At 37.1% G+C, this 115,343-nt stretch carries 95 protein-coding genes, 12 pseudogenes, 2 riboswitches and 1 other annotated feature (2 of these 110 only partly in view); of the genes and pseudogenes, 14 read left to right on the top strand and 93 right to left on the bottom strand.

The features are described from left to right. Both merR and ltrA read right to left on the bottom strand, forming a co-directional pair. On the bottom strand, positions 1 to 78 hold the 5' end (the start) of the coding sequence (gene merR / locus AC625_RS11740) for a mercury resistance transcriptional regulator MerR (RefSeq protein WP_049681441.1). It extends 339 nt beyond the left edge of the window; only the first 78 of its 417 coding nucleotides appear in the window; its start codon is at positions 76 to 78; its stop codon lies off the left edge, out of view. A gap of 177 nt (positions 79 to 255) precedes the next feature. Next, positions 256 to 1,584 carry a group II intron reverse transcriptase/maturase gene (gene ltrA / locus AC625_RS11735; RefSeq protein ID WP_049681440.1) on the bottom strand — a complete coding sequence of 443 codons (1,329 nt, stop codon included), beginning with the start codon at positions 1,582 to 1,584 and terminating at the stop codon, positions 256 to 258. Positions 1,585 to 2,257: 673 nt separating this feature from the next. Here ltrA and AC625_RS27280 point away from each other — a divergent pair. Continuing rightward, positions 2,258 to 2,416 carry a hypothetical protein gene (locus tag AC625_RS27280; protein ID WP_180320095.1) on the top strand — a complete coding sequence of 53 codons (159 nt, stop codon included), beginning with the start codon at positions 2,258 to 2,260 and terminating at the stop codon, positions 2,414 to 2,416. Between the two features lie 479 nt (positions 2,417 to 2,895). Next, the gene (locus AC625_RS11730) at positions 2,896 to 3,762 is read left to right on the top strand and encodes a PfkB family carbohydrate kinase (RefSeq protein ID WP_028391072.1); all 867 of its coding nucleotides are present in this window, start codon (positions 2,896 to 2,898) and stop codon (positions 3,760 to 3,762) included. A gap of 1,255 nt (positions 3,763 to 5,017) precedes the next feature. Here the strand turns inward: AC625_RS11730 and AC625_RS11720 are convergent. The 17 genes and pseudogenes from AC625_RS11720 to AC625_RS27760 form a co-directional block, all read right to left on the bottom strand. Further along, the gene (locus AC625_RS11720; protein WP_049681438.1) at positions 5,018 to 5,284 is read right to left on the bottom strand and encodes a hypothetical protein; all 267 of its coding nucleotides are present in this window, start codon (positions 5,282 to 5,284) and stop codon (positions 5,018 to 5,020) included. 245 nt (positions 5,285 to 5,529) lie between these two features. Beyond that, a complete protein-coding gene (locus AC625_RS11715) occupies positions 5,530 to 6,753 on the bottom strand; it encodes an abortive infection system toxin AbiGii family protein (RefSeq protein ID WP_049681437.1) in 1,224 nt (407 codons plus the stop codon). Between the two features lie 3 nt (positions 6,754 to 6,756). Continuing rightward, a complete protein-coding gene (locus tag AC625_RS11710; protein WP_049681436.1) occupies positions 6,757 to 7,602 on the bottom strand; it encodes an abortive infection system antitoxin AbiGi family protein in 846 nt (281 codons plus the stop codon). Between the two features lie 465 nt (positions 7,603 to 8,067). Beyond that, positions 8,068 to 8,823, bottom strand: a complete 756-nt coding sequence (locus tag AC625_RS11705) for an ATP-binding cassette domain-containing protein (protein WP_053178086.1) — start codon at positions 8,821 to 8,823, stop codon at positions 8,068 to 8,070. 17 nt (positions 8,824 to 8,840) lie between these two features. Next, positions 8,841 to 9,608 (bottom strand): ABC transporter permease subunit, encoded by a 768-nt coding sequence (locus AC625_RS11700; protein ID WP_049681435.1) that lies wholly within the window; start codon positions 9,606 to 9,608, stop codon positions 8,841 to 8,843. Between the two features lie 15 nt (positions 9,609 to 9,623). Beyond that, positions 9,624 to 10,616 (bottom strand): aliphatic sulfonate ABC transporter substrate-binding protein, encoded by a 993-nt coding sequence (locus AC625_RS11695; RefSeq protein ID WP_049681434.1) that lies wholly within the window; start codon positions 10,614 to 10,616, stop codon positions 9,624 to 9,626. A gap of 81 nt (positions 10,617 to 10,697) precedes the next feature. Beyond that, complete coding sequence (locus AC625_RS11690) at positions 10,698 to 11,507, bottom strand: VOC family protein (RefSeq protein WP_049681433.1); 810 nt, start codon at positions 11,505 to 11,507, stop codon at positions 10,698 to 10,700. 21 nt (positions 11,508 to 11,528) lie between these two features. Beyond that, positions 11,529 to 12,701 (bottom strand): amidohydrolase, encoded by a 1,173-nt coding sequence (locus AC625_RS11685; RefSeq protein ID WP_049683705.1) that lies wholly within the window; start codon positions 12,699 to 12,701, stop codon positions 11,529 to 11,531. 438 nt (positions 12,702 to 13,139) lie between these two features. Next, complete coding sequence (locus tag AC625_RS11680) at positions 13,140 to 15,716, bottom strand: DEAD/DEAH box helicase (RefSeq protein WP_049681432.1); 2,577 nt, start codon at positions 15,714 to 15,716, stop codon at positions 13,140 to 13,142. Between the two features lie 452 nt (positions 15,717 to 16,168). Next, positions 16,169 to 16,570, bottom strand: a complete 402-nt coding sequence (locus tag AC625_RS11675) for a GrpB family protein (RefSeq protein WP_245645097.1) — start codon at positions 16,568 to 16,570, stop codon at positions 16,169 to 16,171. Positions 16,571 to 16,722: 152 nt separating this feature from the next. Continuing rightward, complete coding sequence (locus AC625_RS11670) at positions 16,723 to 17,175, bottom strand: GNAT family N-acetyltransferase (protein WP_049681431.1); 453 nt, start codon at positions 17,173 to 17,175, stop codon at positions 16,723 to 16,725. Positions 17,176 to 17,334: 159 nt separating this feature from the next. Beyond that, the gene (locus tag AC625_RS11665; RefSeq protein ID WP_425415445.1) at positions 17,335 to 17,817 is read right to left on the bottom strand and encodes a GNAT family N-acetyltransferase; all 483 of its coding nucleotides are present in this window, start codon (positions 17,815 to 17,817) and stop codon (positions 17,335 to 17,337) included. Between the two features lie 370 nt (positions 17,818 to 18,187). Continuing rightward, a pseudogene (locus AC625_RS11660) lies at positions 18,188 to 18,459 on the bottom strand (HU family DNA-binding protein). 464 nt (positions 18,460 to 18,923) lie between these two features. Then, positions 18,924 to 19,133: a hypothetical protein gene (locus AC625_RS11655; protein WP_245644989.1), complete on the bottom strand. Its 210-nt coding sequence runs from the start codon at positions 19,131 to 19,133 to the stop codon at positions 18,924 to 18,926. A gap of 450 nt (positions 19,134 to 19,583) precedes the next feature. Then, positions 19,584 to 20,143 (bottom strand): annotated as a pseudogene (locus AC625_RS11650) (recombinase family protein). Between the two features lie 311 nt (positions 20,144 to 20,454). Further along, positions 20,455 to 20,652, bottom strand: a pseudogene (locus AC625_RS28560) (GrpB family protein); the annotation flags it as partial. Next, on the bottom strand, positions 20,619 to 20,870 hold the full coding sequence (locus tag AC625_RS27760) for a hypothetical protein (RefSeq protein ID WP_053178084.1): 252 nt from the start codon (positions 20,868 to 20,870) through the stop codon (positions 20,619 to 20,621). The gene AC625_RS27760 and the pseudogene AC625_RS28560, both read right to left, overlap by 34 nt. 708 nt (positions 20,871 to 21,578) lie before the next feature. Here AC625_RS27760 and AC625_RS11640 point away from each other — a divergent pair. Continuing rightward, positions 21,579 to 21,791, top strand: coding sequence for a hypothetical protein (locus AC625_RS11640; RefSeq protein ID WP_049681428.1), 213 nt, complete (start codon positions 21,579 to 21,581; stop codon positions 21,789 to 21,791). A 716-nt stretch (positions 21,792 to 22,507) separates the two neighbouring features. On the opposite strand, the gene AC625_RS11635 is transcribed toward AC625_RS11640, so the two are convergent. Together AC625_RS11635 and AC625_RS11630 are read right to left on the bottom strand one after the other, a co-directional pair. Continuing rightward, on the bottom strand, positions 22,508 to 22,891 hold the full coding sequence (locus tag AC625_RS11635; protein WP_049681427.1) for a VOC family protein: 384 nt from the start codon (positions 22,889 to 22,891) through the stop codon (positions 22,508 to 22,510). A gap of 204 nt (positions 22,892 to 23,095) precedes the next feature. Further along, positions 23,096 to 23,348 (bottom strand): annotated as a pseudogene (locus tag AC625_RS11630) (ArsR/SmtB family transcription factor). A 279-nt stretch (positions 23,349 to 23,627) separates the two neighbouring features. Here AC625_RS11630 and AC625_RS11625 point away from each other — a divergent pair. After that, positions 23,628 to 23,849, top strand: coding sequence for a hypothetical protein (locus tag AC625_RS11625; RefSeq protein WP_049681426.1), 222 nt, complete (start codon positions 23,628 to 23,630; stop codon positions 23,847 to 23,849). 354 nt (positions 23,850 to 24,203) lie between these two features. Here AC625_RS11625 and ppsA read toward each other — a convergent pair whose 3' ends face one another. After that, positions 24,204 to 26,819: a phosphoenolpyruvate synthase gene (ppsA, locus tag AC625_RS11620; RefSeq protein ID WP_049681425.1), complete on the bottom strand. Its 2,616-nt coding sequence runs from the start codon at positions 26,817 to 26,819 to the stop codon at positions 24,204 to 24,206. 565 nt (positions 26,820 to 27,384) lie between these two features. On the opposite strand from ppsA, the gene AC625_RS26750 reads away from it, so the two are divergent. Beyond that, the gene (locus tag AC625_RS26750) at positions 27,385 to 27,549 is read left to right on the top strand and encodes a hypothetical protein (protein WP_180320094.1); all 165 of its coding nucleotides are present in this window, start codon (positions 27,385 to 27,387) and stop codon (positions 27,547 to 27,549) included. After that, complete coding sequence (locus AC625_RS11615; protein ID WP_049681424.1) at positions 27,546 to 27,755, top strand: glycoside hydrolase family 18 protein; 210 nt, start codon at positions 27,546 to 27,548, stop codon at positions 27,753 to 27,755. Before AC625_RS26750 ends, AC625_RS11615 begins: the two co-directional genes overlap by 4 nt. Positions 27,756 to 28,062: 307 nt before the next feature. Here the strand turns inward: AC625_RS11615 and AC625_RS11610 are convergent. Continuing rightward, positions 28,063 to 28,383: pseudogene (locus tag AC625_RS11610) on the bottom strand (2Fe-2S iron-sulfur cluster-binding protein). A gap of 484 nt (positions 28,384 to 28,867) precedes the next feature. Next, positions 28,868 to 29,775, bottom strand: a pseudogene (locus AC625_RS27755) (Tn3 family transposase); the annotation flags it as partial. A 17-nt stretch (positions 29,776 to 29,792) separates the two neighbouring features. On the opposite strand from AC625_RS27755, the gene AC625_RS11600 reads away from it, so the two are divergent. Continuing rightward, a complete protein-coding gene (locus AC625_RS11600; protein ID WP_180320093.1) occupies positions 29,793 to 30,089 on the top strand; it encodes a DUF4097 family beta strand repeat-containing protein in 297 nt (98 codons plus the stop codon). 619 nt (positions 30,090 to 30,708) lie between these two features. Here AC625_RS11600 and AC625_RS11595 read toward each other — a convergent pair. The 16 genes from AC625_RS11595 to AC625_RS11525 all read right to left on the bottom strand — a co-directional run bounded on the left by AC625_RS11595 (position 30,709) and on the right by AC625_RS11525 (position 48,602). Further along, the gene (locus tag AC625_RS11595) at positions 30,709 to 32,427 is read right to left on the bottom strand and encodes an alpha-keto acid decarboxylase family protein (protein WP_049681423.1); all 1,719 of its coding nucleotides are present in this window, start codon (positions 32,425 to 32,427) and stop codon (positions 30,709 to 30,711) included. Between the two features lie 570 nt (positions 32,428 to 32,997). Beyond that, on the bottom strand, positions 32,998 to 34,014 hold the full coding sequence (locus AC625_RS11590) for a ThiF family adenylyltransferase (RefSeq protein WP_049681422.1): 1,017 nt from the start codon (positions 34,012 to 34,014) through the stop codon (positions 32,998 to 33,000). Beyond that, positions 34,011 to 34,778: a thiazole synthase gene (locus AC625_RS11585; RefSeq protein WP_049681421.1), complete on the bottom strand. Its 768-nt coding sequence runs from the start codon at positions 34,776 to 34,778 to the stop codon at positions 34,011 to 34,013. The genes AC625_RS11590 and AC625_RS11585 overlap by 4 nt, the downstream gene beginning before the upstream one ends. 3 nt (positions 34,779 to 34,781) lie before the next feature. Continuing rightward, the gene (gene thiS / locus AC625_RS11580) at positions 34,782 to 34,985 is read right to left on the bottom strand and encodes a sulfur carrier protein ThiS (protein WP_049681420.1); all 204 of its coding nucleotides are present in this window, start codon (positions 34,983 to 34,985) and stop codon (positions 34,782 to 34,784) included. Between the two features lie 4 nt (positions 34,986 to 34,989). After that, complete coding sequence (thiO, locus tag AC625_RS11575) at positions 34,990 to 36,108, bottom strand: glycine oxidase ThiO (RefSeq protein ID WP_049681419.1); 1,119 nt, start codon at positions 36,106 to 36,108, stop codon at positions 34,990 to 34,992. Further along, entirely contained in the window at positions 36,092 to 36,691 is a 600-nt protein-coding gene (locus AC625_RS11570; protein WP_245644988.1) for a thiamine phosphate synthase, read from the bottom strand. Before AC625_RS11570 ends, thiO begins: the two co-directional genes overlap by 17 nt. A 164-nt stretch (positions 36,692 to 36,855) precedes the next feature. Continuing rightward, positions 36,856 to 36,966, bottom strand: a riboswitch (TPP riboswitch). Between the two features lie 475 nt (positions 36,967 to 37,441). After that, complete coding sequence (locus tag AC625_RS11565; RefSeq protein ID WP_049681417.1) at positions 37,442 to 38,206, bottom strand: SDR family oxidoreductase; 765 nt, start codon at positions 38,204 to 38,206, stop codon at positions 37,442 to 37,444. Next, complete coding sequence (locus AC625_RS11560) at positions 38,203 to 39,234, bottom strand: ABC transporter substrate-binding protein (protein WP_049683704.1); 1,032 nt, start codon at positions 39,232 to 39,234, stop codon at positions 38,203 to 38,205. Before AC625_RS11560 ends, AC625_RS11565 begins: the two co-directional genes overlap by 4 nt. Next, complete coding sequence (locus AC625_RS11555; RefSeq protein ID WP_049681416.1) at positions 39,231 to 39,986, bottom strand: ABC transporter permease; 756 nt, start codon at positions 39,984 to 39,986, stop codon at positions 39,231 to 39,233. The genes AC625_RS11560 and AC625_RS11555 overlap by 4 nt, the downstream gene beginning before the upstream one ends. Further along, positions 39,983 to 40,729, bottom strand: a complete 747-nt coding sequence (locus AC625_RS11550; protein WP_049681415.1) for an ABC transporter ATP-binding protein — start codon at positions 40,727 to 40,729, stop codon at positions 39,983 to 39,985. Before AC625_RS11550 ends, AC625_RS11555 begins: the two co-directional genes overlap by 4 nt. Before the next feature lie 11 nt (positions 40,730 to 40,740). Beyond that, the gene (locus AC625_RS11545; RefSeq protein WP_049681414.1) at positions 40,741 to 42,192 is read right to left on the bottom strand and encodes an acyl-CoA reductase; all 1,452 of its coding nucleotides are present in this window, start codon (positions 42,190 to 42,192) and stop codon (positions 40,741 to 40,743) included. After that, a complete protein-coding gene (locus tag AC625_RS11540; RefSeq protein ID WP_049683703.1) occupies positions 42,189 to 43,277 on the bottom strand; it encodes a LuxE/PaaK family acyltransferase in 1,089 nt (362 codons plus the stop codon). The genes AC625_RS11545 and AC625_RS11540 overlap by 4 nt, the downstream gene beginning before the upstream one ends. A gap of 59 nt (positions 43,278 to 43,336) precedes the next feature. Continuing rightward, positions 43,337 to 43,446, bottom strand: a riboswitch (TPP riboswitch). Positions 43,447 to 45,928: 2,482 nt separating this feature from the next. Further along, positions 45,929 to 46,888 (bottom strand): hypothetical protein, encoded by a 960-nt coding sequence (locus tag AC625_RS11535; protein ID WP_053178082.1) that lies wholly within the window; start codon positions 46,886 to 46,888, stop codon positions 45,929 to 45,931. After that, complete coding sequence (locus AC625_RS25125) at positions 46,869 to 47,132, bottom strand: hypothetical protein (RefSeq protein ID WP_053178081.1); 264 nt, start codon at positions 47,130 to 47,132, stop codon at positions 46,869 to 46,871. The genes AC625_RS11535 and AC625_RS25125 overlap by 20 nt, the downstream gene beginning before the upstream one ends. A gap of 246 nt (positions 47,133 to 47,378) precedes the next feature. After that, the gene (locus AC625_RS11530; protein WP_049681413.1) at positions 47,379 to 47,852 is read right to left on the bottom strand and encodes a hypothetical protein; all 474 of its coding nucleotides are present in this window, start codon (positions 47,850 to 47,852) and stop codon (positions 47,379 to 47,381) included. A gap of 228 nt (positions 47,853 to 48,080) precedes the next feature. Further along, positions 48,081 to 48,602, bottom strand: coding sequence for a hypothetical protein (locus tag AC625_RS11525; protein WP_049681412.1), 522 nt, complete (start codon positions 48,600 to 48,602; stop codon positions 48,081 to 48,083). A gap of 690 nt (positions 48,603 to 49,292) precedes the next feature. Here AC625_RS11525 and AC625_RS11520 point away from each other — a divergent pair. Both AC625_RS11520 and AC625_RS11515 read left to right on the top strand, forming a co-directional pair. Beyond that, positions 49,293 to 49,637 (top strand): ArsR/SmtB family transcription factor, encoded by a 345-nt coding sequence (locus AC625_RS11520; protein WP_049681411.1) that lies wholly within the window; start codon positions 49,293 to 49,295, stop codon positions 49,635 to 49,637. Between the two features lie 29 nt (positions 49,638 to 49,666). Continuing rightward, on the top strand, positions 49,667 to 50,182 hold the full coding sequence (locus tag AC625_RS11515) for an SRPBCC family protein (protein WP_049681410.1): 516 nt from the start codon (positions 49,667 to 49,669) through the stop codon (positions 50,180 to 50,182). A gap of 509 nt (positions 50,183 to 50,691) precedes the next feature. Here the strand turns inward: AC625_RS11515 and AC625_RS11510 are convergent. Further along, a complete protein-coding gene (locus AC625_RS11510; protein WP_049681409.1) occupies positions 50,692 to 51,645 on the bottom strand; it encodes an alpha/beta hydrolase in 954 nt (317 codons plus the stop codon). Positions 51,646 to 51,708: 63 nt separating this feature from the next. Beyond that, a pseudogene (locus AC625_RS28370) lies at positions 51,709 to 52,036 on the bottom strand (MFS transporter); the annotation flags it as partial. A gap of 215 nt (positions 52,037 to 52,251) precedes the next feature. On the opposite strand from AC625_RS28370, the gene AC625_RS11505 reads away from it, so the two are divergent. Then, positions 52,252 to 52,431 carry a hypothetical protein gene (locus tag AC625_RS11505; RefSeq protein WP_049681408.1) on the top strand — a complete coding sequence of 60 codons (180 nt, stop codon included), beginning with the start codon at positions 52,252 to 52,254 and terminating at the stop codon, positions 52,429 to 52,431. On the opposite strand, the gene AC625_RS11500 is transcribed toward AC625_RS11505, so the two are convergent. From AC625_RS11500 to AC625_RS25805, 26 genes and pseudogenes are all read right to left on the bottom strand, one after another. Beyond that, positions 52,428 to 52,607, bottom strand: a complete 180-nt coding sequence (locus tag AC625_RS11500; protein ID WP_049681407.1) for a hypothetical protein — start codon at positions 52,605 to 52,607, stop codon at positions 52,428 to 52,430. The genes AC625_RS11505 and AC625_RS11500 overlap by 4 nt on opposite strands. Before the next feature lie 37 nt (positions 52,608 to 52,644). Next, a pseudogene (locus AC625_RS11495) lies at positions 52,645 to 52,918 on the bottom strand (ABC transporter permease); the annotation flags it as partial. Between the two features lie 323 nt (positions 52,919 to 53,241). After that, entirely contained in the window at positions 53,242 to 54,057 is an 816-nt protein-coding gene (locus AC625_RS11490) for a formate/nitrite transporter family protein (protein ID WP_049681405.1), read from the bottom strand. 781 nt (positions 54,058 to 54,838) lie between these two features. Then, positions 54,839 to 56,040: pseudogene (gene ystJ, locus AC625_RS11485) on the bottom strand (NADP-dependent malic enzyme). Between the two features lie 432 nt (positions 56,041 to 56,472). Beyond that, positions 56,473 to 57,867 (bottom strand): purine-cytosine permease family protein, encoded by a 1,395-nt coding sequence (locus tag AC625_RS11480; RefSeq protein ID WP_049681404.1) that lies wholly within the window; start codon positions 57,865 to 57,867, stop codon positions 56,473 to 56,475. A gap of 134 nt (positions 57,868 to 58,001) precedes the next feature. Further along, on the bottom strand, positions 58,002 to 58,673 hold the full coding sequence (locus AC625_RS11475; protein ID WP_049681403.1) for a cysteine hydrolase family protein: 672 nt from the start codon (positions 58,671 to 58,673) through the stop codon (positions 58,002 to 58,004). 308 nt (positions 58,674 to 58,981) lie between these two features. Then, entirely contained in the window at positions 58,982 to 59,239 is a 258-nt protein-coding gene (locus AC625_RS11470) for a YciI family protein (protein ID WP_049681402.1), read from the bottom strand. Between the two features lie 13 nt (positions 59,240 to 59,252). After that, positions 59,253 to 60,695, bottom strand: coding sequence for an aldehyde dehydrogenase family protein (locus AC625_RS11465; RefSeq protein WP_425415444.1), 1,443 nt, complete (start codon positions 60,693 to 60,695; stop codon positions 59,253 to 59,255). Positions 60,696 to 60,738: 43 nt separating this feature from the next. After that, complete coding sequence (locus AC625_RS11460) at positions 60,739 to 61,038, bottom strand: hypothetical protein (protein ID WP_049681401.1); 300 nt, start codon at positions 61,036 to 61,038, stop codon at positions 60,739 to 60,741. Between the two features lie 119 nt (positions 61,039 to 61,157). Then, positions 61,158 to 61,718, bottom strand: a complete 561-nt coding sequence (locus tag AC625_RS11455) for an NADPH-dependent FMN reductase (RefSeq protein ID WP_049681400.1) — start codon at positions 61,716 to 61,718, stop codon at positions 61,158 to 61,160. Between the two features lie 56 nt (positions 61,719 to 61,774). Beyond that, on the bottom strand, positions 61,775 to 63,259 hold the full coding sequence (locus AC625_RS11450) for an aldehyde dehydrogenase (RefSeq protein ID WP_049681399.1): 1,485 nt from the start codon (positions 63,257 to 63,259) through the stop codon (positions 61,775 to 61,777). A gap of 29 nt (positions 63,260 to 63,288) precedes the next feature. Continuing rightward, positions 63,289 to 64,077, bottom strand: a complete 789-nt coding sequence (locus AC625_RS11445; RefSeq protein ID WP_049681398.1) for an alpha/beta fold hydrolase — start codon at positions 64,075 to 64,077, stop codon at positions 63,289 to 63,291. Beyond that, positions 64,077 to 64,655 (bottom strand): amino acid synthesis family protein, encoded by a 579-nt coding sequence (locus tag AC625_RS11440; RefSeq protein WP_049681397.1) that lies wholly within the window; start codon positions 64,653 to 64,655, stop codon positions 64,077 to 64,079. Before AC625_RS11440 ends, AC625_RS11445 begins: the two co-directional genes overlap by 1 nt. Next, entirely contained in the window at positions 64,656 to 65,801 is a 1,146-nt protein-coding gene (locus AC625_RS11435) for an LLM class flavin-dependent oxidoreductase (protein WP_049681396.1), read from the bottom strand. It lies immediately after the preceding gene. Positions 65,802 to 65,817: 16 nt separating this feature from the next. Further along, the gene (locus tag AC625_RS11430; protein WP_245644987.1) at positions 65,818 to 66,486 is read right to left on the bottom strand and encodes a GntR family transcriptional regulator; all 669 of its coding nucleotides are present in this window, start codon (positions 66,484 to 66,486) and stop codon (positions 65,818 to 65,820) included. A gap of 553 nt (positions 66,487 to 67,039) precedes the next feature. Beyond that, positions 67,040 to 70,135 (bottom strand): isoleucine--tRNA ligase, encoded by a 3,096-nt coding sequence (gene ileS / locus AC625_RS11425; RefSeq protein WP_049681394.1) that lies wholly within the window; start codon positions 70,133 to 70,135, stop codon positions 67,040 to 67,042. Positions 70,136 to 70,185: 50 nt separating this feature from the next. Continuing rightward, positions 70,186 to 70,424, bottom strand: a binding site (T-box leader). 659 nt (positions 70,425 to 71,083) lie between these two features. Next, complete coding sequence (locus tag AC625_RS11420; protein WP_049681393.1) at positions 71,084 to 72,013, bottom strand: methyl-accepting chemotaxis protein; 930 nt, start codon at positions 72,011 to 72,013, stop codon at positions 71,084 to 71,086. Positions 72,014 to 73,022: 1,009 nt separating this feature from the next. After that, entirely contained in the window at positions 73,023 to 73,838 is an 816-nt protein-coding gene (locus AC625_RS11415; RefSeq protein WP_049681392.1) for an ABC transporter permease, read from the bottom strand. Continuing rightward, a complete protein-coding gene (locus tag AC625_RS11410) occupies positions 73,835 to 74,866 on the bottom strand; it encodes an ATP-binding cassette domain-containing protein (RefSeq protein ID WP_049681391.1) in 1,032 nt (343 codons plus the stop codon). The genes AC625_RS11415 and AC625_RS11410 overlap by 4 nt, the downstream gene beginning before the upstream one ends. Before the next feature lie 643 nt (positions 74,867 to 75,509). Continuing rightward, on the bottom strand, positions 75,510 to 76,577 hold the full coding sequence (locus AC625_RS11405) for a HAMP domain-containing sensor histidine kinase (RefSeq protein ID WP_053178079.1): 1,068 nt from the start codon (positions 76,575 to 76,577) through the stop codon (positions 75,510 to 75,512). Further along, positions 76,577 to 77,251, bottom strand: coding sequence for a response regulator transcription factor (locus AC625_RS11400; protein WP_049683699.1), 675 nt, complete (start codon positions 77,249 to 77,251; stop codon positions 76,577 to 76,579). Before AC625_RS11400 ends, AC625_RS11405 begins: the two co-directional genes overlap by 1 nt. A gap of 1,199 nt (positions 77,252 to 78,450) precedes the next feature. Then, entirely contained in the window at positions 78,451 to 78,585 is a 135-nt protein-coding gene (locus AC625_RS28195; RefSeq protein WP_281177228.1) for a hypothetical protein, read from the bottom strand. Between the two features lie 631 nt (positions 78,586 to 79,216). Continuing rightward, positions 79,217 to 79,378: pseudogene (locus AC625_RS11395) on the bottom strand (HU family DNA-binding protein); the annotation flags it as partial. A 173-nt stretch (positions 79,379 to 79,551) separates the two neighbouring features. After that, positions 79,552 to 82,752: a bifunctional cytochrome P450/NADPH--P450 reductase gene (locus AC625_RS11390; protein ID WP_049681390.1), complete on the bottom strand. Its 3,201-nt coding sequence runs from the start codon at positions 82,750 to 82,752 to the stop codon at positions 79,552 to 79,554. Between the two features lie 311 nt (positions 82,753 to 83,063). Continuing rightward, entirely contained in the window at positions 83,064 to 83,486 is a 423-nt protein-coding gene (fosM, locus tag AC625_RS11385) for a FosM family fosfomycin resistance protein (RefSeq protein ID WP_049681389.1), read from the bottom strand. A gap of 428 nt (positions 83,487 to 83,914) precedes the next feature. Continuing rightward, on the bottom strand, positions 83,915 to 84,331 hold the full coding sequence (locus tag AC625_RS25805; protein WP_180320092.1) for an MFS transporter: 417 nt from the start codon (positions 84,329 to 84,331) through the stop codon (positions 83,915 to 83,917). Positions 84,332 to 84,411: 80 nt separating this feature from the next. On the opposite strand from AC625_RS25805, the gene AC625_RS28555 reads away from it, so the two are divergent. Further along, the gene (locus tag AC625_RS28555) at positions 84,412 to 84,789 is read left to right on the top strand and encodes a LysR substrate-binding domain-containing protein (protein WP_082191053.1); all 378 of its coding nucleotides are present in this window, start codon (positions 84,412 to 84,414) and stop codon (positions 84,787 to 84,789) included. Between the two features lie 416 nt (positions 84,790 to 85,205). Here the strand turns inward: AC625_RS28555 and AC625_RS11375 are convergent, their stop codons facing one another. The 4 genes and pseudogenes from AC625_RS11375 to AC625_RS11355 all read right to left on the bottom strand — a co-directional run bounded on the left by AC625_RS11375 (position 85,206) and on the right by AC625_RS11355 (position 89,766). Then, positions 85,206 to 86,048, bottom strand: a complete 843-nt coding sequence (locus tag AC625_RS11375) for a hypothetical protein (protein WP_049681387.1) — start codon at positions 86,046 to 86,048, stop codon at positions 85,206 to 85,208. Between the two features lie 425 nt (positions 86,049 to 86,473). Beyond that, positions 86,474 to 87,111: pseudogene (locus tag AC625_RS11370) on the bottom strand (transposase); the annotation flags it as partial. A gap of 347 nt (positions 87,112 to 87,458) precedes the next feature. Continuing rightward, positions 87,459 to 89,072 carry an FMN-binding glutamate synthase family protein gene (locus AC625_RS11365; RefSeq protein ID WP_049681386.1) on the bottom strand — a complete coding sequence of 538 codons (1,614 nt, stop codon included), beginning with the start codon at positions 89,070 to 89,072 and terminating at the stop codon, positions 87,459 to 87,461. Positions 89,073 to 89,508: 436 nt separating this feature from the next. Then, a complete protein-coding gene (locus AC625_RS11355) occupies positions 89,509 to 89,766 on the bottom strand; it encodes an HU family DNA-binding protein (RefSeq protein ID WP_049681384.1) in 258 nt (85 codons plus the stop codon). A gap of 361 nt (positions 89,767 to 90,127) precedes the next feature. Here AC625_RS11355 and AC625_RS11350 point away from each other — a divergent pair, with 361 nt between their 5' ends. Next, positions 90,128 to 91,579: a bifunctional metallophosphatase/5'-nucleotidase gene (locus tag AC625_RS11350; RefSeq protein WP_049681383.1), complete on the top strand. Its 1,452-nt coding sequence runs from the start codon at positions 90,128 to 90,130 to the stop codon at positions 91,577 to 91,579. Positions 91,580 to 91,738: 159 nt separating this feature from the next. Here AC625_RS11350 and AC625_RS11345 read toward each other — a convergent pair whose 3' ends face one another. The 6 genes from AC625_RS11345 to AC625_RS11320 form a co-directional block, all read right to left on the bottom strand. Then, positions 91,739 to 92,359: a recombinase family protein gene (locus tag AC625_RS11345; RefSeq protein WP_049681382.1), complete on the bottom strand. Its 621-nt coding sequence runs from the start codon at positions 92,357 to 92,359 to the stop codon at positions 91,739 to 91,741. A 401-nt stretch (positions 92,360 to 92,760) separates the two neighbouring features. Further along, positions 92,761 to 93,741: an LLM class flavin-dependent oxidoreductase gene (locus AC625_RS11340; RefSeq protein ID WP_049681381.1), complete on the bottom strand. Its 981-nt coding sequence runs from the start codon at positions 93,739 to 93,741 to the stop codon at positions 92,761 to 92,763. A 19-nt stretch (positions 93,742 to 93,760) separates the two neighbouring features. After that, positions 93,761 to 94,045, bottom strand: coding sequence for a DUF3219 family protein (locus tag AC625_RS11335; protein ID WP_049681380.1), 285 nt, complete (start codon positions 94,043 to 94,045; stop codon positions 93,761 to 93,763). 356 nt (positions 94,046 to 94,401) lie between these two features. Then, positions 94,402 to 95,118, bottom strand: a complete 717-nt coding sequence (locus AC625_RS11330) for a metal-binding protein ZinT (protein WP_049681379.1) — start codon at positions 95,116 to 95,118, stop codon at positions 94,402 to 94,404. A gap of 284 nt (positions 95,119 to 95,402) precedes the next feature. Next, a complete protein-coding gene (locus AC625_RS11325) occupies positions 95,403 to 95,666 on the bottom strand; it encodes a hypothetical protein (RefSeq protein ID WP_049681378.1) in 264 nt (87 codons plus the stop codon). Positions 95,667 to 95,757: 91 nt separating this feature from the next. Next, entirely contained in the window at positions 95,758 to 96,801 is a 1,044-nt protein-coding gene (locus tag AC625_RS11320) for a YheC/YheD family endospore coat-associated protein (protein ID WP_049681377.1), read from the bottom strand. Between the two features lie 161 nt (positions 96,802 to 96,962). Here AC625_RS11320 and AC625_RS11315 point away from each other — a divergent pair, with 161 nt between their 5' ends. Then, positions 96,963 to 98,183, top strand: coding sequence for an ATP-grasp domain-containing protein (locus AC625_RS11315; RefSeq protein ID WP_049681376.1), 1,221 nt, complete (start codon positions 96,963 to 96,965; stop codon positions 98,181 to 98,183). A 686-nt stretch (positions 98,184 to 98,869) separates the two neighbouring features. Here AC625_RS11315 and AC625_RS11310 read toward each other — a convergent pair. The 5 genes and pseudogenes from AC625_RS11310 to lpdA all read right to left on the bottom strand — a co-directional run bounded on the left by AC625_RS11310 (position 98,870) and on the right by lpdA (position 104,686). Next, positions 98,870 to 99,721 (bottom strand): sugar phosphate isomerase/epimerase family protein, encoded by an 852-nt coding sequence (locus AC625_RS11310; RefSeq protein ID WP_049681375.1) that lies wholly within the window; start codon positions 99,719 to 99,721, stop codon positions 98,870 to 98,872. Positions 99,722 to 99,761: 40 nt separating this feature from the next. Continuing rightward, positions 99,762 to 100,931 (bottom strand): annotated as a pseudogene (locus AC625_RS11305) (Gfo/Idh/MocA family protein). 522 nt (positions 100,932 to 101,453) lie between these two features. Next, complete coding sequence (locus AC625_RS11300; RefSeq protein WP_049681374.1) at positions 101,454 to 102,626, bottom strand: ABC transporter permease; 1,173 nt, start codon at positions 102,624 to 102,626, stop codon at positions 101,454 to 101,456. Next, positions 102,610 to 103,245: a biotin/lipoyl-containing protein gene (locus tag AC625_RS11295; protein ID WP_049681373.1), complete on the bottom strand. Its 636-nt coding sequence runs from the start codon at positions 103,243 to 103,245 to the stop codon at positions 102,610 to 102,612. The genes AC625_RS11300 and AC625_RS11295 overlap by 17 nt, the downstream gene beginning before the upstream one ends. Before the next feature lie 37 nt (positions 103,246 to 103,282). Next, a complete protein-coding gene (gene lpdA / locus AC625_RS11290; protein ID WP_049681372.1) occupies positions 103,283 to 104,686 on the bottom strand; it encodes a dihydrolipoyl dehydrogenase in 1,404 nt (467 codons plus the stop codon). A gap of 193 nt (positions 104,687 to 104,879) precedes the next feature. Here lpdA and AC625_RS11285 point away from each other — a divergent pair, with 193 nt between their 5' ends. Next, positions 104,880 to 105,446 carry a TetR/AcrR family transcriptional regulator gene (locus AC625_RS11285; protein ID WP_049681371.1) on the top strand — a complete coding sequence of 189 codons (567 nt, stop codon included), beginning with the start codon at positions 104,880 to 104,882 and terminating at the stop codon, positions 105,444 to 105,446. 247 nt (positions 105,447 to 105,693) lie between these two features. On the opposite strand, the gene AC625_RS11280 is transcribed toward AC625_RS11285, so the two are convergent. The 10 genes from AC625_RS11280 to AC625_RS11240 form a co-directional block, all read right to left on the bottom strand. Continuing rightward, positions 105,694 to 106,263 carry an SF0329 family protein gene (locus AC625_RS11280; RefSeq protein WP_049681370.1) on the bottom strand — a complete coding sequence of 190 codons (570 nt, stop codon included), beginning with the start codon at positions 106,261 to 106,263 and terminating at the stop codon, positions 105,694 to 105,696. A 160-nt stretch (positions 106,264 to 106,423) separates the two neighbouring features. Next, on the bottom strand, positions 106,424 to 106,579 hold the full coding sequence (locus AC625_RS28365) for a hypothetical protein (RefSeq protein WP_342670991.1): 156 nt from the start codon (positions 106,577 to 106,579) through the stop codon (positions 106,424 to 106,426). Between the two features lie 85 nt (positions 106,580 to 106,664). Continuing rightward, the gene (locus AC625_RS28360) at positions 106,665 to 106,874 is read right to left on the bottom strand and encodes a pentapeptide repeat-containing protein (RefSeq protein ID WP_342670990.1); all 210 of its coding nucleotides are present in this window, start codon (positions 106,872 to 106,874) and stop codon (positions 106,665 to 106,667) included. 807 nt (positions 106,875 to 107,681) lie between these two features. After that, entirely contained in the window at positions 107,682 to 108,122 is a 441-nt protein-coding gene (locus tag AC625_RS11270) for an SRPBCC family protein (protein ID WP_049681369.1), read from the bottom strand. A gap of 224 nt (positions 108,123 to 108,346) precedes the next feature. Beyond that, positions 108,347 to 108,655, bottom strand: coding sequence for a hypothetical protein (locus AC625_RS27275; RefSeq protein ID WP_049681368.1), 309 nt, complete (start codon positions 108,653 to 108,655; stop codon positions 108,347 to 108,349). Between the two features lies 1 nt (position 108,656). Beyond that, complete coding sequence (locus AC625_RS27750) at positions 108,657 to 109,109, bottom strand: reverse transcriptase family protein (RefSeq protein WP_053178078.1); 453 nt, start codon at positions 109,107 to 109,109, stop codon at positions 108,657 to 108,659. Between the two features lie 434 nt (positions 109,110 to 109,543). After that, entirely contained in the window at positions 109,544 to 110,227 is a 684-nt protein-coding gene (locus tag AC625_RS11255; protein WP_049681367.1) for a YobA family protein, read from the bottom strand. A 330-nt stretch (positions 110,228 to 110,557) separates the two neighbouring features. Next, positions 110,558 to 111,829, bottom strand: a complete 1,272-nt coding sequence (locus tag AC625_RS11250; protein ID WP_049681366.1) for an MFS transporter — start codon at positions 111,827 to 111,829, stop codon at positions 110,558 to 110,560. A gap of 77 nt (positions 111,830 to 111,906) precedes the next feature. Then, positions 111,907 to 112,533 carry an ArsR/SmtB family transcription factor gene (locus AC625_RS11245; RefSeq protein ID WP_049681365.1) on the bottom strand — a complete coding sequence of 209 codons (627 nt, stop codon included), beginning with the start codon at positions 112,531 to 112,533 and terminating at the stop codon, positions 111,907 to 111,909. A 1,848-nt stretch (positions 112,534 to 114,381) separates the two neighbouring features. Next, on the bottom strand, positions 114,382 to 115,343 hold the 3' portion of the coding sequence (locus AC625_RS11240; RefSeq protein WP_049681364.1) for a 2-isopropylmalate synthase. 742 nt of this gene lie beyond the right edge of the window; only the last 962 of its 1,704 coding nucleotides appear in the window; its start codon lies off the right edge, out of view; the stop codon is at positions 114,382 to 114,384.

Raw genomic sequence — 115,343 nt, 5'->3', positions numbered from 1 at the left:
ACCTACCCTTTCGTAATATCTTATTGTTTCTTTATTGACACTACACTTTTCAGCAAGTTCACTAATACGATATCTCAACTAATTCACCCCATATAAATTATAAACCCTGTACCATAGTACAGGGTAAAGGATATTTTAATTTATTCAGCTAGTCGAGTAGAAGGGAACCTTTCTACCTTTCGGTAGATTGTGTTCCTCCCCCCTCACAGAACCGTGCTTGCGCTATTCACGCACACGGCTCCTCCTAGTTATCATTCACAAAATGTAGCTAATCTCTTTTCTTAAGTCATATATATTGACCTTAACTCTTGGTGAAGGTAGTGGATATTTATCAAGAAATAGTCTGAATTTATCCCATGTAAAGGATTTCCTTTGACTTCTTCTGTTGAGCCATTTATACAGTATGTATCCGATTTTGTCTTTGAATTTGTTTACACTTTGGATGTTATCTGTGATGCAGTAATAGTTGTAATAACCTATTAGTGAGCGTTTAAATCTATCCATAATCATATGAATATCTTTATTTCTATTATTCTTCAACCATTCTTTTGATTCCTTAAGTTTGCCTTGGACTTTCTTCCTGCTTGATTTCCTTTTCACTCGAAAATTTCCCTGTTTACTCTTCCCACAATAGTGTGTAAAACCTAGGAAATCAAAGGTTGCTGGTTTTCTATTTCCCTTTTGTTTCGCATCTTTCTCCGCAAACCTCCCGAAGGGAATAATTTTAGTTTTATCCTCAGCTATCTCTAGTTTAAACTTCTTTAATCTAAGTTTTAATGATTGGAAGAATTCCTGAGCTTCGCTCTTATATTGAAAACAACAGACAAAATCATCTGCATATCTCACTATGTATGCTTGTCCTTTGCACTGTTTTCTTACCCTTTTCTCAAACCAAAGGTCGAGGACATAATGAAGATACACATTGGCTAATACCGGAGATATCACTCCACCTTGCGGTGTACCATTATCTGTTCTGTGTTTCTTACCTTCCTCCATATATCCACCTTTAAGAAACCTACCAATCATTCTTAGTAAGTTAGGGTCAGAGATTCGCAGTTTTAAGAACTCCATTATCCATATGTGGTCAACGTTGTCGAAGAATCCTTTAATATCTACATCTACTACATAATTTACTGACCTCTTTTCAATATAGTGGTTCAGTATTTTCAAAGCATCATGGCAACTCCTATTTGAACGGAATCCAAATGAACAATCTAGAAAGTCATTTTCATAAATGGTATTAAGTATCTTTGTAATGCCTTTTTGAACAATTTTATCTTCATGTTCAGGTATTCCCAATGGTCTTTTCTTGTTTGAATTGAGCTTTGGAATGTACATTCTCCTTACTGGAACAGGACGGTAACTTTTGCTTTTAAGCCTACTTATTAAATCCTCTATGTTTTCTTCTAAACTTTCACCGTATTGCTCTTTAGTTGTACCGTTGATCCCAGTTGCCCTCTTATTGGGAAGTTCATGATGACATTGAACTAATGCTTCCTTATTTAAAAGATGTGCAAGAGATGTAAATTTCATTTTAGGATCAGATTTTGCTAATTCTGCTATCCTTAGTAGTTTTGTTTCCATTTATTATACCTACCTCTGTGTGTAGTAAATGTGTCCCTAATAAGGGTGATAACTGGTAGCTAGCCTTTCCTCCATCGGCATTACCCAACTTCATTGGTACTACGCTGCTATCCGACTCCCTACATCGGCATTTGGTTTCCTTGCTTATTATCGCTTGTACACCATACTCTTCTAAAAGGAAGAAAAGACCGGTAGGGTCTCCCGAGTTGCCGTATCATATCAATGTGTAACGTGCCAAGGTCTCTGACTCCAGAGAGGTTTTATCCTTCTTGCCTTTTAACGAAGGATAAAATGTAGCTTTCTGCTGCAGGTAAGGCATCAGCCCTCTCGATTCACTAACATTATGGAGCTCAATCCCTTCAACCTTTTGGCTTTCGGCCCGCCACCTAACTGTCTACGCTTAAGGACTAAAGTTACCTTTAGCCCTCCAAGACTCGCTACGAGCGAATGGCTAATTCTTACTCGACGGGAATCCCACCCGTTATATGATACGACCTAGGCTCGGCCGCACACCTGCCCGTTAGTTTAATAAGAAAAAAAGACCTGCCGTAGCAATGAATTGTTCAACGAAAGCTCTTTTTGCTTTAATTAAAATTTGTTCAAATCCTCGGGATATACCTGGTGTTTTTTATAAATAATAAGATTGTTAAACAATAAATTAAGGAGGACTTGTATGCAACCGAATCAACAAGATAATGAGAATTTGGGTTCTATTATGAAACCAGGAAGTGCCGGAACTAATGCCCAAAAAGTAAAACAAGAAATTCAAAAAGATGTAAGCGAAGGACAAGGTGCAATGACTTCTCGTGAGGCAGGAGCAATTCGGGATTAAAAAACCACCATAAGTAAAATATAAGAACAATTAGTTACCTATATAAAGCCTATATCTTAGATTACCGAGTAATCATTGATACAGGCTTTTTTTATACTCTTTCTTGAACTAACGCACCCTTTACTTTAAGTGTAATTCTTCACAATCTTATAGTTAAAGGACCAAAAAGCTGAGGAAGAACCTTTTTTTGAAACTCCCATTACCTCATAAGACTATGTATCTGTTAAAAACATAAACGAAGCTTTTTTAGCATTAGAAAATTTTATAAGCGAAAAAAGAGAGTGTCTTATAGCGGCCATGGTAAAATAGTGGTGTGGGGACTTGGAGAGAGAATTTTGGACGAATACAAAAAGTGTGACTACAACACTGATTTACAGGTTTTAGAAAAAATATAAGTTTTTAGTATGCAACAAAGTGTAAACATCTATGTAGACTATGAATTTTTGTTTCGTGTTGTTTGTAAAGGGAGTGAAAAGAAGATGATAAAAGGTTTATTTTGCGGTTTAACAGGTCTAGACATTACGTATTACCAAAACGAATTTCCATCTGAAAACTTCAAAAGTAAAACGAACGATTATCAAACATTTATCGGTGGTCCTGCTGCCAACGCAGCCATTACTTATTCGATTTTAGGAGGGGATGCCACTCTTATTACCTGTTTGGGAAACAGTACGATCGCTAAGGCAATCAAAACCGAGTTGACAGATGATTATCATATAAAGGTAATAGACCTGGCGGAAGATGAGAATCGATTACCCAGTTTATCCAGTGTATTGGTAAACATGCAAAAAGCCACTCGAACAATCTGGAGCGGTCAACAACAGTTTTCCATTAATAATGAAACTATCTATGAAAATCTAATAATGGAAAGTTCATTTTGTTTTTCTGATTGCAATATTCCTGAAATATCCATTAACTTTCTAAAAAAATCGAGAATGTCTGAAAAACCTATCATTTTGGATCCTGGTTCTTGGAAATCACACTTTCCTGAATGCTTATCGTTGGCTGATGAAATAATCGCCTCTATCAACTGCACTCCCCCAGAAAGAGATTTAGTCACTTTTTTAAAATCTACAAGTGTACAGAACATTGCACTAACAGATGGAGAAAACGATACATTGTGGTTTTCAAACTCCAAGCATGGAAGGATTCACATTCCAAAAGTAGAGGCCATAGACACTTTAGCAGCAGGGGATATATTACACGGTGCTTATTGTTATTATCGGTATCATGAAAACGAACCATTTGTTGAAGCATTAGAAAAAGCCACATTGGTGGCATCTAGAAGTGTTCATTATGCAGGACCTCGTGAGGGTGTTTTCAAGTTTATGAATAATCGTTTTTAATTCGTTCTTTTTAAAAATTAATTTATAGAAAAAGAGGGTATGTCCCTCTACCTTAAGAGGTCTTAAAAAATTGTCCATGCAGGCGATGCTTACTTTTGCTGCTATGAATTTAAAGAAGTTGGCAACATGGACTTGGACCAGTTTAAAATGGTATAAAAATTGACCCCAGAGGGGGCTGCTTCAAGAAAAATTTAACATTAAAATACTTTAAAATGTAAAAGGGCACCTGAATAGGGACATTCAGAATGCCTTTTGTCTATAATCTGAGATCTTCAATCGAAGATCATTTTTTTATGCTGTTTATTGAAGTAGTCGAGTAGAAGGGAACCTCTCTACCTTGCGGTAGATTGTGTTCCTCCCCCCTCACAGAACCGTGCTTGCGCTATTTACGCACACGGCTCCTCCAGTCACCATTCACAAAATATAGCTAATCTCTTTCGCTCAGATTTTGCTAATTCTGCTATCCTTAATAGTTTTGTGTCCATTTATTATCCCTACCTCTGCGTGTAGTAAATGTGCCCCTAGTAAGGGTGATAACTTGGTAGCAGCCTTTCCTCCATCGGCATTACCCAACTTCATTGGTACTACGCTGCTATCCGACTCCCTACAATGGCATTTGGCTTCCTTGCTTATTATCGCTTGTACACCATACTCTTCTATAAGAAGAAAAGACCGGTAGGGTCTCCCGAGTTGCCGTATCATATCAATGTGTGACGTGCCAAGGTCTCTGACTCCAGAGAGGTTCTATCCTTCTTGCCTTTAACGATGGATAAAATGTAGCTTTCTGCTGTGCTTAAGGCATCAGCCCTCTCGATTTACTAACATTATGGAGCTCAATCCCTTCAACCATTTGGCTTTCGGCCCGCCACCTAACTGTCTACGCTTAAAGGCTAATGTTACCATTAGCCCTCCAAGACTCGCTACGAGTGAATGGCTAGTTCTTTCTCGACGGGAATCCCACCCGCTATATGATACGACCTAGGCTCGGCCGCACAAGCCCCCGTTAGTTGAACAACATATTACTCACTATGAATTTCAAAACCAAAATATCCAAAAGGCATATGTTCTTCTTTTAATTCCATTTCTGATTTTGCAATTTCCATCATTTTGAGTAGAATCTCTCTCAAAGAGTCCTTATATTTTTCAAGTGCATTTTTATATGAATTTACATCATTAGTTTGACATAAAGGATATAATATTGCCCCTAATCTAAAATCATTTAGAGTTCTTGAAGTATCTTCTACATTAAGACATTCTATAATATGCTTCTCCTGAACTTCTCATCAAACCAGTCTCGGCATTCTAAATAAAACATATATTCTTCGAATTCGATTTGGTGATTCAATTCCTCATTGACATAGAATGGTGTAATTCTAATGTAATCGGTAGCTGAATCACAACTAATAATTTCTTCTAATATACCTTTTAAATCGGTAATGGTCGGAAAATGTCTATATTTTCCGTTATAGTAAGCGGTATTATTAAAAACTATTTCGTTAATCTTACCTCTGCGTTTCCTCAACAGGATTCTCCACCTACCTTTTTATCCGTGCTAACTCTGTTATTTTATCATGGCTTATTCAACTAAACTGCTCCTTTAGTTTAAGTACAAACCTTCACAATCTTTAAGATGTTATTCAACAATCTGGCCCGTTTCTTGAACAAGCAGGAATGATACGTATACTATTAGTTAACATAATAAAGTATGGACTTTTGTGTCTTAAAATAGCGACACAAAAGTCCATACTATTCTTGTTCAATACTCATTTAATCAATAGTTATTAGCTCAGCGTTTTGCCATGTAGTTAAATCAAAATTGTTTCTATAGTTTAATAATTCTTCTTCATTACAGAAATAGATGGTTGATTGATAAATCTTTTTACCCTGGATTGGTTCAACAATTAACTTTATTTTCGTTTTATCTTCTTTAACTGGTTCAGTATCTGTTACCTTAAAATCAAAAAATCCTTTAACACTATCTAACTCTAACTCTACACCTAAAGCACTTACACTAGATCTGTCAGTAAATTGGAATGATAATCCTTCAATTTCTAAAAAATTATTTATGTCTGTACCTTCAAATCCGTTAATAGTCAGATCAGTTAATTGTATATATTCTTTAAAAGGTTTTTTTTCTATTAAAGATCGATATAATTCTTCAATTATAACTACTTCTTCCACCAGTATTTGCGATTTAGGAGTAAATTTCACGTTTGAAATCTGTTCTAACTTTAGAGCTTTTTCCCAAAAAGCTATTGTCGCACTAATAGATTCCTTTTCAGATTCTACGACATCAGGCATTGAAAATCTCTCACCATGTAGCTTAAATTCACCTTTAATGCAAGATTCATAAAGCTTTAATGCTTCAATACTCTCTTCTACGCTGTTTGCATTATCAATATTAAGGTCGAATTTAAACTGTAATTTATTTTCTGTTTCATATAAGAAATAAGAAATTTTAAAAGAGTTATTGTTAATACTTTTGAATAGGCTTTTATTCATATCAGGGTATGGCTGTCTTTGAATGGAAAGCTTTTTTACTATTCCGTTACCTTCTATACTAACTTCAAAAGGTGGCTGAAAAGGTGTTGGAATCACTGTAAGTTCCATACTATTGCTTACTTTCATATCTTCAAAGGGAAAAGAAATGAATTCATCTATACTAAAACTTTCTCCATTTATAGTTATTGCATTATTTTCATCCCGTTTTAACTTTAATCGGTGTTGTGTTCTATATATGAATTCCATTAACTCCTTCATTGTAGAAGGTTTAAAATTTCCAGGTAGATCAAGATCATCAGGTAACTTTATCTGCCCCTTAATTTGGACTTTAGAAGTACCTTCAGTAGTGATACCAGCTGCTCCATTTCCAATATTAGTATAAGCAAAACCCTCTGGAAGCTTCTCACTCAAAGCTTTAAGGATTTCTTCAGGTATATTTTTATCTATTTCATTTTTTTTAAAAAAAGCTTTTTCAAAATCAGCAAACATTGCTTACCAATCCTCTCCCAATTCAGTAAATACCATAATTTTTGATATAAGTGTGTGTCTTTCATACTCACTTTCTCCAATTTGATGGTCAATAATAAATTCTATAAGCTCTTTTCGATCATCTTGATTATTAACAATAATATACTTAATCGCCTCAAACTCAAATTTCAGCCACAATTCGGGTTTTTGACTAATACCTTGTGAATAAGCATTGTAACTTTTAGGATTCAATTGTTCTTGATCAATAACCATTGGTAAATCCGTTTCTACGTTTTTAAAACTAGGTATAAACCTCCATTCTTTTTCATCATGGAAGTTACGATGTGGATATCCATCACTTGTAATCATTTTACCTTCAATTGGTTTCATGAAGAATAATTTATGTAGCAAGTAATCATGATAAACTTTGTGCTTGGTTCTTTCTTCATTTGGCATTTTAAAAATGTCGTTAAAAATATCACTAAAATCATTTCTTAATTCCGAGTATGTATTAATATAGTGAATCGGCTGTATTCCTTGTTTTATTCCCCAGTCCTTACTAAGACCAAGACCATAGTATCCGTAATTCTCCATATGATACACAAGCTTGTTTAAATGAATATCACAGAAGCAACTCATTGGATATGCTATTTTATCTATCCCTTCAATATTTAGATAATCTATCATTTCCTCATAATATCGAGGCATTATAGCCTTATTCTTAATAATATCCTTCAGATAGTCTAGTTTGTTCATAAATTTAAATAAGACGTTCGCACTTTGTTTTGGACGAATAAAAGAAGACTGTTCATTTGTTTTAGGTGCTTCAGTAACATTAATAACACGTACATCACTCGTTTGTTGAACCATTATTATTCCCCTTAGTCTATTATTAATTATCTATTATAGTATCCTATAACAAATAAGTAAATTTTTTCATGAAATGCAAGTTGATATTATTACAAGAACAACCCTTTCTCAATTAAGAAAGGGCTGTTCTTGTAAATAGTCTTTTTAGACATCATTTATCAAGTCTTTAATTTCTTTTGTACTTCCTCAATAATATTACATTCTTTCATTTTTTTATCATAGAGCTGCTCTTCGCGGAATAAACTAACTCCCCTTTAGTTTAAGTACATTTCTTCACAATCTCATACCGATATTAACATAAATATCCAGTTTTGTTTGGATGTCTTATTCCATTAAATGGCCCTTTAATGGAATAGTGTGACTAGAATTTTTAAACATCTTTATTGTAAATGTAACGATTTTATTTGTAATTAAACAACTTTATTGTCACTCAACAGCTCTCCCATTTCACAGACCATAAATCTTTTACGATTTCATAATTTTTTCAAGAATTTTCTTCTCCATTTGAACAAGTGACACATCAGAAAATTCACGTGGTCGCTTTCCTGTATTTTTTATATTTAAAGTGATATCCCCGTCCTCAATTAAGATAATTCGATCCGCTAATTTCACAGCTTCCCGAACATCATGGGTGACGAGCAATGCTGTAAAGCCCTGACTTAGCCAAAGTTTTTCAATTAAATTTTGCATATCCATGCGAGTTAGCGCATCTAAAGCACTTAACGGTTCATCCAATAATAATAAGGATGGTTTGTGCACTAAAGCCCTAGCAAGTGCAACCCGCTGCTGTTGTCCACCAGAAAGTGTCGATGGCCATTGATCTTTAAAAGAAAGCAAGCCAACCAAATCTAATGTTTTTTCTGCTTGATCCTTCCAATTCCCTTTTAACCCTAAACCTACATTATTTAATACTGTTTTCCAAGGTAAGAGACGAGAATCTTGATACATCATCGTAGCGCTTGATTTAGAATCTTTAATCGATTTATCATTAAAGGTGATTTGACCAGATGTAGCCTCCTCTAAACCTGCCACTAAACGTAAAAGTGTACTTTTTCCACTTCCACTTTTCCCAACGATTACAACAAACTCTCCTGACTCAATTTCTAAAGAAAGATTATTTAATACCGTTTTTTCTCCAAAAGATTTGTCAATTTGCTGTAGATGAATTTGAACAGCTTCATCATTAATTACAGCTTTCTCCATTAAAGATGGCACACCCATAATAAATCCCTCCAGACTTACTTAATGTAACTTTTATGCCATCGAAGTGCCTTTCGTTCTCCCCATTGAGCAATTAAATCGGCTACTTTCCCAAATAACGCATATAAAATAATCGTAATTAGGATAATGTCTGATTGCATAAATTGTTGAGCTGTCATAGCCAAGTACCCAACACCTCTTGAGGTTGCTATAGTTTCAGCTACAATTAAAGTGATCCACATTATACCTAAAGCATAACGTAATCCTACAAAAATAGATGGCAACGCACCTGGCAATAATATTTCTTTAAATAATGCCCAGCCTTTCAATCCATACATCTTTCCCATCTCAATAAATCCAGCATCAATATTTTTAATACCATGAAGAGTATTAATATAGATAGGAAACATTACACCTATCGCGACGAGAAAAACTTTCGCTCCCTCATCTATTCCAAACCAGATGATTACAAGTGGGATAAGCGCCAAGTTTGGAATATTCCGAACCATTTGTAATGATGTGTCTGTAAACAAGTATGAGAATTTAGACAATCCATTTGCAATACCTAGAATAAACCCTATTCCTCCCCCAATCAGTAAACCAATGAGAGCTCTAGCTAGACTTATTTCCATATGATAAAATAATTCGCCTGACATAACTAAGTGATAAAAGCTCGTTAATACAGTAAAAGGAGCTGGTACAAGCCGGGTCGATACCCATTCATTTGCAGAAACAATTTGCCATACTATAACCGTTCCAATTGGGATGATCCAAGGGATAATTTTTGGTATTATTTTATTATTCATTATAATTCTCCTAGCTTATTTAATAGGCATATATTCAGAAACATCTATTTTTGCTGGAATAAGGCCAAGTTCATAGTAAACATCTGCTTGTTTTTGTTGGGCAGCAATAATTTCTTCATTTATATTGTTTACGCCATATTTACGACGGTCTGTTGCCTTAGCAATAATAGCTTCATCGATTCCTAACATTTTAGATACTAACTTTACGACTTCTGGTTTATTTTCATTTGCCCATGTATCAGATTCATCTGTAGCTTCTAAGATAAGAGCTACTAATTCAGGGTTCTCTTTATTAAAATCTTCGTTAGCATAATAAAATGTTCGATTTGGATACCCGTAATCTTTGCCTTCTGTTACATTTACGGTTTCTAAATCTATTTCAATCCCCGCTAAAAAAGGATCATAAGTAGCAAGTACGTCAATTTTATTCGTTTCAAAGGCTGTACGACCTTGAGCTGCATCATTTAAATATATCCACTCTACATCATCTACACTTAACCCTTCATCTTCAAGGGCAAGAACCGCTAAATAATGATGGTTCCCACCTTTTAATACTCCAATTTTTTTTCCTTTTAAATCTTTTATTGATGTGATGTCAGAATCTTTGTGAACTAATACGCCTACACCTTCAGGATTCGGTAAATCAGCACCAACATAAACCAATGGCTTATTCCCTGCTTGAGCCTGTATCCCTGCTCCATCTGCTGCATGACCAAAATCAATATTTTTTGTAACCAGACCCTCTACTACTGCATTTCCATGGACAAATTCTTTCCACTCGACTGAATACCCTTTTTCTTTCAGTTTTTCTTCCAAAATGCCACTTTCTTTTAATATATTAATCGTATTTCCTTTTTGATATCCAACTCGAATCGTTTTATTTGTATTTCCTTTCGAGTTTTGACCCGAAGTTGTATCAGAATTAGATGCTGAACCACACCCAGCTAACACCACAGTAAATACAATAATCATACTTATTAAGGAAAATAAATTTCTTTTATTTTTCATCGTTCATACCCCTTATATATTCAATTTTTATCTGATTACTTGGATTTAGGATTGAAGAATTTAATGATAGAGTTTTATTTATTATTTGATAATATTATAAATTCCACCTAATAAGTTAAATTTAGCATCCCTTATACCATCTGAAAAGTTCACTTGGAAAGGTTTCTCCCCCCGTTTCTCAAGTACTTCAGAAACTACCCCTTCGCCAATCGGACTACAGAATTCTAAATTACCTCCAGGCAGTTCTAATCTTTGGCATCTTGCTTGAAGTTTTTTATCGATATACACTTCTCCAGCTTTTAAATCTAGAAAATCCGACCATTTTTCCACAGTATGATTTCCATCTTCTACTGCAAATGTTACATGTGAAAAGGAAATCCCAGCAGGATGAGGTACGATAACGTTCTTTTCTATTTGTTCATTTCGCCTTTCCTCATCACTTTCATTCCATTGAATAATGAATGGTAATTGTAATTCATCACTTTCATCGCCAACAAATAATAATTGCCATTCTATCAAACTTCCATCTGGTCTTTTTCTACTGTAAGGAATGGGACCATTGATATTCAATCCTTTTTCACGAAACCGATTTGCTGCTCCTTCAATATCTGTTGTCCGAACTGCAAAACGAGAAAATCCTTCAACGAATTGATCTTGAACCACCGTTTCCGGCAGGCTATATTTGAGATGCTCAGTTTGTTCAACTAAAATTCGATCATACGTACTCAGAAACTCGATATAACTTAAATCAAAATAGCTAAGGGCGTTGTATGTACCGCGATTTTCATGTATACCGCCTTCAACTGCATGTATTCCCTGTACTTTTAGCTCCTCAATCGCTACTTTAGGATCCTCTACAAAATGAACTAAATGATCGAAAATAAACCCCATTATGACTCCTCCTTATCTTTACTAAAATAAATAATGCAAAACAATTTTCACAAAACATTTTTCTATATTTAATAAAGCTCTTTCATCAAAATCAAAGCGGGGGTGATGGTGTGGATAATGCGTATTATCCTTTTCATTTCTAGCACCAACTTTGAAATATGTGCCAGGTCTTTCTTGTAAAAAATATGAAAAATCTTCTGCTCCCATGGAAGTCTCTAAAGGAATAATAGCTTCGTCTGTAAAAGTCGCTGATAATATATTCCTTACTGTTTCTGTCTCCTCTTTATGATTAAATAAAGCGGGATAACCTCTGAGATAATCCATTTTGTATGTTGCATGAAATCCGGTTGTGACTCCTTTTACAATCGCATTAATTTCATTTTCGACTTTGTCTCGTACATTGGCATCAAATGTACGAACAGTTCCTTCTAATTTGGCAGTATCAGCAATAATATTAAACGCTGTTCCTGCTTGAAAAACGCCTATTGTAACAACTGCTGATTGTAATGGGCTAATTCTACGACTGACAATCTTTTGCAAGGAACCAACAATTTCACTTCCTATTACGATCGAATCAATGGAATCCTCCGGTTTTGCTCCGTGTCCTCCTTTCCCCTGGATAGTAATTTCAAATTTATCAACAGCAGCCATTTTATGTCCTTCTCCTACAGCTATTTTTCCTAAGGGAAGTTCCGTAGCCAAATGTGCAGCAAATACATAGTCCACATCATCCAAAATTCGCTCAGCAATCATTGATTTCGCACCACCAGGAGGAAGCTCTTCTGCATGTTGAAAAATAAACAGAACTTTCCCCTTTAAGCAATCACGAAATTTACTTAATGTTTGGGCAACGCTTAATAAAGCAAAGGTATGGCCATCATGACCACATGCATGCATAACGCCAGGATTTAAAGATTTGTAAGCAACTTCCTTCTCGTCAATAATCGGGAGAGCATCAAAATCTGCCCTTAATGCAATGGTTTTCCCGGCTTTTTCTCCCTGTAAAACGCCAATAACACCGTTTCCTCCAACTTGTGTCCTTACATCCAGACCAAAGCTACGTAATTTTCCAGCAATAAATTCGGCAGTATGTATTTCTTGAAAAGAAAGCTCGGGATGTTGGTGTAAATATCTTCTCCAGCTAACGGTATGGTCATAGTTATTGTCAAGGTCACTAAAGATGGATGCTAAAATGTCACTATACTGTTCAATTCCCACCAATCTTCTGCCTCCTATTCTTAACTGAGTGTTATTATTCATTGTAAATTAATCGGAATAATACATTTTAATTATAGGCTTGTGATTCAGAAAATTCAACAAATTAAATTGATTATTTTAAAAGTTTTTTCCAGTAATGATTATTCTTGAGTTATTTTTCTAACTAATAAACCAATCTCTCTAGTAATAACTCTTGAACAAATCAAAAAAGAGGGAGTAAAAACAAAGGGCCAGATCCCGCAATTACTAAATTCGGTAAAAGATAAGTGTATGTAACACTATACTGGATTTAGTTTGCGAGGTCAGACCCTTTAAGCCATCCTCTTTTTAGTAAGTTAACATATAGGCTGTTTCCTAATTTCTATTTTTTATTTTACATATGAATCTCTTCATCAAATTCTTTTTTATTTAAGTTCACCGATTATTTGCTCTGAATGTTCTTCTATGCCCACGATGATAACAGGCTTCACAAATGGGAAAACGTGATTCATCCGGTAGCTTTTTTCCGCACCGCTTGCACTTTTTCTGATAATTGATCACTTCATCTTTTAAGTGATCTTGAACACCATCGCTGATTTCTTCACGAACACGTTCCCAATAAACAGCTTCAGTTCTTCTATCCAAACGGTACAAAAATAAAAGGTGAAGGCCAATGGCTTTATAAGAAAGTTCATGTTCCTCCAAATTTCTCGTTTTAATGATTGGTTCAGGAAGTTCTCTCTCTTCTGCAATGGCTTTTACTGTGTCTAGCCATTGACGTACGAGACCTGATTCTTTTGTTGAAAATGGCAGGTGGAGAAATCCATATAAATCCATTAAGGAAAAACGTACTTCAATTTCGGTATCACAAATTAGCTCATAAAGCTCTCGTTCCTCTGAAAGAGATGCTTTTTGCGTTCCTTTGGGCGGATCAAACTGCTGCCACATTTCAAAAAATGTGCCCATATGCCGGTAATATTTCTGAAAACGTTCAAATACAGCTGTTGTAGGTGCTATCGCAAAAGTCTGAATTGGATCATCTACTTGTTCTAGTAACCTTTTCATTATTTTTATGTCCGACGTAAATGCTACTCTTCCTGTATTATAAATTCCTTTTCTTCCCGCTCTCCCTGCGATTTGCTTTACTTCTTGAGAAGTCAATCTTCTTCTGCGTATCCCATCGAATTTTTCATTCTCTAGAAATACAATGCGGCGGATCGGTAAGTTTAGCCCCATTCCAATTGCATCTGTTGCAACAACTACGAATGTTTCTCCACGATTAAACAGATCAATTTGTTTTTTCCTAGTTTCTGGCGGCATACTTCCATATATCATACTGACTTTATGTCCACTCCGTTGCAGTCTGGATGCTGTTTCAAGTACCTGCCTTCTAGAAAAGCAAACTAGGGCATCCCCTTTTTCCGTATTTTTCAAACTGAACTCTCTGGATTCTACTTCCAAGGGGATTTCCCGGCTATATTCGTGTAATTCAATATCTGCCTCCTCTAGAAGATCGAGAAGCATCATTTTGATATTCTTGCTCCCGATTACGTGGACCTCTTTTGCATTCGCCTTCGTAATGGCTCTATACCAAGAGAAACCACGGTCTTTATCTGCAATCATTTGTGCTTCATCAATGACGACCACATCATAATAGTCCTTCTCATGAAACATTTCGACCGTTGAGGAAATATGGCTTGCCTCTTCTACTAGCTTTTCTTCCTCACCTGTCTTTAATGAGCAACGAACACCTTCTGCATTTAGCTTTTCATAAACTTCAAGTGCTAGAAGTCTGAGCGGAGCAAGATACAGACCACTTTTAGCTTTTTTCATTTTTTGCAATGCCTGGTGAGTCTTTCCTGTATTTGTCTCACCGATATGTAATACATATTTTTTACTTTGTCCTAAGGATGGAGTATAAGCCTTACCAAAAATATCATCAATAATCCGTTCCTCTTCTTCTTTCCTTCTAGTTTGTTCCGCCATTTCTTTGGCTATTTTTCGTTCCCTTTCCGCCTCATCCTTTTCAAAAATTTCCTGATGCAACACTTTGTCAAAAGGAATTTCCGCAAGTTTTAGCAAATCAGCCAAATACTCTTCTTGAAGCTCATCAAAACAGGCTTCCGACAAATCAGCCCATTCATCACGCAGCAACCCTTTAAGAGCTCCAACAGTCAATTTCTCTCCATAAGTTTTTGAGAAATCCTCAATTAGCTTGTCTGGTACATGTTCCATTGCTCGTATAGGTGCAATGTCTGAAATGAATTCCAAAACCATTTTTTCGTAGCGATAGTAATATGTTTCATATTCAAATTCACTTCTCCCCCAAATAAATAGGGAATGAATATCCCCTGTCAGTTCTTCAAAAAAATCCGTGACCATTACATACTCCGTCCTGTCAAACGATCCTTGTTCAACCAATCGTTCTTCAAGAAGATAAGGCTCGGTATAATGGTACTTCGGTTTATTTTGAAGATCATCTGCTAAAACTCCAGCCATATGATGACGAACATGCAAATATAGAATCAGTGTATTCTCTTCAAAAAATTCCCGAACTGTTTCTTGAAGTTTGACTCTTACTTTCCACCGCTCTTCAGCTTGCTTTTGTTCTTCCTGTCTTTTAAAGTAGGTTTCCCTTGCTTTTCTATATCTTAGCTCCCAGTCTTGTTGATTTTGAGAAAAAGTTTGTTTGATCCAAGGAATTACATCGAATGGTTGAATGTTTCGTAGCTCATTACGAAACATGTTGTTGATCAACTTATGTGCTACTCCTTCAGTCTCATAACCCTTATCTTTCAAAAATGCCTTCTTATCTTTTCTAGGTACGTCATTTGAAGCTTTATTCAACCAGACGTTTACCCAAATTTGTTCGATATAAGACAGTCTTTCAGTTATGTACGTCTCACAAGTAGGAAGCATTTCTTGCACTTCTAAATACCGATCAATATCTTGAACAACTTTTTGTTTCGTATGCTCGATTGCAATCGGGTATATCTCTTCTAATTTTCCCATGTTGAACCCCTTTTATAGTTTACAGTATGTTATTGTCTTCGATTTTACGTTGCTTACTATTAATAATCTCTAAGATACCTTTCATCCAAGTATTGTGAAAACCTTCATCCCCGGACTAATAATCTTGAAATGCATTTTTATACAGCTAATTAGCAGAGAAAAGAACTATATCTTATTATAAATCATATTTTGCCTAAAATGCTTGATTTTAAAGATAGTTGGATTTGTTAAACATAAATTGCATTCATCCAAGAACGCTGTTTTTTATCATGGTAAGTGATAATAAAGTTCTTAAATTCTTATAAGATGAGCTAATAAAGAAGAAGGTAATATAATAGGCTCTAGTACTAGAAAATAAGAACAAAAAAAAGACGCTCTCCCTATTCAAGAAAAGTGCCCGATGGAGGAATAATACATGAGCTTATTTTTCAATAAGAAAAAAGCGAACCTTCTTATTGAAAAATAGCTCCCATCAGTGAATTAATATACGCACTTAAACTTCGATACCGCGCTACTGCTTTTCGTTCAATCTCCAATGCTAGCTGATCCTTCCCGCTGATGTATGATTCAATTTCATAGGGGAAACGTTGGGACAATTCCTCTTTTAAGTCTCCATACTTTTTCGCACCATCTGGATGTACCCGTAAGTAATCTCGAAATGCAAGGTGACGTTCAACCCCTGGATTTTCCAATTCATAAATATGGACATGGTGGGTTCTATTATCTTCACCTTTTTGGAAGTATCGACGTCCAAATATTCCATTTTCTCCCTTCGATTCATAACCAATGGTGAACATTGCTGTGTTAAATTCATCAATCCGATTAATGTCTCTAACTACAGGCATTATGTCAATAATAGGCTTTGCTTTTAGACCATTTATAGACGTACTGCCGATGTGATGGATTTCAATGATTTCGGGATCGAAAACCTTGTTTCATTGTATGGTTTCACTTCAACTTTCCTCATTAAGGGCCTCCCTTTGTTGAAGCGTTTGGATATGATTATTTATAAATCTAAAGATAGGCGTATCATGTCTCGACACTGTATACCGTTCTCAAAAATTTCCTCTTTATAGTGTTTGGTGAAAAAATCTCTGTCAATTCCATTTATTCTAAAACCACATTTTTGATAAAGAGCAAGTTGCCCTATACTCGAATTTCCAGTACCAATTTCAATTGTTTTATAACCTTGTGCCCTGGCATGTTGAACTGCGTGGGTTACTAGCTTCCTCCCAATACCTTTACCATGTTGCTTCTCCGCCACTGCAAGATTAACTAGCTCCATGGTTCCGGGTCTTGTTGGAAGCAGTACATAAACGCCAATTATCTGCTCTTCGAGTTCAGCGACAAAACATTCTCCTCTATTTATATACTCCTCTACAAGTTCCCTTGAAGGGTCGGCTAATATTAGCAAATGCATGGGAGGTTTCTCAGTTGAATGTAATTTTAGAATCTCCATATAATTCCCCCTTAGAAAAATCCGTTAGTAAAAAAGCATAAATATATCTTTAACTTCAGTTTGAAGATCATAATCTCCTGCTGATCTTAAAAAATCTGGGCCATCACAATAAGAAACCTTATTAAAGAATGGCGCCCGTTTGTTGAAAAACAATTGTTTTTAAAGAAACAAAACCATATGTTCTTCATCAAAATATGTATTATTTAATTTCAATGCTCTTTTTTCTCTTCCAAAAACCTCAAAGCCCAAAAAAGAATAGAGTTTTTTTGCTGACTCATTAGTTGTCACTACAGTTAAATAAATCTGCTCAATTCCTTTCAAACCTTTTGCCTTCTTAATTGCTTTTACCATCAAACTCTTTCCAATTCCAATACCTTGTGTTTCGGGAGAAACGTACATAGCGAAGATATTGGCTTTATGTTTTAGTTTAAGCTTATTTTCTTTAACCAAAGTAACTACACCGATAAGTTTTTCATTTTCAAATGCAACAAAAGTAAAAGATTCATCCGATTGAAACCGACTCTTATATGTTTCTATGAGATTTTCTTTTTCCTCCTCATAGCTTGAACCGAATGACTCAGGTTTGTTTTGTAAACCTTCTAATCTAAAATTCCGATAATTTTCGGCATCTAATGGTTTCAAAAGTTTTATATCGATTATTTCCTCCTAATTAAACGAGACGTAATTCCCTCTATTTTACATTAAAATCAAGAATCTTTGTTCAACTAAATGGCGCTAAAATTGAAATAGACGCGATCATTTTTAAATAATCGCGCCCCATAATTGAAGAACAACTTCATACTAATTTTTATATTCCGCAATGGTATAATAGAAGTCACCTTCAGCTATTGGATTATCTATCCCTGCAGGAAACAAACTATAAACAATCAAACCTTTTTTCAAATTCATATCTATTGAAAAAAGAAGAAAGGATACATATTTAAATAGAAAATACTCTGCAGAATATCTCATCCCCAGAGTATTATTACACATATAAATAGATCTATTTATATTATTTAACAGCTTCTTTTAATTCCTTACCTGGTTTAAAAGCAGGAACTTTGGAGGCTGCAATTTGTATTTCTTCTCCTGTTTGTGGGTTTCTACCCGTTCGAGCTGCTCGGTCGCGCACTTCAAACGTACCAAATCCAACCAATTGTATTTTCTCTTCTTTAGCAAGCGTATTTGAGATTGTTTCAATCCATGCATCCACTGCTTTTTTAGCGTCTTCTTTTGTTAGTTCTGCTGTATTGCCACCGTATTCACTAGATCCGTTTTGTTCATCGTCAAACACCTCGTCCTTTATTCTTATTAGTATGTAGTAGTGTCACCATCAACATAACATACGTTCTGTATGTCTGTCACTTGTAATGCTAGAGAATAGGTAGATGTCTGCAAAATGTTAGCACCGTTCTGTAAACACCATCTGGTAAATGATAGGTGCCTGTGAGGTCTATTCTAACGCAATTAACTTTTACCTAGTGGGGGGTTCCCATCTAATTGTACTTGAGAACGCTAGGTGGTTAAGGGATAAGAAAGATGTTAATGTATCAGAGTTCTGACAATGGAAAAGTCATATCGTTGTACAAATTTAATTTACATAATACTCCTTATCAGAATTTACAAAGAGGGAATCTTAGCAATAATGACAAGAATATAACAGAACACCCCTTACAACAAGTCGTCTCCCATGCTACATCTTCACCTACATTTCGATATAAAGATTAGTGTTTGTATAAATGCTTATTTTATTTTGCTTCAACTTTGACTATGAGTGAACCTTTATTATACATATAATCTAAATAAATCCCCCTTTTATTGGCTGTTTGCTTTATCAACTTTATTTCATGATACATAACCTGAGATAAAATCCCCTTTTTTATATTTAGGTTTATTTGATAATAAAATCCAACTAATAAATCCAATGATAGCTTATCGTATGGTGTATCACCTTGCAATATTTCCCGACCCCTTTTCTCCATTTTTTAAAATTATATCAGTGAAATATTTGTATTACTACTAAACTAAATTAGATAGTTCGGAATTTTACAACATTAGCAAAAGAAAAAAAGACAAATACGGTTTAAATTAATACAGGATTTTGATTAAAATTTATGCAAAACTCACACAAGTACTGATGCCCAATAAAGTATATGGACTCTAAGACACCATGATTCATCAATCTTCTTCGTCAGTCGTACAAACATTAAATACAGGGGTATCCACTTTCATTCTCTGTGGTGCAGCACCGTTCTTGGTGCTACATGGATGGCGCCAACGGGACGTTCGTGAAAAACTGTTCCCCTTTGAATTTCCTTTACTTCCATGAGCAAAGGCTAATTTTTTACGAGTTTCTTCTATTATATATACTTTATTTCAAAGGTCCCTCATGCTCCTTAACTAACTTATTAAAAAGTCGTCTTCTTGATGCCTATCTCCTGCATCGCCTTTACAGCTGTTATTTCTCCTGATTTCCATTGATCATATACTTGTTTAAATTCTTCCGTAACGATTGCTTTGGGACGACCAAATACTATGCCACTTTGCAATGCCAAATCAATTCCCTCACGCTGCCGTTTTCGAATTCGGTCCTTTTCTTCTTCCGCCATCCAAGAAAGAATCTGCAAAACGAGATCGGCAATGAAGGTTCCTAAGCTATCTATCCTTAAATTGAGTCGTATCAAGCAGTGGCATATCCACGACCACAATATCTGCCTGAATATTTTTTGTAATGTCAATCTCTTCTTTGTTCCGGCCAAAACAATCTAAGGAATGGATGTATAGCACATCTCCTTTTCTCAACATTCGTTTAAGCAACTGATATTGGGTTCGATTGAAATCCTTGCCACTTTGTTTGTCCATAAAAATATCTCGTTCGCCTATCCCCTTTTTTTCATAGCCTCGAGTTGCCGTCCCTCATTTTGCTCCTTGCTACTACTCTTATGTACCCACACTTTCGACCATCCATCTGTATCTACCTCATCTTCATTCCTTTTACTATTATTCTACTAAAAAAACGTTCGTAAAAGCATATGAAAAATAGTGAGCGTTCGTAAATATTTTTCAAAGTTTTACGAACACAAAAACCCAAATGATTTAAAGCAAAAATAACAATCATCATAAAAAATAAAAACACATACTCTTGTTGCTTTAAAATAAAGTTTGATAAAATTTACATTAATTCCCTTAATAAACAAAGAGAAAAAGATTGTTTTAAAAAAGTTTGATCATTTTCTACCTGTGTTGCTCAACAATCACACCCGATTGTTGAAGTAGGTTTTATACCTGTTCTATTTCTTCTTTGGCTTTTATTAATACATTCTGTATAAATGATGTTTTTGCCTCAGTATATAAAACTCTATCATAACGATAATTTTCAGCTAATCCTTTTTTTAACCGATGATATTCTTTTAGTACATCTGAATTATTTCTTAAATAATTTCTCAAAAGGAGTTGGTTATTCCAGTGTTCACTCTTAAACTCGTAAAAATGTAAATGGTGTGTTCTTGCTCTCCATTGTCCTTTTCTAAAAAACGCCTTTCAGGAAATTCTTTATGATATACAATTTCCCTTTTTAACATTTCTTCAATATCTTGTTCTTTTCTTTCCTCCCACCAACCTGCATCATTATAAAGTTTCATGAGTTCGATTGCTTTAATTGTCCTTTCATAAAATCTAAAATAATCAAGTTCCAAGCCGCTATCCCCAATTCGTTTTTATTCTGATTTCACCTAGAATAGTACAGAGTTGTCTTCTTCAACTAATCTCCCCGTTAACACAATAAGAAAAGGCTATTCAAAGACAGCTATAATTTTTCACTATACGATTGTGGAAGAACATTGCTTAAACCTTATAAAAAAATCTTCTTTAGCATTGCCTTTTTTCCGTAGTTAAGGAAGTTGATTTTCACGGTAGAGCAACCTTCCCTTTCTTACATGCTGTAGTGCTAACGCCCGATGTATGCTTCAAGCCTTTATCTAAAAAAACACCTAAAGAAAGACCGCGCCTAAAGACTACTCGAAGCAGCACAAATGAATATGACGGGAAATATATTGATATTGAGCAAGGGAGTTTAATTAGTCATAACTAAGATTTACTTTCACCAGGTATCCTTACTCTTAACCGTAAAGAACAATTAATTCTTGACAGTGACAATAAGGCTAAATAACAATCTTGTACATCTGCTAGTAAAGGTAATATATAAATCAAGGGCGATAATCGGTGCCATTTAAATTAACCTTCCTGAAAAATATTGAATTAAAATGAACATGCAATCGATTTTCATTGATAACAAGAATAAATTCTCGTTTTTTTACTTTTCATTGACGTTAATCGGATATAATAAATACAGAGCAACATTTAGGTTTTTATTTGTTCTAAGAGTTGATAAAGGGGATGCCTCAATGAATAAAGAGAAACTATTAAAAAAGCTTCAGAATGCCCATCAAGGTAATTTATTTTCACTAGAAATTCCTAAGAATACTAAAGAAGATGAAATTAAGATTGAAGAATTGGTTAAAGAATTAGAAAGAGAAGGAAAAATTAAACTAAGAGAGTATGTGCAGCGAGAATACTCCGTTTATTTACATGGAATCATTAAGTATGTATCCGATTAATCGGGTACTTTTTTATTGGAGTTAAGAAAAAAGTAATAGAGACTTTTGAAAAGAACAGAGTACATATAACCCACCTTATATGTACTCTGTTCTTTTGTGGCAACAAAAAAAGGTGATGTATCCAGCATAGTGTATGCTCCAACTTTAAAGTACCTGGTTATTGGAGCATTTAAGGTCGAAGCGACCCGTTATGATCTGTAGACAGGAGGTTTCCTTTCCTTACATGTCGTAGTGCTGCCTCCCGAGAAACTGGCCCTTAATGAAAAGAAGCGCTGTAAAAGCGCCCGTTTATTGAAGATCTGTTGTTAAATTATTATCACTTATTGAAGTCCATAAATTATAAAACTTATATATAAAGTTTTGTAGTTTATTCATAAGTTCAATTCCTTAATTCGCTTTCATTTTGAGTATCCTATGTTAATTAATATCAATTCGAATTCAAGTATTATTCTGAAATTAGCTCAATCTTCTCTACTATGTTTTTTATTACTATATTTATATCTGTATAACCATAATACCGAACATGTATGACGGCTTTTCCTTTAGAAGCAAATACTTCTTTAGAGTCCTCTTCCTCATGAACAATCAAAAGATCAAAGTCTGGATGCTTTATTTCAACAAAAATTTCTATTATCGAATACCAACAATATTATTTATATTTAAACATTAAACACGTTAAACCCCGTCCTAAAATTAGGTCAGGGTTTAACATAAAGTTACTTCTGTATTATCTGAACAAGGTTTCCGCATGTATCGTCGAAGACAGCTATTGTGACCTCACCCATTTCTGTCGGCTCTATAGTAAACTTCACGCCGTGTTTCAATAACCTATCGTACTCTTTGCGAACATCCTCAACACCAAACATTGTTACAGGTATGCCTTCTTCAAATAGCTTCTTTTGATACTCTTTGGCTGCTGGATGATTATTTGGTTCGAGCAAAAGCTCAGTACCATCTTGCTTCTCGGGAGAAACAAGCGTAATCCACCTAAATTCTCCGCTGGGAACATCGTGCTTTTTTACAAAGCCCAGCGTTTCTGAATAAAACTCTAGTGCCTTGTCTTGATCTTGTACGAATATACTAGTAACAATAATTTTCATATTATTTTTACCTCCTTTGATATTTGCGATGTATGGTGCTGTGCTAACAATCTGGTTGTAAGCAAAAAAAACACGTTCATCCGAAATCCTGTTCCTATAATGCCATTTTTACTGAACCATTCAAAACACACTCAGTGACTTCATCCACTTTTTATTCCCTTACTTACGTCTGCGGGATATTTTGTTTCTTGTTTTTTTATAAAATTACTCTATCCATCCTTTCAGCAAGTTTTTAAATGGTTCGTTGTTGAACATAAGTACTCGATATTTTCCCTTTCGTTTTGATTTTACAAGCCCTGCACCTTCCAATACAGAAAGATGTCTATGTCGCGAAATGGTAAGGTTGTGCTTCATAATGAGACGTGCCGTTAATTCATACAACGTCAGCTCGTTGCGTTCGGATAGTTCGCTAATATCAGTCGCTGAGTGCTTTGAATATAGCGTCTTTATCCCACATACATCAATTATAAGCAACTTATAGTTTCTTATCAAAGGATCTGTATACATGCAATCTTTCTCTCCAATAACCTAAGTTTACTTCATCAGCTAGAAAGAAGTAAACTTAGGACGTTTAATAAAACTCTAAGTAACTCTAAGTAACTCAAATCAAAACCACTTTTTACGTAAGCAACTAAACCTAAAAAGCACATATTCCAGAACTAATAAAGGGATAATTTCATATCTTTTCTATTATTAGATTCCCGTTGATATTTACTTATTAATGAACTCCCGTTACTTGAATAAACAAGCGATCTTCATTATTGAAGAATCGCACCCTTTTGTTAAGTACATTTCTTCACAAACTTGTCCTTTTTCACACTTCATTTATTACAGCAATGCTGCCCCGTTAGTGGAACAAGTGAAAAAAGCTGCCGAAGCAGCAGCCACAGTTCTTAAATTCTTGCACCCATTAGCCATCCATGAAGCGCAAAAATCAGCGCTTCACCACAGAGAATGAAAATGTTCGGAACCGTCAATACTGGTTCTTAATCCAGTCAATCCAAGCCATAGTTCAATGATTTGTGGCTCTCTCCATTTTTTTAACGAATGAGCAGGGTCTTCTTCGGTATTGTCTTTTTTCGAAGTTACAGGAGGTTATTTTCATGGTAGTTGAACAAAAAATCTTAACACATAATAATGTTTATTCTATAACAAAAGATAAGAATTTCAATATAACATCTTGTCATACTGTAAGATAAGAAATTAGTGGGTTATATTTTACAGTTTATTATAGGTGGAACAATTTTGGTATCAAACCGCTCTGGTATCCACTGGAGCTGTGCTACTAATTAAATCTGGACGTATTCAGCAATTACAATATTTCGATATACCCTTCTGTTCCACGCACGCGAATTCGTTGCCCGTCTCTTATCAGTTTAGTAGCATTTTCCACCCCAACAACTGCTGGTAAGCCATATTCACGTGCGATAACTGCTCCATGGGTCATCAGTCCACCAACTTCGGTGACTAGGCCTTTTATGGATACAAACAATGGTGTCCAGCTAGGGTCAGTAAAGGAGGTGACTAATATATCTCCATCTTCTAGATCAGCATCTTCCATGTTTAAGATGACACGTGCTCGTCCCTCTATAACTCCGAAAGAAACAGGTAGACCTACAATAGCTTCGGCTGGGAGATTTTCTCGTTTGTACTCACCTACAATGAGTTCACCATCAGACGTAATAACACGTGGTGGAGTTAGTTTTTCATATAATTTGTACTCGTCTTTTCGTTTGCTGATGATCTGGTAATCTAGTTTATTTGTGCTTACAACTTTGTGAAGTTCTTCAAAAGTTAGATAGTATATATCTTCTTTTTCATGAATAACATTGGCTTGTACGAGTTGTTCGGCTTCTGTCAGTAAAGCCTGCTTATAAACGAAGTAGCGATTAACCATGCCGTATTTTGGATATTCCCGATAACCGATGAAGTTCCGGATTAGGTCGATCATTCGTTTTGTTTCTTTGGCTTTTTGTTCACCATTCGGTAATTGCTTCAATCGATCTAATAACTCTTGTTCTTTTTTCAAAGCAACTTGCCGCCCTTGCTCAAATTTCTGATTGCTAGCATTGGGCTCAAAATTTTTGATATTACTAAGAATAACGGGGACAAGTGTAGTTGGTTTTTCGCTCCAACGAGTTTTAGTAATATCGATTTCTCCGGTACATCGCATTCCGTATTTGCTGAGATAATCATAGATAGCGTCTTGGGTTTCCTGTCCACCATCAAACTTAACCAGTTCATCCAAAAAGTTATCATCTTTTACATGTTGTAAATAATCAATTACTTCTGAATAAGGACGAATCACATCTGCGACATCCAATAGCGCCAGACCCATTTCCGAAGTAATATTGTTTGGTACAGATTGAGAAAGGGTGTCGGCTGCGTTTTTTTCACCTAACCACTCGTTCATATTTTCATTGATCCATGATGAAGCATCTATAGCAGCCATAAACACAGCTGAACTTTGTGGGTCAAATAAAATCTTCTTTAATATCTGGATATCTTCCAGAATGAAATCAAATAAATCCGATCCTAATTTCGTTTGGATGTTTTGTTTTAACTCTTCTATCGATGTTTGACTACTCTTAATCAAATCAGAAACGATTGTCGGGTCGTTTTCGATTTGTGCTTGAGAAACCGCAGGCGGCATACCTGTACTGCTTATACTGGGACTAGGCACTTTTTCATCATCTGGTGACGATTTTATAAAATCTTCCCGTTCTACTATGGTCACGAGTGCGTCTTTCATGAGCGGATCGTGTTGTCCCATGGCATTTAATAACATTTTTCTACTGTCAGGTGAAGCCAGCTTATGTGTGACATCAACAAATAACCTTCCACCAGCTTTACGCATGGGTGCATTTGTTGTTAACAGGAAAAAAGACAGTCCCAGTGGTTTCATGGGGTCGGTCATCATTTGTTGATGACCGACAGATACATAGACGTGATTTTCTTGATCATTCGCTTCAGGGATGGGGTATAAAGTAGTGATTGGACGACTCTGGACGATATAAAATGTATCATCAACCAAACACCATTCGATATCTTGTGGGCAACCAAAATAAGCTTCGATCTGTCTTCCTATGCGTGCTAGTTGTAATATTTGTTGTTCAGTAAGTGTTTGTGTCTTTTGCTGATCAGGATCGATCTGCTGTGTCTCTGTTCCGCCTTCTTTTAGTGCATAGATAGCCAATTTTTTGGTTGCTATCATCTTATCGACGATTTTATCTTCCTGTACTTTATAACAATCGGCAGATACCAAGCCAGAGACCAGAGCTTCCCCAAGACCAAAACTGGCATCGATTGATAGTAACTTTCGGTTAGAGGTAATCGGATCAGCGGTAAATAAAATCCCTGAAGCCTGTGGGAGAACCATCCTTTGAACGATAACGGATAAATAAACTTGTCTGTGGTCAAATCTATTTTGTATTCGGTATATTACCGCTCGATCCGTAAATAGAGAAGCCCAACATTTTCTGATATGCTGCAAGATTGCTTCTTTTCCGATGATATTTAAATAGGTGTCTTGTTGACCAGCAAAAGAGGCATATGGTAAATCTTCAGCTGTCGCACTAGAACGCACTGCATAAGCATGTTCATCGCCAAACTGAGAGAGATAATCAGCAACTGCTTTCACAACATCGGAAGGAATTTCTACTTCCATAATGATTTGTCGAATCTTTTTGCTGATTTCACCAATTTGATCACGATCCTCTACTTTTAGCATTGTTAGTTGATCCAACAATGCTTGAAACGTTTCGTTTTGTTCGATGGCTTTTTGATATCCTACTGTTGTAATACAAAATCCTTCTGGTACTTGTATTCCTTCAATTTTTGATAATCCCCCTAAATTTAACCCTTTTCCGCCAACGAGCAAAAGCTGTGTTTTTTCTATCTCCTGCAAACCGAGAACCAAAGAACTCATTCTACATCTCCCCTAACCATTAATGTTCTATTGATTTTAGCAGTAGTAAATGAGAATAAAAAGTCTATATTAACCATTTTTTTAATGCTATAATTAAATTAGGAAGAGTTCAAAAAAATAGCTAGACCTTACCATAAAGTATGAAGTTGAAGATCTTAGTTATATAACACCTCCCCCCTGAAGGAAATCGATTAAACGTTCATAATTTCGCTTCTATCAATTCTTATTTTGGCGTTTTCGAGTATCATATTCTTGAAGATGGAAATTTAAGTACTTTAAATAACATGCCACTTATCCCATTAATTAGGGATTATAGGGTTGACCCACTTACCGCGATTACAAATTTTACAGATAATGGATTTAACTCAGAGTTAACGAGGCGAATCTTAAATAATCCTGAAATAAGACAGCGAGTTATTGATAATATCTAGAATCTGGTTAAAAACAAGAATTACGCTGGAGTGAATATTGATTTTGAAAGATTGCGTGAAGAAGAGAGGGATATGTATAGTGGCTTCTTACGCTCGTTACGAGATCGGTTAAAACCAGAAGGATATTAAAACAAATGATGATTCCTTGGATGAAAGGATATGACTATGGAGGTATTGGAGCTGCTGTTGATTTTGTATTTATCATGATCTATGACTGGCATGAAGCGAGTGGTCAACCTGGGCCAGTAGCTCCTATTAGAGAAGTGAGAAAACGATCGACTATGCTCAAAATTTTATGAGTAGAAAGAAAATCATCCTTGATGTAGCAAGATATGGTTATGATTGGACAATGTCTAATGGAACAGCAGTCAAGGCTCGTGCTTTTTCTGTTTCCAGTGCAATCGAGACAGCTATGAAATATCAAGTACCCATTCAATATTCTATTCAAGACCCGCAGCCTTTCTTTCAATATCACGACGAATCTGGCATGAAACATATCGTATGATACGAAGACGCAAGGGCACGTGCTCAAAAACTCCAATTGGTGGTTGATTACCGTTTAAAAGGAATCAGAGCCTAGCAATTAGGTTTGAACTTTTCTCAATCTGCTTATTTAGTAAAGGAGTTTTTATCAAAAAGATGTTTGATTTAGATAGTCCATTTTTATAACCATTAAAAAATTCTCATATTGAGCTCACCACCTTCTTTATCCTTTTTTTGATCGACATCACTACTGTGATCCCTGTTCATAACAGTAAAATAATACGATTACGGTAGTTTATCTCCAATGATATTGAATAAATATTCGATTTTTATTCGGCTGGTCGCGGACCGGTATCCACACCAGAGTTTTCTACTGTCATGATTGGGCGAACAGTTACGTCAGCATTCACACGAATTTGACAAGATAAACGTAAATGATCTTCAATTCCTTTTTCCAAAAATGCACTCTTTTCTACATTAGTTAAATCACAAAACTCACCTGCCAATACTTCTACTCTTCAGGTTGTACATCTCGCCTTTCCTCCGCAACGGTGTAGAATATTTACTCCGTTATCTTCGAGTGCTAATACTAACTTTTTCCCCTTTTCCACTTCAAATGTTCCTCGTCCTAAAATAGTTACGTTTGGCATTTTATTACCTCCTCTATATGATGAATACTAAAGGCCTTTAATATTGTTATCATCTTTTATCATAATCCATATTAAGACATGGAATCGGTAGCAGAGACCCTCAGTTTTGAAATCTGAGGAGGTTTTTGATTGTCGATATATAATGAATTTCAAGTGTCTATTGATAGTATACGCATAATAAATAGATTGAAGTCGGACAATTTAGTACCAGGACAAGATTTAACATTCCAACGAATATGTATATTGTTCAGCCTAGGGATTCTCTATATTCCATTTCTCTAATGAGTTTCATTTCAGTTGAAACACTACGTGTCTATATAACGGTTTATAATCGGATCTATTGATAGTTGGAATGAGGCTATATTTGCCCCCAGACTGTTTATGGCATCATAAAAATTGTAGGTTATGGCATTTAATTAGTGCCGTGCAGTGCCGTGCACTAATTAAAAAAACCACTGTCAAACATTTCGTCAAACCTGGTTCAGTGAGCTACCTCCATTAATAGGTCCGTAAATTTTATTCTTGGCAGCATATTATATAAGGATAAACTGAAATTTCGTGCTTCTTCTGGCGTACCCTTTTCCAAACGGTCCACCCTAAGCTTTGCTTTATCGCTATTTACTCCTTCAAGACTATCAATATTATTTGAAACCCATGTAAGGCGTTGAACTAGAGCTTTGCTTCTTTCCTCAAGGTATTCCTTTACTGAAGAACGAACCGCCAGTCTGGTTTCTGCTAGCTTAGTTATTTTCCGCTAATTTCCAGAAATAAGATATTCCTCAAAGGCTTTATGAAGTCTACTGCCAATTACAGATACATCACCTGAACGAATATGGTCTCTTACTTCCGTTAAAGCAGCCATCTATAGTAATGTCGATTAATGGTTCCCTCTTCATCATACACATGCCTTTGCCATCGTTTTGGCACAAAATCCAATGGAGCTCCTTCTGGAACCTTTCTCTTCCCAGACTCATTCATTTCATTCAATGTTTTTCAGGCATGTAATAATGGTTCAGCTGCTTTTGTAGAACGAAATTCTAATGATTTAATAAGGGTAGGGGTATACTTTCTCAAATAAGTAAACCGATTCTCTAGCAAGTCAAGATAATCAAAATCCATCGGCCGTGCAAGCTTTTTTCTTCTTCAATGGAAGTAATGATTTGATCCCAAGGCATGACTTTTTCAATAGTACTAAATGGATCAAGCCCTTCATCTCGTGCTCGAATAAGTGCTACCCAATATCTGCAAAATGAACGACTTTTTCATTAACTAATTTTCCGTTTTTTGTATTTATCCTTGTGTTTTTCAACTTTTTGACTGTAAAATCATCATTTGTCGATTATGAATTTCATTCGCTTGGTCAATTAAATCCTGACTAATAGTCATAAGATAGTATTGTCTTTTCTAAAGTGGACATAACTGGTTCCGTCGATGCAGCAACTTCAGATGGGAAAATTGAAGTTACTAACGTATCGGCTGATAAGATTTTGAAATTGAAAACCAAAAATGACGACATGATTTTGTCAGAAGTGAGTATTAAAGGTTCCATTGATGCATCCATTTCAAATGGCAATATAGAGGTGACAAAAGTTGCGGTTGACGACACATTGAAATTAAAATCAAAAAATGGCGATATTACTGGAACCGTGAAGGGTTCATATGATGTCTTTAGTATTTCAAGCAACGCCTCCAAAGGAAAAAAATAATCTCCCAGAAAATAAAGGTGGGGGTGCTAAGACTTTAGATGTCAGCACGAATAATGGAGATATAAACCTTGAATTTGTTGATTAGTCGTTAAATAATTTTAGTGAAGTAAAAGGTTGAACTCTAATAAATATGAGTTAATATATTTATTTAGTCTTATCATTAAAAATTCTAAACAACGCAATAACTATTGATAAAATCTCAATTAACAGAAAACTATTAAAAAAAATTTTCAAACCACTTGTTGGAGATTTTGATCCGAATCCACTTAATACCAAAAACAAAACGCCAATACAAAATAAGAAATACGAAAATTTTTTATTGTTATTATGCAGTTGAGAGGTTTATTCAGAAGTCAAAAGCGTTGATGTATTAACGATTTATAAACAATAAAAACGAAAGACGTTAACCCCCTCCTTATTCAACTAAATGGCAGGTTGTTGTTTTGAAATAAAGTTTGATCAAAAATACCTTAAAAACCTGTTTTTTTATGGTAATTAAGAAGAATTAAGTTTGATTTTTATATAAAAGTTTGATCATTTTCTACCTATGATGTTCAACAAACGCGCCCAATTGTTGAACATCAAATCCATTTTTCAGGAACACTCTTGTTATTCGGGACTATTTCTGGCTACGCTGCTTCTCCTGCTTCTCCATATAACTGCGCATCCGTCTCATATATTCGGGTGCGTCCATCGGATTCCCGGCGATCATTTCAATGATACAGAGTCTTTCGGCACATTCCTTTTCAGCTCGGGTTATAGCCTGATCAAGCTCTCCATAGGTCCGAACCGTAACGGTAAACGCTTTGCCACCAAAGGCTTCGGCCAGCTTGGTGTAAGACCATCGAGGGATTTGGTTGTACTTTTGATCCTCTGTTTTGACATTCAAATATTTCTCGATCGTATAACCATCGTTGTTCAAGACAAAGATTATGGGCTTGCAACCGTAATAAAGCATGGAACTGATTTCTTGGGCTGTCAGCTGAAGGGAGCCGTCCCCCGTAAACAGTAGCACCCGACGTTCCGGCGCGGCAATACTGGCACCGAAGGCCGATGGTGTGGCGTAACCAATGGACCCCCAGCCTCCTTGACCAATATATGTTACATTGCTCGGCAGTCTCACCTCCGCGATTCCATTATAGAACGTCCCGGTCTCGGCGATCACAATATCACTTTCTTTCAGCATGCGCTGAAAACGGGGATAATAGCCTGCCGCCATTAGAGGTTCGTCGGCACTAGCTGTGACTTGATCGTAAGGAAATGACAATTTTCCCGCCAGCCCTTTGCCCTTGTAACCCACTTTCTGCACTGCTTGCAGCATGTCGGCTGCTAGAACATTCGGATATTCCGCCTCAGCAACCTTGACCATATCCGGTTGAATATTGACAGTCACCAGTGGGTTCAACTTTGCGGTAAAATTTGCGGTGTTGGTGTCCGCCCATACCATGCCGACCGCAATGATACAGTCTGCATTTTCTACCATGCTTTGGACTTCGGAACTTCCGAAAGAGCCTAGATACATTCCGTAATAATTCTGATGGGTTTCGTCGAATGCTCCCTTCCCGAACATCATCGTCACAACAGGCACGTTCATGGCTTCGGCCAGCTGCCGAACTGCTGTCTGAAGGCCGAAACGCATCGTTTTGACGTCCACCAAAATGGCTGGCCGGTGGGCACGCTCCAGCAGCTGTCGGACATGATCTGCCGCGGCCTGAAGGGTTTTCAAGTTGGACATTGGACGCGGCGACATCGGCTCTTCACGAGCCGTGATCGGCTTGGTCACTAAATCATCGGCAACAACCAGGTATACCGGCTTTTTCTTTTCCTTCGAAATGCGAATCGCAGCCGGAATTTCAATCTTGGCGTTTTCCGGCGTAAGCACCGCGGTATAAACCGCAATATGCTCGTACACTTTGCGGAAGACATCAAAATTCCCATCCATTAGGGTGTGGTGCATCAGCTTGTGCTCCTTTTGATCCTTATCAGGAGGCGCACCCACAACGTGAATTATTGGCACATGCTCGCTGTTGGCTCCCGCTATCGCATTGCAGGCGCTGAGCTCCCCGACTCCGAAGGTTGTAATAAGAGCGGAAATGCCTTTGATTCTTGCGTAGCCATCCGCGGCATAACCCGAGTTTAGTTCATTCCGTCCACTTATAAACCGGATGCCGTTATACCGCTTCAAAGTATCGAGCAGTGTAAAATTATAGTCCCCTGCGACGCCGAAAATTTCGGTAATACCCTCCAGCTTCAGGCAATCGAACAAATACTGGCCAACCGTTTTTTGAGGCGTTCCGGTTTGCGTGCCAGAGCTGCCCACAGTCATCATGTTATCCATCGCCCTCCCACTCCTTATCCATTTCTTAGGCTTGTTCTCTTTTATAGTACCCTTTCATTGAACAGGTTATCCCGCGTTCGGAGCGATGTTCTATGCGTTTATCCTTTAAATATTTTGTAATCTTCTTTAAACTAAACTATAGTGTAATTACATTTCTTTACAATCCACACACTAAAATTAACATAAATATCCAGACCTTTTTGGAAGTCTTATTCATGACGAATAGGTAAGGGTTTGAATTTATCGCTCCCTTTTCCCCTCGCTCACACCGTAGGTGCAACTTTCATCGCATACGGCGTTCCAACTAATCCAATTCATTCAATTCTATATATCTAATGAAGCTAATTTATTGGTTCCAAAATTCAGATTGGGTCATTTTTGCTTTATTTTCGAAGTTCATTGACCTTTTCTTTCTGTTTATGATCGAGTTGTAAAGAATTAAGTAAAGCTTTAATTTTTTCAATATCTTTTAGATGTATTAGCTAGTGTACAATTTGGTATTATTCATTTAGATCACTAATGAACAATTAAAATAACAATGCGGTCCACCGTTAAACCAAATAATAAATCCTAATAAAATTGAATGAATCGTTTATAGACAGCTCGCGCTTTTTTCGCTTCATTCGTACCGTGAATAATCGAACGGCCATCCTCAAAGAAAACGATTCGATAATCCTCAAATTTACATGAAAGCAAATATCGGTTTAATACAGGATTAGTAACGTGATTCTTCAATCTCTCCAACAAGTAAGGGAGGGAATAAGTTTTCGGCTTTAGCCCTGGTCGAAGCTGGACAGCATCTCTTCCACATAATACATCTGTTTTCATTTGGTTTTCAAACAGTAAAAAAGGGTAGGATGGATGTTCTCCACATGTTGGACAAAGTTTATTTTTTAACTGAGTCACATTGATCTCCGCTTTTTCATTTTTCCAAATATCCATTGATTGAAGCATCGGAAAAAGTGTTTCTCCTGAAAGAATCTGTAAAACTTGTGTAACTTGTAATGCCGCAGTAATTTGAACGATCGGACTTATCACGCCAACAGTATCACATGTCATCCCATCCATTGGCAAATGATTTAATAAACAGTGTAAACAAGGTGTTTCTCCCGGAATAATCGGATATGTAAGTCCATAACTTCCAACACATGCTCCAAATAGAAATGGAATTCTATGTTTCAAAGCTGCATCATTCACAATTAAACTAGTTTCAAAATTATCAGTAGCGTCCACAATCACTGAATGATCTTCTATCAATTCTTCAATATTCAGCCCGTTAACATCCTGTATGAAACTATTAATAATAATTTCGCTGTTGATTTGTTCGAGTCTTGTTTTGGCAGCAATGGCTTTTGGTAATTGGTTTCTTACGTCTTCTTCCGTATATAATTGCTGCCTTTGTAAATTGCTTAGATCGACATAATCTCGATCGACTATCGTTAGACGCCCGATTCCAGCTCTCGCTAACATTTCTGCACTTGCAGATCCAAGAGCTCCAGCACCAATGATGATTACACTCGCCTCTTTTATTTTGGCTTGTGCCTTACTTCCTAAAAATAATTCCTGTCTTGAATATCGATTCGTCAAGATGTCACCATTCCAGTTGTTGGACTGCTCGCTACCGCATACTCTTTTTCTTCTATTCTTCCAGCTTCAAAACCTAATCTCCCTGCTTCTATTGCCAGCTTCATTGCTTGAGCCATTTTAACAGGGTCTTTCGCACCTGAAACAGCTGTATTTAGTAACACTCCGTCCGCACCAAGTTCCATCGCAAATGCTACATCTTTAGGTGAACCAATACCCGCATCAATGATCACCGGAATCGAAGACTGTTCAATAATAAACTTTAAGTTAAGTGGATTGATAATTCCCTTACCAGAACCAATCGGTGATGCACCTGGCATAACAGCGTGTACCCCAAGTTCTTCAAGACGTCTTGCTAACACAACATCATCGGATGTATAAGGTAAAACAATAAATCCTTTTTCCAATAACATTTCAGAGGCTTTTAATGTTTCAACAGGATCTGGTAAAAGTGTTCGATCATCTCCAATTATTTCCACTTTAATCATGTCACATAATCCAGAAGCTTTTGCCAGTTTCGCAATCCGCACCGCCTCTTCAGCTGTTTTTGCACCAGCCGTATTAGGAAGAAGCGTATATTTAGACAAATCTAGTTGTTCAAGAAAATTGGGTTGCTCCTCTGAAAAAATATTCATTCTTCTAACAGCAAAGGTTAAAATTTCTGCTTCCGATACTTCTACCGCCTTTTTTTGAATATCAAACGATGGATATTTACCAGTTCCTAACAAAAGTCTTGATCGAAACGTGCGATCGGCAATTTTTAACATGTTTCATCCTCCTCCTACAAAATGAATAATTTCAACGACATCCCCATGTGAGAGACTCATTGTTTTATAGTTTTCTTTCATGACAATTTCCTTGTTGACCTCAACTACGACAATACGGTTTTCTAAATGATAGTGGGAAAGTAATTGTTCAACCGTATTGACTCCCTCTTGATGGTCAACATTATTTCCATTTAATATGATGGACATTTTTTCACCTCCTTAACAGCAATGGCTGGCGGCGGTCGATTTTAAAGGCCTCCACCCATTCGTTTTTTATTTGTCTTTTAAGTATCAAATCACGAATCATTTGCCCCGTTGCAGGAGCAAGTAGGATTCCATTTCGATAATGCCCTGTAGCAAATAAAATCCCTTCTTCTTCAGGATGGTGCCCGATGAATGGTTTTTGATCAAATGTTTGCGGACGCAATCCAGCCCAAAATGAATCCAATTTCATATCTGCAACAGTCGGAAGCATCGTTTTTGCCTTCGCAATTAAAGTGTCCATCCCACTGAGACTAACTCTTTCATTCCAGTCATTCTCAATCATGGTAGCCCCAATCACAAGCCTTCCGTTATTTCTCGGCACAATATAATAATGATCATGAAAGATTGTATGTTTTAAAGTCGCTTTTTCATCTATTACAGATAGACATTCCCCTTTTACAGGAGTCAATTGATGGTCTAACCCAAGCTGTTTAAAAAATGTTGTACTCCAAACCCCATTGGCAACCACAACATGCTTAGCTTCAACATGACTTGTTGCTGTTTGAATTAAGAAGCTATTATCTTTCTTTTGAATATCTAGTACAGGGGAAAATTCGAACAGAGAAGCCCCAAGTATTTGGGCACTTTTGGCAAATGCCTGACAAACAGCGATTGGCATAACATTGACATCGTCTTTCATGTAGGCTGCTCCTAATAGATTGGAAGAAACATCAGGTTCCCTCTCCCGTACAGCCTCTTTATCGAGCCATTTTACAGTCGGTTGAGATAAGATGGACCGAAGCCCATTTCTATCAGATTCATTGTAAGCCAGCTTTAAAATCCCACCTTTTCTGTACCCTATATCGAAACCGCTCAAATGATTTAATTCTTCTTTAAGTTGGGAATAGGCATACTGACTGCTTCTTGCAAAAGGGAAAAACACTTCAAAATCCCCATCACATTCAGAGTGAGCTCCAAGCATACCACCTGCGGCACTTGTCGATTTCGAACCTATTTGATTGCCTTCAAACAATGCCACATTCATCTTTTCCTTTGCTAAATAATAAGCAATTGAGCAACCAATTACTCCGCCGCCAATTATGGCTACTTCAAATTTTTGATTCATGATTTATCGCCTCATAATACTGTTTTGTTGAAGTGAATGGTTTTTCTGCGGAAAAAATCCCTGATATCACCGCTATGCCATCTGCTTTCACTTGTTGCAAAGTATCTATTTTATTCAATGTAATACCACCAATAGCATAAACAGGGATCCTTAGCTCCTCTTTCATTTCGAGAATAGGCTGAATGCCATTTGGAGTCTTTCCTTTTTTACTATTGGTCTCAAAACAATGACCATATAAAACATAGTCCGCGCCATCTCTTTCCGCTTTCTTTGCTCCCTCATAAGAATGAACAGAGCGTCCAACCCTTATATGAGGAAAATTTTGTTTAACCAGTTTTACAGGAAGACCTTTTTCTGGTAAATGAACACTGGGGATACCCATTAACAAAGCAATATCCAAACGGTCATTTAGGATGATTTTATCTTTTTCAACACCACCCTCTTCCATATACTCGAGCAAGGTGATGATTTCTTGAGCTGTTTTTGTTTTTTCGCGTATTTGGACAATATCGATCTTATCTTTTATCCCAATGATCTTAGATGCCAGATCACGAACTGATTGCATATCATCTGTTACAGCCATTAGCTTCACCTTTATCTCTCCTTAAATCCAATTAAAAAGCCGTTAGAACACCTTCTTCTAAAACCATATAGTATCAATCCCATTCAGCATTTTTTGTCCATAAAAAAAACACTCTCCTAAATAGAAAAGTGGTTTGGTTTGAAATTTGTTCACATGCAAACAAGTACAAACATTCGCTACTTTCCTACGCAGGTTCTAACCTGTTCAGGTTTTGAGGGTTTAAAAAGTAACTACTTTATTCTCAGCCCTTATCAAGGGATCCCCTAGTAATTTAATAATTCGATTTATTTGATTATTCAGATTACAACTATAAATCTAACACATTAATTGGAATGTTTCAAGTGAATTCCATTCTATTTTAATCCAGTTTTAAATAATCCTTTTCACGCGAAACATGCTTTCTAAACCTTTCTATTTACAAAGAATAACCTATGATATCCTTCATCCTTATAACTATTAATCACCAAGAATACTTCTTTAACATTTCGATATTTCTGTCGATTTTAATTGTATCCAAAACTTTACGACTATTAGATATTAGTGCGGAAAGGAATTTTTCTAACATTCCTTATTTTATGCCCCCTTAAAATCCAACTAGGAATATCTGTTTATTCCACCTGCCTAAACAACTTGCTTTCTGTATCTAGATTAGATTATTGGATGTTTCTTCAATGACATTATTTTCTACAAGGTCATAAACTTTAGTAAAAATTATAAGGACATACTTTCTAAGTAATGATTGTCGCGATATTACATGACAAGCCCACCATCGACAAATAAAGTTTGTCCTGTCATAAACTGACTCCAATCTGAGGCTAGAAACAATACGGGCCCTGCTACATCTTCTGGGGTAGCAATTCTACGGAGAGGGGTTTGGGATATGATGAGGTCCTTTAACTCTTCTTTTGTACCCTTACTTGCATCCGTCGGATAGACAAGGCCCGGAGCAACACAATTAACCCTAATACCAAAAGGTCCCAGATCCGCAGCTAGATTACGGCTATAACCCATAAGTGCGGTTTTAGCTGTAGTGTATTCATGATAAGGAACAATCGGTCTTTCAACTAAGTTACTAGTCATATTAATGATGCTGCCATAACTCTGTTTTTTCATAATAGGCAGGACTGCCTGACACATATAATGTGTCGAACGCAAGGTTCCGTCAATTTGCAGCTGATAATCTTCCCAGTTTAGCTCCCATGCCATTTTTCGTTGATTGGCATCAAAAATGTAAGATTTAAAGGCATTATTCACGAGAACATCAATTTTCCCTGCTTCCAATACTTCTTCTATCATCTGATTGACTGACGATTCAGAAGTTACATCGGCCTGTATAGCCCACCCTTCACCACCAAGTTTAGTACATTCTAGAGCAACTTGTTTGGCTGCCTCTTGGTTTTGCAGGTAATTAATGATCACCAAGGCTCCTTCCTTAGCAAATGCACGAGCAATACAAGCTCCTATTCCTCGACTAGCTCCCGTCACAAGTATTACTTTCCCATGAAATTTTTTCATTTTTTCTCCTCTGTTTTTATATTAGGAAGAATATCGTCACTTACTACCTCATTCATATCGATTTTGCTATCGATTAGTCCTAGTTTTTGATACGTATTTGCCGCTTTCTGCAACACCGATTTATCAAGTACCCCTAAACCTTTGCTCTCGGTTTCAGGAGAAACACTCGAAGCATTTCGCAATGTAATAATTCTTAAATTTTGTTGTTCATCTTTTCCGTCAATCGCATATTCTGATGCTAGTGAAGCGGCTTCCTCTGGGTTTTTGATCATCCACTGTGCGCTACTCCGGTATGCTTCTAAAAAGGCTTTCAGAGTCTCTTTCTTTTCTTTATACGCCTTTTCTGTGACAACAAATAGATCGCTAGGCACATTCAAATAATCTTTTACCTGTATTACATTTACTTCACCTAATCCTTTTTGTTTACCAATGACTAACCCTGTATCTGTTGCAGCTGTAGCATCCACCTGCCCCTGCATCAAAGGAGCAAAATTCAACAGACCTGTCTCCACGATTTTTACATCTTTTTCAGCAAGACCAGCTTGATGTAGAAGAACTAATAAATTTTGACGGGTGCCGCTTGTTAAACTATATACGCCAATTGTTTTCCCTTTTAGATCCTGTGGCTTGATAAGGTTTTTGTCTTTACGTGATACAATGTTAAATACATTTTGGGGATAGATATTATAAATCACTTTCAATTTTTCTCCTTTGTCTAATGCAAAGAATAAGGAGCCGGGATCTGTAAACGCAATGTCAGCTTGTCCAGTAACAATATTTTTAATTGCATCTCCGCCACCAGCTCCGGGAATAACGGTTACTTCTAACCCTTTATCTTTGAAAAACTGTTTTTTCTCATCCACTAATAAATTCGTTTGCTCTGTAATCGGCTTACTCCAATTTGCTACCCTGATCGGTTGCAGTTTAGCAGAATCGGATTCCTTACTTGCCTGTTCCTTAGCTCCACATGCCGTTACAAACATTAACACCAATACCAATAAAACCGCTAATATAACTTTTGCCTTCATTTTTCCTTCTCCTTCATAAATCGAATTAACCATTTCTTCTCCAATAGTTGGACAACCCGATAGAGAATCATCCCCATGGCCGTTAACAAAATTAAGGTGGCGAACATTAATGGTGTATCCATCATTCCCTGTGATGCGATAATTACCGCCCCTAAACCATCACTTCCTCCAACAAACTCTCCTATCACTGCCCCCACAATTGCCAAGACAACTGCTACGCGCAGTCCAGCAATAATCCCTGGCATACCAGCAGGTATCTTTAATTGTATTAAGATTTTCCAGCGGGAAGCTCCTAGCATTCGAAAAAGTTCCTGCTTCTGCTTGTCCGTATACTTTATAGCTGTAACGGTATTCTCCAACAAAGGAAAAAAACAAATTAGTGCCGTAATTACGACTTTAGAAGTCATTCCAAATCCAAACCAAAGTATAAATAGGGGGGCTAGGGCGAGCTTCGGAACTGCTTGACTAGCAATGATATAAGGAAATAGAAGCTTCCGTAAAAAAACTATTTCTCCCATAATAATTCCAGTCATAAACCCGAATAATCCTCCAAAAAACAGACCTAGTATCACCTCTAATGTTGTTCGGATAATATGCGGCGTGAAGTACCCGCTCTTTATGCCATCTAAAAGAGTCCTAAAGATTACAAAAGGACCCGGAAGTACAAGTTCTGACATGGATCTTGCGCTTATTTCCCATACAAATAACAAAATAAGAAAAAGTAATACAGAGTATAACGGAAATCGTTTCATGACCGTTCGGCCCCCATGACCTGACGTACATCGAGGCAAAGGTCATTAAAATATGGGCTGTACCTCACTTCCACTGTTCGCGGCTTTGAAAGCTGAACAGCTGTTTGATAGATAATGCTACCTTGATCCATGACTGCAATCCTGTCTGATAGGTAGACAGCTTCCGAGATATCATGTGTAATAAAAAGAACTGTTGTATTTTGTTGTTTACATATCTTTAAAAGGTCGTCCTGTAATTCTTCTCTTGTAATCGCGTCTAGGGCTGCAAATGGTTCATCCAAGAACATCATAGACGGCTGTTGAATAAGCGCCCTTGCAATGGCTACACGACTCTGCTGACCTCCTGATAATTGTGCTGGGTACCTTTGGATATATTCTGCTAACCCAACAGTCTCCAATAACTTCATGGCGTTCTCTCGATCCTTTGTTGTCACCTTTCGTCTAAGGGAAACAGGCAACAGAACGTTGTCCATTACAGTTTTCCATTCTAATAAGGTTGGTGATTGAAAGACAAAGCCGGCTTCAGGAGATGGCTTAACAACTTCCTTCCCATTCAGGAAAATGCTTCCGGTATCAACTTGCAACAAGCCTGCAGCGAGCTTTAATAAGGTCGTTTTTCCACACCCGCTCTTCCCTAGTAAACAATGAAACTCCCCTTCTTCAATTCCCCAGCTTACTCGATTGATAACTGACCCTTTGCCTTGATAACTGTATGTCACATCATTAACTAGCAAAAAAACCATTCCACTATCTCCTAATCCACATAAGGGGCAAATTTTTCACTGTACACTTCAGCAGAGGACTCTATATCTACCATGTTAATCAAGTCTAGCAAATTAAAACGGCCATCATGATGCCAACCCGCTTCGGGAGAAGTCATACTGCCCAAAGCAGTTATACGTGTTACGCCTATTCTCCCTAATGACTCTGCCCAATGAAAAAGTTCTTTTGGGCTTCCAGCTATACCAATCGTTTGGAGAAAAGCACGGTGAGGCTCAATGGTAGGAATTAGGTCCTCTATTTTTTCAAAAGCAATCACTTTTATTACCCGATTTAGACAACTTGGAGTGAAGTTGATATCCTCTTCTTCGTAAACAACAGTCCAATCGTGTGTTGTATTTCCTAACACCTCTTTTTGAGAATCAAAGAATACACTCATCTCTTCTTTTTGTCGCCACGATGCTAGGGCAGCAGACTCTTCCATTGAAAGACTTCGGCGTGGATACCTTTTCTCCAAATTATCCAGTTCATGCGCCATATATCTTGCAAATTCTCTTGGCGAAACATTGCCGCCATGTTGGACATAAATAATATGGGGAGAATAACAGCCTTGCTGATCATAACGGATTACATCAAGTGCTGCTTGACGTACCGTTCCAAAAGATTTCTGTGAATCTAGGCTTGTATGTGAAATCACTCCAAAACTAATCTTATGCCCATAAGCCAAAAATCGAGAGGTAATTGGTGTTCTACTTCGAAGGGACTCTAGCGTCCCATTGCTTCCGTAACCTACTACAACATCACTTTGTTCCAATATGCAGGTTTCCCTCTCTTTGTCTCCCCCTTTCCACCAAATAACAGCAAAACAATCCGCTAATTTAGGTTCAATTTCCACTAATAATCGGGCAAACCAGCCGGCAAACAAAGGCTCCGCACTGGAGACCTTCCCAATGTTCCCTGACTTGGCCAACAATGCGGAGATAAAGCTCCATAAAGGAAGAGCTGGGACATTTCCTGACCAGATGTGGGTGATAAGATTAGGTCCGACTGCCTTTGAAAATCCACCTTTAATTCGAGGTTGAAAATCATCAAGTAGTAAGGGATTTCCCAAATCCTCAAGAACAAAACGCTGGAGTTCATGTTTACGAAACTTTTTCAAATAGGAGGTAAGACCAAGACGAATCACTTCTTCATCATATCCTGTGATAATCGGCAACTGCTGTTCCGCTTTTTGACGATATGATGTGGTACGATCAAGTAATCTATCAATCGCTTTATCTATAATGTTTAGTATCTCAACAACGGAAAAAGATTTTAAGATTTCAGTATTCGCCTTTTTAACCTTATCTATCACCTTGTTTATCTGCTCAATCGTAAGAAGTGGAATTTCTACTTCTATTTCTATATCATTTCTCTTAAAAATTAATATTTTCTTTTGAAAATCCTCTTCACCTATATCTGGTATATATCCTGCAACCTCTCTCAATTCGAAACCCCCTTTGCAGCTTTTAAAAACTCGTCCACAGCTAATGAACAGCCCTTCGCCTCTGTTCCTTGCACTCTCCCTAATAAAAGAAAACCATCATCGACCTCGACCCCTAAGTCTTCTGTTAAGATTGTAGTAACCGAGTTAAAATTAGCTAAATCGCAGTGGACGAGTACTCCTCGTTCCCCTTTCGGAACCTCTTCACCCGTTAAAGGATTAATCACTCTAGTCCTTATCCAATGCGGCCCTGATTTAACAGATGGCACACTTAGATTCCCATAATCATAAAATTGTGTGCTTAATTCTGTCATCCCATACATATTGATACCTTCAGAACGATCTACACCTAAAAAGGTGGATAGCAATTCATAAAATTCATCCAAGCTCAATTCCTTTGACTGATTTTTATATCCTCCCGTATCTAGGATTTTACTTCCTTTTGGTAAAATAAAGGTTTTTCCCATTCGTTTTAATTCATCAAACATATGTACAAAACTAAAACTGGCACCTAAAAGGGCATAAGGCTTCCCTGTTTTTTCAGCATGATCAAGTTCCTTCAGCAACCGGCCCATATTAACGCCGCTTTCAGTTATTAGATAGTGGCTATCCTCCGTACCAAACTCCCGCAAACCGAGAGCTAAGTAGTGGGCTAATGAAGAGTTAGGCATTTCTATTTCTGTTGGAAAGAGAATCCCCATACGGATTTTTTCCGTTTCCTTCATAAATCTTTTCTTGAAGTTGAAAATCATGGACTGGTCAAATACATCTAAAGTAGGGTGATAATGCTTGCCTCTTATCCCTTTTGTTGTCCCGCTTGTCATGAAGACTGCTTCTGCTTCTTCCGTTTTTGTAGAACTTAACGTTACCTCTTTAAAAGCATTAATCGGAACGGCTGGAATATCTCTCCACGACTTAACAACTCTTGGTGTCTTTCTTTTTTGAAAACAAAAGGTTTGATAAGGAAGATTATTCTGGTATTGATAAGAAAATAATTGTAAGGCATGTTCATTGAATGCATCGTCTGAGGAAAATTCATTTTGCATAAAACAAACAATATTTTTGATTACTTCTTGCTGTTTACTCATCTTAGAATCATTCCTTTCGTAGAAAATAAAAAAAGCACTTTGCATAAGCAAAGTGCATAGTAGTCCCCTATTCACAATCCCTACGCTGGCATTACCCAACAGGTTCAAACGGTCTACGACAGTTAGTCATACTCTCAGCCTGATTCCACAGACTCCCGTAATATTTATTTGTTTAATTCTATTTCTTCATCGCATTGAATGAAACTACATTTTCAATAAACATTAAATGAAAACAGAATCCCCAACTATATATAAATACCAAGGGTGATAAAGAGCAAGAACAGACATGGCTTACAGACCTCATTACACTTCTTATCTCAGGTATTATCCAGTCAAAGTAAATTAAGTATAATACCTTGCTTGAATTATCTATACTAATCGGAAAAATTCACTTAATCTTAATGGTCTGTAACTTCTATGGTTTCAAGAATAGAAATAATATTTAGATTATTATATCCTTAAGATGATCTTTTATCAACTGATCCTCACTATTGGTTCGCAACAATAAATCATTATTTTATTCAAACAACAAAAGAACCATTCATTTTCTTTTTCCTATTCAAGCTTTCTCAATGCTGGCATGAGGTTTTTTTGTTCAGAAGATAGCAAACATTTCTTTATGTTTTTGCTTAATATATCACGATTAGCCAAATGGTATGAAGTGATGGTTAAATGACTTGTTATAACGGGAATGAAATGTTTAGAAATCGTGTCACTTATGTGAGATATAGTTGATCTAATGAATCAAACGATAGGTATCAATGGGAAAAGAAGAAAAGAACGGTTGGTTCCGCTCCATCTGCTTTTTTCCCTTTGTAAGAACTTTAATTACTTTCATCACTTCTCTAAACATTTCCCTCATTATTTATCATGTGTCTTGTATAGAGTAATTATGGTCTAACAGATTCTACTGAACGTCCAAATGTGCACAATCAATCCTTCACTTAGATTCATCCTAGTATGACAATGACGCTTTATGCTTTCATTGTAAAAATAATAAACACATTCCTTTGAGCTTTTCTAATCTGTGAAAAAGAGGTGAATTATCAACCTTCTCTTTTTCTTTTAATTCATCAAAACATTTAATATACACTTTGACACTAATATAATGAATCCCTATTGGGTATAACGAGCATGAAAATGTTCAGTTGTAGCTTTGGAATAAAGTTTGATTAAAAATACCTCGAAAACCCATATTTTACGATAAATTAAAAAAATCCAATTTGAAAAAAAGATTGATCAAAATGGATTCTTTTTTAACAGATTTAAGTTTGGCTTTTCTAAAAAGTTTGATCATTTTCTACCTATGATCTCTCACAATAGCGCCCTTTTATGGAATAACGTTTATCTTTATCTATGATGAACATTATTAAACGCCTAAAAATGCCATTAAATAAAATATAAAACCCTTCATTTTTCGTCTCCTATTACTGTCGATTAAAATTTATAAATTTCCCAAAGTATTTTAATTTAACCATTCCTAAACTAAATTGTTTCGTTAATTGAACAAGATCCCTATGTATTAAATGAATATTCTATACAATTATAGTTAACATAATAATAATTATGTTAACTAGTAACCTAGTAGACATAACCCTATTTTTGTTTGTATTGTAGTAACGATTATAAGAGGTTAGCATGGAAACATATTAACTGGAAGTATTATGGTGCCTATAAAGGTTGATAGGGTTTGATAAAGACTAATGGGATATCGTTCAAACCTTATATATTAAGGGGTTAAAATCACTAAAATTATTTTATGAGGTAATAATACCCAATATTTAATCTCATTGATCTTAATTGTTGCCTTTAAAAGAAATAAAAAGAACCGATTCTCTTTTCATACTTGAGAATCGGTTGCTGGATCACTTTGATTAAATTGACAAGATAAATTCATTATACCCATCCTTATTTTTGTCCTTTTATATTCTTTATAAAATAAGCGTATTCTGGTTGAGCTTTTCCGTGTAATTCTGCTGCTTCAACTAATAACTTTATAATTTTTTTCATTTAAGATATCCCCTTCCAATATGTTGTGTCTTTATTATCTAATATTGGATACCTTTTTACAAAGCTGATGAAAACGAAAACAACGACAATGTAAGCGAGCACTATATATCTTTTTCTCGTGATTTCGTCGTTTCTCTTAATTTATTGATATATTTTAACTTTCTCCCATCAAGTGCAAATGTTCAAAATGGGATATAATGTAAAGCGGATTTTGCATCAAGTTCGCTTTACATATATTCTGAACGTTTTATGCATACTGTATATAAATCTAGTTAACATAAAGCTAATTTAAGGGGTACACCCGTTAATTGGATACGATTTTTTTATGAACGTATGATTTTGTATATTTTCTTACATTGACTGTGATTTAGCCACGATAATTGACCTTATAGGCAATAATAAAAGATCTTTCAATAGAAGACCTTTTATACTTTCTTATTGTTAAATGACACTGAACCTCTCATGACTAAAGTCACGAGGTTCTAAGGTACTTTCATTCAGCCTTCGTCTGAATGACCGAAAACGAGTTTTCGGCTAACATCAGCCACTAAGCTATTTTCCTTAGACTTTCATGGACAAAGCAACCTGTGTTGCTATTAGCGTCCTGTAGGCCCGATTCAAGACTCTTTTGTATCGAAATTTTACAAGCCAATACTACTTAATTGTTTTTTGTTCAAATGTTTCATTCGTTCCATTTCTTGTTCGTGTTGATCAAAGAAGTTGTTCCACGTTTGATTTGCTCGTCCAACATCTATTTCACGTAGATTATCTTTTGTATTCATGATTAGGAAGGCACTATACAAATCACGTTGAATATCCCCTTGTTCGAAGTGGTTCCAACGTTTTGAGAGTTTTTTCTTTACGTACGTTTGCGTGAAGTGTTCAAATTGACTGGCTTTTACTTTAGCGGTGTCAATTCGCTTTAGGGATAAGCCGAAATATTTAAGTTTATTGTCGATAATGGTAAGAAACATCGAAGGCGCACGATTCGCTATTGACTTTCTAAAACGTTTTTTTCGTTTGTATCGTCCAGTCTTTTCATTAACCTCTGTTTTCTTTGCCTTTCCTTGAAGCCCTTTGAAATTCATGGTTTCAACTCGGACATCTAAACCTAACGAGAGAATATGGTTGGCTAGAATGTTGTGCGCAAGTCTTCTCTTATCCGCTACCTTTCGGCTCAGTTCCGCTAATTCTTTTCGAGTTTTCTTGTAATTTTCACTTTGAATCCATTTCTCTCGATTTGATTTATTGATTGTGCCATCTTCCTTATATTTGTTAGGGTTATTTGCTCTACGCCTACGATCTAATTTACGCTGTAAGATCCGTCTTTTGCGTTCGTCTACGGACAAACCTTCCGATAGCTCAAGTAGCTTCACTTCATTTTCAGAAGCAATGGCGATTGTTGATGTGCCAATATCTAATCCAACACGAGCGTTTTCATCTTTGGAATCGTTCTGATTGCGTTTCTTTGGTGGAAAACCTTCTAGTACCAATTGAACGAAGTAACGATTTTTATCACGAATTTTCTTTTTTAAAAGTCGGCAATATTTGATTTTATCTTGAAGCGCAAGATGGGCGTATTCATCTCGATCTTTCATCATGACAGGCAGGATCAGCCCTAACCATTCCATGCCTTTGTTTTCGGGAAAGTAACGAAAACCAGTCTTGTTTGTCTTTTCTTCTAACGAAAAGAATTGACCGACTGAACAAAGATTGCTCATTGATACTGTCTATTGTAGTAGAAATTGTAACAGTAGGTGGAGTAAAATCATATTCTTCCCCTATGCATCCTGTTAATGTAAAAGCCAAAAATAATCCCATAAATAATTTCAAAAACCCTTTCATTTCATACCCCCTATTTTTATTGTTAGGAAATCACATCTTATAAAGTTTCACTACTTATTGAATAATCCTGCTTCGTTAGTGAAAAGCGACTGCTCTTCTTTTGCAATCGCGCCCTATAAAGGAATAACTAAAACATGATCACAAACTTAAAATCAATTAATTCTTCTTTCACTAAAGCACCCCTTTAGCACAATAAGGAGATTCACAGTATAGCGATGATATGTAGTTACCTATTGCAATAAGTTTTTAGTGACTTGGTATAGTTGGGTTTCTGTGAATCAGTTCAAATTTCTCATAAATATTATCATCAGTTCCCAGTAAAAGTGTTAATTCTTCTGGTTTTTTACGAAGCTTTTTCACTAAAGAAGAAATATTATCATCTTTAAGTGTTGTTAAGATGTCTAACTGTGCTTCACCGTGACTGTCAAAATTAGTACCTTGAATTGTTAAGGGCATAACAGAATCTCTAGGTAGATCTAAGGTGGAATCGCTAAAGTTGTGAATCGTAATAGTTGCGTACTTCTCCTCTATACTTTTATGAGATTCTTCATCATAAAAGTTTAAGCTAACTCCAAAATGTTTGGAATCATAATGATTTTCATAAGTAGCAACAGGTAGCTTATAATTAAACTCTTGAGATGAGCTGCAAGAAGCAAGAATGGAGAAGGAAGCAATTATAACTAATAGTTTAGTAAAATTCTTATGTATAAAAGTAAGCACAAAAGCCCTCCTATTTGTATGGAAATTAAACTTTTAATGAAGAAAAAGGTTAATTATGCCTCATCATTTTGATCAATCAAAGATATTTAAATGTACAGTCTAACCATTCTGTACATCATGAGTCCACTATGTATTATTAATGTGTAACGTGACAATAAAGTTGTTTAATTCTAAGTGTTATTGCACATAAGCATCCGTTTAGAACAAAAGGAAAAAACACTATTATTACTACTTAAGTTTGAAATCTAGCATGCTTCTTCCTTCGATTACTTCACCGTTTTGCCAAAGGAATTCTAAAGCATACTGATTTTCAATCATCTTTTCATCGATTGTAATAGTAAATGGTGAAATGTTAGTATCCTTTTTTTCTTTAGTAATTTCTTTATGCGTTTCACTATCAATGTGTATTAGATTTATTTCAGTAGGGTATGGTTCTATCATTTTCCAATCAATTTGAAGTTTGTCTCCTATTTCAACATCTCCAGAATGAATTTCTGGGTAATTATATGTATTCCATTCATCACAATCCATCCAACATACTTCTGCATAAGAATGGTCAAACACAAAATTATTTGTACCTTCAGAAGTCATTATTTTGATTGTAGGCAAAGCCATTGTTTCGAATTCTAGAAGAGTGTTTTTATCATTAGTATCAACAACCTTTTGATTTGTGTTTTCATTTTCATTTATTATACCTTGAGTTATTTCTTCTTTATCTTCATCATTTTTTATTCTCCTTTGTGCAAGCAATCAAGACACCAAAATGCAACATAATCAATAATATAGATAATGATTTTTTCATTTTATTTTCCCCTTTTTATAAATCTTCGCAGGAAGTGTTGTTAAACTAAAGATTGTCACTACGAGGAAAACCATTAATTCATCTTTCCCTGCCTATCCCCCTCTAAATTATACCATTTTTTCTTTTTTTCGATTAACTGGCACTTTTAATGAATTAACATGACTTGCGTTTTTAAACATCTTTATTGTAAATGGTAAATGTAACGATTTTATTTGTAATTAAACAACTTTATTGTTCGTAAACATAACGCTAAACCGCTGTTAGCTTTAATAATACAAGGCGATACCCTTTTAAAGCGATTGTTGAGGAACGTTTTTAATGATATTGGATATTTATGTTAAAAATATCATGAGGATTGTGAAAGATTACACTTAAATGGCAGGGTATATTCCACATTCTCTTGTGTAAAGAATTAATATGATTTAGCAATAAAAACAAATCAATAAGGGGGATTAGGTGTGGAGTTGCCAATCGAGACGATATGAATGGAACATGCGACTACACTCAACCTATGAATGATTGGGTTCTGTGAATTCGGCACTATAACCGATACCACTTTAATTATAATATTCCTTGACGGGAATATTCCTCATTGGTTATAATCAAATCAACAGGACGATAATACTGAGGTGAGAAACATGTCAGGGAAGATTCCGGACGTGAACATGACGACGCTGAGTGCTTTGTCTGAACCAAATCGTATGAATATCGTCGAACTCTTGCGTGAAGGTCCCCTGACCGTGGGGGAAATCGCCGACCAGCTGGGATTGAGGCAGCCCCAAACTTCGAAGCATCTAAAAGTGCTTAGCGACAACGGGATTGTGGAAGTGCAGGCCGAAGCTAACCGCCGCATCTACAAGCTCCGGCCCGATCCCTTCCAAGCGCTGGATTCTTGGATACAGTCCTTCCGGAGTGTGATGCAAGAAAGATTCGACAATCTGGATGATTATTTGAAGGAATTACAGAACAAGGAAAAGTCATAAAATCATTTCATGATCAAGGAGGAATTACAATGTCAAACAACACAATGGTATCGAGAGTAGAGAACGATCGGGTACTGGTACTGGAGCGCGTTTTCGATGCGCCACGTGATCTCGTATTCAAGATGTTTAAAGAGCCGGAGCATCTGAAACGCTGGTCGGGGCCGAAGGGCTGGGAGATTCCGGTCTGCACCGTCGATTTCCGTCCGGGAGGCGCTCGGCACTACTGTATGAAGTGCGTCGATCAGAACCTAGGTCAATTTTTTGGTATGGAATCCTGGGGTAAAGGGGTTTATAAGGAGATTATCGAGCCGGAGAAGATTGTTTACACCGATTACTTTTCAGATGCTGAAGGCAATTTGAATGACTCCATGCCGTCGACAGAGATTACAATGGAATTCATCGATTTAGGTGGAAAAACGAAGCTGATAAACCGTGCTGAATATGTGTCCGCAGAGGCCCTTAAGACCGTCATGGATATGGGCATGCTGCAAGGCATCACCGAAACTTGGGACCGTTTGAACGAGCTTGTGGAGTCGCTGAAGTAGATTAACCGTAACGCTGTTTTCAGCGTTAGTAAGGTATAGGAACATTGAGTAATTACTTATATAAGGGAGCGTAAAAATCAATGAAATATTTATCTTAATCTTCTGCAATCGGGCGCTTTAATTCAATAAGCAGCTAAAAGGATCTTCCAGCCGAAGATCCTTTTTCAGTACCTATAAAGGTGATTATGTAAACTCTTCTTGAAATAAAATAAGAGGAGTTTTTTTATCTAGCTTATTAAGCTACAGGAATGAATCATGCCATTGTACTGTAAAGGAGATTTTTGCAATTATAGGGGTTAGTCAAACAGCATTTTATCGTAAATGAAAAGAACTGAAAAATTTTTTTCAAAAATTGGAAATATCCACACGTGTGGCCCCTCATTCCATCCTTCAAGGTTTTTGAAAGTATAATCCCCCTTTTGATTAAGAAAATCGAAAGGGGGATTATGACAAAAGAAGTTCGGTCCTTTAAAAATTAATCTTATCACCCTGATTTTTGGATGTTTCCTTTATTCACGCAGCCATGCGTTTGCAAGTATCATGGCCCCTTTTGCTGCTTCTGTGTCTGCGAATTCGTTAAGCATTACAAAGTCATGAATGATACCCTGGAAGCGCACAGCAGTTACCTTTACACCAGCCTCACGCAGCTTGTTGGCGTATGCCTCTCCTTCGTCGCGCAAAACGTCGGCTTCTGCCGTGATAACTAAAGCTTCAGGAAGCCCCTTTAATTGTTCCGTTGTTGCCCGTAGTGGAGATGCAGTGATTTCAGCTCTCTGCTGTGGATCGGAAGTATACTGTTCCCAGAACCACTGCATCCCATCCAGACGCAGGAAATATCCGGTTGCAAATTGTTTGTATGATTCCGTATCAAATGAAGCATCCGTTACAGGGTAGAAAAGTAATTGCTTGCGAATAGCTGGGCCTTTTCGCTCTTTGGTCATTAGCGTAATAGCTGCCGACATATTTCCTCCAACACTGTCACCGGCTACTGTAATGTTACTTGAATCCATCCCGTGATTATCGCCTTCTTTAGCAATCCATTCTAAGGCCGTATAGACCTCTTCTATAGCAATCGGATATTTGGCTTCCGGCGAAAGACTGTAATTAGTGAACACGACCGTTGATTGTGATCCAACAGCAAGTTCCCGAACTAAACGATCATGTGTGTGTGCGTTTCCAAAAACCCAGCCTGCACCATGCGTATATAGAATGACAGGGAGATTTTCCGGGGCGTTTTCAGGACGTAATATTTTAATGGATACAGGTCCAGTTGTTTCTCCCTCAATAATAAGCTCTTCTACCTCAACCGGCAGCTTATTAACCTCTCCGGACTGTACTTCGTCTACAGCTTCCCTGCCCTTCTCCGGACCAAGATCAAACAGATACGGCGGGTTAGCGGTGTCCTCTACGAATTTTTGTGCTGCTGGCTCCAATACAACTTTACTAGTTTGATTTTGTGTCATCTTTAACTCCTCCTAAAATTTTATTAGTTCCCATTTTATATTTCTCTAAATTTACTGCGCACATGACCATGCCGTGAACAACCATAATGTAAGGTCGACCAAAACTCGGAGAATTCGTTACAAGGGACAACAAAATACTCATGAGTATATGGCGTCATACCACCATTTAGTGTAACAGGCACACACCATCGATCCGGACTAATGCCACCAAACTTTGAACCTATCAGGCTGACAATTCCGAAAACAAACAATTCTGAGCCAGCTGTTGAAAAAGAGATACAGGCTTATCCTCAGCTATACCCGAAATAATAGTAAATATAACTACCATCGTAATTAATCCAAGCAGAGCGATTCCGCCAAATACAGATTGCCAACCGAATGCATCTGCCATCTTCGAAAAGGTACGCCAATAAATTAATCCAGATTATTGAGGTGCGAAAGTTGAGTTTATAACAATGAAAACCATACTAGATCCTAATAATCCCTTATATTGTTCTCTTGACAATGATTCATCAGAAAAATATGATTTATGTAATAGAACCCACCACTCCTCTTAACAATGCGGACCAAGGTGGGTCATTTGTTTATTCAAGGAGAAATGTTAAATTGGATCCTGAAAAAGATAAATTAATAATGAAACCTCCTACTACTTTTAGAGAACAAGTAGAGTTGTATAAAAATAGAAACCTGAACATAGATAATCCTGAACATACAGAAAAAAATATCATAAAAGCGATGAAACCAATCTGTTCCATCGCTTTTGCGTTGTGTCGTATTAAGTATTAGATGTCTACACGCACAAACTTAAAAATCTCTTGAATCATGATGTTCATTTCAATCGGCATTACATCTTCATCAATTTTGGACCGAGAAAGATGCTGAGGATATGTAATACCTTTTCTCCAATAGACAACCTGGTCCTTTAATGCGATTATTTTTTCATCAAGGGCGTGCTGGCCCACATCTATATCCCCCCTTTAACAGAATTTTGTCGTGTACTTACATAACTTTTGATAAGTCAATCGTTTTTTCAATAATGATCAGTTCAATAACCGAAACAAAAATAAATATGACCGATATGGCATTGTTGCTCGGATCAAAAGTTTGTTCAATATAACCAAATGTTCGAACAGGCACTGTAATAGTAGATGGAGAGGAAACAAACAAGGTAAATGGAGATTTCCCCGAATGATGTGACCGCCGCAACTACCGCTCCCGCAATAATTCCCGGCTTAATTAACGGAAGTGTTACTTTGAAAAAAGTTTGGATGGGAAGAGCTCTTACTACTAATATACGAGGGTGGATCATATAAAACAGCTATTTGTTATCACTCAGGAAATCAGTAAAATCTAAAATTGATCTAGAATAAAATGGAATATTTTCAAAATCAATTGCTACAATGACTTTAGAGGAACAACCATATTATCCTGCAACATATAAGCAAAACGGAAGAGGTAGAGATAACTTCATTGAACAATCTTGGGATGGGTAAATCGAACAGACTCAAAATGTATATTAAGTCCAATCTATAATAAATGTTAATCATATAAAAAATGAAACAATCTTTTTTTAATTATCAAGGTGTATTACACAACTCACCCAATTTTTCTCCTGTTTTCTTCATCAGAACGCCCTTCCATTTTAACATCATCTTTTTTATATACGAGAAAATATAAGAAACTTACAAAGATTGCTCCGCCAATAGCATTTCCTAAAAATACTGGAATGATATTCAATAAAAGTTCAGTCCATGATAGGTTTCCTGAAAAGATAGCAGCTGAGATAATGAACATGTTAGCAACCACGTGTTGAAATCCTATTAATACAAAAGTCATGATTGGAATCCAAATTGCTAATATTTTACCAAAGAAATCCTTCGCTCCATAACATAACCATACGGCCATAGCCACAAGCCAGTTACACCCTATTCCTGAAACAAAAGCGACCCAAAATGGATCATTCACTTTCGTTTGCGCAGTTGAAACGGTCTTTTCTAAAAAGGCTCCCTCTGTTAGACCTATAAAATGTCCAAAAAAATAGGCAACAAACAATGCACCCAACAGATTAAATAATGCAATTAATAACCAATTACGCATTAACTGAAATAATGTAACTTTTTTTGCAAAGTAAGCTATACTCACTGTCATCATGTTTCCGGTAACCAATTCTCCTCCCCCTAATAAGATCAATACTAATCCGACTGGGAAAACAGCTGCACCTAGAAAAGTGACTAAACTTCCCCATTCATGAGGCATAGTTCCAGTTACTCGAATATAGGCAAGAAATCCGAATGCAATAAAAGCTCCGCCTAAAAAACCTAAAACTGCAAGAGATAAATTAGATAGTTTTACCTTTTCAAGACCTTTTTGTATAGAAATATCTGCAATTTCTTTTGGACTATAGTCGTTCATTATTTTCTCCTCACTTTTAACTCTAAGATTTTAACCTCTCATTTAGCTCTCTACTTTTCTAGCAATCCACAACGCATTTGGAAATTCTGTGATTCTACAAGTGAAGTCATGAAAAAAAATGTTGAAAGTTTGCTTCAATAAGTTGATTGAATGCAAAAAAGTGTCAAAGTAATATGAAATGAACAGCAAAATGGTAACAAAATTTATACTATCCAATAGAATTAACTTAGACTGTTAAGAAATATAAAAATAAATGAATACTCTATATTCTAGTTACCGTAATCACATTTACCAACATTGGAAAAAGGTACTTTCAAGGAAACTTACTTGATAAAATACCTTTTTCGTATTCAACATGCTTGACACGTTCCATAAGAACGTCAAAGGAAGAAAAATATATAAATCAGATTAGTCTGTGATCTATTGAACCTTCAAAGATTTAGCGACACTAGAACTGTACTAACAATCAATGAGGGATGAAGCTCTGAATTGATTGAATTTTCATTTTTTTGAAAGTGAGCAAAATTTACACCCTACGAAAACAGCAGTTAAATACACTAGTAAGACTTGCACCACAAATTATTGACATAAATGTTTAGACTATTCATGTATAAAAAATGACATAATAATTTCGTCTCATAATCGCCTTCTCTTTATCCAATCTACTGTCTGATAAAAATAAGTTGTTGAGAAGAATTATCTCAACAACCTATAGATACGCTTTTCGAAATATAATTTGGTTAATAATTAAAGTTTTATTTCTGCTAGGTTTATTAATCATTTATTTTTCTTCCGCTAAGGCTAATGGACGCCTTTTAGTTACTGCTACATCTCTATTTTTTTGTGAAACACCCGTTTCTATTGCAGCTTCTGCTACACAAGCAGCTACTCTAGGGTCAAATGGATCTGGAATGATATAATCAGCATAAAGCTCTTCATCAGTTATTAATTCTGCAATAGCGTAAACAGCTGCCAGTTTCATTTCTTCATTTATTTCTTTCGCTCGTACGTCCAAAGCCCCTCGAAAAATACCAGGGAATGCAAGTACGTTATTGACCTGATTTGGAAAATCTGAACGACCTGTCCCTATTACCAGTGCTCCTGCTTCCTTCGCCTCTTCTGGCATGATTTCTGGAATTGGATTTGCCATAGCAAAAATAATCGGGTCACGATTCATGGAACGAACCATGTCTTTCGTAACAGCGCCGGCTACAGACACTCCGACAAACACATCTGCTCCCACAAGAGCATCTCCCAATGTCCCAACTATTTGTTCTTTATTAGTGATATCGGCCATTTCCTCCTTAAATGGATTCATTCCAACTAGGCGACCTTCATAAATAATGCCTTTTGTATCACATAAAATGACGTCTTTTACGCCCATACGGAGAAGCAATTTAACAATTGCCACCCCAGCAGCACCGGAACCGTTTACTACAACACGAATCTCTTCTATTCTTTTGTCAACTAGTTTCAGAGCATTTAGTAATCCCGAAGTGGTTACAATAGCCGTTCCATGCTGATCATCATGGAAAATTACATACCTTTCGTAGCCGCTCTTCAATTTCAAAGCATTCAGGGGCAGCAATATCTTCTAAATTTACTCCTCCAAAAGTAGGCTCCAACAATTTAACAGCTTCAACAATCTTGTCTGGATCCGTTGTATCTAAGCAAATCGGAAATGCATCGACATCTGCAAAAGTTTTGAATAATAATGCTTTCCCCTCCATAACAGGCATAGCCGCTTTCGGTCCAATATTACCTAGACCAAGTACAGCTGTACCATTCAAAACAACAGCAACAAGATTCCCTTTCATCGTATAATCATACGCTTTTCTTTCATCTGCATGAATGCTCTGCAACCCCAGGAGAATAAGCAAGGCTTAGATCCTTCGCGTTTTGAACTTGAACTTTCGAATGTACGCCTAACTTTCCTTGCTTTTCTTTATGCTTATTTAATGACTCTTCACGTAAAGTTGACATGTTTTCCCTCTTTATTCGAATTTTCAGAAGTTTAATTAGATAAAGGAAGAAGTTTAAAAAAAAGCCCCTTACTTGGTAAAACAGTCTATATCTAATCATTTGAATCAGTATTTTTTGCTAATTCATCCACCATCAGCTTCTTTAAAATCATTTAACGTTGTAATACTTTGTTCCAATTCTTGATCCAGATGACAACCATTCAACTGCAAAACAGCCTGATCCTGATAAATGGACATGTCGTCGAACTGATATTCTTCTTATTTAATCAAAAGATTCACTTAGGAGATTGCTATCATACAGATTTGCTTCGATTATTTGTTGTTCATTTAACCATTCACGTATTGTGAATTTTGTTACGTACTAAAAAGAAAGGCTAACTCACCTGCAAAAAAACGGCCGCCAAATCAGCCTTTCACTTTAAGTAAAAAGGAATTATAATTTTTCTACCTTTTTAACATCTAACTGATGGAAGTCAGATTCAATAATCGTGTTTCTAATCTTTCGTTTCATTGGGAAATAATATAAAATGGCTGGCAAAAATAATCCTGCAGCCCAAGCTAAGTCTGCTCCATTCAGTGCTTTTGCCACTGGTCCTACGTAAAAGGAAGCATTAATAAAAGGAATCTCAGCAATGATTGATACGACAAATGCAAATGAAGCAATCCAATTGACCTTACCATACTGTCCATTAAGGTCAAATATATCTTTAACATTATATTCGCCTCGGCGCAATAGATAATAATCGACCAAGTTAATTGAAGTCCACGGAATCAAAAAATAACTCATAAAAAAGATAAAATTCAGGAAAAATTCAAGAAAATTTCCTTGTCCCATAATACATAAAATTGTTGCAAGGAATGTAATGCATAGCAAGAACCCCATCCGAACTTTTGGTGTAACTTTGAATTTAGCAAACGGTTCAATAGTCGTAACCGATGACATAAATGCACCATAAAGATTAAAAACATTAATAGCAAGTTGCCCAAAAACAATCAAAACATACATGATGATTGCAAAGCTTCCATATAGCGACGCTAAATTACTACCCGTATTATCCATGAAATTTGGAATCGCTACGGTTAATACTGCCCCTAATATCATCATCCAGACAGCTCCAATCACTGTCCCTGAATAACTGTACCAAAACGTTTTTTTAGGCGGCGTATCTACTGGAAGATATCGTGAGTAATCTGCAACATATGGGGCATAAGATAGCTGCCAAGTAACAGCAATACTAACCGCAAGAAAAAACGCTGACACGTCAATATTAGTAGGTAACCATTGTTCTTGTGGTACTGGCAATTGAAAAACAATGTAGGTCATAATCAAAAAAATAAGCAATGATGCAGCAGAAAACCATTTTTGGACTTTGTGAATTAAATCGTATCCATAAAGTGCAACTACAAAACAAATCGCACCGATTATGATGATATTCCAAGTTTGGCTAATTGGAAGTATATCACCTATGGTTTGTGCTGCAAGCAGTGTATTACTGGCGAAAAAACCTAAATAAATAAACATGACAAGGAACAAAGGTATAATTGCGCCGATCACCCCAAACTGAGCTCTACTTTGAATCATCTGTGGTATTCCCAGCTTAGGACCCTGTACAGAATGGGATGCCATAAAAATGGCACCAATGAGCGAACCAATAACGATTGCAACTACACTCCAGAACAAATTAAGTCCTAACATAATTGGCAACGACCCTGAAACAAGTGTAGTTATATTCATATTGGCTCCAAACCATATTGGAAATAAATCTTTTGCCTTTCCGTGTCGCTCATTAGCTGGAATGTATTCAATACTTCTAGTTTCAACTTTCATAGAACCCCTCCGTCTGTAATCGTTTACATTCTCTTTTAAAAAAACCATTCTATAAAGAGTGGGCAACAAATTGAAGTTCACCTTAGATTAACCTAAAAACCACATTATTTCACAGTATGATAAATAGCTATTTATCAAAGCTTTTCTAATGATAACTTTGAATAGATTTCTTTCAGATTGTCAGGTGAAAATTGAAGTTGATCTGGACTTGTCGCCTCCCAGACATGATGCTGCTCTCCATTCAGCCTCTTTGCTATTTGATTTGTATCATAAACTTTAAGATCATATACCCAATTGGCCATCATTAATGTTGCTGCCATATGGGCTCCTACCGTTGTCGTACCGCAAATATCCTTAACAAGATTCACTTGATAGTCACGATAATAAGCATCTAATACTGTAGCTAATACACAACAATCTGTAAGAACTCCTCCAATTATTAAGTGTTTAATATCTAAACCTTTAAGCATTAAATCTAAGCTTGATTCATAGAAACCGCTGTATCGGTATTTGTCCACAATGGTATCATTTTCTTGAGGCTTTATTTCATCGATAATCTCAATCGTATCCGTGCCAGAATGATAATAGATAGGCTCGCCATTTTCATTCACAGGTTCTTTATTTGCCAGACCAATAGCATCAGCTCTGCTAATATGGCGAGTGTAAATGATAGGAATCCCTTGCTTGCGGCATATATTCACAAGAGTTTTAGCGTTTTTAACAATATCATTCATTCCAACAACATCTGATGTGCCGCTTTCTTTTTGAAGATCAATCAATAGAAGAGCTGTTTTTTTCATATCCATTACGACTCACTCCTAAATACCATTTCCTCTATAAATTATGGTATTTCCAAATTTAATTTGAATGATGAAGAATTACATTACCATGTTCCAATTTTAAATTTTGATTCTGCTCAAAAGTACAGGTTTACTGTAATTAAGCAGTCTTCTCAATAACTAAATAACTTAATTCCCCAACTTTAATTAGTGTTAACGCCTCCCTAATCGGCCAATCAGAAAAGCGTTAACTCGCTCTGGTTTGCATTCAGTCATTCTTAACAGCCTAAATTTGTAACGATACACACATTCATTATCCTATCTTCAACATTATTTCAGACGACTTTCCACTCTTTAAGCTCAAGTCGACGTGCTCCCTCAACGATATGTGGATCATCTTCCGCTAGTGATAGAGCTTCTTCAAACGAATCGGCAATATACACTACAAGTCCACCTGAATCGTCCAAGAATGGTCCTCTTGCAAAAATTTTCCCTTTTTTATCAAGTTCGTCTAAATATTCGATATGGCGTGGACGTACTTCAGTATTTTTTTTTGTATCTACCATGTGTAACATCGCTGCATAGTAAGGCATACTTCTTCACTCCTTAATTCCGGTTCCAAACAATCAGCTTCATTTCTGTCATGTCTTCAACTGCATATTTCAATCCTTCACGGCCTGTACCGCTTTCCTTCACCCCACCGTAAGGCATATTATCCACACGGAATGTCGGAATATCGTTAATCATCACTCCACCAACTTGTAAATTTTCTGCTGCATCTAGCGCTGTATGTACATTGTCCGTATAAATTCCTGCTTGCAGGCCATATTTAGAGTCATTGACCAAATTAATTGCTTCTTCCACCGTTTGGATCTTGTTAATTAGAACAATTGGAGCAAACACTTCTTGGCATGACACTTTTAAGTGCGAGTCAGCATCTAATATGACGGTCGGATGAAGAATATTGCCTTCCCTAATTCCACCTGTTGCAATAGCAGCTCCATCTTGTTTTGCCTCCTCAATCCAATTGAGCGTTCTTTCAACATCATTTTGGGAAATCAAAGCGGAAACATCCGTTTCCGGATTGAGTGGATCACCTACTTTTAGTAGTTTCGTTGCTTCGATAAATTTTTCAACAAAACGATCATAGATCTCTTCATGAGCATAAATCCTTTGCAATGAGATACATACTTGTCCCTGGTTCGAAAATGCTCCCATTACACATCGAGAAATAATCTTATCAATGTCTACTCCTTTGTCAATAATAACAGCTGCATTGGATCCTAGTTCTAATGTCACGCGTTTTAACCCTGCTTTATTGCTGATACCAATCCCAACAGCTGGGCTACCTGTAAAGGTAATCATATTCACTCTAGAATCGGTGACCAACTTGTCACCTACCACTCTACCTCCACCCGTGACCACATTTAAAGCTCCTTTAGGCAATCCTGCTTCCTGCAATAGTTCGGCTATGAACAACGAGGATAGCGGTGTTTGGCTAGCTGGCTTTAGAACAATTGTATTACCTGCTGCAATGGCTGGACCTACTTTGTGAGCAACCAAGTTCATCGGAAAATTAAAAGGTGTAATTGCTCCTATTACTCCAATTGGTTCACGTACCGTGTAGGCAAGTCGGTTTTCTCCTCCTCGTGCCGCATCCATTGAAAGTGTTTCGCCATGAATTCGTTTGGCTTCTTCAGCCGCAAACTTGTAGGTTTCAATTGTTCGATCCACTTCTCCCTTAGCTGTGGTAATAGGCTTGGCTGATTCCATCGATATAATTTGAGCAGCTTCCTCTCTCCGTTTTTCAAGAAGTTGAGCCAATGTTTCCAACACTTTTGCACGTTGATGGGCTGGCATTTTGGCCATTACTTTCGCAGCTTTTTGCGCCGCATCAATAGCTTGGTCGGTTTCTTCCTCTGTTGCCATTGGGATTTCAGCTAAGACTTCGCCTGTATATGGGGAGCAAAGTGGACTATATTCTTTTGCATCGATCCATGCCCCATTAATGAGTAATTGTTTTTTTGTTACTTTATCTATCATTGTCATATTCTTTAGTCACCCTTCCCTCTTTATGTTTTTCATCTAAAGATTAGAGGCAATTTTTAAAAACCGACGATTCTATTCTTTGAAAATAATATTCTTCTAATTTTATGATTAATCCACCTTGACCAAATTTACAGCGGTTATTTTCCAATTTAGAATTCCCCTTAATAAATTCAAGAAAAGACAATATACCATTCCGTCTTTCTATAATGTTACGAATTCCTTGCTTGTAAAACCAAGCATCAATTGTATTAAAAACACCTCTATTAACTCCGTAGTTTTCATTACAAACATTAATAAAAGATAAATCCGTTAAGTGTATAGTCTCTTCTACATCTAATAGCAATTTATTCACTCCTTGCTATCTAGCACTGTATTTAGAAATTTTTTCAATGGAAAAACTTGTTACCCCTAAGAGCTAAACAAGGTTATTATTATAATATTTAGAAAATAAAGATCGCTCAATCAAATAAATTGCTTCACGTGGCTAGTGTTTTTTAGTGCTTTTTGCATAAAAACGATTTCTTCACTTAGCAAAGAAATTCGTTCTAATACATTTGCATCAACCAGTTCGTTTTGTGAACTGAAATGATCATTATGTACATAAACAGAACTTGGTGCAACGAAGGCACGGAAATAACCCGCAATTGGTTTTAACTGATTCTCAATCACTAAATAATGTTGGTACGTTCCGCCAGTAGCAACAAAGCCCATCACTTTATTTCGAAAAATCGAAGGAGGTACTAAATCAAACAAGTTTTTAAGAGCTCCTGTGAGTGATCCTTGAAATATCGGTGTTCCAATTATATAAAAATCAGCGGATGCTACGATATCAATTACTTCTTTGGTATCCCCTGTATATGTGGACGGATCACGACCATCACAAAATTGAACATTATACTTTTTCAATTCAAGCAGTTCTATTTCGATATCAGGATGATTTTTCTTTACTTCTTCCAATGCCTTTTCAATTACAACTTTTGTTTTTGAACCAGTTATTGTTCCTGAGATCCCAAGTAACTTCATTACGTTTTCCCTCCTAAAAATAGCTCCCACTTAAACAGTTATTTTATTACTAATGTTTACCTCATGATGAACGGATCAGGAATTGGTTCAGAGGATGTATTGATCCAAACCACTTTGTCTTGCATATATTCATGAATGGCTTCATATCCACCTTCTCTGCCATAGCCACTTAAACCAGAGCCGCCAATTGCAGCTATTGGTGATATACTACGATATGTATTCACCCACACGATTCCTGCACGGATCGCTTTCGCCACTCGATGGGCTTTTGCAATATCACTCACCCAAATTCCAGCTGCTAATCCGTAATCTGTACTATTTGCTAATTGAATAACCTCAGCTTCGTCTTTAAAAGGAATAACACTTAAGACAGGACCAAAAATTTCTTCTTTGGTAATACGTGACTTGTTATCAGTATGTTCGAAGATAGTAGGTTCAAAGTACCAACCCTTTTCTAATTGTTTAGGCCTTTTTCCACCATGAACAAGTTTGCCCCCTTCACCCAACCCGATAGCCACGTATTTCTCGACACGCTCTAATTGTGCTTGCGTTGCCAATGGCCCCATTTCTGTTTCATTTTGAAATGGATCACCAATTTTGATTTGCGACACACGATCAACGAGTTTTTGCATCACCTTATCGTAAATATCTACATGTAAAAATGCACGAGAACCAGCAACACAACTTTGTCCTGAAGCACCAAAGATTCCTGCTATAATTCCCATCGCTGCATTATCAGGGTTGGCATCCTCAAACACGATATTAGGTGATTTCCCCCCGAGTTCAAGTGATACCTGTGCAAAGTTTTGTGCCGAATTTCTGACAATATGACGAGCAGATTCCGAACCACCAGTAAAGGCAATGCGTCTTACAAGTGGATGTGAGGTAAGCGAGTCACCTACAGGCATTCCAAAGCCCGTAACTACATTGACGACCCCAGGTGGAAATCCTGCTTTCTCTACTAGTTTTACTAATTCTAAAAGAGATGCCGAGGTCATTTCAGAAGGTTTAATAACGATCGTATTCCCTGCAATAAGAGCAGGCGCCAATTTCAATGTTGTTAAATAAAGAGGAGAGTTCCAAGGTGTAATAGCTGCTACTACTCCAAGCGGTTCTTTTAATGTAAAAGCAAACATATCATTTTTATCAATTGGTAAGGTTTTTCCATGAATTTTATCTGCAAGTCCTGCATAGTAATAGAAAAATTCAGGTAAATACTTTACTTGACCACGCATTTCACGAATTAATTTTCCGTTATCAAGTGTTTCAACTTCCGCCAGCTCTTCAGCATGTTCAGCAATCAGCTCTCCAAGCCTTCTAACAAGACGTCCTCGTTCTGTGAATGTCATATTCACCCATCCTGAATGCAAGAAAGTATTATGAGCAGATTGAACAGCACGATCAACATCTTCAGCGTTCCCTTTTGCGACTTGGCACCACGCTTCACCTGTTGCAGGGTTATAGCTATCGAAATATTCACCACTAGCTGATTCTACCCATTCACCATTTATATACATTTGATATTTCTTTAGCTCTGTCATTCTCGCTCCCCCTTATACCGTTAATCCTTTTACCTATCAATAAACAATCGAATCGTATCATTTACAAATTTGGCCCCTTCTATCGGTAACATATGTTTCATATTCGGTACAATAACCATTTCTGACTGGGCAATTTGTTCGTGCATCTGTCTTGCCATTTCGGGATTAGATCCAATATCATCTTCACCTGTAATAATTAAAGTTGGAAGATCGATTTGCTGAAGCTTCGGCCACAACTCTTCATCAGCAGTTGCAAAAAGTGTATACGCTGCTAAATATGACAAAGGTTCATTTGTTTGGAGCCTTGTCCGAATCCTATCCACTGCTACGTTCTGAGTATTTAAGAAATCATGATTAAACCAACGTTGAATGGCTGGTTCAATTGAGACAGTTGGTCCTTGTGCCTTCACTTCTTCAACTCTTGTTAATATGGCTTTTCGCTGTTCTTTCGTACGATTAGCAACAGAACTCATTATTGTTAGCGTTTTCATTTTCTCCTTATATTTCAAGGCAAATGCTTGAGCGACCATGCCACCCATCGAGAAGCCAATAATATGACTTTTCTTCACTTGTAAGTGATTCATTAGTGCTGCTAATTGCTCAACATACTGCGATAGGGAATAAGGTCCTGGAGGATGCTCAGATCCTCCATGCCCTACCATGTCATATACGATGACATGGTAATACTTCGACAAGTCTTCAACTTGCTTTTCCCACATAGCATGATCGAGGCCAACACCATGAATAAGAATGAGTGATTCACCATTTCCCTTTTCTTCATAATGAATCAAATCTTTTTCATGTAATGCTATTGGCATTAAACCAGCCCCATTTCAATCATGTCTTGATGGCGGTTGCCTGTTCTAGGGTGTGGACGTCCTCCTGTAGAAATCCCGATTGCGACAACAATTTCATCCGCGCGAGGTGCATCAGGAATAGTTGCTTCAAATGTTACAAAATGAGAACGTTCAGACTCATCTGTCTTATGTACCATTGGAATCATTACTGCAGATCCTGCACCGCCTCGCTTATTCGTAAAGCTTAATATACTTGTTCCTTTCACAGCGTCTCGGAATTTATTCCCAAATTTTAATGTATGGATAAATGCTGAAGCATGTTCAATTTCCCCATCTACTCCCACAACTGCTGCCTTACCAAACGCTTCTACATCATCAGGTGAACCAATGTGCTTGAATAACTCAGCAACTAAAAGTTCTCCTAATTGCGGTGCATATTCATCAATCTCTGGCTTTAAATTTTCAACATACCCTCTGTCAATCCAAGGATTTTTAATGACTGCCATCGTTGTTATCATCTTGATGGGATTTTCTACTTTCTTATCACCTTCAATACGTGTTTCTTCAACTGCTGTATACACTTTACGAATTTCCAACATTTACATGACCCCCACTTTATTTTTTGTGAATTTTGGCATAACTTCTTCAGTGAACAATTTCAAACTTTTCATCATTTTTTCATGCGGTAAACCATTGTGATTCACCCAAAGTAGTAAAGTTTCTAAATTGAGTTCTTCCTTCAACTCTTGAATTTTTTCTGCTACATAGTCTGGTGTACCAAATAATAAATTCCTTGGAAGCAAGAAATCATAATTCAACTCTTGTCCATCTTTTACTTTTTCCCCTGGATCCATGAGATTACTAAGTCCTCTCCAGTGACAAATCCAGCGATAGTTGTTTAATACTGCTTCTGCAGCATCTTGACGAGCCTGTTCCATTGTTTCAGCTACATATACGTCACGTACCAAAGCGATGTCTTGACCAAGTGGTACATCATAGCCTCTAGATTTGGAAGCCCTTTCACGATATAGTTCAAAACGCCCTTTCAATTCTTTAACAGTCGGCATCCAAAACATGCCTTTTACATTATTTTCTGCCGCCCATTCAATTGAACGCGGTGAATCTATTACTTGCCACAAAGGCAGTGAATCCTGATATGGTCTAGGCATAAGCGAGATTTTATTAATTTCACCTTTTTCCATGTCCATAAAATCCGGAGTTGCTGGGCTCATTGGATGACTCCACTTCAATCCTTTAGGTGGAAATTGATAGATGTCGCCTTCATGTGAAAAGAAACGATTCGACCATGCTTTCTGTAAAATCTCTAACGTTTCTTCAAACAGCGCCCGGTTTTGCTCTTGGTTTTTTGGATCAGCCAATGAGTTAAGATTGGCCGCTTCTCTTCCGTATAATCCTCGAGCTAAACCAACTTCTACACGGCCCTTGCTCAATTGGTCAAGCATGGCAATATCTTCTGCCAAACGAAGCGGGTGCCAGAAGGTTGCAACATTTGCAGCTTGTCCAATCCGGATTCGCTTTGTATGTGCAGCAATATCAGCCCCCATTAAAATCGGGTTAGAAATTAATTCATTCCCTTCATGACCAAAGTGGTGCTCAGTATACCAAATTGAATCATACCCATTTTCATCACAGTAAATAGCTTGTTCACGGGCTTCATCTAGGACCTTGTAATACTCATCGTGTCGTCCTTGTCCAGCCAGGTTGGCGAAGATTCCAAATTTCATAAAACACATACCACCCTTAATTTATTTTTCTTGTCCCTAATTTTTTGGCAATACCCGTTTTAAGCTTAGCTCCACTTGCTCTAACATGTTCTCGCATGAATTTCTCAGCTTCTTCACGGTCACCTTTTTCAATGGCTGCTAAGATTAACTGATGTTCTTTAAGTGATTGTTTAAGACGAACCGGATCTTCAATCGTTACAAAAACATACCGGTTATAAGGTATTTGATTGAGTAGCAAATTTAGCATATTACTTAACTTGGAGTTGTCGGCTCCTTCTAGAATGATAGTATGAAAAATACTATTCGCTTCTACATACTGTTTATTATCTGAAATTTGTATAGCCGTCTCCATGTCAGCAACTGCTGCTTGTAGTTTATTAATTTCTTCAGGACTCCCTTTTTCCGCTAGCAGACCCGCTGCAAGCCCTTCCAAAACTTCTTTTAAAGCAAATAATTCATTTAGTTCCTTTTCAGTAGGTTTTGTTACACATGTTCCTACTCGAGGAATAATTTCGACTAATCCTTCTCTTTCTAATTGTTTTAATGCTTCTCTAATAGGCGTTCTACTTACTTTGTAATACTCTGATAAAACAGCTTCTGATAACTTTTGACCTGGCTCATATTCACCAGTAACAATAGCTTCACGAATTGCGTTAGATACTTGAGCAGTAATGCCTAATGTCAATATAGCTGTGATGAAAAACGCCTCCTCTTAAGTATGTACCATGTACCATACAAGATTGGTTGATAAGGTAAGTATAGATTATTCAAAATTAAACGTCAATTAAAATTTTAGAAAATTTTAATTTTTCTCTTAATCTCCCATTCTTGAATAAAACTATGAAGCGCAGAGTAGTATTCACTAAACTACGAATTAGTTTTAACAACAACATTGTTGCCCTACCAAGCTTCTCCGGATTATCTTCCTTTAGCCTGACAATGAACAACAAGTAATTCTATATTTATTAGGCTATGTTAAAGGTAAAGGTTGATTTATCCAAAAATGGTATTATGACGTCTACCCTACAATAAGTCTCACTCTAATTGGATATTTATGTTAAAATATAAATAAGATTGTGAAAGATTGTACTTAAACTAACGGGGCAGGATAGTGCAAGAAGAATGATATTTCTAAACATGGATATTTTCCTTGTTTGAATATGGGCATTGTGGTAAAAAAAGCACTGCGAACAGCCTTTAAAATATAACTGTTTGCAGTGCATCTTTTTTTCGATTAACTAATATTCCAACGAAACCTTCACTATATCATCATCAAATTTCACATCAATCTGCTGTTCGGAATCATTTAGTATTCCAAAGTTAATGTGATGAACAAGTACGTTTTCTTTAATTAGTCCCTCAAAACGTTGAAGTTTTTCTTTAATATCCTCTGTTGCGAAGATCTTGATCGTTATATACATCTCGACAGGCAAATCTAATTTTTTTCGTGTATCTTGTACTGCTCTAATTAATTCTCTGACTTGACCTTCCTCCACTAGTTGAGGTGTGAGTTTTATATCTAATAACACCCTTAACTGCTGATCACCTGCAATTTCAAAACCAGATGAAACTATATATTCAACGTTTATATGCTCCTTCTTTAATATTACCGTTTGATTCTTTACTTCAATTTGTAGTTGACCATGATCTAGTAATACCTTCTTCTCATTATCAGTTATGTGGTCAACATATTCTTTGATCGAGTTCACCAGTTTACCAAATGCAGCACCTGCTGTTTTAAAATTCAATTTAAAAACATTCGATTCATATTGTGATATATCCTCTGTATAAACAACATCTTTAACATTAAGTTCGTCTTTAATGATTGCTGTATAAGCGCTTAAAAAACGTTCTCCGTTACTGCGCCAAACAATTATTTGCTGTAAAGGCTGCTTAACCTTCATGTTTTTGGCATTACGAATACTACGACCGAGTTCCACTATTTTCAAGATAGTTTGCATATCGGTCTCTAACTCAGAATTGATCATTGAATCGTTAGATTTTGGATAGTCTTGTAAATGAACACTGTCTTTGTGTAACTCCAAATGGATATCTTCTGCCATATAGGGTACAAATGGAGCTAATAAGCGACTGATTGTCGTAAGCGTTTCAAATAATGTTGAGTAAGCTGCTCGTTTATCCTCAGAAAGTCCAGAAGCCCAAAATCGATTTCTTGATCGCCGTACATACCAATTGCTCAATTCATCGACTAATGCTGCAATTTCGCGTGTTGCTTGAGTAAATTGATAGCGATCCATATAGCCATTAACCAGTCTGACTGTACTATTCAGGCGTGAAAGTATCCATTCATCTAGGATTGTTCTCTTACCTGTTTGCTGTCCATCATACACAAAGCTATCTATTTTCGAGTACATCGCATAAAACTTATACGTATTATCCAGCGTGTCAATTAGTTTTGATTTTGCATCTTGCACAATCTTTTTTGAAAAGCGTTTCGGATTCCAAGGTGAACTATCGACTAGGAAGGACCAGCGAAGTGCATCTGCACCGTATTCGCTTATGAGTTCAAGAGGGTCTAATGCATTCCCTTTACTTTTAGACATTTTCTGACCATGCTCATCAAGTACGTGTCCAAGTGACAAGACATTTTTATAAGGTGTTTTACCTGTAAATAGAGTGGAAACAGCGAGTAGGCTGTAGAAAAATCCTCTCGTTTGGTCAATTCCTTCGATGACGACATCAGCAGGGAATTGTGATGAGAATTTTTCGTTATTTCCAAATGGATAGTGATGCTGCGCAAATGGCATCGAGCCACTATCAAACCATACATCAATGACTTCAGGCGTTCGGTGCATGACACTTTTACATTTCGGGCAAGTACACTTTACTTGGTCAATATAGGGCTTATGCAACTCGATATCGTTTGTTACCGGTGTTATCGCTAATTTTTGTAGTTCTTCGATACTGCCAGGTGCTTCTTCATGATGACAATCAGAGCATATCCAAACATTTAAAGGTGTTCCCCAGTATCGATTTCTACTTATATTCCAATCAACCAGATTTTCAAGGAAGTTACCAAAACGCCCATCTTTAATATGCTCTGGATACCAAGCAACAGTTGCGTTGTTCGCAAGCATGTTCTCCTTTAAAGACGACATCTTGATAAACCAGCTATCCGTTGCGTAGTAAAGTAAAGGAGAGTCACATCTCCAACAATGTGGGTAGCTGTGCTCGTATTTTTCCTTATGAAAAAGAGTGTCTTGTTCAGAAAGCATTTTAATGATATCAACATCACAGTCTTTCACAAATCTTCCTGAAAGCTCTACAACGTCAGTTGTGTAACGTCCTTGTTGATCAACAACATTGATAAAGGATAAACCATTTTGCCTAACGGTTTTATAATCATCTTCACCATAAGCAGGAGCAATATGAACAATACCTGTTCCACTAACTTCTGTTACATAATCGGCTAATACGATATGATGTCCGTTCTCAACAGACACGTAATTAAATGGCGGGGCATAATGTACTCCTTCAAATTCTTTGCCACTATGTTCACTTAAGACATTTGCATTTTCACCAAGTACTTTTTCTGCTAATGATTTGGCAACGATATAAACCACATTCCCTTTTTTAACACGCACATACGTTAATACGGGGTTCATCGCTAGTGCAACGTTTGCAGGTAATGTCCAAGGTGTCGTTGTCCAACCTAAGAAATATTCTTCTTCCACATCAAGACGTTTAAATTTTACAGTAGCCGATAAATCTTTTACATCTTTATAGCCTTGTGCTACCTCATGGGAACTTAAAGAAGTTTGACAGCTAGGGCAGTATGGAGATACACGATGACCTTTATATAATAGACGATCCTCATGAACCTTACTTAAAATGTTCCAGACACTTTCAATGTACTCATTGCTTAATGTCATATAAGGACTATCCATATCAACCCAATAACCTAACTCTTCTGTAAATGATCGCCATTTCTTCTCATAGGTGAATACGCTCTCCTTGCATTTATTGATAAACGACTCTACACCATAGCGTTCAATTTCATGTTTTCCGGAAATACCGAGTTGTTTTTCAACACCTAGCTCGACCGGAAGACCATGTGTATCCCAGCCGGCTTTTCTTTCCACTTGAAATCCCTGCATAGTTTTGTACCGTGCCACGACATCTTTAATCGTTCGCCCAAAGGCATGACCTACATGGGGCAGTCCATTTGCCGTTGGTGGTCCTTCGTAAAAAACAAAAGGTACCTTACCTTTTCTTAAATGAACAGATTGTTTAAAAGTATTTTCTTTTGACCAATAATTACGTATTTGTTCCTCACGCTGTACAACTGTTTCTTTACTTTCATTAGAGTTCATAGATATCGCTCCTATAAATTTTTTAAAAAGCACACAAAAACCCCGTCCCATAAAGGGACGGGGTTAACCGCGATACCACCCTAATTCTATTGATCCGATCAATAGCACTTAGCAACGTACAATCATACGTGTTCCTTTTAACGGTAGACGCCCGGTCAGACTTACTAAAAGATTCGGTCTAACTTCTCAGAGAGGATTTTCACGTGACACTCGAACACTGACTTGCACCAAAATGTCAGCTCTCTGTGGATCAAGACGACACGCTACTTTTTCTCATCAACGAATTTGTATGCTTTTATTGGAGTTTATTGTAACAGACAAAAAAACAGTTGTCAAATAGGTCTTGAAATTAGGTTTATGCGATTGAAATATCACAGTAATATGGACTAACTAAAATATATAATGCTTATAATTAGTTGCCATAGTTAAATCGTTTTTGGAGATTATCCATTTAGTATGGCTTTAGTAAAATAACTGAGTTGCCATCCTTGCATTTTTTCTCTTTTTCTAATATTCCGAAAAAAATAGGGGGGCAAATCTTTAATAAGGTTCGCTTTTCTTAATGAACTAATGGGTGCTTGTGCGGCCGAGCCTAGGTCATTAAGAAATCTTGAGTTTTTTTATTTTACTCCGCCAAAAACAGCAAGTTCCATCCACTTAAAATAACAATCCGAGTACTTAAAACCAAGTTCTCTAAGCCAATTAACCTACATATCTACCCTTTCAAGTATATTATCTTCTTTATCAGGGCGGTTGTAATATTTCTTTGCTATTTCTTGTCTGTCTTTTTTTATTATAAATTGAAAAATGGTCAATAAAAAGCTTATCATGCAATTTTTCTATTTCAGGGGTTGAAGAAGCTGTATGCTCAATATTTATGAAAATTAGAATTAGAAAAGCCTATTATCACAAAAGAAACGACAGTATTACCTACGTAACCTGCCGTTTTTATAGCATATCCTTGAAGACTCTTGCTTGTGAGTCTAGTTGATGTGCTGCAGTTCCAATTCCACTAAACTCGTTCCTAGCCTTTTCAATAAGTTCCTGACTATTCATAATACCTAATTGTGATCGCTGTGTGACATCACTTATTTTTTTGATTTCACCTGTAATTCCTTCTATATGAGATTTAACCTCTTGGATAGAGTCCTGTACTCGATTCGCTAGCTTTCGAACCTCACTTGCAACAACATTAAAACTTCTCCCATGTTCACCTGCATGTGCGGCCTCAATTGCTGCATTTAGCGCTAATAGATTCGTTTGTGCCGCTATGTCACGTATCGTTTTTGTAATGTTTTCAATGGAAGTTGCTTGTTGCTTTAGTGATTTTAAAATTCCCAGATTTTCTTTCGATTCAGCCACAAGCTTTTGAGTCACAGAGGATATCTCTTCACTTCTAAATATCCCCTGCTCTGCTCGATTGAGTAATTCAGTAGACATTTGCTGTAACTGTGAGGCCACTTCTATCGTATTGTTTTCCCTATTTGTAATATCTGTTGCTATTTTAACGATAGCTACTACATTTCCAAGAGTATCTAAAACAGGAGTATAGGTAGCTTCAAGCCAAATTAGACGACCCGATTTCGTTACACGTTGAATTTTTTTTTGAAAGATTTTCCCGTTTTGTAAACTTCTCCAAAATGCTTCATATTCTCTACTTTTAACAAATTCATCTGTACAAAATTGTTTGTGTATAAGGTTTGGCATCTCAGAAACGTCATATTCTATTGTTTTCGCAAAGTTATAATTAGCCCACAGCACTCTTCCTTGAGGGTCGAACTCTATCATTGCAAGTGAACTTTCAATTGCTGCTAATACAGCACTTTCATCCAAAACCTGTGTACTTACAGAGAATTTTTTGACTTCCGTTATCGACATATCTTTCCTCTTCTCGTTAAGTTTCCCCCAAAAAGTAAACTTATAACTTTATGAATTTTCACGCTGTTCAGGAGATAACCCCCATAATTATTCCGCAATCTTCCAGTCAGCAGGACAAAATGCCTAGCGTTTTTAAACAACTTTATTATAAATGTAACATCTTTATTTGTAATAAAACACTTTTATTTTCATTCAATAGCAGTACAGTAAAAAAGGGATTGGAATGATCATTAACATTCATACTAAAGAAAAAACGAGATGGGTCTTATGTATAATACATGGATTTATAAACATTTCATCAATACTATGTTCTTCCCTGTGTTAGTTATGGGTGGAACGATAATAATATGAGCTATCTTTAGTTATTTTGTATCTAGAAAACAAAACAGTTTGTAAAGAAATACCCCTATAAGGGATTGGCTCTTGTTCGTCGATATCTTCATATATTTCAGCCTAATAAAAAACACCCGATTATTCGGATGCATCCTTTATTATTCTATGTAAATAGACGGAGTATTCTCGCTGTAAACTGTGTTGAATAGCTTGTATAGTTTTTTAGAAAAGCTTCGCTACCTTGAATCCAACCATTCACAATACTTTTATTTGTCTGTACCTGTCGCTATATTTCCTGGATAGATACATTACTATTTAAATACCGTAAAACAATTTGTATTCTATATTCTGCTGTAAAATTAGCCATAAAAAAACCCGTAAATGTTAGATTGATATCTAACATTTATGGGCAGTTCATATGTGAATTCCACCGCTTTTTGGTGTGTTATTATACTTGCTATTATATTTACTTTTATACCTGCGGGTACCTCAAAAAAGAACGGCTTACAAAAATACCGGGTCCTTTTTTATTTTGGCTCTATTCTTCTTTTAACCGTGTAAGGACGGCCTCTGTAGTTTATTATGAATCCATCTTTAAGGAAGGTTTTGTGTAGAATTGAACTTCCTGCGGTAGTTAAATAGATTGAATAATTGACAATTAAGATCGCCATTTCGTCTATGTCCGACGCATATATGCACGCACCGTGATTGGTGCAAAAATCGCTACAATGATAGCAGCTCCAATGAGGGAGAGGGAGAGGTCCCATCCTACGGTGCCAGAGTTAGTAAGATCTCTGACGGCAGTGACGAGGTGCGAGATCGGGTTGATCTTCACAAACCACTGGAGCCATTCGGGCAAGGTCTCGGCCGGCACAAAAGCATTGGAGAGAAACGTGAGCGGGAACAGTACAATCATCGAGATCCCCTGTACGCTTGAAGCAGTACGTGCAATTACACCGAAGAAGGCAAAGATCCAGCTGATGGCCCAGGAACACACAATTACAAGAAGTGCGGCGATGGCGACGTGTCCCAGACCTCCGTCGGGCCGATAGCCCATGATATATCCCATGGTGAAAGTAAGCACAGCCGCAATTGTATACCGGATGGTGTCTGCCAACAAGGCCCCCGCCAACGGAGCAATACGCGCGATAGGCAGTGACTTGAATCGGTCGAACACGCCCTTATCCATATCCTCTCGCAGTTGGACGCCGGTGACGATTGAGGTCGTGATTACGGTCTGCACGAGGATACCAGGAATGATGACGGGTAAATAGTTTTGCACGTTTCCGGAGATGGCCCCGCCAAAAATGTAGGTAAACATCAGGGTAAAGATGATAGGTTGGAGCGTGACGTCGAACAATTGCTCAGGAGTCCGCCTAATCTTCAGCAGGCCTCGATAGGCCATCGTTAACGAATTGCTTACCGATTGGCTGAAGCTCGTTTTGTTTCGCAGTTGACGCTCAGCAACATGCTTAATATAACTACTTTTCATACGATTACCTCCCTTACTTTGTCGGATTCATCGGATGCCTTAGATGCGTCTTCCTTAACACCATGGCCGGTGATGGTCAGAAATACCTCGTCTAGAGTCGGTTTCTGTACACTCAACTCGGCCAGTTGGATCCCCGCATCGCGGAGGGCGATAAGTAGATCAGTGACTCGGTCGGCATCTGCCATCGGGGCAGTAATCTTCCCGACTTCCGATGAAACTGTTGACTGGACCTTGAGTACCTGTTCAACGGTCTGACGGGCGACTTGAATGTCCATTGGATTTTGGATGCTCAGTTGCAATGATGAGGTACCAACTGACGCTTTTAGTTCATTCACGGTACCCTCCGCGACAACTCGCCCATGATCGATAACCGCGATCCGGTCGGCCAATTCATCTGCCTCTTGAAGGTACTGCGTTGTTAACAGTACGGTTGAGCCCGTCTTTACCAATCGGCGGATCGTATCCCACATTTGATTACGTGTTCGCGGATCTAGCCCGGTCGTCGGTTCATCCAAGAAGATCAGCGGTGGCTGTGCAATGAGACTTGCTGCCAGATCCAACCGGCGACGCATACCGCCGGAGAAATTTTTCAATGGACGCTTCGCGGCTTCCGTTAAACTAAATTCCTCCAACAAATCCGCTGCCTTACGCCGTGCCTCTGCACGCCCCAACCCTAGCAATCGAGAGAAGATGACCAGATTCTCGGTAGCGCTGAGTGACTCATCGACAGAGGCATACTGACCAGTCACCCCAATCAATTGACGTACGATCTGCGACTCCTTCACCACATCGTGTCCGAAAATGCGCGCCGAACCTGCGTCCGGTCGTAGTAAGGTCGCCAGCATTCTGATCGTGGTAGTTTTGCCTGCCCCATTCGGACCAAGAACGCCGTAGATCGTGCCGGCACGCACGTTCAGATTTACACCGTCAACCGCACGATTATCGCCAAAAGTTTTAACGAGTCCACGCGCTTCAACGGCCCAATCACCATTGTTTGGATTTGCTTCCCTTCTGTTTACATTACTCATTTTTATTCCTCCCTTTCCCTATTACCATAATTTGTATTATTATTTTAAGATTGTACTCACGTCGGGGTATTCCTTCCTTCTTAAGGCTGATTTTTCAAGTACTCCTTCTCACCCCAAGACGTTTGACTGCATATTTCTATACAACTGTTCATCTAGGTATCATAAACCACATTTATGAACTGAATATGAAATATGAGGATTGTTGTATTTGAAAGTATACGCTCATTTGAAAGCTAGAAGTCTATCAAACGAAAGTGAATGTGTGAATATTCATTTTATTAAATAAGATTTTCTACAACTTTTAATCCTTCAATAAATGCCTTGCCGATGATCATGCCATTGTGAAATCCATTATCAAAAGACAATTAAATGGACAAAAAGAGGATGATTCACAAATAGTGAAGTAGTCCCGTCTCCATCTAAATCAGTATTGCTAAAAAATACAAAATAAGTTTATTTATCTCTTATACACGGTGCAATGTAGACAATTCCATCAGGGAGATATAAACACAAAAGGGAATCAACCAAACAAAGCTTGATATAGTCAACGACTCCTCTTTTCTCATAGTACATTTACTGAATATTTCGGAGCACATGACCTTATAAGGATATCTTCTTGTGATCAGTGTGTTAAGCTCGCGTTTTATTGTGATTTTTCGGTTTGCTCTAAAGGCATCGTTGTAAGAAATACTGTTTCTTTACCAAGCTTACTTTGGACAGAGATGGTGCCATGATGTATATCTACGATTTTTTTCACAATTGAAAGCCCTAAGCCGCTTCCACCATTCGATACTGTTCTCGATAGATCAGCTTTAAAGAAACGTTCAAAAATATGCTTTTGATCCTCCTCTGACATCCCAATTCCAGTATCAGTAATGGAAGTAGTCACGGTATCCTTTTGTTTGGTTATATGAATACGAATCGTTCCTCCATTCGGCGTAAACTTAATACTGTTACTAAGTAGGTTCATCCATACCTGATTCATCAAATCTTCATCAGCAACTAATGTAACATTTTCCAATTGAATGTCCATTTCAATATTTTTACTTAACCAGCTTGGTTCACAAGCTAAGACAACGCTACGTAATTGCTTATCTAGCCGATACTGCTTCGGTTCAAATGGGTGATGCTGTGACTCTAATGATGTTAGCTTCAGTAAATTATCACTGATCTTTGATAATCGATTGCTCTCCATCTCAATGATCGTTAAATAACGAAATCGTTTTTCATCCGTCAAGTTCATATTTTTCAAAGCTTTGGCAAATCCGTTAATGGATGTTAGCGGAGATTGAATTTCATGAGAAACATTGGAAATAAACTCTTGACGCATTTTCTCCATTTCACCTAATTCAATCGCCATATCGTTTATCCCACTAATCAGCTTTCCAAATTGATCTTCTCCATTTGCTTTAACGTCTAACTTTACGTTAAAATCACCTTTTGCAATTTGTCGTAAAGCATCTACAATCGTATCCCAATAGTACCGCTGTCTTTTTGATCCTATTATAAAAGTCACAACGGCTGTACATCCAAAGAGAAAAAATACACATAAAACAGTATTAAGTTGTTGCCAAAAACCTTTGGGATGCTTACCTATCCAATCGTAAAGAAAAGAGGTTATGTGAAATGAAAGAAAAGCAAAAAGTGTGTTGACTAAAAAGAAAAGCGTAAGTACGGCTATAATTTTTTTGGTGTACTTCCATTTCTTCATTACCCAAGCTCCAATCGGTAACCAAGTCCTCGAATAGTGCGTATTGTAAACGCACTTTTTTCTTCCGGAAATCGTTCACGAAGTCTTTTAATATGAACATCTACAGTACGCTCATCCCCTTCATAATCAAATCCCCAAATTTCTTCGATTAATTGCTCACGTGAGAATGTTTTCCCAGGATAACTCGCTAATGTAAATAATAAATCAAATTCCTTCAATCGTAGCGTAATACTCTCTCCCTTATACACGAGCTCGTACGTGTTGCGGTTCATCAAGACGTTACCTACTTCCACTGTTTTAGACAAGGAAATACGGTACCGCTTTAGAATAGATTTAACTCGTACGATTAATTCGGCTGGTTCAAAAGGTTTTACAAGATAATCATCTGTACCTAGATTAAATCCCTTTACCTTTTGAGCAGTTTCCCCTTTTGCAGTCAGCATCAGAATCGGCAAATCATTGTAAAACTTTCGTACTTCTTGGCATAACTCCCATCCATCCATGTTCGGCATCATAATATCCATAATCACCATATCAATTTTTTCAGACCCCAGCTTAGACAGTGCATCAACTCCATCCACCGCCTCAAGTATGTCTAAACCCTCATTTTGTAAAAATACTTTTACTAACTCTCTAATATGTTCATCATCGTCCACAACTAATAGTTTTGTCATGACAACAAATCCTTTCACTCATTCTCTTGAATACGTAATAGTTGTTGTGCAAACTCTCTATACATCTCATGCAATTGGCATAATCAAGCATTAAAATTGGGAGATAACGTAATAATGTTCTAGTGACGACAATTCGTTGTCGCTGGCCACCGAAAAGCTTGATTCCCCGTTCTCCTTCTTCCGTATCAAACATATTTGGAAGCTCATAATTAAATTGATCAGCTTACGCGGTTTTTACGACTCTCTCAAGCTCTGTATCTTCAACTTTCGTTGCAATCTCATAACAAATTTTATCTCTTATCGTTCCAAATATGAGAGCACTTTCCTGATCGACGTTCCAATATGAACCCTCCAAGAATGTAAGGAAAACGTATTAATAGGTGTATTTCCAAGTGTAATACCTCCTTTTGTAGGTTGATAGTACCGTTCTAAGAGTGAAAATGTGGTTGTCTTCTCACCGCCACCTCAGTCCAACAATAGTTGTTATTTTACCTGATTCAATGGTAAAATCAATGTCAGATAAATCGGTTCCTTTATATGAAAAGTCTACGAGACGTACATGAATATGTTCCGTTACAGACTCCAAATTTTTACCGATACATACATCTTCTTCGATCTCAAGCACGGTACTAATTCGTTCCGCCTCTCCTATTTTTTCAATTTCATAAAGAATATCGTTAATTAAGTCATTGAAATAATAATTTTATAGAAAACAAATGCAACCCGGTTTAACAAATCAATAGAAGGTTCACTAGCTATTACTTATGCGATAAAAGCGATCACTAACATAATAATTATGTAACTATAAGGAAAAAACCTCCGCTTTGTTATGAATAATGGATTGATAAACCCTGCTCCAGTTATCACCAGACTCATACAAAGTGCAATGATTAACACTAGCTTAGCTGGTTCCGTTTTTTTATTAGCTAAACAAATTGTAGTCAATGCTTTAGTTTATCGCTTTTTTCATTGATCATGTTCCTCCCTACATTTTCCCTAACAGCGTTCTAAGCAATCTAACAATAGTTACTTTATCATTTCTTTATGAACTGAATATGAAATGATAAACAATTAATTTATCTAAGCGGAACAGGCATGGTAGTGATATGTATTAGTACCAAATAATCGTCCCTTAGTCTCGATATTGAAAATGAAAAACGAGGAGGTTGTGTTTATCCACCTAACAACCTTATCGATGATTACTTCTCCACATCCATCACTTTCTTTAAATAAAACGTCCTCTGTTTTAATTTTGGTTGAATATTTGCTTTTGCTAATTGTATCGGGGGAAATCGTCCAGCAAACAGCAGGACAAGTATGACTAACTTTTTCACGATTTTACGCCACCTTTGGATGTAAGTATTGTAGGTATTTTCCCCTTAGATTAAAACTACATTCAAAATAACATCTGCAAACCATTCAGATTCCTATATAAAAAACTCACCATAACCTCCGTTGTTCATACAGATATGTAAGGGTTTGAAGTTATCGCTCCCTGTTCACACCGTACGTGCTATTTTCATCGCATACGGCGTTCCAACTATTCCAACTCTTCGGTTATTTTGACACTGTTTTCTAAGGTCGATGACCATTTCTTTCTGTTTTTGTTTAGTTGTAAATTGCTTAGTACATCATTATAAACAAAACTAAAAAATTAGCATTCGAACAGCATTTTCACCCCAATCATTTAGTAGGTAAATAAAAATGGCTACTCATAAAGGGCAGCCATTATTGATGAAGGGTAACCCATTATATGCCCTCATGCCTGCCCGTTCATCTCACGAGACAGTTCATGATTGAATTATCTATCCCTGCAGGAAACAAACTACAAATAATCAACCCTTTATAAACAATCAAGCTTTTTTTCAAATTCATATCTATTGAAAAAAATAGAAAGGATGCATATTTAAATAGAAAATACTCTGGAGAGTAACTCATCCCCAGAGTATTTTTACACTATCATAACTATTGCTGGTTAACAGCTTCTTTTAATTCCTTACCTGGTTTAAAAGCAGGAACTTTGGAGGCTTCAATTTGTATTTCTTCTCCTGTTTGTGGGTTTCTACCCGTTCGAGCTGCTCGATCGCGCACTTCAAACGTACCAAATCCAACCAATTGTATTTTCTCTTCTTTATTATCCAATTTAAAGTGCATGTCCTGAAAATATGAAATGAGTTTGTTTAACCTACTGCTTTAGTTAAAGAAAAAAATCCCGAATTAACAGGATTTTTTATCAAAGTATATGAATAATTATCAATCTTTATTATAAACGATCAGATTTTATTATACATTATCAAACTTTATTTTAAATCTACACCTGCCCAGACATCTTTAGCGTAAAGTCCATCTTCCTGAAGCTTATCTAACCACTGGGCTGCTTCCTGCTCTTCTGCTCCATGGACTGACTGATAGGCATTTTTCAATGTACTCTCTACATCCGGGGCCATTTTGCTTCCATCTCCGCAGATATAAAGCCGACCTCCCTGATCAAGGATACGAATTAACACTTCCCCATCCTGTGCCATTATATGCTGTACGTACGTCTTCGGAACTCCTTCTTTGCGAGAAAAGGCAGTATGAATAGTCATAACACCATTCTTTTCATATTGCTCTAATCCTTCTCGGTAAATAAAGTCCTCTTCATTCCGGCATCCAAAATAAAGGTGAGCTTCACCCAGTGATTTCCCTTCCTGCTTCATGGTTGCACGAGCCTGGAGGAACCCACGGAAAGGAGCTACTCCAGTACCAGGACCTACCATAATGATCGGTGTTTCAGGATCTTCTGGCAGCTGGAAGCGGGATTCTGGTGTGCGTATGAACATCATGATATCCTCTCCCGGCTGGCGGTTCGCCAAGTAATTAGACGCTACTCCGCGGTATTCACCCTTGCCGCTCCAGGCCGGCCCTTGGACTACTCCCACCGTAATACTTGCTCGTTCTGGATTGATCTGAGGGGAACTTGAAATGGAATAATAGCGCGGTTTCAATGGACGCAAAAGCTCTAAAAACCGCTCAAAAGTTATTTCACATGCTTCATACTTTTCCAGGAAATCCAGCATAGAAACGCGTTTGCGTAATACCTGCTCCTGATAGACTCCTTCTGCGAGTAAAGCTTCCAGTTCCCGCTTATGCGGCGGGCAGACCGTAAACGCGGCAAGCTCCCTTATTTGTGCTCTTGAGGCCGCATCCTGTACTTCTACACTATAGGTGAGTAAGTCATGCAGGCTCACTGGCCGATCCAAAGGTAGATGGGCTGCACTGCGTCCGCTTGCCGTAAGCATCACTTGGTCATTTCCGTTTAAACCATATCTTTGGAGAATACGGTTGACGTTGTCCCGACTGTTCGCAGGCAGTACGCCAAGATGGTCTCCTTCCTGATAGGTTACGCCTTCCGACAAGGTTACCTCAATATGGCGGGTGCTTCGGCCGCTTCCTGCTGCCTGCAATTCCTGATTTGCCGCCACAGTTGCGTAAACCGCTTCGTAAGAACGAGCAAGAGGAGATCCACCAATTCCTTTCACAAACTGAAGACTCAGTGTGCTCTGTTCCTTCTCCATATTTTCATTCAGTTTGAGACCAAAGGCTTCGATAGCGTCTGACCACATGTTTTGTTTCCACTGATCCAGCAGATCTTCAAAGTCTCCACTTACATCTCCTTCTCCACGGGCAGAGAAACGAACGGCTCCTTTTTGGGCAAGCTGTTCATCAATAAATCTTGGAACATTCTGATACGTGCTAGCCCAGTTGTGGTCTCCACAGCCAAAGACCGCATATTGAACGCCAGAAAGCTCTCCTGATTCAACCTCTTCCAGCCACTGTACAAACTGGACAGCATTGCTTGGCGGCTTTCCATTATAGGAAGATGTGACGATTAAGACGGCTCCTTCTTTTGGCAAAGCCCTGATCCGTTCATTAAGGGCCGCTACTTCTGTTCGAACACCATGCAGAGCTGCCGTGTCAGCCAGTTCTCGTGCCACCCCTTCAGCTGTTCCTGTGTCCGATCCATACAAAACCAGTAATGGCCGATCATTAAGGCCGGTAATGGAGGTGTTTTGAACTTCCTGTCCTTCCTCCTTCTTTTGGTCAGCTTTCTCTTCTTCTGTCACAAGGACAGACGGCTGGAAATCTGCTTGACGGCGTGGTTGAACTCGTATTGTAAAATCGCCCGGCTTCAAGGTTAAGCTTTGTTTAATGTCCAGCTCGTAATTTTTATGATCAATGAATTCAAAATGCTGAAGCATCATACCCAGCACGAGAGTAGCTTCATGAAGGGCAAACTGCATGCCAATACAAGCCCGCTGGCCGTTTCCAAATGGCTTATACGCATGATGAGGAACTTTACCTGGATCCTCGAAGCGTTCAGGCTCAAATTCTTCCGCGTTGTCACCCCATACCTCTTTATCCCGATGGAGCTGTGGAATCAGCACAGTCACCCTTTCCTGTTCTTTCTTAATTAGATACTTGCCGCCAATCACTGTATCTTCCTTCGCATAAAGGTTGAAGGAAGGTGCTGTCGGCCATAAACGCAGCGATTCATTCAAGATCATTCGAATATACTTCAGTTCCAGAACTTGTTTGTACGTTGGTGTTGAACCAGTCAACACTCGATCTACTTCTTCATATGCTTTTTTCAACTTATCAGGATTTTTTAATAAAAAGTATATTGCAAACGACAACAATCCACTTGTTGTTTCATGTCCAGCTATTAGGAACGTGATGATTTGGAAACGAATATTTTCATCATCCAGCTTTTCTCCTGTTTCTGGATCCTTCACATTTAACATACGGGAAAGCAAATCATTTTCTTCTTGATTTCCACTAGCCTTGCGCTCTGCAATAATGTTATCCACTAACGTAAACATCCTATGAATATCATGCTGGAACTGTCGTTTTGTTCTAATCATGAACTTGTCCTGCAAGTCCAGACGTTGCATTTGATGCATCGCTTCATCAAGGGCACGCACCATACTGGTAATGAAAGGATGCGGCGTTTCTCTATAGTAGCTATTAAAGCGGTAGTTAAAGCCGCATAAGCCAATTGTGTCCAGCGTCAGGCGGGTCATATCTTCTGGCACATCAATCGTTTCATTCGGGTTGAGTCGTGTCCATTTTTGAACAAGCTGGACGGCAATATCGACCATCATGGCATGGTAATCCTTCATTGCCCGCTGGCTAAATGTAGGCATAAGAATATGATGAGCTTTTCTCCAGTTAGGTTCATGCGTCCAGCTTGTAAATAAGCCGTCTCCCGCAAAAGGACGGACTTTTACCAAGGCTCCTTCTATACTTTTATCGAAGCGGGACTCATCGCAAACTTCTGCTACAAGTTCATGTCCAGAAACCACCACAGACGTACCTGACGGAGTAGCTAATCGAAAGATAGGTCCATGCTCTTCTGCTAGTTTGATGAGTGATAAAGTCGGTTTATCCTTATCAATTAACGGCAGGTTCCCGAGCGGACCAAAGGTTTTCGGTTGAGGAATCTGGTTTGTTTCTTTCATTATAAAAGCATCCTCTCATAATAGGCTGGTTAATTAGCATCATGCCCTTTTTCCAAAACTTGTATGCTCTTCTTTAATCTGATGTGATAAACAATCCATATAAAAAAATCCGATTTTTCATACGCTAAGGAAGTATTGGCTTTTTTTTATTAGATAAGGGGGCGTAGTGATTACAAAAACAAAAGAAAAGTTAAACTTATATTTTTTTCATTTACACCTACATCCTTTCACAACTCCTAATAATTTTAACATAAATATCCAAATGATAACCAAGTGTTGTTCAATTCAGGCACTCGTTACTTGGACAATTTTTAATCGTAAAACTTCATATGCGTTTTTTCCTGTTTATAATAATTCAGTCTTTCTTGTAAGGTTCCCGTATGAAATTCAAACTTATGACCATCTGGATCAATAAAGTAAATAGATTTTTTATCTCTTTCGTCTCTAGAGCGACCTGATAAGATGCATACATCTAATTCCTTTAGCTTCTCGTACATCCTATCAAATTCTGCTTCTTCTATTGAAAAAGCTGCATGTGTGTATGATTGACTTATTTCATTACGAGGAATATCTTTTTCTTCATTAAGAGCGAGCCATATACCGTTTAAATCAAAATAGGCAGTGCTTCTACCCTTAACTAACAATTTTACATCAAATACATTTTGATAAAACTTAATAGAATTCTCTAAGTCAGACACTGAAAATAAAAAATGATTTAAACCTTTTACAGACACTATACCACCTAAAATTTGGACTTCTTAATATTCCCATCATACAAAGGAAGTAGGTATTATTGAAGTAAACAGCTTCGCTAGTACAATACGAATAGAAAAATCCTGTACTAGTGTACAGGATTTTGATCAGACTTTTTTATAAATTATCAAACTTTATTTCAAAGCTACACTAAATATAGATAAAAGCGGATTTACAACGTTAGGTTATCACAATGTTAAAAGCCCAATTTCTCAGTATTATAAACGAGAAATTGGGCTTCCTTTATTTCACAATCGCACCCGATTGTTGAAGTATAGAAATATAAAATTAATTAAATCTTTGCTTCTCAAGTTAACATGTGCGTCTCCTAAAGCCAATAAACGAAGTTTCTAAAGCTTATACCAATAGAATATGTGTTTAACTGATTTACTATGATTATATTGAGTTTTCACTCTGTAATAAACGAACGAAGTGATCGGCTTATTACAATTACAAATAGGCCAGTGACGATTAATAGTCCGCAAATCATAAAAATAACTCCACTCCATCCAGAATGGCTCAAAAATACCCCGCCAGACCAACCGAGTAGACTGGAGCCAGTGTAATAGAATAATAGGTATAAAGATGAAGCGTATGCTTTTGAACGAGGATGGGAAATTACCCCTATCCAGCCACTTGCTATACTATGACCCGCAAGGAATCCAGATGCAAACAGAATTAGTCCTATAATGAGAATAAAGATATTGCTTGATAATGTCATCATCGAACCAATCAGAGCCATAATAATAGCCCAATACATCAAACGAGAACGTGAATGCCTTTCTGAAAGCCTTCCGAAAAGATACGAACTCCATGATCCAGCCAATTGAAAAATAAATTAAAAGCCAATCACTGTTTGACTTAAATGAAAGGGTGATTTCGATAATGGAAAGCCAATATAATTAAATAATATATGTACCTGTCAATCACCGGTTCGCATCAAGGTCTTCAATAGCTCTTAATGAGCTATCCGATGACACTTTTATTGGCTTTAAGGAAGGATTAGGGATAAGGGAAATAATTAACAACTTTTGTGAAGAGGCAGGATTTACGCCAGTAATAAAATTTGAAGGAGAAGACGTTTCCACCTTGGCTGGTCTTGTTTCATCCGGGCTTGGAGTTACTATTATTCCAGCATTTCATGGAATCAGCTCGGAAAAAATTAAACAAATTTCAATTTCCAAACCATATTGTCACCGTGAAATAGGACTCGCCTGGTTAAATCAGAATACTTTATTACCATCAGCAGAGTTATTTCGAACCTTTGTAATAGAAATGCTTTAGTTTATTGCACTAATCTACCCATTTAATTGAAGAATCATTTTCAAAATATGTGATTGTCACAATTAATTCTTCAACAATCTGGCCCTTTAATGGAATAACTTTATTATCACTTAGCAGGTTTTTAATCCACAAGAAAAACCGAAATCCCTTCTTTATAGAGATAGGAAATTCCGGTTCATCTTTTTTATAAACGGTGCTACTTTATTTCAAAGCCACAATTGTAGCTTTGGAATAAAGTTTGATTAACAATACCTCGCAAACCCATATTTTATGATAAATTAAGAGAATCCCTTTTGAAAAAAGATTGATTAAAATGAATTCTTTTTTAGCAGATTTTTTTGGTTTTATAAAAAGGTTTGATCATTTTTTACCTATGCTCTTCCACATTAGCTCCCTTTAGTGGAATAAGCTTTCGTTTATTTTCTCTTGTTCTCTAGCCTTTCAGTTAAATCATTAAAGTCTTGGACTACTTCTTGCATTGATGATTTTTTAGCTAACGAAATCCCCTTTTGAATAGATTTAGAAGCTTCTTCAAATTTTTTTGCTTTAATTTGGGCATCTGCAAGGCAATACCAATAAAACCAGGCATCCATTTCTGAAATTTTATCGTTATAAAATTTTTCGATTATCGGATAGTATTTGGAATATAATTCTTCATCATAAACCAACTTTTTACCATTCCATTTTAGTACATCCACTAAATAACTATCACCAATATACATTTGCCAAACTGCTATACCCACTTTTTGATTTCCATTCACAAAGTCAATTTTATGATAAGGAACATCAGCAATCTTTTTGAATGAGTTATCACCCCATTGGAAAACTTCAAGTTCGCTTCCTATTGCTGCACCAATTGTAACACCGAATAAATATTCTTTTATACCATCACCAGTAATATCTGCTAAACCCGAAAAATCCAAATCTACTCCTTGTATTTTTGTTTCCCAAACTTTTCGCCAATCAGTATTATCCTTTTTTAGTACTATTACCCCAAACTGGGAAGGGAAAGGTTGTTCTTTTGCTTTAATTTCAAAAGTAAAAATTATTTCTTTCTGTCCATCGTGGTTAAAGTCATAGAGTTGAATTGGCTGTGTGGGGAAAGGTTTTTCGGGACTTATAAGTGACGAATTCGATGGCATAAACCTCTTAACAATTTTCATTAGGTCTTTTTTCTGGCCCTCGTTAGCGTGAACAAATATCGAAATAAAGTTTAATGCCACGAGTAACAGTAAGGTAAGTAGCATTATTTTCTTCATCAACATGCCTCCTTTTTACAGCGACATCAAAGATTGTAGTTCCCTTATATTACTTTGTGTAGTATGGACGTATTTAGAAAAATAATTCTTCAGCGAACTTGTCCCGATAGCCAACCTTTCGTGAATTTTGCATGATAAGCGAATTACAACAAAAAAGTCGAATTCCTGTATGTTAGGAATCGACTTTTCTTATTTGTTCTTGTTGTATTAAACCAGCTAATAGGATGTCAATATCTTTCTCTAAAATTTCCATTTTCCTTATGCGAGTACAGTCGCATGCCCATCAAGTTAAGGATGTAAATGACTAGATACGAAATAATTCTTGCTTCAAAACGAGCAAGTGATGGAAAAGTAGGCATGTTAAAGAAGTCTATTAAAATCCGATTTTTTTACTAGACAGCTTGTCTATGCTTTACTGTCGTTTCTTACACAACCCCTAGAATATCAAAGACGGTCTTCTTATACCGATGACATTTACGTCCATTTTTCTTAAGCAATTGATAGAGACATTGATAGAGACGATGAAGAATCATGATAAGTTCATGTGAGCCACTAGACATGGCCTTAAATAGTAACAGAAAGTAGTCCTTAATCATATAAATCGCCTTAAATTCACTCAGTTCTTACTTCTTCTTTTCTAGTAGGAGTTGTCGCATGTGAAACATGGTGGAGGAACAAAGTAGAATGCCAATCAGTTGCCATAAATGGCACTCTAAGCGTTCTTTCTTGATGTTCTTACACTCGTTAATTTCAAAAAAGGACCACGTTTTAAATAAAATTTCAATCTGCCAGCGTAAGGAATACAGAGCGTACATGTAATCCGTTGACACTTCTTTTGGTGGTGTGTTCGTTATGTATACGTTAATCCCCATTAATTGCTTACTTTTGTCCTTCATGACAATGCCTTTCTTCTAGCTTGATTGTTGAGACGTGTTTGCGTTTGATCGTCTGTTAAACGATGGATAATCACACGTGTTAGAAGCTTTTGTTTTTGTCCAATATAGGCTTCAGGAATTTCTAAAGTTTCACCAGCTGCCAGCATATCAAGTTGAATGTATATAGTTGCGTAAGAGATGTACTGGCGACTTCTTGGTTGAGCCAAATGCAAAGGGCGATGAGTTCATCTGCTTGATACCTACTAGATCGCTGCACAAAACCAACCTGTTTAGCGATTTTTTGTAGAACGATTGGAGATAGAAAGCGCTGTAATTCTTGTGAAAATAGCTGTAATTCTTCAGAAAGCGAGAGGTCCATGAAAAAACGTCATCAACGAGATTTTTTTACCATGACTCATACTCATACTCATTCTCTCCTTTCTATTCTTGCTTGTTTAGTTTTCTCTAGCGCAAAAAAATTATGATTCAATTTCACTATTTACTGTTTGTGAATCATTCTGTTAATAAGGAACTTCTACTTTCCAGGTTCATTTACACCTATTTGCTGCCGGATTTCATGAAGGATGTTTTCCAGTGATGTCACGACTCCTTTGCTATCTTTATAACTAATATGCTTCGGTTGAAAATGAACGGGTGAATCCAAACCTGCTGCTGCTGAAATTCGAAATAGTCCTTTTCGAAGTGTCACGAGAAAATTGACGACGCGGTATTTCTTTTCGTCAATTACGAGAGCCTTTTGCAATTCTGGGTCAGTTGTCGCTACCCCAACTGGACAGGCATTGGATTGACATTTCAATGTTTGGATACATCCTATGGTAATCATGAATCCACGCGCAATATTGACGAGATCGGCTCCCATCGCCAAAGCAATCGCAATCCGGTCAGGACTGAAAAGCTTACCTGAAGCGATAATTTTAACCCGGTCGCGCACCCCATATTTTTGAAGGGTCGAGACAACAATTGGTAGAGCTGATTTAATCGGCAATCCGACACTATCAATCAATTCTTGATAGGAAGCTCCTGTACCGCCTTCCCCGCCATCTACGGTGATAAAGTCCGGCCCTTTGCCTGTCTCCTTCATATATTTGGCTAGTTCTTCGACGCTATCATTACCACCGACAACCATCTTCATTCCAACAGGTTTACCTGTATGGTTACGGATTCTTTCAATGAATTCACACATCGTCGGTACATCACTGAACTGATGAAAACGATTGGGACTATCAATCGATTTGAATGGTTCCACTTTGCGAATTTCGGCAATTTCCGGAGTAACTTTTTCCGCATCAATATGTCCCCCGCGGGTTTTGGCACCTTGAGCGAGCTTAATCTCAAATGCTTTTACTTGAGGAATTTCACTTTTCAGCTTTAACTCGTCCCAATCCATTTCTCCAAATTTATCACGAACTCCGAACATGGCCGGGCCAATCTGCATAATGATATCGACGCTACCTTTTAAATGATAGGAAGATAGCCCACCTTCCCCAGTATTCATCCACGTACCTTTCGCTAACGCTAATCCTTCTGATAAAGCTGTTATGGCATTATATCCTAATGAACCATAGCTCATCGCCGACATCCCAATCAAACCTTTTAATCTAAATGGATGCTTTGTATTTGGGCCAATGACCACGGCATCATGGTCATGCAATAAGTAAGCAGACGATTCCTCATCCTCCCATTTTTCCTCTCGCTGCGAAAAAAGCGGATCCTTCAATAAGATACATCTTTTGGTTATCACCTTTGTTTCTCTATCGAATTTTTCTTCTTCGGCTAATTTTGGGAACATATCATTCCGAACAAAAAGGCCTTCTTCATCAAAATCACGTTTTGAACCAAACGCAACTACATCTCGCATATACTTTGCGCTTTTTACGATATGTTCGTAGTCATCCCTTGAAAATGGCTTCCCTTCATTATCACCGTTAAAAAAATATTGCCGCAATTCTGGACCGATTTTTTCTGAAAAATAGCGCACCCTGCCTAGTACTGGGTAATTCCTTAGTATGGCGTGATGCTTCTGATTTCGGTCAAACATTAATAAATAGATTAGAAAAATGACAAGTGCGATTAAAGCAAGTGCACCAAAAGTAAATGTGATGATAATTAAACGACTTGCGATATCCATTTTACCCCTCCTGCTAATGACCATATTGGGTTTATTTTACTCGAACCTGAATCTCTTTATACAGAGGGCGAATGTCGAAATGGTTTAAGGATACCGTCAAGAAAATGGGCTTACCGTTGTGAATCCGCATTTTCCTGACTCTACCCCTTCATTAGGAAAATAAAAATGGCTGCTCATAAAGGGCAGCCTAAATTGGTGAAGGTTAACCCATTATATGTAGCCCTCATGTCTGCCTGTTCATCACAAGATACAGTTCATGATTGGATTATCTATCTCTACAGGAAACAAATTAAAAATAATCAATCTTTTATGTACAATAAAACTTTATTTCAAATTCATATCTATTGAAAAAAAAGAAAGGATACATATTTAAATAGAAAATACTCTGGAGAGTAACTCATCCCCAGAGTATTTTTACACTATGATTAATATATTTTTATTTAACAGCTTCTTTTAATTCCTTACCTGGTTTAAAAGCAGGAACTTTAGAAGCAGCAATTTGTATTTCTTCTCCTGTTTGTGGGTTTCTACCCGTTCGAGCTGCTCGGTCGCGCACTTCAAATGTTCCAAATCCAACTAATTGGATTTTTTCCTCTTTAGCAAGCGTAGTAGAGATTATTTCAATCCATGCATCCACTGCTTTTTTAGCGTCTGCTTGTGTTGCCACCATATTCACTAGATCCGTTTTGTTCATCGTCAAACACCTCGTCCTTTATTCTTAATTAGTATGTAGTAGTGTCACCAATAATAAAACGTATGTTCTGTATGTCACTTGCAAAGCTAGAGAATAGGTAGTTATATTCTTGTCATTATTGCTAAGATTCCCTCTTTGTAAATTCTGATAAGGAGTATTATGTAAACTTACTTATATTAAGTACGAGCGTCAAAATCTAGCTGGATATCCTGTCATAACTTTCACTGGGATATAGGCGGTAAATAGACGCCTACTTCCCTTATAAATACGTCTTAAACGGGAATAATAATCAATGGACGTCTTGTAGAGGATGGATCACACCAAAACGTTTTATTAATTATGAAAGGAAGGTTATTTATTTATGAGTGGAATAAATCATTTGACCATTTTACAGATGAACGATACTCACGCTTACTTGGATCTTCATCCTGAGATGTTCCTTGAAGGTAAAGGTGAGGCCCACTTTAGAAATGTCGGTGGATATGCCCGAATTGCCTCCATTTTTAATAAAGCTCGGGCAGAGAATCTTGGTGGGGTGCTGGTCTTAGATAATGGTGACACTTTTCACGGAACTTATCCAGCTATTGCAACCATGGGTGAGTCCCTTATCCCTATCTTAAACACGATGGGGATCGACGGTATGACTGCTCACTGGGAGTTTGCCTATGGTCCAAACCATTTTAAAAAACTATCAACATTACTTGATTACCCAATGTTGGCGAATAACTGTTACGATGAGGGTAGCAAACAACCCGTTTTCCCAACACATGCTGTAATCGAGAGAGCAGGCTTGAAAATCGGCGTGATTGGGATTGCTTGTCATATTGTAGATAAGACAATGCCTCCACACTTCTCCACTGGCATCAACTTTACACTTGGGAATGAGGTGTTGCCTTCACAAATTGACAAGTTACGTAGTGTGGATAAGGTCGATCTCATAGTGGTTCTTTCACACTTAGGATTCCCTATTGAAGTCAAGATTGCCTCTGAAGTTAAAGGAATTGATGTATTGTTGAGCGCACATACCCATAACCGTCTTAACAAACCTGTCCTTATAAACAACACCCTCATCATCCAATCCGGCTGCCATGGTTCCTTCATCGGGCGCTTGGATTTGGAAATTGAAAACCGACAAATTCTTAAGTATCAGCACAAGTTGATCGAGGTTTCTGAAGAAATTCAACCTGACCCCAAGGTGCAAGCCCTTATAAGTAATGTACTTGAACCCCATAAGGATATGCTTCAAAGCAAAGTTGGAGAAACAAAAACTGCGTTGCACCGGTATGCTCAATTAGAGTCGACGATGGATAACCTACTTTTAGAATCACTTATAGAGATTTCCAATGCTCAATTAGCTTTCTCTAATGGATGGCGTTATGGTGCGCCCATTCCTCCCGGACCAATTACAATGAATGACCTGTGGAACATAATTCCTACCAATCCACCCGTTTCTACAGTAGAATTAACCGGCAAAGAGCTACTCGAGATGTTAGAAGAAAATTTAGAACGAACTTTTGCCAGTAACCCCTATGATCAGATGGGAGGTTATGTCAAGCGCTGTCTAGGACTAAGGATGTTTATCAAAATTGAAAATCCCGCTGGAACCCGTATTCAACAGCTCTTTATAGATGACCAACTCGTTAACCCCAACTGCACGTATTTGGCAGCTTTTGTCACGATGCAGGGTGTGCCTCAAAAATATGGCACCAATCGAAAAAATTTGAATTGTCATGCCATAGATGCCTTGAAACAATTTATAGAGAAACGAGGAGTTATTTCAGTTGATTTGAACAGTACCGTTCAAGTGGTTTAAGTAGTGCATGTAGAACCACACTAAAGTCAATGAATTCACACGGATAAGTAAAGAATCTGATAAAAGAGTCATGATTATTAAGATTATAGACACGACATCTGCGGTTCTTTTGTTCGCACCCGCAGTTTTTATTTTGAGGATAAATACGTGTTTCTCCTATTATATAGTAGCCTTTTTAAAATCTTTTTCATATTCCTTAACCAGCTTATAAAAAGTTTTCTTTTTAACATCTAATTCTCCCATAGCTTTAACAGCAGTAATCTCTCCTGCTTTCCAACGATCATAGACTTCTTTAAATTCTTCTGTAACCTGTACCTTAGGCCGACCAAATGCTAGGCCATTTTGCAAAGCTACATCAATACCTTCACGCTGCCGTTTTCTAATACGTTCCCGTTCCTCCTGTGCCATCCAGGAAAGAATCTGCATAACAAGAGCCGCTATGAAGGTTCCTAAACCATCCTTAAATTGAGTTGTATCAAGCAAAGGAATATCCACCACCACAATATCGGCCTGGATATTCTTCGTGATGTCATTCCATTCCTGTAAAATCTCTTCTTTGTTCCGTCCAAAGCGATCCAAGGAATGAATATATGGAACATCTCTTTTTCTCAACATTCGTTTAAGCAACTGATATTGAGTTCGATTAAAGTCCTTTCCACTTTGTTTGTCCTTGAAAATGTCTCGTTCGCCTATCCCCTTTTCTTTTATAGCCTCAAGTTGCCGTCCCTCATGTTGATCTTTGCTACTAACTCGTATGTATCCAAACTTTCGAACGTCCATTTAAATCTCCTTCATTTTGGTTCTTTTTCTCTTATTCTATCAAATAACGTTCGGAAATTAATCCTAAAGTTTACGAACGGGTTGTTTTGGAATATATAAAGTGAAGATAAGTAATAATTAAATCTCTATGTTTTAATTTTTGCTCCGGTAATTTGATCCTTAATCAATGTATCAATCTATTCTAAGCATTTTCAGAAGTTACCTGAAAATAGAAATTAGTAAGGAAGAGGATATGCCAATATATAAAGAGAACCCCGCATGGTGTCACTTTTTTTAAAAGTGTCATAGTCCAATTAAGAAAATTATTTATTCGATAATTAATCATGAATTGAGAAGTTAACCATGGATTAAAGGGGGGCCAATATAAAAGGACACCCTCTTTTCTATATTGGCCAACTATTTCATTTGATGCATTGTTCTGCGATTAATTGATATGATTGATGCTTATCCTTTGGTGAATAAGTGATGGTTACAATCATGATTTCATCTGCTAATACATGGGATTGAATCTTTATTAGCTTCCTTTTTATCTCATTCGGATTACCTATAATCATTTTCTTTTTTATTCTTTCAATTGACTCTTGATCACGTAAATTTAATTGAAATTCTTTTGCTTCATCGACAGAAGGAACACCTTGGTTCTCTTCCCTATTCTCGTTTTGCAGTTTCCAAATAATCGAACTTAAGGCAATTTCTTCTGCTTTTTCAGTAGTTTCTGCGCAAATTACTGATAAAGCCATAATGACGTAAGGTTTTTGGCCTTTTTTTCTTGGTTGAAATGAATGACGATATTGTTGGGTGATTTCTTCTCCGTTTTCATCACTCATAAATTGTCCGAAACAATAAGCTAAACCATTTTCCGCTGCAAAATTTGCACTTTTTTTACTCGTTCCTAGCATCCAAAGTTCAGGACTAATTTGCGGTAACGGAGAAGCTGGTAATATGGACTCCTCATTATCTATGTATTTAATTAATTCTTTTACCAAATCAGGCATTTGATAGACATTTTGCAAATAGTTGTCTGATAAGGCATTTGATGCTTCAGCAGGACCACCCGGTGCCCTCCCGATTCCCACATCAATCCGATTTGGAAATAGAGTGGATAACAAGTGATAGGTTTCTGCCACTTTATATGGCTTATAATATGGCAATAAAACCGCCCCAGAGCCAATTCGGATATTTTTTGTGTTTGCTCCAATATAACCTAACATCACCTCGGGTGCGGAGCATGCAAGACCTGGCAATGCATGATGTTCAGCAATCCAATAACGTGAATATCCTAATGTCTCCCCTATTCGTGCAAGTTTCATTGATTCCTGTAGTGCCTCGTGTGCCGTTTGATTAGTTGAAATGGGAGATTGATCTAAAATGCCTAATTTCATAAAATGAAATTCCCCTTTTCTATTTTGTTCCTTCTTTTAAAGTCAGTTTAAATTCGCCAATTTGTCCTTTTTCGTATAGATTTGTAATAGATGTTGAATATTCTTGAATCGTTCCGCGGAACTCAAGATGTCTCTCGGGTACTATTACATCAAATGTTCCTTTATAAAGAAGTGTTGCTATGTCATGGTAGTCGTCACTTGTAACATAAAAAGTTACCGAAATTTGAATTCCATTTTTTTCTTTTTCCTCTTCATATTGTGTAATTTTGATTTTCGTATCATTTAGTTGAATTTCCTTAACCATTTCATCATCATCCCTTTCCCAAAAAAGAATAACACACCCTTAACCAGTTAACGAACTCTATTGCTTAGAATTGAAGCGTATGATATACGTTTGTCGTGCCCTTAACTTATTCAAACCCTTACCTATCTGTATGAGGAAGAATCCCAAGAGGAATTGAAAAAAATTACTTTTTTAAGTTGAGATCGATATAAAAATTGATTAAATATAATAAAAAAACGCCATTTTAATCAAACTTTTTTAAAATGACGTTTCTTCATCTGCTGTTAAATATGTATTTGAGAGAAACTGTTAATATTGCTTTTTTCTAAAGCTATATTTTATTCTATCGAACTAAAAGAGGAAAATACCGATAAAAATTAATGGGCATTCATTTCTTCTACAATTTCTTCTCCACTTAGATTAGAAAAATAATAAGTTGGCCAATTGTCTAATTCATTTAAAAGAGTGCCATGATCTTCATCTCCCAGATAAATATGGTAATGTTCTGCTTTTGTTGGATAAATACTATGATCACTGAATTGAACATGTTTTGGTACACCATCTACTTCCCCAACTAAATCAAATAAATACCGAACACCTCTATTTCCGGATTCATAAGTCAAAATTTCGTATCCATGATACTTGTATTCTCCTGCTTTTCCTTCTCCATTTTTATAAAATGTCATCGTATTATCTTTTATAACGATTCGTTCAATGTCTGTTTCATACCCAACTTTATAATAGTCTTTGTATTCTTCAAAGGTTTTATCTTTGTTTTTTTCTACTTTTTTCTGCAAGACCTTATCTAAAGTTCCATCTAATAAGTATGGATAGACTGATTGCCAATCTCCTTCCCAATCTGATAATTCCCTATCTTCAACTTCGTCATCTTCAAATATCCCTGAATATATTTCTTTCTGCTTTTCATCATCGTGATTATGGCTATGATTGGTACCTTCTGTAGATTCAGAAGTAGTAGATTTAGAATCTGAGGAAGCATTTTCGACAGGTGTATCTACTTTTTCTTGACAACCTGTAAGGACTATACCTAATAAGAAAAACACTAGTATTGATTTGATAAGTTCCTTTTTCATAAATAAAATATCTCCTTTTCTATTTTAATAATCGGTGTAAATCGTAACAATTACTATTTACTCTTTTATGAATATACTATGTTTCAAATCTTCTGTCAATACAAAACGAAATCATTATGATTTACGTTATTTTTGTAATTTAATAAAAGATCGAATCTTATTATTAAATAAATTTTAAAAAATAATATACTTAAACAAACCTGGAGTATTCTTTTACGAATGGGTGTTTTAGTTTAAGAACAAAGGTTGTCTATTTCAAGACGACCTTTGTGTATTTTTATTGTTCATTTAAAATGCCAAATCGTTTGTGAATATGCTGTCATTTCAAGCCATCTTTTTAAAAAGAGCACCAAAATGGAACTATTTAATATAATGTCTCTGTTAAACTTGCCTGTTGATTGCAGTGAGAAGCGTTCGCTTTCCGCGGGCGGTCCGGGAGCCTCCTCGGCGCATTGCGCCTGTGGAAAGCGAGTACCTGTAACGGAAATCACCCCAGGATAGTAGTATAAATAGAATTTACAAGCATCAAAGTTTACGACAACAGCCATGTAAAAAGCATCTATCCAGAAGATAGATGCTTTAACCAAAAGTATATAAGAACATCAAGCGATCTCGATTCTTCTTAAGAAGTTACAATGGTCATTCATTTACATTACGTTGGCTATTTTCAGCTAAATATTTAGCATATTGAACCGTATTTCTCGCTACATCTAATTCACAATTAAATATGATTGGCGCTCCTGGTCTCCAATTCACTTCAAATAACCACAATTTTTGATTTTCATCAATTCCAACATCAATCCCTAATTCATCCAATGACACATCATCATACAAAGAATCAAAGTGGTTCGAAAAATTTATAGCGAAATATTCAAGTGTTTTTTTTATATTATACCAGGAATCATCGAATTCTTTTTGTAAAAAAATATCCAGATAACCAGTATATCCCCCACTTCCGATATTTGGTGCAATGCTTCCTACAGTTCCTATGCGTGGATATATTGAGGTAATGACCCACTTTCCTTCTCCATTTTTTTGTACATGCAACCGGAAGTCATATACTTGGCCCGATTTAATTTGACAGGAAATGAACTGTTGAGCTAAATACTTTTGTTCTTGAATCTTTCGACTTGTGAATTCGACCAATTCTTGTTTAGTATAAATAGAAATGTCCCCAGTTTCATTCACTCTGTATTTATCATTTCCTTCCTTTTCAATAAAAATGATCCCTTTTCCCTGATTCCCGGATACTGGTTTCATGATTACTTTTGGATAATGACGGACCATTTGCATAAATCGATTAGCGTCTATTAAATCCATTGAAGGTATAAGATATTGCGCAAACATTTCCCCTTTTTTTATCAGCTTATTAACATATGATTTATCACCAACTGAGTGACTTGTAAAAGGAATGATTTCTGATAAAAAATCCACGATTATTTCTGCTTTATCCGTTAGAGGATAGCTGGCATTATAGATAACGTCCGGAAAAGGGAACTTCTTTTCCTGCCAATTTCCGTTCTCATATATTTTCCCATTAATTGTTCGGTTCTCCATATTTACTTTCCCAGGCGTAAAGTAAAAAAAGGGAATCCCTTCCGCTTTCGCTACAGCTGAGTAAGCATATGCTCTTCTCACCCTTTGTGGATCCTCTCGATGGTGAAGCATGCCAATTAAGGTCATAATCGTTATATCCCACCTTTATAAAATGCTGTCCTTTAAAAATATAAAACAAAGCTAGTCTTTATTCCTATTTTTTAAATTAAGGCGAACAATTTTGGACCTACTTATATATTCTATAGTATAGATTTAATTCACTAGAGACAGGTGGGTAACATGACTTTATGAATACGATTATCTTTATTGGCTCTAATAAATCCGGTTCGAGCAGAGAAGCGATAAAAGCCGCAGAGCGCCTTGGCTATTTAACCGTTCTATTTACAAATAAACAGCAATTTCTGGAACAAAGATTAGAATTTCCTGATGTTCATCAGATGATATTCACAGAGCTATCTGATTATCAGGCGTTAACAAAAAGTATTCAAAAATTAGTAAATCGTGGACTAGTGATTCAGGCAATCTTAAGCTTTATAGATCCCTATGTAAATATCGCCGTATCGTTAGAAGAAAAATTCTGTACAAACGTTGTTTCTGTTCATCCAATTCTGAATATGGAAGATAAAGTTTTAACAAGAAATCTTCTTAAAAGCCTCCGATCTTCTCCTTACTTTACCATTTATACATCAGAAGACTCCTTAAAAGATTTCCTTGAAGAACAAAAAAACCATCTACCATTAATAGTAAAATCCCCTATTTCCGCTGGATCAAAAGATGTCCTACTGGCAAGCGATATCGATCAATTAAACTTTGCAATGAAAAAACTACTAAATAAGTACAAAGATACACCTATATTAATTGAAGAATTTTTAACTGGACCTCAATATTTAGTTGAAACAGTAGTACACGATGGAACGATTACTATTGTAGCTGTTATTGAACAAGAAATTACGTTCCAAGAACGTTTTATCGTAACAGGATATAGCTTGTTAGCTTATATGGACAAACAGTTTTTTGATCATCTCTATGAATCAGTTTGTACAATTGTAGAAACTTTTGACATGAAAAATGGTGCGTGTCACCTCGAATTGCGTCTCGTTCGAGGGAGATGGAAATTAATCGAGATTAACCCTAGAATTTCCGGTGGTGCCATGAACCGCCTGATTGAGGTAGGGTATGGCATTAATCTAGTAGAAGAAACGATTCAGATATTTTTAGGAAATCAACCGAATCTTACGAAAAAACATCGTAAGTACGTGTATGTACAATATCTAACTGTAGATATTGAGGGTAAATTGGTTAGTGTTACCGGGAAAAATCGTGCTAGTCAATATCCAGGGGTGCAAGAAGTTTTTATAAAACCACGCAAAGGAAAGATATTACGGCCCCCTTTATCAATGGGAGATCGTTATGGATACGTGTTAGCCTCCTCATATAATAATGAAGAAGCAAAACAAATGGCGATGGCAGCAGCTAAAGAGATTCGTTTTAACATAGAAAAACTATAATGATTACGAGCAAAACTTGCAGAAACAAGAAGCTCCTTTAGTTCCATTTCAAAATTGGACAGCCTATATAGGCCACTAAAATATCTAACTGGAGTTATTCAAAATGTAGTAGTTCAATTTTTACATGAATCCCTATGAATCAAATGAAATTTAAATTGTCTCATAATGATCAAAACGCATAGGATTTACTACGTGATTCTAACATAAATGAAGTTAGAGGTTTTTATCTGTTTAGTCTAGTACTAAAAAAATAGTAAGTAGATGTTTATATATATAAAGACAGGAGCATCATACCTATGTTTGTAAAGGCTTATCCTTTTGCGAAAGTCATTTTCATAGACTTTCGCATTTTTTATTTTTAGTGATCTCTTCAGATCATAGCATTGGCGTTACAGCGAAAGGGCTCGTATACATATGATTCTTGTCAACTTTTTTTAACTTTTGGGAATGCAATAGAGACAAAAGTTATTTTCTGGTCCATCATCGATGATATCTTAGTGAATTTGGCAGGCTTATCGTGATTAACAGTTGATAAATTTTTGTCTAAAACTATATTTGTGTCTTCCATCCATTTTTTTCTCCTCTCAATAGTCTTTCTAGCTACGACTTACAAGATCGAATTCAGAATCTATTCTAATTTGTTCAACCTATATGGAAATTACTGATAGACCACTGAGATTTCTGCATTAAAACCAAGCTGCGTATCCCAATTCCCTCAAATGGCCAGCTGATATTTCAAGGCTCTCAAGTGGGTCTCTTCCGTACGTGTTATCTTGCTCAATGATGAAATATTCAGACCCATACTGAAGTCCTGCTTCAATGATTGCTTTCATATCAAGGTTACCTTGTCCTAATTCCGCAAATTCAATAATATTGTGTAGTCTTTGTTTATGTGTCACAGGATCGTTTACACCTTCCAAATCGACTTTTCCAATCCGGTAATCTTTTAAATGAAGCAATCCAATTCTACCAGCATATTGTTTTAATAACTCTACAGGGTTTACACCTGCTTTTGCAGCCCAATGGACATCTATTTCGAAACCTAGATTCTTCGTATTGTTCTTTATTAGATCTAATAAAAACTCTCCGTCATATTTTTGGAATTCAATATGATGGTTGTGGTAATAGAAGTGAATGCCATATTCATCAAGTCGTTTTGCCATTGTTTCTGCTTTATCGATAAAATTCATGATTTTTTCTTTATCTTCTAATATATCGATTGGCAGCATTCCATTTCGTAAATAGTTACAATCTAATGTTTTACAATCATCTACAATTTTTTGAAAATGGTCTGTTAAGTTATCACTGGAACTTCCCGGATTTGGATCAATGGTCGCAGAAAGCGCTGCAATTTTTATATCAAAATCTAAAGCCGCTCTTTTAAGTTCAGCTACAGTTTCGGCCGTCATTGGAATTTGTGATACCTCTACAGCTTGATAGCCCAGTTCAGTTATCTTCCTCATGGTTTCGTAAACACCAAGCTCAGGAACCTTGCTTTTAATCGTCATCATTTGTACTGCAAATTTGCCTTTATTCATGTTGAAATACCTCCTAGTGATTATCAGTTTAATAGAAAGATTAATTTGATTCACTTTTAACAGTAATCTGTTTTTCTGTTTCTATCTTTTTCGTTAATTCTTCTAAAAATAAATCCTCATCAATCAGAAGTTCTACTTCTTTCCCTAACCAACTTGATAGATGGATCGCATTGGCTAATGCCACACCATGAATCCCGTCACTTCCTGGTGCTATCAATTCCGTCCCATCCAAAATGTTTGCAGCAAAGTTTTCCAAAATAGTAATATGCTGCTGCCCCCATACGCTTTGAAATTCAAAAGTCCCCTTACTGTAAATTCCCGATGGACCTATGTCTTTCATAAGATTCTTCGATTCTTCCCAACTCAACGAATCACTCATTTCCGATTCGGATTTATGAAGTCGTTTAATCGTAATTTTTTTACTATTGTCCACTACAATTTTCCCTTTATCTCCTAAAATCTCAAATCGGTCTGTTCCTAAAATGTCATGTGTACAAGTAACAAATACACCTGTTGCACCATTCCCATAGTCAACCAATGCTGTTACTTCATCTTCGACAGGAACATTTCTTTGGGAACCATATTTTATATTTGCATAAACCTTCTTAGGCATACCGCATATCCCTTGAAGTAAGTCGATTTGATGTGGTGCTTGGTTTACAAGAACGCCGCCCCCTTCACCACCCCATGTTTCTCTCCATTCACTTTGATCATAATATGCCTGTGATCTCCACCATGTGGTAATAATCCAGTTGGTACGGCGAATCGCCCCAATCTCCCCGTTATCAATAAGATCTTTTACCTTTTGATAGAGTGGATTTGTTCGTTGGTTGAAGAACACAGCGAAAGTCAATTCAGGTTTGCTTGCAGCAAATTCATTTAATTCCTTTACTTGTTTCGTGTAAACCCCAGCTGGTTTTTCCACTAATATGTGGATACCTCTCTTTAATGCTTCAATCCCAATCTCTGGGTGGAGATAATGTGGTACTGTAGTAACAATTGCATCCACTTTACCACTGTTTAACATGTCCATATAGTGATCAAAGAAAGGTATATCCGGATAATTCTCTGCACACATTTTCTTTTTAGCCGGGTCAATGTCACAAAAGGCTCCAATCACCATATTTTTAACTTTTTATTCCAATATAAATCGAGTATAATTGCTACCTTGGACCCCAACGCCAATAATTCCCAATCTTACCTTTTCCAATGTTACTTCTCCTCTCTTTATCCTTTTTTCGGAACTATCATACTCACATTCCGTTACGCTACTTTCCTAGTAAAATTGAAATTCATTATGCGAGCGTTTCCAAAAAAATCTTTATTTTTCATTAATTTAATTGAGTTTTATCACACACAAAGCAAGAATTTGTTGTGAGATATTTGGCTCACTTGTCCTTTTTTAGAAATGTCCAAATTGGATAAAAAAAGCGCTATTGATTTAGCACTATCAAATTGGCTTAATTACCGCTTAAAGATCTTGCACATCAAGTTTTATATTCGTTAGTTGAAAAGATTAGCTGTAACAAAGATGGTGATATTCGAATCCATTACAACTTCGTAAATTCTTTCAAAGAAGCATAAAAGGCAACTACCATAAGGGTTAGTTGCCTTTCTTTAAAATGAGTTGCTACTCACATTCAACATGTGTGGAATGCTCATTATTAATAAAAAGGAAAGGAGTGACTTATGGACTAGATTACCCAACCGTTGGCTGTGCAAGGTGCCCTAATTAACTGTTGCTCGGCAGATCTTCCGAATTCATAAGCGGTTCTCGGCTAGGACCAGCTTTCCCTGCTTCCCGTAATACCAGCAATCCAATGAACAAGGACACAACGCCAATAATGATCAGCAGCGCCCCTATCTCTAGACTATAGGCTGTTAGCGCCCCATCCCGAAAAGCCATCCCGCGTATGAGACGGTTAAGCCAGTTCATAGGTAATACCCATGCGAAAATTTGAAAGGGCTCTGGAAACACAAGTGGAGTCAATTGAATTCCAGTAGCAAGAAACGACGGATACACTACGAAGTTGGTCCGTGAATTGACTTTGGACAGGTCTTTGGCAGAATATCCGATCAACAATCCCACGAGTGCCAAGGCAAAAGCATAAACTAACAATGGGATGATAAATAGATACGGCTCTGCTTCAAACCGCATCCCCCCCACCTGCTTCAACAATCCATAGCATAAGAACAGTGAAATAGAGCTAATGACAGCGTAAGGTACACTACGAATCCAAATCTGAAAAGGCGATTTTCCGTTGGCAAAGAGCTTCCCTTCCTGACGTAAACGAGGTACAATCGCACCCACTGCACTTGTTGTAATCATTAACACCACAATATTCACAAATCCAAGCACCATAAAGTCGACATAACTTGTGGTCGGATTAAACAGCATCCGCTGCTGAAGGGACAAAGGAGAAACAAGCCCTTTGAATGTTTCAGTATCCATCCCTTTTTGAATCAGACGGGTCATGGAAAGTGTCATGTTTTCTGTTACGATGATTTCCTGAATGGCGGTTCGAATACCAGTTAACCCTGAGGGAATGGTATTATCCATTAAGATACCGATATTCGTAGATAGCCCTTGCTGCTTACGCTGCTCCAACTGTTTGGGAAGCATAATGACCGCTACAGCCTTCTCATTTGCCAGTAATATTTCAGGAGCAAGTCTGCTTGCGTATACGTTCGTGACGTTCATATATTGAGAAGCATTGATTGTGGAAATCAGCTGCCGCGAATACGCGCTGTGATCCTCATCAATAACAACAACAGGTGATTCGCTAACTTGATTATGCGAAAACATCAAACCAAAAAATATAGCCGCAACAAGCGGGCCGATAAAGATAAAACGAAGGTACTTACTACCCGCTACGTGCTTCCACTCGTCAATCAGTGAGTTCATCAAGTCTCACCTCCGCCGTCATACCCGGAAGCAGATCAGCATTCGAATCCATAGATATTCGGACAAGAAACATACTTAAATCCGTTTGTCCTTTCTCACGTGACATACGCAAGTTGGCAAATTGAGGGGCGGTGGCGATCGAAGAAATAACACCATTCACCTGTGTTGTGTTTTCCAGATATGGAAAATGAACAGCAACGTTTTTTTGATTAACCTTAAGCTTTTGGATTTCACTTTCCTGAATGTAGAGGTCTGTATAATAGGTATTCTTCTGCAGAATCACAACCGGCATTCCTTGCAGCAGCTGATCTCCCGGCTTTACAGTAATCCTGTTGATCAATCCGTCATCAGGCGCGAATACATCCACTTCTCCTCCTTCAGCTGATATAACCTGCAATAGCACATCTCCCTGTTTCACCGAATCGCCTACAACCGCATTGACCTTTACAATCGCCCCTGGACTATCCTGATACAATATTGTCGTTTGCTCCACTTCAAGCACACCCTGCTTTCTACTTTCAGCCTGGCTAACAGCATCCTTTCCTTTAGTAGCAAGAAGCGAACCTCCTGCGATCAGCACAACCACCATCCCGATATAAAAACCTACTTTTATCTTCATTCTTTTATCTCTCCCATTCCCTAATCTTTATATGTTGTTAAATCTGTTGCTCTTTTTTACTTTCCATCATCATTTTTCTGACTGCATTTTCGGCAGCCTCCATAATTACTTCTCCCAATGTGGGATGGGGATGAATCGTCATAGCCAAGTCCTCCACGTTTGCCCCTATCTCTATAGCAAGTCCAAGCTCAGATATAAGTGTTGACGCCTCCACCCCAACGATTTGTGCACCAATTACGATTCCTGAGGTCGGGTTCGCCACAATCTTGACGAAACCTTCAGTTTCCCTCAATGCCAATGCTCTTCCGTTGATCGCGAAAGTGGATTTGCCCATAACAATCGGGATGGATTTTGCCTTTGCTTCCGTTTCACTTAAACCGACGCTTGCCAACTCTGGATTAGAAAAGACGACGAGCGGAATGGCTTTATAATCAACCTCGGAGGCATGGCCTGCTATGGCTTCTGCCGCAATCTTGCCTTCATAGGAAGCTTTGTGAGCGAGTGCCGGACCAGCCGTAATATCTCCAATTGCGAAAATATGCGGGATAGCCGTTCTGCACTGTTCGTCCGTCTCGATCAGTCCCCTGCTCGTCACCGGCAAGCCTATGCGTGCAAGCCCTAACTTGCCGTCTGTATTTGGTTTTCTGCCGATAGTCACTAACGCATATTCCGCTGTAACATGATGCTGCTCCTGATTTTTTAAATAATGCAGTGTAATTGAATCCGCATTCTGCACCACTTTCTCAGCTGTCGCCCCGCTTATAATATTAATACCATCGGCAAGCATCTGCCAGACAACAGGGGCCGCAAGCTCTGTCTCGAATCCCGGTAGCACTTGTTCTCCGCCCTCCAGAATCGTTACCTTTGTTCCAAATTTGGCATACATTTGCCCCAGTTCGACACCAATGTAACCACCTCCTATAACTACCAGGCTAGTCGGAACCTCGGGGAGCGACAGCGCTTCTGTGGAAGACAAAATACGCCCTCCAACCGGAAATGCTTGCAGTTCAATCGGACGAGATCCCGTTGCCAATATCGCGTACTTAAATGAAAGGGTTTGCTCCGCTCCAGATTGATTGATAATCGCTGTATGTTCATCAACCAAACTAGCCTCTCCCTCCAGAATGCTCACACCGGCGGACTTTAATAAATAACTCACTCCGCCTGCCTGCTTATTCACAATCCCCTGCTTGAAATCCTGAGCATTCTTAAATGACGCTGCCGCATCTACATTATTGAACTGTCTGAGCACATCATAGCGATGCGATTCTGCAATTAATGCTTTGGATGGAATGCAACCAACATGCGTGCAGACTCCGCCAAGTTGACTGCGTTCGACAATCGCCGTCTTCATACCAAGTTGTGAGGAGCGTAGCGCTGCTACATACCCTCCCGGCCCTGATCCAATAACCAACGTTTCTACGGATTCAAACTTATTCATATCCTGATACCTCCTGTTGAATTTTTTAAAATATGATGATCGTAATATATTATAACCATCATATTTTAAAAACGTCAACAACCGTGTTTAGCCTTTCTTGAGCTAACGTTTGCCGGATGGCTAAATTGACACCTCATATTATGACGATTATAATATTTTGAAGATAGAATTATGAAGCTGTGGAGTGATTACAATGCCGTATCCCAAAGGCCATAAGATGAAAGTGCGGAATAAAATCGTTGAAAGTGCTGCCAAGGCTTTTCGCACCAATGGTATCCACGATGTAAGTGTTCCGTTCATTATGAAGGGGGCCGGGTTGACTCATGGAGGATTTTATTCACATTTTGACAACAAAGAACAGCTCGTCGCCGAAGCCTGCCGGTATGCCATCAGCGATACCATCGCACTTCTGCAAGAAGCCGCTGACCAGGACAAGCAGAACCCCAAAATCAATACTGTCATTGATTATTATTTAAGCCCGTATCACCGCGACCAAACGGAGATGGGTTGCATTCTTCCTGCCCTTTCTGGCGAAATATCCCGCTCTTCGGAAGAGGTTCGGCAGGTATTCACCCATGAACTAGAGCGGATGATTGCTTTTATCTCCAATCTGGCGGACATTGACGCGTCCAAAGGTAGCGCACTGCTCAGTACCATGGTTGGTTCTCTTGTGCTTGCACGGTCCGTTAATGACCCTAAACTTAGTAACAGCCTTCTTTCGGCAGGCAAGCAATATGCCAAAGAGCTGGTTATGAACTAGTCTTCCATGATCCCTTATACAATTTGCAGATTTGGGTGCTGGTTGATCCATAATGTCCAGCCACGAAACACACAAAAACACGCCAATGAATGGCGTGTTTTTGTGTAAATCATAATAAGCTGCTCCTCAATCCTATTATTGTTTTTCAGCAGAATTGTTATGACTCTCACAACCTACACAAAGCTATTAGTAAGCGTAAGGTCTCAAGAAAAAACCTTCCGATGGGAGGTGAAAGAGTCATTTATTTTCATAACGTACTAACCCGTAGTTCATAAAAATACTGCACAATTGGATGCTTTAACTTCATCTTCTCGGTCAAGTTTAAAATCCGCTTTTTTCCAACTCGTCGGTCAACCAAAGCTAGTATATTCAATAAGATATCATTGCTCTCTAAGCTTTCCTCTATAGAAGTGGATAAATACTTAGTAGCCACAACGTTAAAGTTTGATTTACTTAATGATGACTGTGCTGACAAAAGCTCTTTTGCATATTCTGATATTTTTCTACTTCTAGCAATTACTATTAGACGATCCTCTGGAACGATCCCCTTAGTATCTTGTCTGACCGCTTCAATTTCTTCATTGTTGATCGGAATTTGGATATCTGAATCATTCTTAATTTCTAGATCCGTCTGATACCATCTGATTAAGGTCGTTATATCTCTCATATTGAGTACGTTCTTTTTATCTACGGCAATATAACAAATTCCTGCTTTATCAGGTAAATAACGGTAGCTGGTTGAACGATATTCGACCCTGCCATATAACGCAGGACAGAGAAAACTCTCCAGCTGTTGCTTCAATTTGCTCCAGGTCATATATCCTCCTATGTTGTATATTACAAATACCTATTGAGGCAGTCGTTCTATTATCCATAATACAATAACCAACACATCAATCATACTAAATACAAGCAACTAAAAAATTTTGTATGAATGATGTTTACTGCTGTCAGATCGCATTACTGTATCAAATGTATTATTCTTTAATTTTCAATCCCAAAATTGCAGCAAATCCAATTGCTTGTTCAGAAGGAACTTCACATCCATCTAAATCTTCCAATGAAACATTAAGTCTTTGAAATGTAGAACTACTAATATCAATCCCTTTGAGTGATGTTCGAGCAAAATTCACTTCATTTAGATCACATTGATAGAACTTTACTTAATTTGCACTCATAGTAATCAGCATTTCGCAGTGAACAATTATCGAACTTTACTTATTTTAAACTGGAAAAACCAAAAGCACTTAGATCTAAGTTACAATTCTCAAAAAGGACATTTTCCAAACTAGCTTCAGATAGATTTACACCTAATATTTTAGATTTTTTAAATTCAACTCTGTGAATAACTTCTCCCATAAAATCGGTATTTGACAAATCGCAATCTTCAAAAACAACATCTGTTAACTCAATATTTCTAAAAGACACTTCGCTAAAAGTTACATTTTTGAAAACAACTTGGAAAAATTCGATTTTATCTATCTTTTCTCTATCAATAGAGCAATTAGTTATTATATATTTAATGAGATAACACTAATCCTTAAAATATATTTCCTGAAAGTTTGATGGTTCTAAGTTTTTTGGAATATTTGGCTGTGCAATTTTTTTTGACATTTTATCACCTTTGTTCTATGATTCTGAAGCCATTGTAATTCTATGCGAATTTAGAGGTAACCGATTTTAATCAATCGGTTACCTTCATTTCAAATATTTTTCTTAAACAACCACACTTAGTTGGTCTGCTTGGTAAGTTCAAAATTATCTTGATATTGCTTAATCAGATTCTCCAAATTCAGCATAGCCAAATCATATCCCTCTACCAACTGAAAGTTGAAGAGGGGGGCGCGAAGCCGGAAATTTCCTCAAAAAGAGCAACTGTTTTTCCATATTACCAAGTCCCTTTGCCTCCTCATCTTTTGTCCATTCCTCCATATTTTTATAAATTACTTTCGTTTTTAAACATCTTTATTGTCACTTAACATGATTAAAGGGAGCAAGTAAAACCATTCGTAAAAACCAATAAAGACTCTGCTAATTGTAAAATCACCATCATTCATTATTTGAATTAGCATTAGTATATAGCTGACACAACGAAAAAAGAAGCCGTCCATTTTTGGACAGCCCCCTTTCCATTAATTATAAAATTTCTAGTAAAACTCTTTATCATGACATTGGTTACCATCTTTGCTTCAGAAGAGGTATCTCCAAAATGAAGCGACTTTCAATCTTTGAAAACTATGAGAATACTGCAATTTTACGTGCGATAGATTCTGTTAAACGAGATGCTACTTTTGGAACAGCCCATTTAATAATTGGTGTTAACACCGCACCCGATAATCCGCCTGCATGGATTTCCACGGTACAAGTCATTGTTGTTTTACCATTAACATCTTCAGCAGTAAAGTGACCGCTTCCTGTAAAATTATCTGATAAACCTTTTAGTTCAAACTTAATATTTGAAGGTTCATTCCATTCAGTAATATCTACCTGCGCTTGTATTGTTTTTTTAATACCTTTTACACTACCTTCGAATGTCCAAATAGATTGATTGTCATTTATGATTTCATGTTCTTTATAGGCCGGTACTGTTGTTGCCCATTTTTCAAGATCACTGACATAATCCCAAACTGCTTGTACATCTATTGGAATTTCTACTGTATGTGTTCCCGTTGCCATTATAATCCCCACTTCCACTACGTATGTATTGTAAATTTACATTACTACAAAATAATTATTACATAAAAAGCATAAACTTACATCACTAATTTTACATAACTTTTCTTCTTCCAATAACCTGATTGTTTGAAGAACCCAAATCTTCTAATCCTCCTAAATCTGGCTCTATACATAAAGAAAGAGCGCAACTTCACTCTAGAATTGCGCTCGTTTCAGGAAGATAGCTATTTATGAATGGCTGTTTCCTTCTTACTATAAATTTCATAAGCAAAATATCCAAATAAATAGCCTATTCCGGTTCCTAAACTAACTGTAGATATTAGAGAGATTGGGGAAAACATGCCTAAAACTACATCGATTGCACAACCAAAAAGCATTCCCATTGGTATTAAACTATCTAATAAATCTTGAGCGTCTTTTGATTTGTTCTTACCTAGGTTACCTTGGTTATATTTATGTTTAAGCCTTTCAATTACAAATACTACAATCCCTCCCACAATTACAACAGGCGCAAGAGCCATGACAAACCCCATATTAGAACCTCTTTTCAATATAGTAGTTCAGTATTTTCAACGCATCATGGCAACTACGCTTTGGGCGAAATCCAAAGGAGCAGTCTGAAAAATCATTTTCATAGATGGTATTCAGTATCTTCGTAATGCCTTTTTGAACAACCTTGTCTTCATGTTCCGGTATTCTTAGTGGTCTCTTCTTGTTTGAATTGAGCTTTGGAATATACATTCTCCTTACTGGAACAGGACGATAGCTTTTGCTTTTAAGCCTACTTACTAAATCCTCTATATTTTCTTCTAACTTTTCACTATATTGCTCTTTAGTTGTACCGTTAATCCCGTTTGCCTTCTTATTAGGTAATTCATGATGGCATTGAATTAGTGCTTGCTTATGTAATAAATGTGCAAGAGATGTAAATTTCATTTTAGGATCAGACTTTGCTAATTCTGCTATCCTTAGTAGCTTTGTTTCCATTTAGTATACCTACCTCTGTGTGTAGTAAATGTGTTCCTAGCAAGGGTGATAACTGGTAGCAGCCTTTCCTCCATCGGCATTTGGTTTCCTTGCTTTTTATCGCTTGTAGACCATACTCTTCTAAAAAGAAAAGACCGGTAGGGCCTCCCGAGTTGCCGTATCATATCAATGTATAACGTGCCAAGGTCTCTGACTTCAGAGAGGTTTTACCCTTCTTGCCTTTAACGAAAGATAAAATGTAGCTTTCTGCAGCGCTTAAAGACTAAAGTTACCTTTAGCCCTCCAAGACTCGCTACGAGCGAATGGCTAGTTCTTACCCGACGGGAATCCCACCCGCTATATGATACGACCTAAGCTCAACCGCACAAGCACCTGTTACTTTAAATACAACTCTTCACACTATCAGAAAAAAACTGGATGGCGAAATTTAAAATTTAGAATATCTCTATTTTGGTTGCATTGCCAGAACCAGGCAAAGAAGAATCCATTGCGTCATACCATACCTTAACTTTCATACCTACTTTAAGGTCTTTCCCCAGTTCTTCTTGGTTAATTGTAAACCAAGCTCCATCTTCATATTTATTAATAATTTCTTGTATAGTTAGATTGGTAATATCCTCCGTTGTAGCCCCATCAACAACTAAGATTCTATCTTCTTCCCTTGAAACTATTGTTCCGATTTCAGTTAAAGAATTACTTTCGATGTTAGATGATGTATTATTAACCTTCTCTGTACTGATTACAATTTCCTCTGCAAAACATATTCGTGGTGCTGAATCTAAACACTTATCAGTAAGATTAGCTTTTAATTCAACTTCTGGCTTTAAATTTTCAAAGCTAATAGTTTCTCCGTTTTCATTAGAAATTTTAGTATTTTCACCAATTTCAACCGACATTTGATTTTCATTTTCTTGCGCCTTTTGTGTTAAGTTTAATAATACCCTGTTATATTCTTTATTTACTTCGGTAATAACCCCTGCAATATCATAATTTTCATTCGTTACCTTATTCTCAGTTACTTCATTTTGTTTTGTAATAGTATCTCCACTGCTTTGTTGACAGCCCAATAACCCAATTGATAAAAGTGTTAACAACAAAGTTAAACTGAATTTTTTCAATATCACCACTCCCTTATATAGTTAAAATTCGTTTTAATGTACTTATTTCCCTTCTATCCTTATTGCACTAAACTGCCCCGTTGCTTTAAGTGAAATACTTCACAAACTATCAATAAGACCCTCATCATCTATTAACTAGATCTTTCACATTCTGGCCCGATTGTGGAAGAGCATAACTGACGTTTTAGTTTTAAATGACTTTATTATCACGAAACAAAATTCGTATACTGAACCAAGTTACAACTAAAAAAAGTCAACTCCCTTACGTTAAGGACTCGACTTTTTGTTGCTTTAAAATAAAGTTTGATCAAAAAGTTACGTGCCCTTCTTTCAAGAACAAATATTTTGCTCCTCAAAGTTAAGCCTAAATGTTTTTGCGCTCATTTCTTCCGCCTTAGGTAATGCCCTTAATGCTGGGTGAACAAGCCAAACAATAGCTATACATAGCACTCCAACTCCTGTAAAAGCAAAAATAATTTTACTATTAACTATAGTGGCTAAGTAACCACCTAATAAAGATCCTATAGGCATGACGATAACACTCAAACTATACATGACTGAGTTAACTCGGCCTAAAACTCTATTAGGAATAACTGATTGCGAAACCCCTGCAATTAATACATTTACTGCACCAATCGGTATCCATGCTAACCCAAAAAATAAGGTTGAAAGTATAGGTGATGAAACTAATGCTGCAGATGTCCAGCAGCACGCCCCAAGTGTGAAGCAAACAATGGATAAGATACCGACACGATATTTTCCAAGTAAGGACCCCAGTAACGCACCAATTAAAGAACCTGCGGATAACGTCGTTAATAATACGCCATACATTTCCACTCCGCCTAATGTATCAGAAAAAGAAGGCAGTATAGCCATGGTCATGCCAATACAAAAGTTAGCAATTGAAGACCCCACTAAAAATACCCACAGTAATGAATTAAAAACGATTGAAAACCCTTCCGTTAAGTTTTTTAAATAAGCCTTTATGGATAACTTTCTATGTTTCTCTTCTTTAGAACTTTGATCTGTATTCTGGGTAACTTTTAGTAAACTAAAAAAGATGGCTGCCATAGCAAAAGTTATAGAATCAACGACGTACAAACTTATTGCTCCTACAGCTACTACTAATATTCCGGCTAGGGCATTAAATATTAGATCTACCCCTTGATAAGCAAAGGAAAAAAGAGAGTTACCTTCAATTAATTCTGATTTACTAAGGATTAAAGGAAGTGCTTTTGTCTGAGTTGGATAAGCAAATTCCTCTATAAATGCAATAATAGGCATAACGATTAAAATTAGTTGAATGGAGAGAAATCCAAATAAATAGGAGATGGGTATAATTAAAATGAGCACAGATTGTAGAATTTGTGTAATCACTAAGGTCTTTTTGATACTCCACCTATCCACAAACGGTCCTGAAAGAAACTGCATTGCTTTGGGCAGTAATATTAAGAAACCCGCCAGACCCGTGTAAAAAGAGCTTTTACCCAGTTCATACACAAGCCACATGGATGCAACATAATAAAGACTATCCCCCATATTAGTGACTATTCTACCTAAAAATAAGTGAAGAAAGTTTTTGTTTTTTAGTAATAATTTCATTATTTACCCCCATAGTTAAATTTAGTTGAAACGGTTAATTTTTTTTAACATATGTATAAAAAGAAAAAGGAGTACTGTTACTCCTCTTCTTTATTACTTTTCATATCATCCATTACAGGCTCGTCAATTTGGAAAGCCATTGTGGAAATATAATAGATTTTGCTATCAGGGTGACTTGGATGGTCTTCCTTTGTTATCTCGCTAAATTCTTTCATTAGGGCGAAGTACTTTTTTATCCAATCTTTGAAGTGTTCTTCTTTTGCGGAAAATTGCCACATGGATCCTACATAACCCCATTCAGAAGGGTTCTCGCTAGCTTTATTCAATTTAAAAGCGTTCTCGGGTGCTGAAAGAATAACACTTTTGGTTCTTTCAGCCATTTGCAGAAGCAGTTGCCTGGAAGTTTCACTAATATCTGCTAGGTGTGGAAGTAATTCCGCAGAAGGAGTAAAACCTCTGGCAACAGATTGATAAAACTTCTGGATGATACCATTCTTCTCTTCTTTCTTTACAATTGAAATGAGCTGATTTTTTTCTAGTTCTTTAAGATGATAGTGAATTTTTGCCCGGGATAAATTAAAGTACTCAGATAACTGTTGACCTGTATATGGTTTTTCTAACAAACGCATCATCATCTCTGCCCGTAACGGATCACTAAGTGCTTTTAATTGACTGTGCTCTGTTAAGGTTAACATTGGTTTCATAAAATCAACTCCGTATTATAAATTTACACGGTAAAATTTATTTAACTAAATAATATCATTTATTTATTCTCCAAACAAGATGAAATGTACTATACCGAATAATAATTGCTTTTTAGAGTTTTTTTCTCTAAACAGTCCACGTTTAGGGACTGTGTTTGAATACTTTTAAAATAGCGCTAAAAACTTGTTAAAGGAGGGTCTCAAAACCTATTACCAAAAACAAAATTCCATTCGTTCATTGATTACCTTGCATCATGTCATGCGGTCACTGGTGGCAGTGTGCGGTGCGACCTATCTTGCTATGCTTACTATCTTTATGCTAGTAGTGGTGCGGTATGGGCGATGCGTGGGCTGGCAGTGGGTAGAAGTTTATCGGTATGAGCTGGCACTTATGACACCCACTTTTGATGTAAGATTCTTCACTACACTAAAAAATAAGTTTCTTATTATACAGATAGGGTAAGGGTTTGAAGTTATCGCTCCCTGTTCACACCGTACGTGAGGCTTTCACCTCATACGGCGCTCCAACTAATCCAATTCAATTTAATCATCAATACTTTATGTGTCTCAATTCTTCCGTTTCAATAAGTCGGTGCCTCCCGTAGGAGGTGAACCTCTTTTAGTCTTACGAGAACCTTATTAACCGATAAAGACTTGCCTTACATGATTAAATGATCCTTCATTAGTCTAGTGGCTATCCCTCCACGTTCATTACACGCTTCAACGGTATTGTGCCACCACTTTCACTGATATGAAGAAAAGTTATACAGTCGCTATTCTCACGACTATTTTCCTTTTCAACGCTTCGCCGAGAGTAAGCTCTCCACGTTATCAGCTTACAACGTTGAATTATGTCTATTATGGAACAATCTTAGGTGCTTCCTATGAGCCTGTTAGCCTTGCATGTGCCTGTAACACAAGATGGATTTTTATATTCATCATTCTTACTCATCCACAGCTAACCCTACATGTAGTAGTAAATACATTTCTATATAACACGCGTCTAGACCCGTACATTCAGAAGTTCGTCAGCAATACAATATCTTATTGTATTTACATTGTATTCTCACCATATCTGTTCAACCCAAGCACCATGATTTACACCACCCCATCGAGTAGGGTTTCGTCAGCCGGACTGTTACGATAAATTCTCGCGCCTATTAGCCGAGCTTATAACACGCTTTTTCTTACTAAACAGCGTGCTATTCGACACAGGGGGAGCTTTCAGAACGTTACCTCCTCATTCGACTTCTCTACATACCCCTTCAGTTTTAGATATCTAAAACTGCCTGACCTTTACCAAAATTGTGTAAACCACATTTCATTTGAGCCAGGAACATTTCGCACCAACAATAGGGCCCTTTAATTGAATATGGAGAAGTTATTTGAACAAGATAAAAACCTCTAATCCCAAAGAGCATTAGAGGTAAAATTTGCTTCATTAGTAAACAGCTTTTTTATCTTGTAAAGGACTTTCTTTTCAAGTTACGAACATTTTTTATAGAACACAATAATTGTTGTATGAAAAATAAGTTCTTTAATGAAGGTATATAAAAATCCTATAAAATCAATAACTTGTAACTAAAAATAAAAAGAAAGTCCTTTCCTAGTTGTAACATTTGTAAAAAACTGATCGCCTTTCATAATAAAAATGTTCTTTACTATTTGTTACACTAAATGCGCCCTTTTCTGGAATAAACAAAAAGCTTCTATTAGCTGGTATTGCTTAATAAGGGAATTGTAAAACTGCAAATTCCCCTCTTGGTTTCTTGACCAAGAACTAACCTTTCAATAATTAAACCGACAATTCTACTACCTAGAATGTAGTTATTCATCGGCTTAGTTATTTTATTTTTTTGAATGGATAAGCTCCCTTTCAACAGGATGTTGTAAGCTGGATACCATATTGTTAACGGCACTAAACAAAGCTTTTACTGAGGAAGTCATAATATCGGTGTCAATTCCGCAGCCCCAATATACTGCACCATTCTTCACGGTAACTCCTACATAAGATACAGCATTTGATCCTGAGCCTATTTCTAGCGCATGCTGCTTATAGACCAAATCTGTATAGTCGAGGCCCAGTTGTGTTTGAAGAGCGTTGCTAATCGCATCTAGTCTACCATTTCCCACACCGGTAAAATCACGTTCTTCATTATTCATCCGGACCGATACAATCGTTTCGTAATGACCATTTTGAGTGTATTTGTAACGGATAAATTCGGTGGGAGTGTTAACATTCACATATTCATTGATGAAAATGTCATAGATTTCATTCGGCATAAGTTCCTTGTGTTTACGATCTGAAACATTTTTCACACTATATCCGAAGCTCTCACGCATTTCGGCAGGTAGATCGATTCCATAACTTTGCTGAAGGATATAACCGATCCCTCCCTTACCAGATTGACTGTTAATTCGGATGATATCTCCCTCGTATTCTCTGCCTATATCCAACGGATCAATTGTTAGATAAGGTACAGTCCAATACTGACGTTCTTCTTCATCGCGCCATTTCATCCCTTTGGCAATGGCATCTTGATGGGAACCTGAAAATGCTGTAAAGACAAGTTCACCGCCGTATGGGTGTCTTTCGTGAACCTTCATTCTTGTTAATTTTTCATATTTGGAAATAATGGCAGGGATATTTTCAAAATTCAGCTTTGGATCCTCACCATGTGAAAACATGTTTAATGCAAGCGAGACGATGTCCACATTCCCTGTTCTTTCTCCATTTCCGAACAATGTTCCTTCGACCCTTTGCGCCCCGGCAAGTATTCCTAGCTCGGCAGCTGCAACCCCAGTTCCTC

Source organism: Peribacillus loiseleuriae (assembly GCF_001183985.1).
GTDB classification, from domain to species: Bacteria; Bacillota; Bacilli; order Bacillales; family DSM-1321; genus Peribacillus; species Peribacillus loiseleuriae.
This window is presented reverse-complemented; position numbering and strand designations above follow the sequence as displayed.

Excerpts from the sequence above, each read along its gene's own strand:
- AC625_RS11465 (WP_425415444.1), bottom strand. The coding sequence starts at position 60,695 with ATGACAATGATAGATAAAGTAACAAAAAAACAATTACTCATTAATGGG.
- AC625_RS11400 (WP_049683699.1), bottom strand. The coding sequence starts at position 77,251 with ATGACAAAACTATTAGTTGTGGACGATGATGAACATATTAGAGAGTTA.
- AC625_RS11480 (WP_049681404.1), bottom strand. The coding sequence starts at position 57,867 with ATGAAAGTTGAAACTAGAAGTATTGAATACATTCCAGCTAATGAGCGA.
- AC625_RS11490 (WP_049681405.1), bottom strand. The coding sequence starts at position 54,057 with ATGAACGACTATAGTCCAAAAGAAATTGCAGATATTTCTATACAAAAA.
- AC625_RS11410 (WP_049681391.1), bottom strand. The coding sequence starts at position 74,866 with ATGAGTAATGTAAACAGAAGGGAAGCAAATCCAAACAATGGTGATTGG.
- AC625_RS11250 (WP_049681366.1), bottom strand. The coding sequence starts at position 111,829 with ATGAAATTATTACTAAAAAACAAAAACTTTCTTCACTTATTTTTAGGT.
- AC625_RS11340 (WP_049681381.1), bottom strand. The coding sequence starts at position 93,741 with ATGAAATTAGGCATTTTAGATCAATCTCCCATTTCAACTAATCAAACG.
- AC625_RS27750 (WP_053178078.1), bottom strand. The coding sequence starts at position 109,109 with ATGGAAACAAAGCTACTAAGGATAGCAGAATTAGCAAAGTCTGATCCT.
- AC625_RS11285 (WP_049681371.1), top strand. The coding sequence starts at position 104,880 with ATGCCGTATCCCAAAGGCCATAAGATGAAAGTGCGGAATAAAATCGTT.
- ltrA (WP_049681440.1), bottom strand. The coding sequence starts at position 1,584 with ATGGAAACAAAACTACTAAGGATAGCAGAATTAGCAAAATCTGATCCT.
- AC625_RS11570 (WP_245644988.1), bottom strand. The coding sequence starts at position 36,691 with ATGGCTGTAACAGATGATATGCAATCAGTTCGTGATCTGGCATCTAAG.
- AC625_RS11455 (WP_049681400.1), bottom strand. The coding sequence starts at position 61,718 with ATGAAGTTACTTGGGATCTCAGGAACAATAACTGGTTCAAAAACAAAA.
- AC625_RS11435 (WP_049681396.1), bottom strand. The coding sequence starts at position 65,801 with ATGAAATTTGGAATCTTCGCCAACCTGGCTGGACAAGGACGACACGAT.
- AC625_RS11510 (WP_049681409.1), bottom strand. The coding sequence starts at position 51,645 with ATGACACAAAATCAAACTAGTAAAGTTGTATTGGAGCCAGCAGCACAA.
- AC625_RS11550 (WP_049681415.1), bottom strand. The coding sequence starts at position 40,729 with ATGGTTTTTTTGCTAGTTAATGATGTGACATACAGTTATCAAGGCAAA.
- AC625_RS11595 (WP_049681423.1), bottom strand. The coding sequence starts at position 32,427 with ATGGATAACATGATGACTGTGGGCAGCTCTGGCACGCAAACCGGAACG.
- AC625_RS26750 (WP_180320094.1), top strand. The coding sequence starts at position 27,385 with ATGATGATTCCTTGGATGAAAGGATATGACTATGGAGGTATTGGAGCT.
- AC625_RS11450 (WP_049681399.1), bottom strand. The coding sequence starts at position 63,259 with ATGACAGAGCTAAAGAAATATCAAATGTATATAAATGGTGAATGGGTA.
- AC625_RS11475 (WP_049681403.1), bottom strand. The coding sequence starts at position 58,673 with ATGGATATGAAAAAAACAGCTCTTCTATTGATTGATCTTCAAAAAGAA.
- AC625_RS11415 (WP_049681392.1), bottom strand. The coding sequence starts at position 73,838 with ATGAAAAGTAGTTATATTAAGCATGTTGCTGAGCGTCAACTGCGAAAC.
- AC625_RS11710 (WP_049681436.1), bottom strand. The coding sequence starts at position 7,602 with ATGGTTCAACAAACGAGTGATGTACGTGTTATTAATGTTACTGAAGCA.
- AC625_RS11535 (WP_053178082.1), bottom strand. The coding sequence starts at position 46,888 with ATGATGAAAGATCGAGATGAATACGCCCATCTTGCGCTTCAAGATAAA.
- ileS (WP_049681394.1), bottom strand. The coding sequence starts at position 70,135 with ATGAACTCTAATGAAAGTAAAGAAACAGTTGTACAGCGTGAGGAACAA.
- AC625_RS11695 (WP_049681434.1), bottom strand. The coding sequence starts at position 10,616 with ATGAAAAATAAAAGAAATTTATTTTCCTTAATAAGTATGATTATTGTA.
- ppsA (WP_049681425.1), bottom strand. The coding sequence starts at position 26,819 with ATGAGTTCTTTGGTTCTCGGTTTGCAGGAGATAGAAAAAACACAGCTT.
- AC625_RS11670 (WP_049681431.1), bottom strand. The coding sequence starts at position 17,175 with ATGGAGATTCTAAAATTACATTCAACTGAGAAACCTCCCATGCATTTG.
- AC625_RS11540 (WP_049683703.1), bottom strand. The coding sequence starts at position 43,277 with ATGAGTAAACAGCAAGAAGTAATCAAAAATATTGTTTGTTTTATGCAA.
- AC625_RS11365 (WP_049681386.1), bottom strand. The coding sequence starts at position 89,072 with ATGGATATCGCAAGTCGTTTAATTATCATCACATTTACTTTTGGTGCA.
- AC625_RS11325 (WP_049681378.1), bottom strand. The coding sequence starts at position 95,666 with ATGGCTGTTGTCGTAAACTTTGATGCTTGTAAATTCTATTTATACTAC.
- AC625_RS11565 (WP_049681417.1), bottom strand. The coding sequence starts at position 38,206 with ATGAAAAAATTTCATGGGAAAGTAATACTTGTGACGGGAGCTAGTCGA.
- AC625_RS11315 (WP_049681376.1), top strand. The coding sequence starts at position 96,963 with ATGAATACGATTATCTTTATTGGCTCTAATAAATCCGGTTCGAGCAGA.
- lpdA (WP_049681372.1), bottom strand. The coding sequence starts at position 104,686 with ATGAATAAGTTTGAATCCGTAGAAACGTTGGTTATTGGATCAGGGCCG.
- AC625_RS11405 (WP_053178079.1), bottom strand. The coding sequence starts at position 76,577 with ATGAAGAAATGGAAGTACACCAAAAAAATTATAGCCGTACTTACGCTT.
- AC625_RS11320 (WP_049681377.1), bottom strand. The coding sequence starts at position 96,801 with ATGACCTTAATTGGCATGCTTCACCATCGAGAGGATCCACAAAGGGTG.
- AC625_RS11350 (WP_049681383.1), top strand. The coding sequence starts at position 90,128 with ATGAGTGGAATAAATCATTTGACCATTTTACAGATGAACGATACTCAC.
- AC625_RS11300 (WP_049681374.1), bottom strand. The coding sequence starts at position 102,626 with ATGAACTCACTGATTGACGAGTGGAAGCACGTAGCGGGTAGTAAGTAC.
- AC625_RS27275 (WP_049681368.1), bottom strand. The coding sequence starts at position 108,655 with ATGGGGTTTGTCATGGCTCTTGCGCCTGTTGTAATTGTGGGAGGGATT.
- AC625_RS11715 (WP_049681437.1), bottom strand. The coding sequence starts at position 6,753 with ATGTTTGCTGATTTTGAAAAAGCTTTTTTTAAAAAAAATGAAATAGAT.
- AC625_RS11375 (WP_049681387.1), bottom strand. The coding sequence starts at position 86,048 with ATGAAGAAAATAATGCTACTTACCTTACTGTTACTCGTGGCATTAAAC.
- AC625_RS11515 (WP_049681410.1), top strand. The coding sequence starts at position 49,667 with ATGTCAAACAACACAATGGTATCGAGAGTAGAGAACGATCGGGTACTG.
- AC625_RS11680 (WP_049681432.1), bottom strand. The coding sequence starts at position 15,716 with ATGGGAAAATTAGAAGAGATATACCCGATTGCAATCGAGCATACGAAA.
- AC625_RS11345 (WP_049681382.1), bottom strand. The coding sequence starts at position 92,359 with ATGGACGTTCGAAAGTTTGGATACATACGAGTTAGTAGCAAAGATCAA.
- AC625_RS11295 (WP_049681373.1), bottom strand. The coding sequence starts at position 103,245 with ATGAAGATAAAAGTAGGTTTTTATATCGGGATGGTGGTTGTGCTGATC.
- AC625_RS25125 (WP_053178081.1), bottom strand. The coding sequence starts at position 47,132 with ATGAAAGGGTTTTTGAAATTATTTATGGGATTATTTTTGGCTTTTACA.
- AC625_RS11440 (WP_049681397.1), bottom strand. The coding sequence starts at position 64,655 with ATGTTGGAAATTCGTAAAGTGTATACAGCAGTTGAAGAAACACGTATT.
- AC625_RS11585 (WP_049681421.1), bottom strand. The coding sequence starts at position 34,778 with ATGTTAAAAATTGCCGATCGCACGTTTCGATCAAGACTTTTGTTAGGA.
- AC625_RS11640 (WP_049681428.1), top strand. The coding sequence starts at position 21,579 with ATGAATAAAGAGAAACTATTAAAAAAGCTTCAGAATGCCCATCAAGGT.
- AC625_RS27280 (WP_180320095.1), top strand. The coding sequence starts at position 2,258 with ATGCAACCGAATCAACAAGATAATGAGAATTTGGGTTCTATTATGAAA.
- AC625_RS11520 (WP_049681411.1), top strand. The coding sequence starts at position 49,293 with ATGTCAGGGAAGATTCCGGACGTGAACATGACGACGCTGAGTGCTTTG.
- AC625_RS11615 (WP_049681424.1), top strand. The coding sequence starts at position 27,546 with ATGAGTAGAAAGAAAATCATCCTTGATGTAGCAAGATATGGTTATGAT.
- AC625_RS11420 (WP_049681393.1), bottom strand. The coding sequence starts at position 72,013 with ATGTCGATAACGGAAGTCAAAAAATTCTCTGTAAGTACACAGGTTTTG.
- AC625_RS11330 (WP_049681379.1), bottom strand. The coding sequence starts at position 95,118 with ATGAAAAAGGAACTTATCAAATCAATACTAGTGTTTTTCTTATTAGGT.
- AC625_RS11245 (WP_049681365.1), bottom strand. The coding sequence starts at position 112,533 with ATGAAACCAATGTTAACCTTAACAGAGCACAGTCAATTAAAAGCACTT.
- thiO (WP_049681419.1), bottom strand. The coding sequence starts at position 36,108 with ATGAATCAAAAATTTGAAGTAGCCATAATTGGCGGCGGAGTAATTGGT.
- AC625_RS11355 (WP_049681384.1), bottom strand. The coding sequence starts at position 89,766 with ATGAACAAAACGGATCTAGTGAATATGGTGGCAACACAAGCAGACGCT.
- AC625_RS11705 (WP_053178086.1), bottom strand. The coding sequence starts at position 8,823 with ATGGGTGTGCCATCTTTAATGGAGAAAGCTGTAATTAATGATGAAGCT.
- AC625_RS11555 (WP_049681416.1), bottom strand. The coding sequence starts at position 39,986 with ATGAAACGATTTCCGTTATACTCTGTATTACTTTTTCTTATTTTGTTA.
- AC625_RS11730 (WP_028391072.1), top strand. The coding sequence starts at position 2,896 with ATGATAAAAGGTTTATTTTGCGGTTTAACAGGTCTAGACATTACGTAT.
- AC625_RS11390 (WP_049681390.1), bottom strand. The coding sequence starts at position 82,752 with ATGAAAGAAACAAACCAGATTCCTCAACCGAAAACCTTTGGTCCGCTC.
- thiS (WP_049681420.1), bottom strand. The coding sequence starts at position 34,985 with ATGTCCATCATATTAAATGGAAATAATGTTGACCATCAAGAGGGAGTC.
- AC625_RS11280 (WP_049681370.1), bottom strand. The coding sequence starts at position 106,263 with ATGACCTGGAGCAAATTGAAGCAACAGCTGGAGAGTTTTCTCTGTCCT.
- AC625_RS11470 (WP_049681402.1), bottom strand. The coding sequence starts at position 59,239 with ATGCCTTACTATGCAGCGATGTTACACATGGTAGATACAAAAAAAAAT.
- AC625_RS11690 (WP_049681433.1), bottom strand. The coding sequence starts at position 11,507 with ATGGGGTTTATTTTCGATCATTTAGTTCATTTTGTAGAGGATCCTAAA.
- AC625_RS11335 (WP_049681380.1), bottom strand. The coding sequence starts at position 94,045 with ATGGTTAAGGAAATTCAACTAAATGATACGAAAATCAAAATTACACAA.
- AC625_RS11560 (WP_049683704.1), bottom strand. The coding sequence starts at position 39,234 with ATGAAGGCAAAAGTTATATTAGCGGTTTTATTGGTATTGGTGTTAATG.
- AC625_RS11270 (WP_049681369.1), bottom strand. The coding sequence starts at position 108,122 with ATGGCAACGGGAACACATACAGTAGAAATTCCAATAGATGTACAAGCA.
- AC625_RS11310 (WP_049681375.1), bottom strand. The coding sequence starts at position 99,721 with ATGAATAAAGGCAAATTTGCAGTACAAATGATGACGATTAAAAGCAAG.
- AC625_RS11445 (WP_049681398.1), bottom strand. The coding sequence starts at position 64,077 with ATGCCAATAGCATTACATGAAAAAGATTTGATTCATTATGAAGAAAAG.
- AC625_RS11635 (WP_049681427.1), bottom strand. The coding sequence starts at position 22,891 with ATGAAAATTATTGTTACTAGTATATTCGTACAAGATCAAGACAAGGCA.
- AC625_RS11700 (WP_049681435.1), bottom strand. The coding sequence starts at position 9,608 with ATGAATAATAAAATAATACCAAAAATTATCCCTTGGATCATCCCAATT.